The organism is Thermodesulfovibrio sp. TK110, assembly GCF_054658355.1.
Genome location: NZ_BAAHNB010000001.1, coordinates 1,636,134 through 1,751,476 on the forward strand (window position 1 = coordinate 1,636,134; position 115,343 = coordinate 1,751,476).

Sequence of the window (115,343 nt, forward strand, 5' to 3'; positions counted from 1 at the left end):
TTGCAGGATTGTCAATTTTGCTGTACTTAATCCATGGAAGAGAGAATTGCTGTCCTGCAGTTGTTGGAATTCTGAAAGGAACAGGTGATTTTCCCCATTTAACTACCCTGTAGATAAATCCAATTACAAAAATCACAACTGCAGCATAAGGGAAAACGATGGCAAATAAACTGTCCAGCCCTAAAATATCAGTGCCAATATAGGCAAAAACTATTAATCCTAAAACTACTATAAAAGCTAATCCTATCCCCATTTCACCCTACCTCTCTTTATAAGTTTTTTGTTTTTTCTACAGTTTCATTTTCAATTTCTGAAACAATATTCCATTTCTTAAGAATCCACCAGGTTCTGTCAATCAGTTCCTTAGCCTTAATATCATATATCTTTTCTCTATACTTCATGAAGATATCAAAGGCAACCAAAGCAAGAGAATCAATTTGGGCAAGAAATTCTAAGAGCTTCTCAGGTTCTATGTGTTTACGAAGTTCATCATATATTGTTTTTTTGATAAGAAATATAAATCCAACTGCCTGAGAAGGAGTAAAATCCTGTACAGCTCTTATTTTGATAATCTCTTCCAGAGGAGGAATAAAACTATCAAGAGATTCATCATTGATTAATTTGTCAATAATATCCTGAATTCCTTGATAAATGGTATAACCAACAGGATTGGTAAACTGTTTTTTCTTGTCTTTAAAAAAAACTTGTGTATTTTCTGGATAAGTTGAGATAGTTAAATTGAAAGATTTTTCAACTATGCTCTCCTTTTTCTTTGAAAGGAGGTTGTTAATGGTCATTTTTTTCTCCTGTAAATTTTTAATCTTTTAGGTTAATATCTCCCCCTTTCAAAAAACAAAAGGGGCAGTTGCCTGCCCCTTTATATTGGAAATTATACGCATCCTGTTGGCTTTGGAAGTCCTGCATATCTACAGGCTTGTTTTGCTGGTCCATCTGGGAAGAGACCATAGAGATACTTTGTGTTACCTTTGTCAGGTCCAAACATCTTAGCCATTTCTTTAACAAGAATTTTGATCATAGGAGCAATCTGATACTTTTGATAATAATCTCTTAAAAAGTTAATAACCTCCCAGTGGTGCTCAGTAAGTGTAATTCCATCCTGTTGAGCCATATACTCTGCAAGCTCTGGAGACCAATCATCAAGATTCTGAATGTAACCATCCTCGTCAATCTCAATCTGCTTTCCCTTAAATTCAATGTAAGGCATTTTCTAACCTCCTTTTAGTTTTTTGCAAATATTCTAACTTCTTTAGAAAAAGAATTTCAAGCCATATTTGCATTTAAATAAAGTAAAACAACTTTAAAGTAAAAAGAGTTTTGAAGTCAAATAAATTTAGTTTATAATTTTATAAAAATTTATAAAAATTTCTCAGCCTTAAAAGTTTTAAGTCTAATTACTTTGCCTCTGGTATAAACTGATAACATCAGATCTTTAACATCTTCTGGAACAGGGATAGGAGTTTTGATTTTATTGATTAGTATTGCTGTGAGCGCTCTGATTTCTTCTTTTTCATGGTGCAAAAGATTTTTCAGTTCATTATCATTTATCCGGATGTATTTATTTAAATCAATTTTTTTTGAAAGCTTAATCATGCTTCTTAGGACACTTTCAAGAAAGCTTTCTTCTTCTCTTTGTGACCAGAGTATTGGAATTATATCATCAAAAAGTGAAGGCTCTGCATAGATTATCTCTCCAATTAATTCAGCTGAACGCCAGCCAATTCCACCTGATTCATCAGTCATTGACCATAAAAGTTTTCTTATGGTGTTTCTTAACGGTTCTATCTGTCCTGCCTCTACATAAACCTTTGCCACATGTCCCATTGCATCAATTGCTTTCCATGAAATAGAATTTTCCTTATCATAGGATAGAGAAATAAGCCATCCAAATATGTTTTTATTACCTAAGGAGGCTTTCTCAATTGTTTCAAATTCTAAGTTTTCAAGTAGACAGATAAAATCCTTTTTATTGATATTAATTTTTTCGTGTTTATCTGATTTCATGCCTTCAGTCAATGCTTTGATGAAAAAAAGTCTTCCATTAAAATGAGAGGTTTTCATATAAATGTACTGGTGAGTTCTGTAATCATATTCTCTTTCTCTTAATTCAAAGTTAACACCTATTTCAACATTATCAATCCCTTGAGGAGATGCAAGAAGCATGGCATCAACAAGAGCATCACCCTGATTATGCCCGGTTGGTTCACATACATATATTGCACCACACTCGCATTTTCCATATATTACTTCTCCTATTTCTGTAAAAGTTTCCTGTGGAGGATCTATTACTCTTCCACAGAAAAGGCATGTTGGCAACTCTCTTTTAGGCATTTTTTGACTCCTTATAGATTTTTGCTCTTTTTAAAATACCACTGATCCATTCTTTACAGCCAAGAGCATGAATATGAACATATGTGCCTACAGTATTTTTATACATAACTCCATCCCTGCTGTTAATAATACCCTGTCCTCTTGTCATAGTTAAACACATCTGAGGTAGTTCATCAAACTCAATAACTTTTGAATAGTGAAATTCATGCCCTTTTATTTGTACTCCTTTTTCATAAAAGGGATTGTCTTCAACAACCTGAGCAATAACATATCCATGTGCCTGAGGTTTTTTAAACATATTAAGAGTTAGAGGAAAAATACCAATCATGGGAAAACTTCCTTCTGCAGTAATTAGAGTTTTACAGAGATACATTAAGCCGCCACATTCAGCATATATAGGAAGCCCTCCTTCTGCTTTTTTCTTAATATCATCCATAAAAGAAGAATTTTTAATAAGATATTTAACATTGGTCTCTGGAAAGCCTCCTCCAATATAAAGAGCATCAATATCTGGTAAGGCTCTATCTTCTAAGGAGTTAATTAAAACAACAGAGGCTCCTGTTTTTTTTATCTCTTCAAGATTTTCTTCGTAATAAAACTGAAAAACTCTATCTCTTATAACACCTATTTTTAAGTCCCTTCCATCTAAAAATTCTGAGTTTTTTACAGGGACATATGATAATGACTCTGCATCTTTAGCAATTTTGATGATTTTTTCTACATCAATATATTGAGATACTTTATCTATAAACTGTCTGGCTTCCTCTTTTTCTTCATGCTCCTGATAGGGTAAAAGTCCCATATGTCTTTCAGGCATTTTTAAATCTTTAAATCTTGGCAATGAACCAACAATTTCCACATCACAGTATTTTTTTATAGATTCTCTGATAATTTTCTCATGTCTTGCATTGGCAAGCTGATTCAATACAACTCCTTTGATTTTTACTTCCCTGTCAAACTGAATAAATCCATTGATCAAGGCAGCCACTGAACGAGTCATTTTTGTGCAGTCTATTACAAGAATTACAGGACATTTTAAAAGTTTTGCCAGCTCTGCTGAAGAAACCGAACCATTAACATCAAGCCCATCATAAAGTCCTCTATTGCCTTCTATTATAGAAATATCTCCTATTGCTCTTTCAACAAAGGATTGAATTACTTTTTCAGGGGGAATCATAAATGTATCAAGATTGTAACAGGGATTTTGTGAAAAAAGACTTAACCAGCCACTGTCTATGTAGTCAGGACCTTTCTTAAAGGCAACTACTTTTAAGCCTTTTTTTGCAAGAAGAGAAATTATTGAAAGGGCTACAGTTGTTTTTCCTGCGCCACCACAAACACCTGCTATGAGAACTCTTGGATACATTTGACATAAGCCTCTTTGCTAAAGTATCATGAAAATCTATGTATTTTCAAGATATAATTTTTACACTTAACAAATATTGGGCTGAAAAAGGATGTGTTATACTTCAACCCTATGACATGGAGGTTGGAGCAGGAACTTTTCATACTGCCACTTTTTTTAGAGTTTTAGGTCCAGAGCACTGGTCTGCAGGATATGTTCAACCCTGTCGCAGACCAACTGATGGAAGATATGGAGAAAATCCAAACAGGCTCGGGCAGTATTATCAGTATCAGGTTATTTTAAAGCCATCACCTGAGAATTCTCAGGAAATTTACCTTGAAAGCCTTAAAGCTCTGGGTATAGAGCTTAAAAGACATGATATAAGATTTGTAGAAGATGACTGGGAATCTCCTACACTGGGTGCATGGGGAGTTGGCTGGGAAGTATGGCTTGATGGAATGGAGATAACGCAGTTTACCTATTTTCAGCAGGTGGGAGGAATTGATTTAAATCCTGTTTCTGTTGAGATAACCTATGGTCTTGAGAGAATTGCCATGTATCTGCAAGAAGTGGACAATGTTTTTGATATAAAGTGGAATGAAAAATTTAACTATGGACAGATTCACAGGGATGGTGAAATAGAATTTTCCTGTTTTAATTTTGATCATTCTGATCCAGGATTAATAAAGAAACATTTTGATGATTTTGAAAGGGAATCAAAAAGAATGCTTGAACTCAATCTTATTTTACCTGCCTATGAGTTTTGCCTTAAGTGCTCTCATATGTTTAATCTTCTTGATGCAAGAGGAGTTCTTTCAGTGGCAGAAAGAACAAATTATATAGCAAGAGTAAGAGCTATTGCAAAAGCTTGTGCAGAAGCATACTTAAAAAAGAGGTATGGAAATGAATCTGCTCTTTGAAATAGGAGTTGAGGAAATTCCAGCAAGATTTATTCCTCAAGCAGTTAATCAATTGGAAGAAAACTCTAAAAAAATTTTTTCTCAATTCAGAATAAATATTGAAGAATTAAAAGTTTATGCAACGCCAAGAAGGCTTGTTTTAAAAGCAAAGGTTTCAGAAGAGCAGGCATCAGAGGAAAAACTCTTCTGGGGACCACCTGCTCATGTTGCCTTTGATGAAGAAGGAAAACCGAAGGAGCCTGCCTATGCCTTTGCAAAAGCTCATGGATTAGATGTTTATAGCTTAGAAGTTAAACAAAAAGGTAAAGGAAACTATGTTTGTGCTGTAATCAGGGAAAAAGGAAAGAAAACAGAAAGAGTTTTGCCAGAAATTTTAAAGGAGTTTTTCTTTTCACTTAGTTTCCCAAAGATGATGAGATGGGGAAGTGGAACCATAAAATTTGTAAGACCTGTAAGATGGCTTATGTGTTTGTATAATGATAAAGAAGTTCCATTTGAGATAGATGGTATAAAAGCAGAGGGCAAAACATGGGGACACAGATTTCTTTCTGAAAATTCAATATGTTTATCAAAAATACAGGATTATGAAAAAGCTCTTAATGAAGCCTTTGTGATTGTTGATCAGGAAAAAAGAAAACAGATAATAATTAATCAGGCTACAGAGCTTGCAAATAAAGTAGATGGAAAGGTTTTATGGGATGAAGAGCTTTTTACAGAAGTAAATTATCTTGTTGAGTTTCCAAACTCTGTTTTATGTAGTTTTCCTGAGGAGTATTTAAGCCTTCCAGAAGAGTTGCTCATTACAGTTATGAAAGATCATCAAAGATACTTTGCCATTACTGATCTCAGAGGAAAACTAAAAAATTACTATATTGTAGTAAGTAACACTTTAAGAGAGAATGAAGAAAATGTTAAAAAAGGTGCTCAAAGAGTCATAAAAGCAAGATTTGAAGATGCAAAGTTTTATTATGAAGAAGACCTCAAAAAAGGATTAAACAGTCTTGTCAATGCAACAAAGGGAATAGTTTATCACGAAAAACTTGGTAGTCTCTATGATAAAAGTTTAAGAATTTTAAAGATAGCTCAGAAGCTTGCAGAAAAAATCTTACCAGAGAAAATTGAATCAGTAAAGGTTGCTGCTAAATACTGTAAAGCTGATCTTGCCAGTGGTGTTGTTGGAGAGTTTCCAGAGCTTCAGGGAATAATGGGTGGATATTATGCCAGAGCAGAAGGGTTATCTCAGGAAGTAGCACTTGCAATTAAAGAGCATTATCTTCCAAAGGGTTTTACAGATGCTTTGCCATCTACACAAGAGGGTTGTCTTCTAAGTATAGCTGACAAACTTGACCACATTGCGTCCTTTTTTTATCTTGGAGAGGTTCCATCAGGAACAGAAGATCCCTTTGGCTTGAGAAGGTCAGCAAATGGAATTTTGACTATACTGTTGAAAAAAAGATATCCCTTAAGCATTAAAGAATGTGTTGATACAATAGATGAGTTTGCCGATGAAAAAATGAAGAAACATATTTCAAACTTTATTGCTCAGAGATTGGAAAGCTATTTTGAGAGCATAGGGTATGAAGTAAATTTAATAAAAACAGTGAGTGATTTTATCTTAAGTAGTCCTGTTTATGAAATTGAGGATAGAGTTGAGGCAGTAAAGGTATTTTACAAAAAAGAAAATTTTGAGTCCTTTTTCTTTGTAGTAAAGAGAGTTTCAAATATTATTAAAAATTACGAAAGATTTGAGCTTAATCCTTATTTTTTAATTGCAGAGGAAGAAGAAAATCTTTATAATGCCATGGCAGAAAAAAAACAAAAGCTTGATGAATATTTAAAAAATGCCCAATTCCTTGATGCGCTAAATTATCTTGAAACTCTCTGCCCTGTGATAAATAATTTTTTTGATAGAGTGCTTGTTATGGACAAGGACGAAAAAATAAGAAAAAATAGACTTGCTCTTTTACAGGAACTGGCTCAGGTGTTGAGATCTGTTGCTGACCTTTCAAAGCTTTATTAATTGTTGTATTATATAAATATGGCAAAACACAGCAAGCCTTGTTATAAAAATCCTTCCAGGAGGCGAAAATGAGCATAAAAAATTTTTTTATAGCTATTTTTTGTCTTTTCTTTATCTTTGCCTGTGCTGAAAGAAAAATCTATATGCCAGAAGGAAAAGTAGAAGGAGAGGTGCCAAAAAAAGAAGAAAAAGTAGAAGCTGAAAAACCAGCACAAAAGGAAGAATTTTCCGCCCAAGAGATGTCAGAACTTGTAAGAAAACTTCAGGAAGAAATAAAGGACATCCATTTTGATTATGATAAATATGATATAAAACAGGAAGATATTCCCACATTGAAAAAAGTTGCTTCACTGCTACAGAAGTATTCAAATTTGAAAGTTATAATTGAAGGTCATTGTGATGAAAGAGGAACAAATGAATACAACTTTGCTCTTGGACAAAAAAGAGCAAATGCAGTGAAACAGTACTTGATAACTCTTGGAGTTATACCATCTAAAATGGAAATAATAAGTTACGGAGAAGAAAAACCTTTATGCACGGAACACAATGAATCTTGCTGGCAGAAAAACAGAAGAGCACACTTTGTATTTATAGAGGAGGGCAAATGAAAAAACTTAAAATAGCTTTTACAGGTATTATAGCTTCAGTAATTTTATCAGCATGCGTTACAACAGATGAATTTCAACAGATGAAGGCTGATATTGCAAGACTTTATGTGGAAAACACTCAATTAAAGCAGGATGTTTCAGAACTTAAAACAAGGATTGATAAAATGTCATCAGACTTAAGCACAGCAGTAGCATTAAAGGAAGGGCAACTTACCCTTCTTGCTCAAACACAGGATTATGTAAAGGAGCTTCAACTTCTTAAGGGAAGATTTGAAGAGAACTCCTTTCAGAATGAAAAAAAATTTAAGGAACTGAATGATAAATTAGCAGAATTACAGGCAAAATTGACTCAGCCAGCTTTATCACCAGAAAAACATGAGATTTCAAAACCTGCTAAGGATCCAAAGGCAATTTATGATTCAGCGCATATTGATATTAAAAACAAAAATTTTGCTTCTGCAAGAGAAAAATTTCAGGAAATTATAAAAAATTATCCGGATTTTGAACTTCTTCCCAATTCCTATTTCTGGATAGGTGAGACTTACTATAACGAAAAAAAATATGAAGATGCTATCCTTGCATATGAAGAGTTCTTAAAAAGATATCCAAAACATGATAAAGCAGCTGGTGCACTTCTTAAAGAAGGAATGGCATTTTTTGAGTTGAAGGATAAAAAAACAGCAAAAGTGGTTTTTGAAAAACTTATTGAAAGATATCCTCAGTCCAAGGAAGCAGAGATTGCTCAGCAGAAAATAGCAGAGATACTTAAAAGTGAGAATTCTGGTAAAAAGACAACAACCAAGAAAACAAAAAGAACAATAAAGAGATGAAGGATAACTTTAATAGAAACATTGATTATCTAAGAATTTCAGTTATTGATAGATGTAATCTTCGTTGCATTTACTGCATGCCTGAAGAAGGAATTAAGAACTTGCTTCCCCATGAAGAAATACTTAGTTATGAAGAAATACTTAGGATAATCAGAATTGCTACAACAATAGGTATATATAGAATAAGAGTAACAGGCGGAGAACCACTTTTAAGAAAGAACATTGTAAGCTTTATTGAAAGAGCTTCCAGAATAGAAGGGATAAAGGACATAGGAATGACAACAAATGGAATACTTTTGAAAAAGTATGCAAAATCTTTATTTGAAGCAGGACTGAAAAGGGTAAATGTTAGCCTTGATTCTCTGAATGAAGATAAATTTAGAGCTATAACAAGATTTGGTTCATTGAAAGAAGTGCTTGAAGGAATTGAAGAAGCTCAAATAGTTGGGCTAAATCCTATAAAGATAAATGTAGTTGTAATGAGAGGAATTAATGATGATGAAGTAGGAAGATTTGCCAGATGGAGCATGGAAGTGCCTTATCAAATAAGGTTTATAGAGTTTATGCCAGTTGGACATAATAGCTGGAAAAAAGAAGTTTTTATCTGTACAGAAGAAATAAAACAAAAGATAGAAAATACTGTGGGCAGGCTTATACCTGTTCAGATAAAAAAATCAGGACCTGCAGAGTATTTTATGCTTGAAGGTGCTAAGGGATTGCTCGGGTTTATAAGCCCTCTTTCAACACATATATGCACAAGATGTAACAGACTCAGGCTAACTGCTGAAGGGAAATTGAGACCATGTCTTTTCTCAGACAGAGAGATTGATTTAAAAAGAATTATAAGAAGCGGTGCATCAGAGAATGAAATAAGGCAGATCCTTATAAAAGCAATTCAGCTTAAGCCTCAGGGGCTCTCATCTCACACAAAGCCTTTAAGGGCTATGTCAACAATAGGAGGCTGAAGTTTTTTTGAAAATTCCTGTATCAGTGGCAGTAATAACAAAAAACGAAGAAAAAAACATTAAAGATGCTTTGGAATCTGTTAAAGATTTTGAGGAGATAGTGGTTGTTGATTCCTTCAGTGAGGACAGAACATTGCAGATATGTAGAGAATATACAGAGAAGATTTTTCAGTGCCAGTGGCAGGGTTTTGCAAATCAAAAACAGCTTGCCATAGATAAAACAACTCTTGTATGGGTTCTGGTTCTGGATGCTGATGAGAGAGTAACAGAATCTTTAAAAAGAGAAATAATGGAGAAAATAAAGGAAGACAAGGATGGATATTTTATTCCAAGAAAAAACTTTTTTCTTGGCAAATGGATTAAACACAGCGGATGGTGGCCAGACTACACGCTTAGACTTTTTAAAAAAGACAAAGGGAAAATGCAAAAAAGAGAAGTTCATGAAAAAATTCTTGTTGAAGGTAAAGTGGGATATTTAAAAGAGCCTTTGCTTCATTATACTTATCACAGCATTGAGGAGTTTATCAGAAAAATGAGTAATTATGCCTGTCTGTCTGCAGAGGAGATTGTTAAAAGCAATCCTTCTCAATATAAAATAATTTTTAAGATGTTTTTTTCTCCGCTTTTTACTTTTTTTAAAATGTATATTTTACGGGCAGGATTTCTGGATGGTATGAGAGGATTTATTCTTGCAATGCTTTACAGTTTTTATTCCTTTTTGAAATATGCCAGAACATGGGAAAAATTATGGAAATAGAGAAACAGTTTAAAATAAAGTTTAAAAAACAGTGGATTGATGACCTTGCAGTTTTCTGGAGACTTATAAAAGAACATCGTCTAAGACTTCTTTTAGCACTTATTTGCGGATTTGCCATATCAGGCATAAATGGAGCTATTGCATGGAGTGTTAAACCTGCAATGGATCAGATTTTTATTAAAAAGTCTTCAGAGTATCTTTATCTGATTACCTTTGGAGTCATTATACTCTTTAGTTTAAGAGGTGTTTTTACATTTTTAAATAACTATCTTATGAACTCAATTGGTGCAAAAATAGTGAAAAATTTAAGAGATATGATCTATGAAAAACTTCTCAAACTCCCTTTTTCATTTTTTTGTAAGGATTCTTCAGGTAATGTCATTTCCAAGGTATTAAATGATGTAGATTTGCTTAAAAGCACTGTTTCAAATACAATTAAAGACTTCATTGTTGAAGGATTGACCGTTGTTTCTTTAGCAGCAGTTGCTTTTTATCGCAGATGGGATCTTGCACTTCTTTCCTTTGTAGTTATACCTTTTATGATTTATGTAATGACAGAACTTGGCAAAAAAATGAAAAACATAGGCATGAAAACAAGAATAAGAATAGCAAAAGTGACCACTCTTCTTCATGAAACACTTCATGGTATAAAGATTATTAAGGCTTTTACAATGGAAAAAGATATGAAAGAGCGATATAGAAAAGCTCTTACAGAACATTATCGCAATATAATGCGTGAAGTTAGAACTGAAGAGCTTACCAATCTTCTTACAGAAGTAATTGCTGGAGTTGGTGTGGCAATGATACTTTTTTATGGTGGATGGCTTGTGGTAAATGATAAGATTTCATCTGGAGACTTCTTTTCCTTTGCTACAGCTGTTATTCTCATGTACACTCCACTTAAGAGATTGAGCAGAGTGAATGCATCATTTCAGAAAGGAAGAAATGTTGTTGAAAGATTGAGAGAAATAATATTTGTTGAACATGAGCCTGAAAAGGGAGTTGAAAAGGAGTTAAAAGGTCATATTGTGTTCAAAAATGTTTCTTTTAAATATCCACTTGCAAAGGATTATACCCTGAAAAATGTTTCTTTTGAGATAAAACCTGGTGAAACTGCTGCAATTGTTGGTCCTTCAGGTGCAGGCAAAAGCACAATAGCAGATCTCATTGCAGGGTTCTGGTATCCCACAGAAGGAGACATATTGATTGATGGAGTAAGTATTCGGGATCTTTCTCTTTACAGTTTGCGTTCACAGATTGCTCTTGTAACTCAGGATATTGTTTTATTTAACGATTCAGTAATAAACAATATTAAATTTGGCAATATATCATCCAGTTTTGAAGAAGCTCTGGCTGCATCAAAGATGGCAGATGCCCATGATTTTATTATGAAATTGCCTCATGGTTATGACTCCATGGTAGGTGAAAAAGGAGTTTTGCTTTCAGGAGGACAGAAGCAGAGAATAACTATAGCAAGAGCAATTCTTAGGGAACCAAAAATTTTAATTTTTGATGAGGCAACTGCTTCTCTTGATACAGAATCAGAGGAGAAAATTCAAAGAGCTCTTGAACAAATGAGAAAAGGAAGAACAACCATAGTAATTGCTCACAGACTTTCAACAATCAGACGAGCAGATAAAATCATTGTTATAGATAAAGGAGAGATTATTGAACAGGGAACTCATGAAGAGCTTCTTTCTAAGGGAGGAGTTTATAGTGAACTCTGGCATCTTCAGTTTACTGAAGCATCTTCTTAAATCTTCTATGAAACCAGTAATACTGTTCAGGATGCTTTCTTATAAGGTTTTCAAGAAGAAAGTTGTAATTTTCAATCAGTTTTACTACATATTTATCGGAGAATAAAAAACTCTCATTCTGAAATGATTCAGGACAGTGAAAAATCTCTTCTTGTTTATAAATTTTTATAGTGTGTCCATCTTTTTCTCTTACAATGAAAACAGGAATTGTAGGAGAATTCTTCCTTAAAGCAATAACAAAAGCACCTTTCTGACATTGAACATACTTACCAAAAAATTTTGCATAAACTCCAGGTCTTGCCTGATCAGCAAGAATAAAAACTATCATGTTTTTGTTTAATGCCCTGATAATCTCCTTTGGCACTTCTCTGTCAGAATGCATGGGGATTGGATAAATTTTATATGAACGTATCAAGTTATAAAGAAATCCCTTTGGTAGATACTTTCCTTCTTTAAAAAGCACAGCTACAGGATAACCTTTTTCAGCAAGCCATGCAAGCATTACAGGAATATTTCCCATATGCCCGCTTAATGCAATAACTCCTTTATTTTGTTTTAATGCTTCATCAAATAATTCAACTCCTTCTGCCTTTGCCCATGAAGCAAGTTTTTCATTTTTTTTGACAATAAAGGCAACTTCAAGCGCAGTTAATATAACTTCTTGAATAAATTTTTTTAGAATCTCTTTAAGTTCTCTTTCGCTGTATTGCCCTCCAAAGGCAGTTTTTAAATTTTCAAAGGCAATATGTTTCCTTGTCCATGGAATAAAGTAAAGCATGTTTCCAATGAGGCTTGAAATTTTTTGAAGGTGTTGCTTTTTTAAACTCTTCCCAAGCCAAAAAAATAATTTAAGCCCACCCTTAAAAATAATATGTTTTATAAATGCAACCAAAACCCTATCTTGTCCCTTTTCCTGAAAGAGCCTTACATCTTTCACAGAGTCCAAAAAACTGAATATCAGAACGCTCAATGGAAAATTTAAACTTTTCAGTAAGAGTGTTTTTTAAATCTTTAAGAGGATCTTGCAGTTTTTCAAGATCAATCTCATAATCAATAATTTTACCGCAGATTCTGCAGACAAGATGATAATGTTCAACTGTTTCTTTTCCTGCAATAAATTCATAACGGGCTCTTCCATCTTTAAAGTCAAACTTTCTTAAAATTCCAAGTTCTGTTAAAAGCTCAATAGTTCTGTAAACAGTGGCAAGTCCTATTCCTGGGTAAAGTTTTTTAACTTCAAGAAAAATTTCTTCAGCACTTAAATGACCTTTTTTGGAAGACAGGAGATTTATTATGGCTTCGCGGGTTTGTGTCCATTTTAAACCACATTCTCTAAATCTTTTTCTGCAACACCATCCTTCTTCAAAAGGCATAAGAACCTACTCCATAAGTTTTGGTATTTTTTAAATTATACCACAGAAATATCAACAGGTTTAATCTGTGATTTGAAGGGCATGACGCTTTGAATTATAAAATATGAGAATGTTTAAATGGTTTCTTAGAATTTTAATTGCTGTGGCTGCAGTTTATTTCATTTATATAATTGTTTATCCTTTTATTGTGGATGTTTCTTCTCTTAAAAAGAAAAATCCAGAGTTAACTGGAATGATGAAGTATCGGATGGAGCAATGGCAAAAGCAAGGTAAAAAAATAAAAATTAAAAAAGTATGGATGCCTCTTTATAGAATTTCGCCCTATCTTGTTAAAGCTGTGCTTATTGGTGAAGATGATAAATTTTACACACATTCAGGCTTTGATATTGAAGGGATAAAAAAGGCAATTGAAAAGGATATAAAAGAAAAAAAGCTTAAATATGGAGGAAGCACAATTACTCAACAGCTTGCAAAAAATCTTTACCTCAGTCCATCAAAAAATCCTGTAAGAAAGATTCAGGAAGCAATCATTACATGGAGACTTGAAAAAACTCTTTCCAAAAAGAGAATTCTTGAACTATATCTTAATGTTGCTGAATGGGGTGAGGGAATTTTTGGTGCAGAGGCTGCATCAAGATATTACTTTGGCAAATCAGCATCAGAGCTTACAGCAATGGAGGCAGCAAAGCTGGCTGCATCTTTACCAAATCCTTTAAAATACAGTCCTGCTGGAAATTCAAGATTTGTTGAAAGAAGAGCAAATCTTATTTATTTTATAATGCAGAAAAGAGGTATAATTAAAGAAGAGTATACAGAGCCAGAAGAAAAAGATTCTACGCCTGTTTTACAGCAAACTCCTTTGGAATCTAATCAAGAGAATGAACCCGTCCAGCCTCTTTCAAAATAGCTTGAATTTCATTGAAAATAGGCAGTTTTATAATTTCATCAATGGACATAGGAAGCTTTCTCTGCCAGTTAGGATACTCAGTGATTGTTCCTGGAAAGTTTATCTGCTCTTCTAAGAGTAATATGTCCTCAGGATATAAAAGAAGATATTTTGAAGGAGTTTTTGCAAGAAATTTTAATATTGCAAAAAAAATCGCTTTAATTGAGTCTCCTTCAACTAAGCCTTCTTCCTTTAATAGAGCAATGATTTTTTCTTTATCCATTTGTCTTTCTATAAAAGCATTCTCTGCCTGTTTTTCATCATAAATTTTAAATTTCCTTCTTAATTCTATGTCTTTTCCATGCCAGAATCCTTTAAGTGTTGGCAAATCATGGGTTGTTATGCTACATAAAGAATCTTCTGGATAAAAGCTGGATGGGTTATATCCTTCCATAGTTTTTTCAAAATAAAAAACTCTCCATGAGCATATTTTCCTTTTTATTAGCTCATCTTTCATCCATTCCTCTGCTGTTCCAAGGTCTTCTCCAATAACACCTGTCTTGTTTAATTGACTTTCAAGAGCAATAATTCCAAGAAGGTCTTTCCACGGATACTTTACATAGGCACCATCCTCTGCAGAAGAGGATTCAGGAATCCAGAATGCTCTAAATAAACCAAGAGCGTGATCAATTCTTAAAAGTTTTGTTTTCATATTGGCTCTTAAACTCTTTATAAATGGAAGGTAAGCCTTTTCCTTTAATTTAAAGGGAATCACAGGAGGTGCTCCCCATTTCTGTCCCTTTGGATTAAAATCATCTGGAGGTGCACCATATTCTGCCTTAAGTGCATAAAGCTCTTGATTAATCCACACATCAAAACTTGATTTAATTGAGCAAAAACCCATATCAACTAAAACTGGATATTTTTTAATCTCTTCAAATTCACTGTCCACAAACCATTGAAGATACTCATAAAAGAGAACTTCTTTTTCATTGTCTCTGTAAATTTTATCCAGGATTTCTTTTTTGGGATAGCGAAGTTCAGGACTCCATCTCTGCCAGTCTTTTCCAAATCTTTCTCTCAGGAAACAAAAAACTGAAAAATATTTTAAATCTTCTCTAATCACTGGGCAAAGCTTATTTTTATAAGCCATGAAATTCTTTACATCTGCATTTATGTAATTTTTATAAAATGCTTCAAACTCTTTTCTCAAGCATTTCATTTTTTCCTTCCACACAGAGGAATACTCAAAAATCTCTTCATTTTTCAGCTGCACAGGGCAGCTTGATAAATAAAGAGGTGTATTAAACTCCCTTGATATGGCTGAATAAGGACTTATTCCATATATGTCCTCAGGATCATTGAAATGTAAAGGATTTATGCTTATAAATCCTCCAAGACTGTTTAAATATCCTGCCAGTGCCTTTAAATGAGAAAAATTTCCCTCTGAGTTTTCTTTTAAGCTCCAGAGATTGCATTGAAGCCCCCAGATTTTATTTTTAAAAGGAGTAAAACAATGCTCTGGCACAACTATTAAAACAGTCTCTTTAGCTGAATTTTCTAAAAAAACTCTTAATCTGTAATAACCAATTGGTAAAGAAGGAATGGGAATGCTGAATTTTTTCTCTTCTACAGGCAAAAGTTCTACCTTAAAAGAGAGTGCTTCACCAAACTCAGCTAATTCCTCAAAGGGAAAAATTTCAACCAAGGCTTTTTTTATTTTATGATTCTCTTTTGGATAAATCTCTACAGAGCCACCTGACTCAATAACATACACGGGTTCTAAAAAATCAGGATAGTTTTTAAAGTAGTCAATCCAGTGCTGAGCCTCTTCAATGTTAATTCCCATAGCAGAAATTAGCTGAGTCTTTGTTTCCATAGATATTTCAAGGAAGTTGCCTTTACAGTCATAGTAAAAAGGAATTATTCCAGCTAATTCTGAAAGTTCACATATCAATTGTTGAAGGTTCTTCAAGGTAAAGCTCTCCTGCATCGTAGTCATAGGCAAAAAGCTCTGCATATCTTCCCCAGTCTATGGCTGTTTCAAGCTGATTCCAGGATTCCTCAGGTGTGAAATGATTTTTAAGAATATCAAGGAAAAATTCCTCAGATACTCTATGTTTTGAAATCGTTGATAAAACCTGCATAATCTGTTTAATAAGCTGAACATTTTGAAGAGCAACCTCTTTAAAGATTTCTTTCTTTTTAAGAGTATCAGCCTCTGCCCATTTTTTACCTTTTTCTGTAAGAATAAAGTCACCCTCTTTTATCTCTCCAAAATCAAGGATTACAGAAGCTTCTATAAGAGGGAAAATGTCATCCACTTCCATGCTGAGTTCTGAACTCAGTGCATAGATATCAACTCTTCCACCTTTATCGTGAACAAGTTCAATAAGTCCTGCAATTGCTCCAACTTTTGCATGGGGAAGGAACTGAAATCTGCCTGCAGCAAGCAAAAAAGGAATTTCTTCTGGTGATTTTATGAGAACAGTGTATATTTTATCCAACAAAAATTTGAAGTCTCTTGAATTTCTGTCTCTCGGATAAGGCATTTCAATGGGTATTTCAGCTTTCACTTTTCCAGGATTATGACTTAAAACAATAGCACGGCTTGACATGCTCACAGCTTCTTCAATATTATGTGTAACAAGAATAATTGCCTTTGCTGGCATTTTTCTATTTCTCCATAAATCAATAATATCTCCACGAAGATTATCAGCTGTAAGCACATCAAGGGCTGAAAACGGCTCATCCATAAGGAGAATTTCTGGTTCAACTGCCAGTGCCCTTGCAATTCCAACTCTCTGACGCATTCCACCACTGAGCTCTCTTGGATAGGCATCCTCAAATCCGTCAAGTCCAACAAGGTCAATTGCTCTCAGGGCTTTTTCATTCATTTCCTGCTCATTTAATCCCTGTCCTACCAGTCCAACTTTAACATTTTCAAGGACAGTAAACCATGGAAAAAGAGCAAAACTCTGAAAAACAACTGCTATTTTAGCCTGAGCTTTTTTAAGAGGGATTCCTTTATATAAAACATTTCCTTCAGTTGGCTCCACAATTCCTGCAATTATTCTTAAAAGAGTTGATTTCCCGGCACCAGACTGTCCAAGAATTGAAACAAACTCGCCTGAACATATTTTAAGATTAATATCTTCTAAAACCGTGATTTCTCTTCCTTTGCCAACAAGAAAAGATTTTTTAATGCCTATGGTCTCAAGGATAACCTCTTTTTCCATAGCTTACTCCAGAATATATTTTGTTTTAGCTAATATAAAAAGTCTTTTCCAGAGCAGTCTGTTTATTCCAACAACAATTAAGGACATAAAACCAGTGGAGAGCAATAAAACTCCAAAATTTCCAGAAGCAGAAGACTGACTTATTAATGCACCCAGTCCTGTTGTATACATAATTTCTCCACCAAAGGAAACATACTCACTTACAATTGTAGCATTCCAGGCTCCTCCACTGGCAGTAATCAATCCTGTAACAAGATAGGGAAATATTCCAGGAAGAATGAGAGTTTTCCATCTTCTCAGTCCTTTAATTCCATAAGCTTGAGAGATCTCAATCAAATCTTTTGGAATAGCACTTGCTCCAGCAATTATATTAAAAAGAAGATACCATTGAGTTCCAAGAAGCATCAGAAATATTGCTCCAATATCAAGTCCTCCACCGAGTTTAATTAAAAATAAAAGAATAACAGGGAAAATCGCTGTTGCAGGAACACTTGCTGCTATTTGAACAATTCCCTGAAGGATTTTCGCAGCTTTGGGATTTAGTCCAATATAAACACCAACTGGAAGAGTCCATGCAAGAGCTATTAATAATGCTACTGAAACCCTCAGCAACGAATAAGAAGCAGCTTTTATTATGGTTATAATATCAATTAAACTGACGGAGGAAATGAGATGGGAAGCTTTCAAAATTGCCCATATAATTACCATTAAAATGAACAATAAAGAAACAATCCCTGTTATTTTGCTTAGTTTATTAATAAAGGGATTTTCTGAAATAGCAAACTTTCTGTAACTCATTTTTTCCATTTTATTAATTGTGCTGGTAATAAATTCTCCTACTTTTTTGATAAAAATAGAGCCTGAGAAAAGATTTAATACAAAGGATTCTATTTCTTCTTCTGGTGGAACTGTTTCCAACCTGAATTTTTGCGACCATACAATAAGGGGTCTCCACACAAAAAGGTCAAGAATAATTATCAAAAAAATCATTGTACCAACTCCATAAATTACATACTCAATGTTTCCTTTATTTGCTGCTGTCTGAATATAAGAGCCAAGTCCTGGAAGTCTAAAATCTTTATCTTCAAGGATGAACATCTCACATGCCATTAAAAAAAACCATCCACCTGCCACACTCATCATACTATTCCAGATAAGTCCTATGGCACTGAAGGGAAGATCAAGTCTTAAAAATTTTGAAAATTTATTCATTTTGAAAACTTTCACTACTTCTCTCAATTCCTTTGGAATGGTATTGATAGAGTGATAAAAGCTAAAGGTCATATTCCATACCTGTCCAGTAAAAATAAGAAGAACACATGCCAGTTCAATTCCAATTCTTTTTCCTGGGAATAGAGATATCATTGCCAAAACAACTCCTGGTAAAAAAGAAAGCACTGGAATTGACTGAAGAATATCAAGAAGTGGAATCATAATTTTTTCATGAATCTTGCTTCTTGATGCAGTATATCCATACCATATGGAAAACAGAAGTGAAAGTAAATAGGCAGAAAAAATTCTTGCAAGAGATTGAAGAGCATATTCTGGAATATTTGATGGATTTAGATTGATCTCGAGAGTCCTTTCATAGGGAGTGCTCCACTGAGAAGCAATATATATAATGAAAGAAAGAATTCCCAAAACAATGAAAAACACTGCTATATCAATTGCTCTTACTTTAAAGGTTTCAGCAGGAATAGAGACAGGTATTTTCATTTTAAGCTCCTTTTAAGAAAAGATCTTAAAATTATAAAACAATTCAAGCAATATTTACCATAAACCTGAAATTTAGTAAAATATATCTCATGTTAAAGTTATTTTTTATATTTATCTTCATGCTTCTTTATGGATGTTCAAATGACAGGACTGTTTTCATTCTTTCAAGCTATGATGAGAAAGATGTATGTGGTGCTCCACAGGTTGAAGGAGCAATTGATGCATTGAAAAAGGAGATTAATAACCCAAAAATTGACATAACCTATCTTGATTCAAGAAGAATATCAGGGCAGGAAATTGAAAGTAGATGTGATGATTTCGCAAAAAGTGTTAAATTGCGCAAACCTTCCCTAATTCTTACAACTGATGATGCTGCGTTTCAGTGTGCTGCAAAGCATTTTATGGGAGAGAAAATTCCTGTTGTTTTCTCAGGAATAAATGTCACACCAGAGCATTACAATGAAAAGTATCATTTTCTTAAAGAAAGAAAGCCTGTTAAGAACTTTACTGGTGTTTATGAGAGGCTTTTTATTCCAAAACAGATTGAGCTTGTTGAAGCTTTAACTGGCATGATTGATAAAATCGCTGTTCTTTACTCCACTGATTTTATGGGAGAGACACTTAAAGAACAGGTTATTTACGAACTTAAAGATACGGATTGGAAAAACAGGATAGTTTTTTATCCTGTAAGCACTTCTTCAGAATTAAATAAAGCCTTAGAAGAAATAAATAAAAGAAAAGACATTACTGCTTATTTCCCATTTGTAATGTCCATAAAAGATGGGAAAGCTCTTACTTTACGGGATGTGGCATCAATAATTACAGATAAAATTAAAAAGATTGATCTGGCAATTAACAAACAATTTGTAGAACTTGGTTTCTTTGGCGGAGTATCTGTTGATTTTTATCAGATGGGATACAGAGCAGGTCAGTTGTCTTCTTATATTTTAAAGACAGGAAAGATATCAGAAATAAATGTGGAAGATGCTTCCAAGTATGTGAGAATTATTAATTTAAAAAGAGCAAAGAGTATAAAATTAAAAATTTCTGATAAACAAAAATCCATGTTTGATGAAGTAATAAAATGAATGCCCAATTTTTTGATGATTTATCTAATTTTTTGAGGGCATCTTTTCTTTTATTTCATTCATTAGCCTTTTACTACATTCTTTTCTGGCGAATTAAAATAGAGCCTTCTACTAATAAAAAAGTAGTTAAATATTTTTTCGCTGTCCTTTCTTTAAACTTCACATTAAATCTTTTAGTTCTTTTCAAAGATTATTTTAGAGATTTTTATCCTCTTCTGATTGGTTTAAACACTGCTATAATCGGAACAACTCTTTTCTACGGCTATAAAAGAGTGCTTAATTTCAATTTTTATTATCTTTTGTTGCCGATAATTCTTCTTATGGTTTTCATATTTCAGAAAAATGATATTTTTGCCTTTTTAGGGCTTTTTTTTACTGGTATTTCTTATTTTCATCTATGGTATAAAGAGAAAGTTTCGATATCAAAGCCATCTAATGTTATTCCTTCAATTATAAAAAAAGGAACAATTCTGCCGTTTGTGTTTTTTGGCTCATATTACATTTTTCTTTGCCTTTATCTGATTACACATTTACTGGTTTTTAATGTTTTTGCAACAATTTTTGCTCTTCTTAGTTTGTTATTCAGAGCAATTTTTCTCTATGAAGAAAAATTTAAAGCTTTTCTTCTTTACATCTCTGTCTTTATTTTTGTCTTTTCAGTTTTATTTTATTTCTCTTTGAGATTTATTGAAGATACAAAAAACATGGACGCCTATCATAAAGAAATAACCTTAGAGAGAGTTTCTTTTGAAATTAAAAACAAGATAGATTTTTTCAGCGACTTTATAAAAGTTGTTGCCTCTTCTGAGGATTTCAAAATTGCAATGAGAAAAGGAACTGAACAGCTTGATAAATATCTTTCCTATCTTAATCAGACTCTTGACACAGCTCTCATATGGTTTGCTGATAAAAATGGAATTATAAAAGCCTGCTCTGCTGAATATAGAGAAACTATGGTTAATAAAGATGTGAGCTTCAGGAGCTATTTTAAAGAATCAATTAATGGAAAGCTTTCAGTTTTCATAGCAAGAGGAGTTTACACAGGAAGAGATGATATAAGAGTTTCCTATCCAGTCTATGAAAAAGGCAGTATTATAGGTGTGCTTGTTTTTCAGTTTGACATAACTGAGAATTTTAAAAAACAGATTAACATGGAAAATGCCTTTTTAATGCATTCCTCTGGAGGAATTTTAATAGGAAAACCAGAGCTTATAAATAGATTGCTCTTTAGTGTTTCTGAAGAGGAGCTTAATAGAGTTTATGAAGAAAAACTCTTTGGTAATGATAAACTTTTACCTTCAGGATTTAAACAGGTTGATGGTAATATCCTTATAGACTATAAAGGACAAAAATGGCAGATTGTTAAATGGCAGATTATAAACGATTGGTTTCTTGCAAGTTTTTTAAACCTTTCTATATATGACAGATATAAAGCCATATTCTTCATTGGACTGCTTATTCTTGCCTTTATTTCTCATTCCTTTTCTGTAAGAAACCTTGAGAGGCTGAGAACTATATTCCTCAGATTTGCTGAGGAGGCTGAAGAAAAAAGAATTGCTTTTGATGCAATAGATGCTGGGATAATCTATACTGATGCTAAAGGCAGAATAAAATACATGAACAAAGAGGCTATGAGAGTTTTAGATGTTTCTGAAGAGGTTATAGAAAAGAATGCAAAAGATTTATTAATTCTTAAAGATCATGAAAATCCAGAATTTAAAATTTTAAGGGTAAAAGAAAAAGAAATTCCTGTGGTTTATGATGAGAATTCTATACAGATAAAGGGTGTCAAATTGGGTGATGTAATAACAATCAAAGATGCTACAGAAATAATCCAGAGACAGGAAGTTTCAAGAAGGCTTGAAAAGATGGATGTAATTACAAAGATTTCTGCAGGTATTGTTCATGATTTCAGTAATTATCTTATGGTTCTTACAGGAAATCTTTCCCTGCTTAAAGAGCTTGAAACTTCAGAGGACAAGAAAAAAAATATAGAAAAAATGATAGAAGCAACAAAAATGATGAATATGATTGTTGAACAGCTAAAGGATTTAAGTCCTGATTTTATCTCAAAGAGAGAAAAGATAAATATTGAAGATATTGCAAGAAGTTCAGCAACCTTTATTTTAAATGGAACAAAAATAAATTTTACCATTGAATCTGCTCCTTCACTTTTTTATGTTTATGCTGATAGTGCACAACTTTATAGAGTATTTCAAAATATTCTAATGAATGCAAGGCAGGCTATGGAGAATACTGGGACAATTAAAGTAAGTCTGCAAAACTTAATAAATCACGGAGAAATCAAGGATTTGAGAAAAGGAAACTATGTCTGTATAACAATTACTGATTCAGGTCCTGGAATTCCTGAAGAATACATAGATAAAATATTTGATCCTTTCTTTACAATGAAAAAGGAAGGTAAAGGTCTTGGATTGAGTATTGTAAAGAGCATAATAGAAAAAATGGGAGGTAAAATAAAGGTTGAAAGTAAGGCAGGCAGGGGAACAACTTTCAGAATATATATTCCAGCATCAGAGGAGATTTAGTTTCTGAAGAGTCTTCTTAAGCTCATCTAATGTGTAGGGTTTGTTCAGAATGCCCTTAAATCCTAACTTTTCATATTCAGCAATTGATGGGTCATTGGAGTATCCGCTTGATATTATGGCTTTTATCTGAGGATTAAGCTCCATGAGTTTTTTAAAAACTTCAATACCAGAGATTCCAGGCATAACAAGGTCAATAAAAACAACATCAAAGGGTTTTTCAGCAGAGCTGAATTTTTCTAAAGCCTCCTTTCCATTTTCAGCAACAACAACTTCAAAATTCAAGAATTCAAGCATTGCTTTCAAAGTTTCTCTTACAAGATCATTATCATCAATAACAAGCGCTTTTCTGGACATGATTAATTATACCATAATTGAGATTTTATCGGAATTTTTGTTATTTTTATTTGAAATAAATAAATTCGGAGGTCAGGATGAAGACAAAAAAATCGGGCAAACTTTATAAAAAAGCTCTTACACTTATGCCAGGTGGAGTAAACAGCCCTGTAAGAGCATTCAGAGCAGTTGGTGGAAATCCATTATTTATAGCAAAGGCAAAAGGTTCAAAAATCTATGATGTTGACGGAAATGAATACATAGACTATGTTCTTTCCTGGGGACCTCTTATTCTTGGACATGCCTATCCAGCAGTAGTGAAAGCCTTAAAAAAAGCAACTGAAAAAGGAACAAGCTATGGAGCACCAACTTCTCTTGAGATAGAGCTTGCAAGCTTAATAAAAAAGGCTTTTCCATCAATTGAAAAAATTCGTATGGTTAACTCTGGCACAGAAGCAACCATGTCTGCCATAAGAGTTGCAAGAGGTTTTACAAAAAGAAACAAAGTTGTAAAGTTTGAGGGATGCTATCATGGTCATGTGGATGGACTTCTTGTTTCAGCTGGCTCTGGTGGTGCTACTTTCGGAATTCCAGACAGTCTTGGAGTGCCTCAATCATATATTTCAGAAACAATAGTTTTACCTTTTAATGATACTGAAGCATTTAAAAATGCTTTAAAAGAGCACTGGAAAGATATAGCCTGTGTAATTGTTGAGCCTGTTGTTGGAAACATGGGATGTATTTTGCCAAAGGAAGAGTTTTTAAAAGCTTTAAGAGAAGAAACAGAAAAATACGGAATTGTTTTGATTTTTGATGAGGTTATGACAGGATTTAGAGTTTCCTTTGGTGGAGCGCAGCAGTATTATGGGATAAAGCCTGATTTAACTTGCCTTGGAAAGGTTATTGGAGGTGGGCTTCCTGTTGGTGCCTATGGTGGTAAAAAAGAAATAATGAGCCTTGTTGCACCTGAAGGAGGAGTTTATCAGGCTGGAACACTTTCTGGCAATCCTCTTGCAGTTACTGCAGGGATTGAGACAGTTAAGATTCTTTCAAAACACTCAACATATAAAAAACTTGAAAAAACAATGAAACATCTTCAAGAGGGATTAAAAGATGCTGCTCAGCGGGCAGGTGTAAAAGTTAAATTTTACAGAGCAGGAACAATGTTTTGCACTTACTTTACTGAAACAGAAGTAGAGGATGCCCATACAGCAAAAACTTCTGATATTGATAAGTTTAAAAAATTTTTCTGGAGCATGCTTGAACAGGGAGTTTACATTGCACCATCTCAGTTTGAAGCAGGCTTTATCTCACTTGCCCATACTGAAAAGGATATAGAAAAAACTGTAAAAGCTGCTTATGAAGCCTTTAAGAAGCTATGAATTTTTTAGATCCTGTTGACCAGGAAAGAGCTGAAACATACAGACTTTTTGCCTATCTTTTTATGAACATTCCTCAATTTGAACATATTGAGGAATTTAAAGATTTTGCTGAAATTTCTATTAATGATACCTATGAAGAGATATGCAATGACTATATAGCTATGTTTGTGGAGGGTGCTGTTCCAAACTATGAAAGATATTATCTAACAGAACTATACAAAGATGTTCCTTTAAGTCTTGAACTCAAGGATGTTCAGCATTTTTACTGGACTGCAGGTGTTGCCATAGATGAAGAAGTAGACCTTCCCCATGACCACATCTCTATGGAACTTCTCTTTATGAGCTATCTTATAGAGCAAAATCTCAAGGATCTGCAGATTGAATTTTTAAGAAGACTTTGCGAGTGGATTCCTTTATTTTGTGATAGTTTATATGAGAAAGCAAACACGGCATTTTACAAAGAAGTTGCAACTTCCTTAAAAGAGTTTGTATTATCAGAATGTGAGGACAGCAGTGAGTGAAGAGACTCCTAAGAAATCCATTTTCAAAGTAATTCTTGAGGCTTCAGCCTTAGGAATTAACTTTGTTCTGTGCGTAATTATAGGCATTGCAGTTGGATATTTAATTGATAAGTTTATTAATACATTTCCATTATTTTCTATCATTTTTTTAATGGCTGGCTTTGTTGCTGGCATAAGAGAAATTTTCAGGGTTGTAAGAAAGGTGGATAAGGAAGATGGACAGAGAGATTCTGAAGAGAATAAATAAACAAAGTTTAATTTTACTACCAGCGCTTGCTTTAGCAAGTTACATTTTTTGGCAGAATGAAATAGTTACATTTAATGTTATTCTTGGAGGCTTAATTAGCTGGTTCAGTTTAAGAGAGCTTGCATGGGCTGTAAAGAAATTTTTCGGTAAACCAATGTTTCAGCTTGCGGTAATAGGCTTGAGTTATGTTAAACTGGGTGCTATTTTTTTGTTTTTATGGTTTATTGCAATCAAGGGCTGGTTTAGTATTAAGGGATTGTTAATCGGATTTATAGCTATTTTGATAGTTTCTACAAAAGAGGCTTATTTTTATATTCGGAGGCAAAAATTTTGATCTGGCAGTTTTATCTTCTTCTTGCTCTTGCGCTTCTTGTTATAATGGCTTTCAAAATTACCAAGGTTTTAGCAATGATTGTTATTTTATCTGTTGTAATAGTTTTTGTAGTAGCCTATTTTTCTAAAAAAGGAGGCAGGAGTGGTTAAATTAGATTTTTCTAATGTCTTATCTGAAGAGATAGGGCATAGTGGGCTTTCTCTTGCTGAGATTGAATTTCATGCTAAAAGGGCAATCACTCTAATTTCAGAAAGACCTTATAAGGAATTTGATTTCATAGAACTTTATAGGCAGGATTTAACAGTAGTTAAAGAACATGCTAATAAAGCAAAAGATTATGAATATTTTATTCTTCTTGGAATAGGAGGAAGTGCACTGGGACCTAAAGTTATTCTTGAAGCTCTGAGCCCTATGCATAATCTCAAGAAAAAACCAAAGATTTTTATTTATGACAATGTTGATCCTCTGACCTTTAAAAACATTATTGAAACAATTGAGTTAAAGAAAAGTCTCATTAATGTTATTTCAAAATCTGGAGCTACGTCAGAGACTTTAGCTTCCTTTTTGATTTTCTGGAAGATGATAAGAGATAGAAAACTTGATGTAAAGGAGCATTTTGTATTCACTACAGATCCTGAAAAGGGAAACTTAAGAAGGATTGCAGAGGAATATGAGATTCCTTGTCTTTCTATTCCAAAAAATGTTGTTGGAAGATATTCAGTTCTTTCTCCTGTAGGTCTGTTTTTACTTGAAGTTATCGGCATTAAAAGTGAGGAAATGCTAGAAGGTGTAGGAGAAGTTTCAAAAAAGGCTATGAATAATAAATTAGAGGAAAATCCAATGGCAGTTACCGCATCATCTCTGTATTTGATGGATACAGTTAAAGGCAAGAAAATTGTAGTTTTTCTTCCCTACTCTGACAGACTGAAGAGTCTTTCTGAATGGTTCTGTCAACTATGGGCAGAGAGCCTTGGCAAGGAAGGAAAAGGAACCACTCCATATCCATCCTTAGGAACAACTGATCAGCATTCTCAGCTTCAATTATGGATGGAAGGACCTGAGGATAAAGTTATTCTTTTTGTGAGCATTGAAAGGCATGGATGTCAGGAAGAGATTCCAGAGGAGTTTCATGATATAGAAGGATTGAGATTTCTTGGAGGACATACTCTTGAGGAGCTTATAAATACAGAACAGCTTGCCACAGAAATGGCTTTAACAATGAGTAAAAAACCAAATCTTAAAATCATCATTCCAAAGATTGATGCTTACAATATTGGGCAAATCTTTCAGTTCCTTCAAATAACCACTTCAATGACAGGTCTTCTTTATGGTATAAATCCTTTTAATCAACCAGGAGTAGAACTCGGCAAAAGACTAACCTATGGTGCTATGGGTAAAAGAGGTTTTGAAAGTGAAGGGGAAGAAATTAAAAACTATCTTAAAAGACAGAGATTTATGATTTAGATTCCTGCAGCAATTCCTTTAATCTTATAGAGACACCATCTATAAGCTCAACCTCTTCATCAAAGTTATAGTATTCAGCTTTACTGCCATGTTTGAAAATAATTACAGTTTCTGTAGAGGGATCCACAAGAACAACAGTCTTTACACCAATTGATAGATAATCCTTTACCTTCTCGTTAAGATAAGATGCTGTATTGTCCTCAGAGATTATTTCAATTATAAGGTCTGGAGGGATTTCAAGCATACCAGCAGGCTCATCTGGAGAGGTTTCTTTACTTACATATACAACATCTGCTGCTCTTAACCTTAGAGGTTCCTTTGAGATTATAATTCCCACTTCTCCCACTGCTACATAACCTTTGTGACTGAGGTGTTTTTTTAGTAATTCAAAAAAAATTCCTTCAAACTTTCCATGTCTGAATTTTGTTGGAGTCATTTCAATTTTTTCACCATTTATAATTTCATAATTACCCTCTGGCAGAGAGCTCAAATCTTCATAGGTGTATTTCTTCACTTCTAGTAATGGCATTTTATCACCTCTTTTTGACCGATTTTATCATTTTCTTGATGATAAAGTAAATAAAAAGGCTAAACCTTTACCGACGAGGATTTTGTTGCCTCCAGTGATATGGAGTCTCACTGAGTCCATTCTTTCCCCAGATTCCTCTTTTTTCCTCTCTTGCCAGTCTTTGTGCTTGCAGAAACCATTCAGCATATTTAACATTTGGAGGCAGTGTATAGACAACAGCATATCCGTCTCTTACCATCATATAGTTGAGCATTCTTCCATTTTTGTCCCAGAGATATGCAAGAATTCTTCCATATCTATCTCTGTGCTGAACATCAAGCTCAATTTTTACCTGCCAGTCACTTTCTTTAATAAGTTTTCTTAGATAATTTTTAGCTCTTCTTCCCCATGGTTCCTGAGCAAGCTCTGGTGCATCTATTCCAATAAGACGGACTCTTTCAGTTTTAACCATAATCCCCAAAAAACTGTTTGTAACAATAGTGACAGTATCTCCATCATTGATTTCTGTAACCTTATAGTAATCAGCCTCTTTTTTTGCACACGCATTAGTGAAAATAAAGAATAAAAGAAACAAGACAGTCCCGAAACCTATGAGATTTTTAGTATAATAGTATTGCATAAATTTAATTTTAACATGAAAAACATTGTTCTCATAGGATTTATGGGCACAGGGAAAACCTCAGTTGGAAAAATTCTATCAGAAAAGCTTGGCTTTAAATTCATTGATGTTGATGAAGTGATTGAAAAAACTACAGGAATGAAAATAAATGAAATTTTTTCAAGATTTGGAGAGTCTCGTTTCAGAGACATTGAATCAGAAGTTATAAATCTTATAACTAAAAAGGATTCACAGGTTATTGCCACTGGAGGAGGAGTTGTATTAAGAGAAGAAAATATGAAAAATCTTAAAGAAAATGGTGTAATTTTTTGTCTTAACGCTTCAGAAAATGTTATTTTTGAAAGACTTAAGCATTGTAAAGACAGACCTCTACTGCAAGTTGAAAATCCTGAGGAAAGGATAAGGGAACTTCTTGACAGCAGAAAATCTCTTTATGAAAAAGCAGATTTTTGCATTAACACTGAAGGATTAACTCCTGAACAGGTTGCAGAAAAAATAATTGAGAGGTTGAGAGATGGAAAAACTTAGAGTTGAGCTTGGTGAACGAAGTTATGAAATTCTTATTGACAGAGGAAATCTCTCTCTTATTGGAGAGAGATTGCTCAGATTTTCTATAGGGAAAAAAGTAGCTGTGATTAGTAATCCCAAAATTTCTGAGTTTTACGCGGAAAAAGTAATATCATCCCTGAAAAAAGAAGGATTTGACACTTACATAGTTTTAATCCCGGATGGAGAGCTTTATAAAGACTATTTCTGGGCATATCATATTCTTACTCAACTTCTTGAAGCTGGATTTGACAGACGCTCCTTACTTATTGCTTTAGGAGGAGGTGTGATCGGAGACATCACAGGCTTTGTTGCTTCCATATACATGAGAGGCATACCTTACATTCATATACCAACAACTTTGCTTGCCCAGGTTGATAGTTCAGTGGGTGGAAAAACAGCTGTTAATCATCCCCTTGGCAAAAACATGATTGGTAGCTTCTGGCAACCTTCCTTAGTATGGATTGATGTTGATACCCTTGATACTTTACCTGAAAGAGAGTTTATCTCAGGTTTATCTGAGGTTATAAAATATGGAATTATATGGGATAGAGAATTTTTTGAGCTTCTTGAGGCAAACAGAGAAAAAATTCTGAGAAAAGAAAAGGAAATACTCATTCAGATAATAAAAAGAGCCTGTGAAATCAAGGCAGAGGTTGTTTCAAAGGATGAAAGAGAAATCGCTCTCAGAGCTATACTAAATTATGGTCATACAATTGGACATGCCATTGAAACTCTAACTGGTTACAGCAGATATCTTCATGGAGAGGCGATATCAATTGGAATGGTCTATGAGGCAAAGCTGAGTGCCATGCTTGGTTTTCTTGAAAGGGAAGCTCTGGAAAGAATAAAAAACATTTTGAAAAACTTTGGATTACCTATAAATCTCCCTATTAATATGGATTCCTCAGCCATGATAAAAACCATTTTGCTTGATAAAAAGAATATTGAAGGGAAAATCAGGATGGTTATTCCAGAGGCAATAGGCAAAATGAAAATAAATTTTGAAATATCAGAGGAGGATTTAAAAAAGGTTTTAAATGAATGAAAAAATTTTAATAGTTGAAGACGAAAAGGAGATTGCTGATTTAATAGCCTATACTCTTAAAAAGGAAAATTTTGATGTAACAATAGCTCTTGATGGCGAGACAGCTTTAAAGAAACTGAAAGAAAATTCCTTTGACCTCGTAGTTCTTGACCTCATGTTACCCAAAATTCAGGGGATTGAGATATGCAAAGTTATGAGAAAAAATCCAGAGATGCAAAAAACAGGAATAATAATTGTAACTGCAAAAGGTGAAGAGTTTGATAAAGTGAGAGGACTGGAGGCTGGAGCAGATGATTACATTACAAAGCCTTTTAGTCCAAAAGAGCTTCTGGCGAGAATAAAAGCAGTTTTAAGGAGAACAATGCCACCACACACTGAGCAGAGGATTATAAAGATAAAAGAAATGGTAATAGATAAGGAGAAATATCTGGTAACAGTAAAAGGGCAGGTAAAAAGGCTTTCAGCAACTGAGTTTAAACTTCTTTTATACCTTGCAGAAAGACCAAATAAAATTTTTAACAGAGACCATCTTATTGATGCTGTGTGGGGACATGATATTTATGTGGATTCAAGAACAGTGGATGTTCACATAAGAAGACTTCGTTTAAAAATTGAAGAAGATCCTGATAATCCAGAATATATAAAAACCCTTCGTGGAATTGGCTATTACATTGAGGCTTGATGATAGTGGAATTTTTAATATTTCTGATTTTTCTTTTAATCCTTATAATTTTAATCCTTGCAGGCAGAATAAAAACGCTTTCTCAAAGAATACAGGCTCTGCGGAGTGAGAAAAATTTTTATGAATTACCTCAAATCAGATCATCTCAAAGCTTTGAAACTGTTTTAAAATCAATAACAGAAGGACTTCTCATTATTGATCTTAAAGGTTATATAATGCTTGCCAATCAAAGCCTTAGAGATATTTTAAAGATAGAAGAACCTCCGGAAGGAAAACCTGTAATTGAAGTTATTAGAAACATAGATTTAATAAATCTTATAAGTTCAGCTATGAGGGAAAAACAGGACTTAACTGAAGAAATCACAGTTAAAAAAGGAGGGAAAGACATATATCTTCTTGCAAAAGCAATGCCTGTGATTGATTCAGGTAGTGTATCTTTTTTAATAATTCTCCTTCATGATATAAGCAGGCTTAAACAACTTGAAAATATAAGAAAAGATTTTGTTGCAAATGTTTCACATGAATTTAAAACTCCTGTTACTGCTATAAAGGGCTATGCAGAAGCTCTTCTTGATGGAGCAGTTGATGATAGAGAGAATGCGAGAAAATTTATTGAGATCATAAAAAATCAGGCAGACAGACTTGATGCACTTGTAGAAGATCTTTTGACTCTTTCAAGGATTGAATCAGGGGATTTAAAAATTGAAAAGGAAAGAATACTGCTTGAGAGTCTGGTAGACTCAGTTTTTGAGATTTTTAAAGAGAAGGCAGAGGGGAAAGGTCTTCTTTTAAAAAAAGAAATCCCACCTGAAACATTTATTTATGCTGACAAAAACAGATTTATTCAGATAATGATAAATCTCATAGACAATGCTATAAAATTTACTGAAAAAGGCTCAGTCAAAGTAAGATTTTTCAAAGAAAATGATAAAGGAATTCTTTCAGTGGAGGATACAGGGATTGGAATTCCAAAGGAGCATCTTCATAGAATTGGAGAAAGATTTTATAGAGTTGACAGAGCTCGTTCAAGACAGCTTGGTGGAACAGGATTGGGGTTAGCTATAGTTAAACACCTTGTTTTAGCTCATGGATGGCAGTTAAAAATTGACAGTGAGATAGATAAAGGAACAGAAGTGAAAATTATCATGAATGATAATTTTTAAAAATCTCTTGACAAATTAGAAAAAAATATATAGACTTTTATACAGAAAAAAATTTTTTTGGGGGGCATGTATGGAAAGAGAAACAATCTATGAAGGATTGGTTCGTAAAGGGGTTTCAAGAAGAGACTTCCTTAAGTTTTGTGCTTCTACTGCAGCAGTATTAGGACTTTCCTCTTCTTTTGTTCCAAAGATAGCTGAGGCAATGGAAAAAAAACAAAAACCAGTAGTTGTCTGGCTTGAGTATCAGGATTGTGCAGGTTGTTCTGAAAGTATCTTGAGAGCAAGCAAGCCAACAATTGGTCAGATTGTTCTTGATGTAATTTCTCTTGAGTATCATGAAACTATCATGGCAGCAGCAGGACATCAGGCGGAAAAATCCCTGCATGATGCAATCAAGAACTATAAGGGTAAATACCTTGTGGTTATTGAGGGAGCACTTACAGACAAAGATGGAGGTATTTACTGCACCATTGGTGGAAGATCCAATGTTGACATCGCAAAAGAAGTATGCAAAGATGCTATGGCAGTAATTGCTGTTGGAAACTGTGCATGCTTTGGTGGAGTTCCGGCAGCAAAGCCAAATCCCACAGGTGCTGTTGGTGTAATGGATATTATTAAAGACAAACCTGTAATTAATCTTCCCGGATGTCCATTGAATGTGGAAAACTTTACAGCAACAGTGGTTTACTTTCTCACATTTGGAAAACTTCCAGCAGTTGATAAACTCAAGAGACCTCTTTTTGCTTATGGAAAACTCATCCATGACAACTGTGAAAGAAGAGGACACTTTGATTCAGGAGAATTTGTAAAAGCATGGGGAGATAAAGGACACAGACAGGGTTGGTGTTTGTTTGAGCTGGGCTGCAAAGGTCCTTTTACCAATCATAACTGTCCTACAATTAGATGGAATGAAGGTGTTAGCTGGCCAGTGATGGCAGGGCATCCTTGCATTGGTTGTTCAGAGCCAAAGTTCTGGGATAATAATCTTTATGCTGAAGCTGAGAAAAATACTTTCTATGCTAAAGCAGTTGGTCTTGCTGCAATGGCTGGTATAGTAAATAAACTAAAAACAGAATAATAAAGGGGGCATGTATGGCAAGGTTAGTCATTGATCCTGTAACAAGGATTGAGGGGCATTTAAGAGTAGAAGCCACTGTGAATGGTGGAAAGGTAAAAGATGCCTGGTCTTCCTGTACAATGTGGCGTGGTATGGAAATTGTTCTTAAGGGAAAAGATCCAAGAGATGCATGGGCATATGCACAGAGAGCATGCGGTGTTTGTACAACTGTTCATGCAATTGCATCAGTAAGAGCAGTTGAAGATGCAATTGGAGCAAAGATTCCAGATAATGCAAGAATTTTAAGAAACATTATAATGGCAAATCAGAATGTTCAGGATCACATTATTCATTTCTATCATCTCCACGCACTTGACTGGGTTGATGTTGTTTCAGCATTAAAGGCAGACCCGGTTAAAACATCAGAGCTTGCAAAGAGTATATCTTCATGGCCCAAAAACTCTGCCACATACTTTAAGGCAGTTCAGGATAAAGTTAAGGCTTTTGTAGAAAGAGGTCAACTTGGAATATTCAGTAATGGATACTGGGGACATCCAGCATATAAACTTCCACCAGAAGCAAACTTAATGGCAGTTGCCCACTATCTTGAGGCACTGGATGTTCAGAGAGAAATTATAAAGATTCAGGCACTTCTTGGTGCAAAGAACCCTCATCCACAGACATTTGTTGTTGGTGGGCAGTCAACACCTGTTGATGCTGAAAGTCAGAATGCACTTAACGCAGACAGCATTGCATTTATGCTTAAGTATGCTGATATGGCAATTGAGTTTGTTGAGAAGGTTTACATTCCTGATCTTCTTGCAGTTGCATCTTTCTATAAAGAATGGGCTGGAATTGGAGGATTTAATAACTTCCTTGCTTGTGGAGACTGGCCTGATGCAAGTGGTAAGATGTATCTGCCAGGTGGAGTTATTAAGAACAAGAATTTAGGCAAGATTGAGCCATTAGATCACAAGAAATTCAAAGAATACATTACACATTCATGGTATAAATATTCAAAAGGTGATGTAGGACTTCATCCATGGGAGGGTGAGACAACGCCTAACTATACAGGACCAAAACCTCCTTATGAGTATCTCAATGTTGAAGGAAAATACAGCTGGGGTAAGGCAATCAGATATGAAGACCTTCCAATGGAAGTAGGTCCTCTTGCAAGAATGCTTGTTGCCTACGGACTCGGGCATAAGGATGTAAAAGAAGTTGTTGATATGGTTCTTAAGAAACTCGGAGTAGGACCTGAGGCATTGTTCTCTACACTTGGAAGAACTGCTGCAAGAGGAATTGAGACACTTCTTATGGCTCATAAGACCAAGGATTACATAATGGAACTTGCTGGTAATATGAAAAAAGGAGACACAAAGATAGCTGATACAGACAAGTGGGATCCAAAGACATGGCCCAAGGAGTGTAAAGGAGTAGGATTCCATGACGCACCTCGTGGATGTCTTGCTCACTTTGTTGTTATAAAGGATGGAAAGATTGCTAACTATCAGATGGTTGTTCCATCAACATGGAATCTCTCACCAAGAGACCATAAAGGTCAGCGCGGTCCTGTTGAGGAAGCACTTGTCAATACACCTGTTGCTGACTCCAAAATTCCACTTGAACTTCTTAGAACAATTCACTCCTATGACCCATGCATGGCATGCGGAATGCACATGATTGAGGTGAGAGAGGAATAAAGAAATAAAATCAAAACAAAAATTACCAGCCCTCCCTTGCTGGGAGGGCTTTTTATTGGAGAGAAAAATGGAAATTGGTATAATTGGAGTAGGGAATATTCTTTTAAAGGATGAGGGAGTTGGTCCAAAAGTTGTTGAGATACTCAGGAAAAATTATAAGTTTGAGCCTGAGATTGAAATAATTGATGGTGGAACACTGGGACTTGAACTTCTCTCTTACATTGAAAAGTATAAAAAAATTCTTTTGATAGACATAGTTGATTTTCATAAAGAACCTGGATACATAGGCATTTTAAAGGGAGAAGAGATACCTCCTTTTTTAAAAACAAAGCTTTCTCTTCATCATGTAGGAGTGCAAGACCTTCTTGAGATCGCAAGGCTTATGGGTATGATGCCTGAAGAGCTTGTTCTGGTAGGTATTCAACCTGAGATTATAGATATGGGACTTGACCTATCAGAGACAGTAGCTGGTAAAATAGGTGAGTTAATACGTGCAGTTTTAGAAATTTTAAATTCATGGGGGGTAAAATGTGTCTTGCAGTGCCATCAAAGATAATTGAAATAGACGGATATACTGCAACTGTTGATGTAATGGGACTGAGGAAACAGGTCAGTTTAATGTTGCTTCCTGAGGAACCAAAAATTGGCGAGTATGTCCTTGTTCATGCAGGTTTTGCTATAAACAAAATGGATCCAGCAGAAGCAGAAGAGGCATTGAAAATTTTTGAAAAAATATTCAAAGAAATGGAGGAACAGGAAAAAGCTTGGCAGACAGAAGCTTAGATTTTTCAGGATTAAAATGTCCCATACCTGTTCTTAAACTCAGTGCTATTTATCCAGAATTTAGAAAAGGTGAAATAATAGAAGTCATAGGAGATTGTCCTACCTTTGAAAAAGACATAAAAGCCTGGTGCCAGAAACTTGGCAAAACAATTCTTAATATAGAAAAATTCGGAAATAAAATAAAGGTTACAATAAGGATCTAATTATGGAGCTTTATCCCTGTCCTTATGGTGGATATCTTAAATGTAATAATCCTTTATGTGAATATAGAAATAGTTTAAGTGAGGTTCTTCATCTATGTTCTAATGTTTTGTTAAAGATTGCTGAAGGTGATACTTCTTATAAAATAGACCTTCAATTTGATAGATATGCAGTTCAAAGGCTTATCAATTCCATAAACAAAGTTTCAGAAGAAGTTTCTGTTATGATAGAGCTTACTCATGAGCTTGCAATTGGTATTTGTGAACATTTTGATGTTTTAAAAAGGATTCATGAAGGAGACTTTACAGCAACTGCATCTGAAGACTCTTCTATTGAAATTGTAAAGATGCTCGGTCAGTTAATTAATAAACAGAAAGAAACATTCATGAAATTTATCAGTGACATTCAAAAACAGGATGAAGAAATTCTTCATCTTTTTGAGCAGCAAAGGACAATTCTATCTTCTATAGGAGTTGCCATTATAGTTGTTGAAGAAGACATGACAATTGAATTTACTAATGAAGAGTTTGAATCTTTAACAGGCTATAAAAAACATGAAATTGAAGGTAAAATGAAGTGGACAGCGTTTTTTACTGAAGAGATGCTTGAAAAAATGATAGAGTATCACAAACTAAGAAGAATCTCTCCGAGCTTTGCTCCAAGACAGTATGAATCAAAGCTTAAGGACAGAAATGGAAAAATTAAAGATGTTCTTTTAAATGTTGCCATGATCCCTTATACGAAAAAATCAGTTGCCTCAATAATAGATATTTCAGAAAGAAAAAAAATACAGGAACAACTGATTCATTCTCAAAAGATGGAATCCTTAGGTTTTCTTTCAGGAAGAGTTGCCCATGAGTTTAATAACATTCTTACTGGAATAATAGGATTTGCAGGACTTCTTCATACAAAAATAGAAGAACCAACTCTTAAAAACTTTGTTGAAAAAATTATTGATGCCGGTGAAAGAGCAAGAGATCTGGCAAAGAAACTGCTTGCATTCAGCAGAAAAGAGGAGCTCGGAGAAATTCAGGAAATCAGTTTAAATAAGTATATTAAAGAGTTTTCAGATTTTGTAAGACCAATTATTGGAAGAGATATTGAGTTAAAACTCCATATTCCTGAGGAAGAAATTTTTTATAAAATTGATAAAACCCATCTTGAAGTAATTCTTATGAATCTCATTACAAATGCTCGTGATGCAATGCCAGAAGGAGGAGAGCTTTCAATTGGGCTGAAAGAAATTTCAATTGATATTGAGTATTCATATACACATCCTCTTGTAAAGCCTGGAGAATATGTTCTCATATGCGTGTCTGATACAGGAACAGGCATGGATGAACAGACAAAGCAAAGAATATTTGAACCATTTTTTACAACAAAACCAAAAGGTAAAGGAACAGGTTTAGGACTTTCTACAGTTTTTGGAGTTGTAAGGCAGTATGATGGACACATTCATGTATACAGTGAGCCAGGCAAAGGAACAACATTTAAGATATATTTACCAGTAAAAGACAGAAAAACAAAACATCCCATAGAGCCTGAGCTTTTAAAAGGTAAAGAGACGATTCTTGTTGTTGATGATGATGAACAGGCAAGAGGATATATTTCATCCTTTCTAAAAGAATACGGTTACAGAATTTATGAAGCTAAAGATGGAGATGAAGCTTTAAAGCTTTATGAAAAACACAAAGATGAGATCTCCCTTTGTCTTATTGACCTTGTTATGCCTGGAATCTCTGGTATTGAAGTTATGAAACAGATTAAGAAAATAAAACCAGAGACAAAGGTTATTATAATGAGCGGGTATCCAGTGCAGTTTAAAGATTTTATTTCAGTTGAAAAAACATTATCTCCTGAGGAAGTTTTACTTAAAATAAGAAATACAATTGATGAGAAGGAGTGAGGCTATGGTAAGAAATGATAGATGGATAAAACAGATGGCTCGTAAAGGAATGATTGAGCCCTTTGAGGAAGGTCTTGTAAGAGAAGGTGTTATTTCTTTTGGTGTAAGTTCCTATGGCTATGACATGAGAGTTGCTGATGAGTTTAAGATTTTTACTAACATAAACAGCACTGTTGTTGATCCAAAAAATTTTGATCCTAAAAGCTTTGTTGAATTTAAAGGTCCTGTATGCATAATTCCTCCAAACTCCTTTGCCCTTGCTCGTTCTGTGGAGTATTTCAGAATTCCAAGAGATGTGCTTGTAATATGCATTGGAAAGTCAACCTATGCAAGATGCGGAATAATTGTAAATGTAACGCCTTTAGAACCGATGTGGGAAGGATTTTTAACAATAGAGATATCAAATACAACGCCTCTGCCAGCAAAGATTTATGCCAATGAAGGTATTGCACAGCTTATATTTTTAAAGGCTGAAGAAGAATGTGAGGTCTCCTATGCTGACAGAAAAGGAAAGTATCAGGCTCAGCAGGGTATAGTGTTGCCAAAGATATGATTGACCTAAGTCGTATAATAGTTGCCCTTGATTTTTCAAAAAAAGAAGATGCTTTAAAGATTGTTGATGAACTTGAAGGGCTTATTAATTTTTACAAAGTAGGGCTTGAGCTTTTTATCAGCGAAGGAGCTGAAATTTTAAAAATTCTCAAAAATAAAGGAAAGAAAGTTTTTCTTGATCTCAAATTTCATGACATTCCTAACACTGTTTACAAAGCTGTAAAATCTGTGCTTCAATATGAAATTGACATGTTTACAGTTCATGCCTCTGGTGGTATTGAGATGATGCAAAGGGCTGTCATGGCTGTAAAAGAATATTCTTACAAAGAAGATATACAGCCACCTAAGATTTTAGGAGTTACAGTATTAACAAGTCTCAGTGAAGAAGCATTAACTCAGGTTTTTTCTTTTCCAGTTTCCAGAGAAGTTCTTGCTAAAAATTTAGCGTTAAAGGCAAAACAGGCAGGAATGGATGGAGTTGTCTGTGCAGTTTCTTCAATAAAAAACATTAAAGAGTTGTGCGGAAAGGATTTTACCGTTGTAACTCCAGGAATAAGATTAAAAAATTCTGATTTTCATGATCAAAAAATAGTTGCCACTCCATATGAAGCTTTCTATCAGGGTGCAGACTATATAGTGATTGGAAGAGCTATTACTGAGGAAGCAGCAAGGAGGACAATTATTAAAATGATAAATCTGTAATGAATCTGTGTCTTTGTTCAGATAGAAAAAGAACTATAAAAAAGTTGCATGATTTTCTAAAAGAAGAAGTGAAAAATTTTTTTGTCTATCCAATAGATGATGAAACTATTGATAGAATTTATAAAAACCAGCCTGATATAATTATTCTTGATTTTTGCCCAAGAGTATGCTGGAAGTTACTGAAAAAAATCACTCAAGCACCCACTCTCAGAGAGATTCCAATAATTTTGATATTAAGGAGAAAAGATGAAAAAACCATTGAAAAACTTTGTAACTATGAGATTTTTGACTATGTCATAGAGCCTTTTTTAAACTGCGAGCTTTTAATGAAGATAAATAAAGCAAATGAAATTATTGAGCTTAAAAAAGATTTTAACAGTCTTCTTACAAAAGACCCCTTAACAGGCGCTTATCAAAGAGGCTTTTTATTAGAAAGAATAAATGAGGAGCTTCAGTGGTGCAATCTTTATAAAGAGCCTTTAACTATTGCAATGTTTGACATAGACTTTTTTAAAAAAATAAATGATACCTACGGGCATCAGACAGGTGATAAAGTTTTAATGGAGTTAATATATCTTGCTCACATTAGCATGCCTGAAAGAGCACTGATTGGAAGATATGGAGGTGAGGAGTTCTGTATTCTTCTACCAGGCACTGATGAAAATACAGCAAGGGAAATTTTAGAGGCTTTCAGAGAAAAAGTTGAAAAACATGATTTTTATACATTCAAAGGAGAAAAAATTAAAAATACAATAAGCATAGGATTTACAACATACTATGGACAAGAGGGATATTCAATTGATGAAATAATACAGAAAGTGGATATAGCTCTTTACAAGGCAAAGCAAACAGGAAGAAATAGAGTAATTTTTGAAGCAATTGAGTTAGAATAAAAGAAAAAGGAGGAGGTTAAATGAACATAGAGAGAATTTCAGTGGATCCTCAAATTTGCAGTGGAAAGCCCTGCATAAAGGGAACAAGAATTCCTGTTCATATAATTCTTGAGCTCTTAGCTTCAGGAGAAAGCTTTGAAAATATAAAAAAAGCGTATCCTAACATTACAGATGAAGACATTAAAGCATGTTTAAATTATGCCGCTGTTCTTGCTGATGAAGAAGCTGGTGTATTTACATGAGATTTCTTGCTGATGAGAACTTATTTGAATCTATTGTTGAATACTTGAAAAATCAAGGACACGATGTATTATGTATACGAGGCAGTTTATCAGGGATTAAAGATGATGAGGTGTATAAAATAGCCTGTGAGCAGAATCGTATAATTATTACAATGGACAAGGATTTTTCAAAAATTTTCAGATTTCATCCTAAATACTGCGGTGGAATTATGATAGTTAAAATTTATAGACATACCATTGAAGAAACATGTGAAATATTTAAAAAATTTTTTCAGATGCTCAAAGAGAAAGATATTTCAGGAAATTTAATTGTTATTACTCCAAATGGGATAAGAATTAAACGATTCAAGGAAGAAATAGAGTAATTTTTGAAGCAATTGAGTTAGAATAAAAGAAAAAGAAGGAGGTTAAAATATGAAAGGACTGGCTTTAGTATTAGCAGCATTGATGCTTTTTACAGTTGCATGTGGGCAGCTTCAGCAACAACATTATGAAGGAGCAGGAGCAGGTGCAGTGGTTGGTGGTATAGCAGGTGCACTTCTTGACAAAAAAAATCCATGGCGTGGCGGAGTTATTGGAGCTGGATTGGGTGCAGTGCTTGGAGCAACACTGGCTGATATCTCAGTGAGAGGCTCTCGTGAAGCTTATCAGACTGGAAAACCTGTAGAATACAGAACTGAAGATGGAAGAGGTTACTACAGAGCAGAACCAGCAAGTGATTACTACTATAAAGACCCTTATACAAAATGCAGAAAAGTATCAGAAAAAGTATGGGAAAACGGAAAACTTGTAAAAGATACTGTAAAAGAGGTATGTGAGTCTGAAAAACAGGAAAGAAGCTATTAAAAATGGAGAAATAACGTTATACCAGATTCCTGAGGAAGAAAAAAGAAAAATATCTGAGATTATAAAAACAGAGCTTGAACAGGAAGACCGTATTGCTTTTGCCTATTTATTCGGCTCTTTTATTGAGAATGCTCCCTTCAGGGATATTGATATAGCTGTTTTTATTGAAAATTTTGAGGAAAGCGAATGGCAGTATTATGAGATTGCTTTACCTGATAAAATAGAAAAAAAACTAAACTATCCTGTTGACTGTAAAATTTTGAATGATGCAGATGTTTTTTTTGCTTACAATGTAGTAAAAGGTAAGCTTATAACTGTAAAGAATGAAGAGCTATGGGAAGATTTTTTAATCTATACTCTTAAACTCTATGCTGATTTTTATCCTTACTGGATAAGACATCTAAAGGAGGTTCTATCTTCAGGTGCTTAATCCAGAAAGAATAATGTTAAATTTTAAAGAAATTGAGGAAGCTTTATCGCAGCTTGAAAAAATTAAAAAAGTTCCTTTAGAGGAGTTTCTAAACAATCCTGACTACAGATACATTGCCTATGCGAGCTTTATTATTCTCGCAGAAGCTGTGATTGATATATGTTACCACATTGCTGTTAAGAAGTTTAAACTAACTCCTTCAACCTATGCAGAATGTTTTGATATTCTTAAAGAAAAAGGTATATTCAGCCAAAACATATCTGAAACTCTTTCAAATATGGCTCGTTTTAGAAATTTACTTATACATCGTTATAAACAGATAGATTTTAAAAAAGTTTATGAGTTTACGAAAAATTTAGAAGTTATCGGAGAGTTTAAAAAAACCATAACTAAACTACTGGAGGCTGAAACAGAAAATCATGAAAGAAAAACTCATTAAACTAATTTATGAAAAGGCATTTAAATACTCTGAAACTCCCATATTTCAGCTCACCTCAGGAAGGCTTAGTAACTATTACTTTAACTGTAAAGCAGTAACACTTTCTCCAGAAGGAATGTATTTGATAGGAAATATTATTTATAACATGATTTCCAGCCTTAATATAAAAGGTATTGGTGGACTTACTCTTGGTGCTGATCCAATTGCCAGTGCTGTAGCCTATACATCCTACTTAAGAAATAATCCAGTAGAAGCATTCGTTGTTAGAAAAAAAGCAAAGGAACATGGCACAATGCAGTGGATAGAGGGAAATATAAAAGAGGGAGACAGTGTAGTGGTGGTAGACGATGTAATTACAACAGGTAGCTCAACAATTCAGGCAATAACCCGTCTTAAGGAAGCAGGGATTTTTGTAAAAAAAGTGGTCGTTCTTGTGGACAGACAGGAGGGTGGAAGAGAAAATATATTGAGATTTCTTGAAGAATGCGGATTTCCTCAAGAATTGGAAGCAGTTGTATTAAGGGATGATGTAATGAAGTTTAGAAAGTGAAAAGCGAGATCAGATTTCAATGTATGATTCACTGCTCCTCTGCCTGTTGCGGAGGAGCAACAATTCTTACATTGAAAGAGGTTGGCACGCTTTACAGTTTTTTCCCGATTACAGTGGGATTCAGAAAAATACATCCTTTTAATTCTTCTCATAAAGCTTATATAGAAGATTTTGCCATTAAATACAAACATTCTTATATAATTGGAGATTTCATAGCTGGAAATCGTTTTAAAAAAAGATGCAAAATGCTCAGGGAATCCTTATGCTTCTTGCATGGCAAACATAAACCTCTTCAATGCAAAGTTATTCCATTTTCAGTGAGTTTTCCAGAAGAATTACAGAATCTTGTAATAGCAGAGAGAAGAAAAGGAGCTTTTCAGGCATGTAAAGGATTTCATAGGGATGCTCCTTTAATATGGGATGGTGAATTTATAGATGAAGAGCTTAAAGAGAATTTTCATAAACTTCGGCAGAATCTTATTTTCCAGAAAAACATCATGGAAAGGATTTTTTTAGGATTTGAGAATAATCCTTTTTTTAAAAAATTCATGATCGCTGAAAACGGTCTCTTTGAAACTCCAATTATGCCTGATTTTATTGATGAAATATGCAGTATTGCTTCAGTTGACAAATCTGAATTTATAAAGGCACAAAGAAGATTGTTTATTAAGGAGCTTACAGTGGGAGGTATTAAAAATTCTTTATTTATTGATGCTTTGAATGTTATGGAAAAGGTAAAAATTTGACATAAAAGGAAAAATCTTATTATTATTAAAAATATTCCATCCTTCTCTGGGAGGTTAGTGTGGCAGGTCATTCCAAATGGGCACAAATCAAACATAAAAAAGCTCAGGTTGATGCCAGAAAAGGAAAAATTTTTACAAAGCTTGTAAGAGAAATATCAGTAGCAGCACGTCTTGGTGGTGGAGATCCTGAAAAAAATCCCAGACTGAGAGTAGCCATTGAAAAGGCAAGAGAAGTAAATATGCCCTCTGACAATATAAAAAGAGCAATAATGAAGGGGACTGGAGAGCTTGCTGGCACAGCATATGAAGAAGTTACTTATGAAGGCTATGGTCCTGGAGGAGTAGCAGTTTTAATTGAAGCAATGACAGATAATAAAAACAGAACTGTTTCTGAAATAAGACATATTCTTTCAAAGCATGGCGGAAGTCTTGGAGAGTCTGGTTGTGTCTCATGGATTTTTGAAAAAAAAGGATACATTCTTGTTAACAAAAAATCTGTGGATGAGGACACTCTTCTTTCAGTTGCCCTGGATGCAGGTGTTGAAGATGTGAAAAATGATCCAAAAGAGGAAAGTTATGAAATAATTGTTTCACCTGAGAATTTAAAAAATGTAAAGGAGACTCTTCAAAAAGCTGGTATAAATGTTTCTCTGGCAGAGGTTACAATGTTGCCCAAAAACTATGTTCCTGTAGAAGGAGAAGATGCAGAAAAAATGCTGAGACTCATGGATGCCCTGGAGGATCATGACGATGTACAGAATGTATATGCAAACTTTGATATACCAGATGAGGCGATGAGCAAGGCAGAAGCATAGCATGGAACCATCTATTAGACTTACTTTTAAGAGAAAATTTATTGCCGGTCTAATAGTAACCATTCCTGTAGCAATAAGTATCTTTATCCTGATACAACTTTTTAAAATCATAGATGGTCTCTTAGGTCCTATATATGACTACATTTTTGGTAAACACATCGCTGGATTAGGATTTATAACAGCGCTATTAGTTGTGTTTATTGTAGGTGTTATATCAACTAATGTATTTGGAAAAAAGCTTTTAGATCAGATTGAAAAATTGCTCTTTCTTAAAATTCCCATTTTTAAAAGTCTTTATTCTTCGCTTAAGCAGTTAATTGATGCATTTTCACCTGAAAATAGAACATCGTTTCAGAAGTTTGTAATTGTTGAGTATCCAAGAAAGGACAGTTTCATGTTTGGATTTCAGACAAAGGAGTGTTTTTTAAGAGAAAATAATATGGAAAAAAAACTTATTGCCGTTTACATACCAACCAATAATCTTTATCTTGGAGAAGTTGTGCTTTTTGAACCTGAAAGTGTAATTCATACAAACATTCCAATTCAGGAAGGAATAAAAATAATTCTTTCAGGTGGAATAGCAGCACCACAGATAATAAGAGGTGATAAATAGTGGATGTGGTAATTCTGGCAGCAGGAATGGGTACAAGAATGAAATCCACGCTGCCAAAACTGCTTCACAGGATTCTTGATAAACCAATTATAGACTATGTTATAGATTGTGCTCAGAGTTTAAATCCTTTCAGTATATTTGTGGTTGTAAATCCATCTCTAAATAAAGTGATAGAACATCTTAGTATGAGAAATGTAAAAATTATTTTTCAGAACGAACCAAAAGGAACAGCTAATGCTGTGGAAGTTGCTCTGCCTTACATAAAAAGTGAAAAAATCCTTATTCTTAATGGTGATACACCTTTGATAAAAAAGGACACACTTTTCAAATTTTTAAGGCTCTTTGATGAGAAGGCTCAAGACCTGGCAATTCTTTCCTTTTTTCCTGACCGACAGCATTCTTATGGAAGAATTTTGAGAAACTCTAAGGGTGAGATTGAAAAAATAGTTGAAATCACTGATTATTCTGGTTCTGAATCAGGCGAGGCTAACAGCGGAATCTATATGGCAAAAAAAGAAGTGCTTGAGCTTGTTAAGGAGATTAAAGAAAATCCTCGTAAAGGTGAGTTTTACTTAACAGATCTTGTAGAAATAGCCATAACTAAAGGATATAAAGTGGATGCCTATGCAATGGCAGAAGAAGATGAATTAATTGGTATAAACAATCGGGAAGAACTTTCCCTTGCTATGAAATATTTAAGAGACAGAGTTGTTAAAGAATTAATGTCTCAGGGTGTTACATTTTATGAGCCAGACTCAGTCTGGATTTCTCCTTCTGTGAAAATTGGACAGGATACAATAGTCTATCCAAATGTTTTTCTTGAAGGCAATACTGTTATAGGAAATAACTGCATTATTTATCAGGGAGTAAGAATTCGTGACAGTGTAATTGAAGAAATGGTTCAGGTAAAGGACTGCACAGTTATTGAAGGCTCCTACATAAAATCAGGTTCAAAAATTGGTCCTTTTGCCCATATAAGACCTGAAAGTTTTATTGGAAAGGAATGTAGAATTGGTAATTTTGTGGAGGTCAAAAAATCAGTAATTGGAGATGGGACAAAGGCAGCTCATCTTAGTTATCTCGGAGATGCTGAAATAGGTAAGAATGTAAACATTGGTGCAGGCACAATTACATGCAATTATGATGGAAAGAAAAAACATAAAACAACAATAGAAGATGAAGTTTTCATAGGAAGTGATACACAGCTTGTAGCACCTGTAAAAGTTGCAAAAGGTGCATATATTGCTGCAGGCTCTACAATTACAAAAGATGTTCCAGAAGACTCACTTGCTATATCAAGAACACCTCAAAAACACATTAAAGGCTGGGCAAAGAAAAAAAGGGAGAAACAGTGATGTGTGGTATTATTGGATACATAGGTGAAAAAAGGGCTGTTCAGATAGTGCTTGATGGATTAAAAAGGCTTGAATACAGAGGATATGACTCAGCAGGAATAGCCTGTTTAATTGATGGTAGAATTAAAACTGTAAAATGCAAAGGAAAGATTAAAGACCTGGAACAACTTATTAAGACTGAGAATCCTCAACTTTTGAATTCACAGCCATATCTGGCAATAGGACACACAAGATGGGCAACTCATGGTAAACCTTCGGATGTAAATGCTCATCCTCATTGCTCTGGTGGAATTGCTCTGGTTCATAACGGTATTATTGAAAACTATGCTGCTTTGAAACATGAATTAACAAAGGAAGGTTATAAATTCATCTCTGAGACTGATACAGAAGTAATTGCTCATCTCATAAATAGATACAGAGCTAACCTTAATATTGAGGAAGCAGTAAGACAGGCAGTTAAAATGCTCAAAGGCTCCTATGCTCTTGTAATAATTGATGAGAAAGAGCCAGATAAAATCATTGGCGTGAGAATGGAAAGCCCCATTGTTGCTGGAATTATAGATAATGAAAAGTTCATTGCCTCTGATGTGCCAGCCTTTCTCCATTACTGTAACAGAGTAATTTTTCTTGATGATGGTGAGATGATTGTGCTCAAGAAAGATGATTTTAAGGTGTTTGATATAAATGGTAAAGAGAAAAAGAAAAAAACGCAAACCATTACATGGACAGCCTCAATGGCTGAAAAAGGTGGATATAAGCATTTTATGCTCAAAGAAATACATGAGCAACCAAGAGCTATTGCAGACACAATTAGAGGAAGGGTTTTACCTGATGGTTCAAAGGTGGTTTACAAAGAGCTTGGAATAAGTTTTGAAGAGCTGGCTCTTACAAGAAAAATATATCTTGTTGCATGTGGCACATCCTATCATGCTTGTCTCATTGGTAAATACATGATTGAAAGAATAGCAAAAATACCTGTTGAGGCAGATATTGCCTCTGAATTCAGATACAGAGATGTTCCCTTTGAGGAAGGTTCTCTCTTCATAGCAGTAACCCAGTCTGGAGAAACAGCAGATACTCTTGCAGCACTGAAGTTTGCAAAAAAATCCAGAGTAAAAACTCTTGCCATATGTAATGTTGTGGGAAGTACAGCATCAAGGGAAGCAGACGGAGTTTTTTATACCCATTCAGGTCCTGAAATAGGCGTTGCTTCAACAAAGGCTTTTACCAGTCAGATTGTAGCCCTTTATCTTCTTAGTTTTGCTCTTTCAAACTCAAAAAGAGTATATCCGGCTGACAGCTATACAGGTTTTTTGAGAGAACTTCTTGTTCTTCCAAGAATGGCTGAAGAAGCTTTAAAGCTTGAAGATGAAATAAAGCAGCTTGCAAAGGAAGTTTACAGAAAACAAAATTTTCTATATCTTGGTAGAGGACCGCATTATCCTGTTGCTCTTGAAGGAGCACTTAAACTCAAGGAAATATCCTATATCCATGCAGAGGGATATGCTGCTGGTGAGATGAAGCATGGACCCATTGCTTTGGTAGAAGAAGGATTCCCTGTAGTTTTCATTGTTTCCAATGATTTATATCTTGACAAGAACGTATCCAACATGCAGGAAATAAAGGCAAGAGATGGCTTTATAATAACAATTTCAGACAGTAAGGAAGAAAAACTTAAGAAGTTGTCTGATAGACTTATTTATGTGAAAGGAATAAACAGCTATCTTAATACAGTGCTTTTCAGCATTCCTCTTCAGTTACTTGCTTATCATGTGGCAGTTTTAAGAGGATGTGATGTGGATCAACCAAGAAATCTTGCAAAAAGTGTTACTGTTGAATAGATTGAACTTTAAACTTTAAATTTTGAATCGCCGTAAGGCGTAAGGAGGGGTATAGCCATGAAAGATTTCCCCCTGTCGGAATTAAATCCGGCACAACAGGAAGCAGTTCTTTACTGTGAAGGTCCACTTCTTGTTCTTGCAGGAGCAGGAAGTGGTAAAACAAGAGTGATTACTTATAAGTATGCCTATCTTAAAGAAGCAATGAGACTGCATCCATCTTCCATATTCACAGTAACTTTTACCAACAAGGCAGCTGATGAGATGAAGGAAAGAATTTTTAAAATCTGTAATGGCGCGCTTAAAAATCCCTGGATAGGAACATTTCATTCTTTATGCTTAAGGATACTGCGAGCTCACATTGAAAAAATTGGTTATAAAAAAGACTTTATCATTTATGACGAAGATGATCAGGCAGGATTAATAAAAAGGATTTTAAAGGACATGAACATGCATGAAGCTTTATGTAAATGCGTTGTGAACAAAATAAGCAATCTGAAATCAAATCTGCTCACTTGGGAAGATTATATTTCAAATATTGAAGGTTATGAGTTTGAAGAAAGACTGGGTAGAATATATATGCGATACCAAACAGAACTTCAAAAATGTAATGCTCTGGATTTTGATGATCTAATTCTTTGCGTAATAAAGTTATTCAAGGAAAATGAAGATTTACTCAAGCGATACTCTGAACAATTCAGATATATACTTGTGGATGAATTTCAGGATACTAATAAGTCTCAGTATGAACTGTTACAACTTCTTTGTAAATATCATGGAAATATCTGTGCTGTTGGAGATGATGATCAGAGTATTTACAAATTCAGAGGAGCAAATGTCTATAATATCCTCAATTTTGAAAAAGACTTCCCACATACAAAAGTAGTTAAACTGGAGCAGAATTATCGTTCTACAAAGCATATAATTTTTGCTTCCACTGCCATGATTTCAAAAAATCCAATGAGAAAACCAAAAACTCTCTGGACAGAAAGAGATTGGGGAGAAAAAGTTTTTTACTGTCAATTAAGCAATGAAGAGGAAGAAGCAAAGTATATAGCAAAAAATATAAAGGAGCTTTATCTTAAAGGCGATTATGAATTTAGAGATTTTGCAATTCTTTACAGATTGGTTCTTCAGGCAAGAGCACTGGAAGAGGCTTTGCGGATGGAAGGAATACCCTATCAGGTAATCAGTGGAGTGAGCTTTTACCACCGTAAAGAAATAAAAGATGTGCTTGCTTATATGCGATTTATTTTAAACAAAGAAGACAATGTAAGCCTTATGAGAATAATAAATACTCCTCCAAGGGGAATCGGAGCAGGAGCTTTATTAAAAATTGAAAATGAAGCTAAAAAACACATGATATCAATCTATGAAGCAATAAAAAAGATGATAAAAGATGATTCTGTTGCAGTTAATTTAAAAGAAAAGCTTTTATCTTTTACTACTATTATAGATGAGCTTTCTAAGAAAGAGTATCAGGATGCTGCATCAATGATAAAGGATATACTGAATCTTACAGGATATCTTGAAGAAATTGAAGAAGATAGAATTCAGAATGTTTTAGAGCTCCTCAGTTCTGCAGAAAAAGTATCTGTAAGGGAATTTCTTGATAAAGTCGCTCTTCTTTCAAGTGTGGATACATGGGAAAGCAGGAAAAACGGAGTCTGCCTTCTTACCCTTCATGCAGCCAAGGGACTTGAGTTCCCAGTGGTTTTCATTGCAGGCTGCGAAGAGGGAATTTTACCTTACTTTAAGGCGCTTGAAGATCCTCTTGAGTTGCAGGAAGAAAGAAGACTTTTTTATGTGGGAATGACAAGAGCCAAGAATCTTTTATATATTACAAGTGTAAGGCAGAGAAAACTTTATTCAAAAATCCAAAAACAAGAGCCATCAAACTTTATCAAAGATATTCCATCTGAATACTGCACATGCATCAGAAAGGATTACTCAACATTTACTCCAGAAAAGAAGGAATTAGAAAAACCAAGGGTTAAGCATCCCTTTGTAATAGGATGCAAAGTGAAGCATCCCACATGGGGAGTTGGAGTTGTAAGAGACTGTTATGGAGAAGGAGATGATTTAAAGGTTGTTGTTAACTTTCCAGGCATAGGGGTTAAAAAATTAGCGCCAAAAATTGTAAACTTAGAGAGGGTGTAAAAAATGAAAATAACAAAAGAAGAGGTAAAGCATATTGCAATGCTTAGCAGGCTTGAGCTTGATGAAAGAGAAATAGAGCTTTATCAGGATCAATTAAGCCGCATTCTTGATTATGTTGAAAAATTAAATGAAATTGATACAGCAGCTATAGAGCCTACATCTCATGTTATTGAGCTGAATAATGTATTCAGAGAAGATGCTGTTAAGGAGTCTTTACCAAGAGAGGAAGTATTAAAGAATGCACCTCAAGCTACAGATAAATTTTTTAAAGTTCCTAAAATAATAGAATAAGATGCTTAGAAGTTTTTTAAGAGCAAAACTGCATTTAGCAAAGGTAACAGAGACTAATTTATTTTATGAAGGCTCAATAAGCATTGATGCTGAGCTAATTGAGCTGGCTGGAATAATGCCTTATGAAAGAGTATGGATAAGTAATATGAATAATGGAGAAAGATTTGATACCTATGTTATTCCTGCTCCAAAAGGCTCAAAAACAATAGGACTTAATGGTCCAGCTGCAAAAAAAGCTCAGGTAGGAGACAGAATTGTTATCTTTTCCTATGGTTATCTTACGGAAAATGAAATTCCTTTGCATAAGCCAAAAATTGTAATCCTTGATGAAAATAACAATCCTGTAAAAGTTTATACTCCATGAAGCAATGCTTCAATATCAAGACTTTTTAGTGCTGTTTCTCCTATTCTGTCTTTATTCAGTTCAGTTAAATATGGAAAGACTCCAAGACAGGGTATATCAATCAATTCTTTTAAAACTTGTGGATTTGTTTTTTCAGCAATATCATTTTTTGCAGGCTCGGAAAAATTAATAATATAACCCTTTACAGGAATTTTCTTATTTTTCAATGCCTCTAATGTAAGAAGTGTGTGATTAATTGTTCCAAGAGCTGGTCTCGTTACTACTATTACAGGTAATTCCATATCCTTGATCAAATCCCTGACAAAATAAAAATTTGTTTTCCTTTTTTCTTCTTTAATAAGAGGAACCATTAATCCACCTACACCTTCAATAATAAGATAGTCATATTTTTTCTTAAGAGTTTCAAAGGATTTAAAGATTCTATCAATGTCAACCTCTGCATTTTCAAGCCTTGATGCCACAAGGGGGCTCAATGGATTTTCCATTTTTATAGGCGTTATTAAATCAACAGAGTCATTCATTTCAGCCATATCTCTTAAAAGCATTCCATCACTTGGTAGCAGTATCCCATCTTTGTTAAGACATCCTGTTTCAATAACTTTCATTGCACCAACCTTTAATCCTTTTTTTATAAAACTCCTCAATATGGCAGCTGTAACAATAGTTTTCCCCACTCCTGTATCTGTGCCTGTGATAAAATATCCAGTTTTCATATTAATCCTCCATTTAAAAGAATCTTATCGTTATATGGTATAATGTTATATAAAATAAAGGCAACCTGATAAGGAGGAACTGTGATTAGATTTGAAGAATTACAAATGAGAATAATGGATGCAGCAAAAAATTATCTTGATGTATATGAAATGTCCACATACATTGAACAGTATTCTCTAAATAAAGAGAGCAAGCTTTTAATGACCTTACCTGAAATTAAGCCACCCTATCCAATAAGTGCTACAGTATCATTTTCTTATAATGCCCATCAGACAAGTAGTTCATTTCTTTATGATGAGGATGAGGTAGAAGAGGACTCTGAAAGCTTTGAAAATATGGTAGAGATTGATGTTATCATAAATCTTCCATTTCTTGAAGGATACAATCATATAAGTGAGCTTTTTGAAGAGATAGTTAATGAGTATCCTGATGTGGATCTGGTTTTAGTAAAGAAAGAGTTTATTGGGAAAGATTTGATGCATGGTGAAGAATATGAAATTGCTTATTCCTACCCAGCTTCTATAGAAGAATTAAAGGATCTTCAGTTTTATGAAGAAATGTTTTTTGAATTAAGCAATATCTTACGTACCATTTACGAAAGAACAAGATTTTATATTGATATGTCTTGGTATTCAGCAGAAGATGAAACTTTTTAATGAAATAAAAACAATCCTTTTAGACATGGACGGAACTATACTGGATAAGTATTTTGATGATTATTTCTGGGAGATTTATGTGCCTCAAAAATATTCTGAAAAAGAAGGAATAAGCTTTGAAGAAGCTCAAAGAATACTTTTCTCAATGTATAAAGCAGAAGAAGGGAGTCTTAATTGGACAGACATAGATTTCTGGTCAGGTAAAACAGGTCTTGATATATTCCAGCTTAAAAAGGAAGTGGAACATCTTATTTGTCCTCATCCAGATACTGAAGAATTTTTAAAAGTTGTAAGCTCCAATGGCAAAAAGCTTTATCTTGTAACAAATGCACACAACAAAGTAATGGAGCTTAAACTTAAAAAAACAGGCTTTGATAAATATTTTCATGATATATTTACAGCCTTTGATATGGGCTATCCTAAGGAGAAAATTGAATTCTGGAAAAGACTTAAAGAAAAGCTTTCTTTTGAGCCAGAGTTTTCAATTTTTGTTGACGATACAGAAGAAATTCTCCATACAGCTAAACTTGCAGGAATAAGATTACCTATTTTAAGAGCAGTTTCTTCTGCTCGCTCCATTCCCCGTAAATCTAAGCAATTTTTAACAATAGTGAGCTTTGAAGAAATTTTTAATTTATAAAGCTCCGAGTTCTTTTTTTAACCACTGTTTTATCTTTTCATTTATGGGACACATTCCAAAGCATATTTTATCCCTGTTTTCATTAACTGCTTCAATAAGCATTTCTTCAGGAATTTCATCTATTCTTGCTATGGTTTCTCCATAATCCATCTGGGTATGTCTCATTATGAAAAGAACAGGCTTTGCACCTGAAGTATCAATGTATGGGATATATCCCTTGATTGGACCTTTATAAACTAATTTATCTCCTTCCTTTACACATCTTGGAGACATGACTTCCTTTGGCTCAACATCCCATAACATATTTTCTCTAAAAAAAGGATCTTCTTTTATTTCTTTAAGTGTTATTAATTCACTGAAAATCATGAAAATCACCTCCTTCTTTTATTTTTTTCTTCTTTCAGGAACAACATTTTCTTTTATTTTTCCTTCATTGTATTCTTTTGTCACATAAAGACCACAATAGCATCTTCCATACTCTTTTATGTCTTCTACACTGTAAATACAGGGACAGATTATATCAGCATCTGCCTTTCTGTCTCCTGAAGCCAATCTACACGGGCATGATCTGTAACCATAGCGTGCTTCATTTTTAAGCAATCCTTTCAAAAGTTCAAATACAAAATCTTTATCCTTGTTTAACTCCCAACCCTTAGAGCTGGCATATTTTTCTAAAATTTCATAGAGTTTTTCAGGAGTCATATCAGGCATTCAGTTCCAGAATTTTCCTTAGATTTTCCTCATCAAATCCTACCATAGCAGTCTCAACAACAATTGTTGGAAAGGTTTCCTGAGGATTAATTTTTTTCAATTCTTTCATCGCAAGCCATTGTTCACCACTTTCAAGAGTATCAACTTCAATTAACTCATATTCTACAGAGTTATTCTTTAAAAATTCTTTTACTTTTTTACATACAGGGCATGTGCTCAATGAATATAATCTAATTCTTTTAAGCATTGCCTTTCCTATTTTTATTAAATGTATTGTTAAGAGTTAACTGCACATCCTCAAGCATCTCAAAATTTGCATTTCTTATTGTCTCAAGAGGTAGTTTTAACATATTTGCCAGCTCTTCAAAGGGAATTTTTGACACATAACATAGCTCTGCGATAAGTATCTTTAATGCATCATCTTCTATCAAAGCTTTTAATTCATTATCATCTACCTTTACACTATCAACAGCGTCTCTGAAGGACATTCCATTTTTTATGTTCTGCATTATTTCTTTCATGGCTTTTTCATAAACTCTGCTTTCTTCCTCTGAATAATCCTTAAAAACAAAATTAAACTCTGCCATTATAAAACTCCTTAATTTTTATTTTACCCAAGTTTAAATTGATTTATAAATAAAAGATAATTTTTTAACAGGTTTTCAACAGTTGTTCTTATCTCCTCATCTTTTATCTTTTTAGTAATATCTTTTATCCACTCTTGCTGCTTCAGGGATAAACTAATTATATTTTTCTCATTGCTCTTTTCTTTCTGTTTCCTGTAAATTCTTCCAAAACAGAGTTCTACATCTTTTATTCCATAGGCATTAAGTTTTTTAAGAAATTCATCTTTTAGTAGAAGAAGCTGAGCAAGCCATACATGAGAGTTAACTGTCACATAAAGAACACCATTTCTTAGCTCCTTTGGATAAGTATGCTCTTTAACAGGAGAACCGAATATATTATCCCATTTTTTTCTTAAAAATTTAAGCGTTACTGCTTCTTCTATGCCAAAATTATTGAATAATGCAGGTAAAACTTGTCCTATTCTTTGCATTTCTAAATCGCTTTTGTAACAAGACCCGAACGAAGACATCTTGTGCAGACATGTACTCTTTTTGGACCTTTTTCAGTAATAATTTTCATTCTCTGAAGATTTGGAAAGAAATATCTTTTTGTTTTGTTATTTGCATGACTTACATTGTGACCAACCACTTTTTTCTTGCCACATACATAGCAGCTTGCCATTTTCCCTCCTCCTTAATTTGCATATACTTAATTATTTATGATAACATTTTATTGATTTAGAAACAAGGAGGGAAGAATTAATTTATGTCTGATAAAGCAGTTAGAAGCATAGAATTAGCCAGAGAACTTGGCGTAAAACCTTCAGAAATTGTAAAATTTGTTGAAAAAATAAGAAATGTCCAGTTTAAAAAAAGAACTACAAACATCAATATAGAATCAGAGGAAGTTGAGTTAATAAAACAGCATTTCAAAAAAGAAGAACAACCAGAGAAAATAGAGGAAAAGATAGAAACTGTTACGGTTGAAAAGATTGAGGAGATAAAAGAGATAGAGAAAAAAGAGGAATTAGCGCCTAAAATTATTGAAGAAGAAATAAAAGATGAAGAAGAAATACACCTGCCTGGCAGATTTAGAAGAGAAATATCTTTTGAAAAAATTGAAAAAATAAAACCAAAACCTGTAATAAACAAAATACCTCCAAAAAAATTAGAACCAAAAAAGTGGCTTGACATTAAGGAGCAAAAGAAAGTTAAAAACAAATTTAAAAAGGAAGAGCCTGTTCAGGCACCATCAACTGCTCCAAGAAAAAAGTCCATCAAAATAGAAGAAGGCACAACAGTTAAAGAATTTGCAGAGCTTATAGGTCAGAAAGTTTCTGATGTTATAAAAAAATTTATGGAACTTGGTTATATGCCAACAATTAATCAGCCTGTGGACTTAGATGCAGCACAGCTTGTGGCAGAAAGCTTTGGAGTAAAAGTAGAGCTCTCTCAGGCTGAAGAGATTGATGTAATAGAAGAAACAGAGGATGCTCCAGAGCTTCTTCAGCCAAGACCTCCTATTGTAACTGTTATGGGTCATGTTGACCATGGTAAAACCTCACTTCTTGATGCTATAAGAAAAACAAAAGTTACAGAACAGGAAGCAGGAGGAATCACACAGCATATAGGTGCTTATAAGGTTAGTCTTGCAGGTAAAGATATTACATTTCTTGACACTCCAGGACATGAAGCATTTACAGCTCTTAGAGCAAGGGGAGCAAAAGTTACTGATATTGTTGTTCTTGTTGTTGCTGCTGATGATGGAGTAATGCCACAGACAATTGAAGCAATAAATCATGCTAAAGCAGCTGGTGTTCCAATAGTGGTTGCTGTAAATAAAATAGACAAACCAGAGGCAAATCCCCAAAGAGTGAGAACACAGCTTTCAGAATATGGAGTTATTCCAGAAGAATGGGGTGGACAGAATATATTCGTTGATATTTCAGCAAAAAAGAGGATAGGCATAGAAAATTTACTTGAAATGATACTTCTTCAGGCAGAAATAATGGAGCTTAAAGCAAATCCGAACAAACCTGCAAGAGGAACAATAATTGAATCCAGGCTTGACAAAGGTCGTGGTCCTGTGGCAACAGTGATTGTTCAAAATGGCAGTTTAAGGGTTGGAGATGCTTTTGTTGCAGGAACAACTTATGGAAAAGTAAGAGCATTGATTGATGATACAGGTAAAAGAATTAATGAAGCTCCACCATCAACTCCTGTTGAAGTGGTGGGTTTTGAAGAAGTTCCTCAGGCAGGAGACAGTTTCACTGTTGTTGAAGATGAAAAGACTGCCCGTCAGATAGCTAATGCAAGGGCGCAGAAGAAAAGACTTGCTGAGATGCAAAAAGCTCAGAAACTAACGCTACAGGATTTATATGAGAAAATTAAAGAAGGAGAAGTTAAGGAGCTTAATTTAATCATAAAAGGCGATGTTCAGGGCTCAGTGGAAGCACTGAAAAAAGCAGTTGAAGAGATAACTCATCCTGATATTAAAGTCAGAGTGATACATACAGCTGTTGGAGGTATAACAGAGAGTGATGTTAATCTTGCAGCTACTGCCAATGCAATAATAATAGGATTTAATGTTCGTCCAGAAACAAAAGCCCAGGAATTGGCTGATCAGCTTGGTGTTGACATAAAGCTTTATAGCATCATCTATGAAGTAATTGATGATGTAAAGAAAGCTCTGCAAGGAATGCTTGAACCAGAAATTAAAGAAACAGTTTTGGGAAGAGCAGAGGTAAGAGCGGTATTTAAGATTTCAAAAGTTGGAACAGTAGCTGGATGCTATGTTTTAAATGGAGTAATATCAAGAGCAAGTGATGGGATAAGAGTAATAAGAGACAACATAGTGGTCTATGAAGGCAGAATAGGTTCTTTAAAAAGATTTAAAGAAGACGTAAGAGAAGTTCAAGCTGGTTATGAATGTGGATTGACAATAGAAAACTTTAATGACATTAAAGAAGGTGATATTCTTGAAAATTATGTTCTTGAAAAAATTCCTGTAAAGGAAATTTAATATGCATCCATATAAGAGGTCTCAGAGACTTGGAGTTCTTTTAAAAGAAGAGGTTGCTCAAATAATTTTACATAAGATAAAAGATCCGAGACTTGGCTTTATCACAGTAACTGATGTGGAACTTTCTGATGACTTGAGACAGGCTAAAGTTTTTATCTCTGTGCTTAAGTCAGAGGAAAGAGAGCTTTCACTGCAGATTTTAAATGAAGCAAAGGGATTTATAAGAAGCGAGATTGCCAGAAGACTCAGAATAAAGATAATACCCACTTTTGAATTTGTTTTTGATGAATCTATAGAAAGAGGATTTAGAATTGATCAACTTTTAAAAGAAATAAAAAAAGCTCCGGAGGAGGTTTGAAACCACCGAAAGATTTAGTTGATGCCATTCAGAAGAATAACTCTTTTTTAATACTCACTCATACAACGCCTGATGGAGATGCTTTTGGTTCAGCAATTGCTTTAAAGTTTTTACTTGAACAGCTCAATAAACAAGTAGAAATTTATACAGAACCAGTTCCTGTTCAGTATCAGTTTCTTCCAGGAATTGAATATATTAAAAATATTGAAGATTTTCATCCTTCAGCTGTAAGACATAAGCCTGTTTTAGTTCTTGTTGATTGTAATAATATTTCCAGAGTCAGCTATAAAAAAGAAGTTATAGAAAATCTGAAGCCTGCTTTTAGCTTTAAGTTGATTATTGACCATCACATTGAGACAAACAAAACAGTTGATTCATCTTGTATAAAATGGATTGAACCAGAGGCTGCAGCAACAGGTATAATGATTTATTATCTTATTAAAACACTCAATGGAAAAATAACTTCAAAAATTGCCACAAATCTTTATACAGCGATAATTGTAGATACTGGTAATTTTCAGTTTGACAGTACCACTGAAGAGGTTTTGCAGATAGCATCAGAGCTGGTAAGATGTGGAGCTAAACCATCATATATCTATCAACAGAGTTTTGAATCATGGAGTGAAAATAGATTTAAACTTTTTACAAAAATGCTGAACAAGGTTGAAATAATACCTCCTGTTATAATAGCTTACATAACTAAAGAGGATTTTGAAGAAACTGAAACTTCTGAGCCCGATACTGAGAGATTTGTGGAGTTTTTGAGAATTTTGAAAAATGTCAAAGTTTCAGCACTTTTTAGAGAGATTGAAAAAAACTTCATTAAAGTAAGCCTTCGTTCAAAAGGTGATGTGGATGTAAGCATTATTGCAACAGAATTTGGTGGTGGAGGACATAAAAATGCAGCAGGGTATAGAATTAAATCATCCTTTGAAGAAGCACGGAGGACTCTTATAGAGAAATTGAAGATTTATAACGTCTTGACGGGTATGGCACCCTGAAGAGCAATTCAAAGTTCAATGTTTAAAGTTCAAAAATAAATGGGGAAGGTTATAGCAATAGCCAGTCAGAAAGGTGGTGTTGGTAAAACAACAACAGCCATTAATCTTTCAGCTTCTCTGGTAGTAAAAGGCAAAAAAGTTCTTGTAATAGACTCAGACCCTCAGGCAAGTCTTACGTTTGGCTTGGGAGTTAGAAAAAATGGAGAAAAAATTAAAGGATTATATGAGCTTTACTCAGGTAAAGCAACACTCAAGGAAGTTTTAATTCAGCCTTTTGAAAATCTTTATGTAATTCCTTCAAGAATTGATTTATTTATGGCAGAACTTGAGATATTTGAAACCAAAGAAAGAGAGAAAAGACTGAAATGTTTGCTTGATTCCTGTAAAGATGAATTTGATTACATTTTCATTGATTGTCCTCCTTCTTTTTCTTTTCTTGCGCTCTGTGCTCTTGTTGCATCAGACTCAGTAATAATTCCTGTTCAATGTGAGCAGTTTGCTCTTGAGGCTTTGAGGATATTTATAAAGCTTTTGTGGAGAATTAAAGGTAATTTTAATGAAGCTCTTGAACTTGAAGGTATTCTTCTTACCATGTTCAGCAGACATCTTACTTTGAGTAGAAACATTGCAGAGGATATAAAAAAAGTTTTTCGCTCAAAAACTTTTGAAACCTGTATCCCAAGAAACATAGTCCTTGCTGAGGCATCCATGAATGGGTTGCCTGCTATTTTTTATGCTCCAGAGGCTCAGGGAGCAATTGCATATAAAGAGCTTGCAGAGGAGATTCTCCAACGTCACAGTCTTTCTTAGACTAAAATATGATTTTCATCATACTCCCTCTCTGTTTTTGCAGGTATAATAGATTTAAAATCATCTTTAAAGGAGCTAAAAATGATAAAAAGACCAATAGTTCAGATTGATGAAGAAAAATGTGATGGCTGCGGGGCATGTGTGAATGCCTGTGCAGAAGGAGCAATTCAGATTATAGAGGGAAAGGCAAAGTTAGTTAATGAGATTTACTGTGATGGATTAGGAGCATGTCTTGGAAGCTGCCCTAAAGGAGCAATATCAATTGTAGAAAGAGAAGCAAAACCTTTTGATGAAAATAGCACAAAGAAACATCTTGAATTAATAAAACTAAAAGAATATCAGTCCTGTGAATGTTTATCTTTTGCTAAAAATCACAAACTCAGTAATTGGCCTATTCAGCTTAAGCTTGTTTTTGTAAAAGCTAATTTTTTAAATAATGCTGATTTGCTTATTGCTGCTGATTGCACTGCTTTTTCATATAGTGATTTTCATAAAGATGTTTTAAAAGATAAAAAACTTATAATAGCCTGTCCGAAGCTTGATGAGCCTAGATTTTATCTAAATAAACTTTCAGAAATTTTTAAGATAAACAACCTGAAATCAATCACTGTTTTAAGAATGGCAGTGCCATGCTGCAGTGGACTTACATGGCTTGTTAAAGAAGCACTGAAAATATCGCATAAAGATATACCTTTTGAAGAAAAAGTGATTAATATTAATAGCACTATAAAGTTGTGAGTACTTCAAGAACTTTTTGAGCAATTTTAAGATTAAATCCTGGTAAAGAAGCTATTTGTTCTAAGGAGGCTGACCTTATTTTTTCAATACTACCAAAATGTCTTAGCAGTGTAAGTCTTCTTTTTTTACCAATTCCAGGGATTTTTTCAAGAACTGACTGAAAAGCTGCTTTTTTTCTAAGTTTTTTGTGATAGGATATAGCAAATCTGTGAGCCTCATTTCTTATTTTTTTTAATAAAAGGGAAGATGTTTTTTTATCTTCAAGAAGCATCTCATCTCCTTCAGGGGAAATAACTCTATCAGGTTCCTTTGCAATTGCAAAACATGGAAGTTGTTCTTTCAATTCATCTATAACTTTCAATACAGTGTTTAAATGTCCCAAACCTCCATCAATCAGAATTAAATCTGGTTTTGGAACTCCTTGTTCTGTGTCAAATTTTTTTACAACTCTTAAAAAAATCTCTTTCATTGCTGAATAGTCATCAATTCCATGAGTTTCCTTTATTTTTAAGTGTCTGTAAAAATTTTTTTTAAAATTACCATCTTCCCAGTAGATGAAGCTTCCTACAGAATGAGCTCCAAAAAGAGTTGATACATCAAAGGCACCAATTTTTGATGGAGTCTCTGTAAGATTAAGTCTCTGTTTAAGCTCTTCAAGTGTGGTTTCTACTGGTGAAAGCTTTGATTTTAGATGAATTTTTGCATTATTTAATGCCATATCAAGAAGTGCTCTTTCTTCTTCATTAGAAGGAGTTTTAAGCTCAACTGATGCACCTCTTTGAGCTTTTAGCCATTCTTTTATTTCATTCAGGTTTTCTGGCAAATTTTTCAGGATAATGATTGAAGGAGGAATCAGCAGTTCCTTTGAATAAAGAGCTTCAACTACTGAACTGATGAGCTCCTCTTCATTTTCATAAAAAACCTTTTTAACTATCCAGTCCTTTGAACCAATGAGTAAGCCATTTCTTACAAATAACACATTCACAGATATTTTTGAATTTTCTATATAGATCCCTATAACATCCATATCTTCAATAGCTTGAGAAACCACCCTTTGTTGAGAAAATATTCTTTCAAGTCTTCTAATCTGATCTCTAACAGAGGCAGCTTCTTCAAATTTAAGTTCCTGAGATAGTTTCCCCATTTTTTCATACAATTTATCAAGCAACTCAGTTTTTTTACCCTTCAAAAATAAAATAACCTCATCCACTCCTCTCATGTAGTCTTCTTTTTTTATCAATCCAGCGCAGGGAGCAGGACATCTTTTCATCTGATACTGAACACATGGACGAATTGGCTTGTTTAAGCTGTGTTTACATGTTCTTACTGGAAAATTTCTCCTGATAAAAGATAAAGCCTCCCACATTGACTGAGCAGGAACATATGGACCAAAATACAGATTACCATCTCTCTTGGGTTTCCGAATTACATCTATTCTGGGCCAGTCTTCAGTAATTGTTATTCTCAAGTATGGATAAGTTTTATCATCTCTTAATAAAACATTGTAAGGTGGCTTATACTTTTTTATAAGATTTGCTTCAAGAACAAGGGCTTCATACTCATTTGATGTAACAATGTAGGAGAAGTCTTTTACAAGCTGAACCATTCTTGCTTTTCTTAGGTCAAGATCACTATACTGAAAATAACTTTTAAGCCTGTTTTTAAGATTCTTTGCCTTTCCAACATAAAGAACCTCTCCCGATGAATCCTTAAAAATATAAACTCCTGGCAAAGAAGGCAGTTTATTTAAATCAATCATATAATTATTGTATTACTTTTCTTTGGCAGAGTAAACTTTATCCCAGTCTGATGATGGAGGATTCTCAAGATAGTGTCTACATCTTTCTTCGTAAACAATGGAAGCTTTATCATTAAATTTTTCTTTAATATAGCTGAATATTTCCAGTGCTTCTTTAAACTCTCGATTTCTGTAAAGATTTAAAGCTTTTTCAAAATATTTTATAGCAGGCTCAAAAGCAGAGTTTTCAATAACTTCATATATTTTTACAGGTTCCTTTTTACCTTTAACTCTTATTAGGTCAAGTTCTCTTGTAATAAATTTATTCTTTTGTTTTAAAGAATTGAAGGTGCTTTCGCTTATTATTATTCTTGTGCCATAAAATTTATTTAATCCTTCAAGTCTTGATGCTAAATTTACCGTATCTCCGATAGCAGTATAGTCAAATCTCATATCTGTACCCATATTTCCTATTACTGCCTCTCCTGTGTTTATGCCTATCCCAATGTCTATCTCAGGGAAACCAATTTTTTTAAACTTTTCGTTTAAAGCCTTGAGTTGTCGTATCATCTCCAGTGCTGAAAGCAAAGCCTGTTCTGGATGCTGAGAAAGCTCCACAGGTGCGTTATATATCGCCATTATAGCATCACCTATATATTTATCAAGCATTCCTTTGTGTTTAAGAACAATCTTTGTCATAGGATCAAGATAACTATTAAGAAGCATTACGAGATTTTCAGGCTCAATCTGCTCTGACAGTGTGGTAAAACCTCTTATATCTGAAAAAAGCACGGTTATTGTTCTTTTTTCTCCGCCAAGCTTTAATGCATCAGGATTTTTCATTATTATGTTAACAAGTTCAGGTGAGACATAGCTTGAAAAGGCTTTTTTAAGAAATCTGCTTTTTTTCTCAATGATTAAGTTTCTGTATGCCTCTGAAAGCACATAACACAAAGAAAGAGCAACAAAAGGATAAATCAAAGAGATGTTTAAAAAGTATTTTTTGAAGATAAAAAGATTGAGGGAATATATCAAAAATGAAAAAGTTACAAAAATGCTGAGTGAAAAGAAACTCTTTGATACTCTAACAAAAATAAAGCTCATCAAAATTGCAGGCATTGTTATAAATAAAATATCAACCAGTGTAACCCATGCATTATAAATTAAATACTGCTTTTTAAGGATATTTGACACAGCAGTTGCAGATACTTCAACTCCCGGCATAACAGGATCCACTGGCGTGCTACGAATGTCAGCAATCCCGATTTCTGTAGCGCCAATAAAAATAATTGAATTCTCAGGAATTTGCAGTTTTCCATCCATAACATCAACTGCTGAAACAGTTTTAAATGTGCCAGCTTTGCCATAATAATTGAGCGTAAGGCTACCAGATTCATCAACAGGCACTGTTTTATCTCCCACTTTTATGCTTTTTATTCCATATTGGGCTAATTCAACAATTACTGGTGTATCTTTAAATTGAGAAACTGCCTTAAGTGCAAGATGTGGATAAAGTTCTCCATTGTAAAGAGCGAGCAGATTTATTTTTCTGTACACTCCATCATCATCAGGGAAAATATTAAAAAAACCTGCCTGAGCTTTTATTAAGGGAATATTAAGCTCTGCATAAGAAAATTCTCTCACAGGTATGGTTTTTACATCCTCTTCTGTTTTGATTATTTTTATTCTTGATTGTCTGAGATTTTCATAAGATCGGAAATTGATATATGTTTCTTCATCTCTGAAATAATATCCTACAACTGCATTTTTATTTATTGATTCAGAGAGAATTCTGTCAGACTGAGGAGTGGAGGTTTCAGAAAAAACAATGTCAAGAGCAATAACTTTTGCTTTTTTAAGATTTTCTATCAATTTTGCGATTATCTTTCTATCCCAGGGCCATCTTCCAAGTCTATCAATACTTTTTGAATCTATTGCTACAATTAAAATCCTTTTATCAGGCTCCAGAGTTCCCCTGAGTTTGAATCTTACATCTTTAAGTTTTAAGTCAAGGGATGTTAAAAAATCTATCTTTAAAATGTATAGAAAAGAAACAATGAAAGCTGAAATAAAGCCGATACATAGAAAAATCAAAAATTTAGTTTTCATCTTCCAGGAGCTTTAAAATCGTCTCTATATTTGTTAAATATTTTCCATCAGGATACTCCTTTTTGTACTGAAGAAGCCTTTGCTTTGCCTGTTGTTTAAACCCCAGTTCATAAAGTGTCATTCCTGTAAGATAAAGAGCTGTTTCTTTTTGAGGAGTCTCAGGATATTCTTCAAGAATAAGAAGATATTCAGAAAGCGCAGCCTCAGGATTTCTTAAAAATCTTGAATAAACAGCACCCCTTTCAAGCCTTGCATCTGCCCTTATTTCTGAGTTATCACTAAGGTCAAGAGCTATCTGAAATACATAAAGAGCTTCCTCGTATCTACCAGAATCAGCAAGATAATGTCCGTAATTTATATTCCATCTTGCAATTATGTGGGGCAATGCACCTGAAATCTCCCATTCCTTTGGTGGTGTTGCTCCTGTTATCTGTGAAAGTCCTCTCTTTGCATCATAAAGAAGTGTGCTTTCTTCTACTTTTACAGGCTCTGTGGGAGTAAGCCCTCTTGTATTTTGAACCATTGTATCAGCAGCAAGAGTTTTCTCTACTGTATCATTTCCAGATATATAGACTGTGTTTTCATTGCCAAAAAATACATTAGCCTGCCCTTTTGAAAGCATCATGAATTCTGTGCCCTTTATCCCCGCCACTGCTGTTGGAGTCTTAACCTTGAAGTTTGTTGTCTGCCCTGTAAGCTTTACAACAGTTGCTCTTATTTTCCCCTGAGTTACATAAAAAACTCCATTTTTTCTATTTTTATCAAGCAGATACTCTGAAATCTCAAGTTCCGTATTATCAGCAAGAGTAAATTTGCTTCCATCGCTGAGTTTTAAACTCACCCAGCTTTTTTGCTTTGTTTTTATCCAATATCCAGAGTTTAGTGAAAGACCTGCCCTGGCTTTTTTATAGGGAATACCTGAGTGCTCTCTATAAAGAACTGTTCCATCAATTTTCTCAATTTCTCCAATAGCTCCATAGGCAGTTGCTGATAAATAAAGTATGGATAAAATAAAAAAAATTACTACCTTCATAACTACCTCCTAAGTTTTATCGCAATATCATCTTTATCCAGTTCTTTCCAGATTTCATGGGTTCTCATAAAATATTCTTTTGCTTTCTCTTGCTCACCGATTTTTTCATAAAATATGGCAAGAGTCTGCATATCAAGGGCTATTTTTTCTGGAATTGCCAGTTCTCTATCTAATTCCAATGCTCTAAGAAAATAGCTTTCTGCCCTTTTTTTATCCCTATCTGAGCATACAATACCAAGAAGTCTTAATGAATTAGCCTCTTCAACTCTGTTTATTTTCTGGTTTATCTTAAGAGCTTCATTGAGTAATTTTTCAGCTTCCTCATTTTTATTTTGTTTCATCTTAACTCTTGCAAGAAGATTCAATGATTTTATCTTTATGCTCGTGAACTTTGAAAGAATAAGTTTTCTTAAAAGTTCTTCTACATCTTCATTGACAATAAAGCCTAATCTTGCCCTTTCAAAATCAAGCTCTTCAACGGTATTCTCAGGCAAAGACGCTCTCTTAGAAAGCTCTACTGCTGTATCAATAAATTTTTTAGCCTCCTTTATCTGTTCTTCTGATGTATAAAGCCTTGACAGACTTATTAAAATTATAACTGTGGCATTGTCATCCTGAATCAGACGTGATTTTTTAAGAGCCTCCATGTAAAGATTTTTTGCTCTTTCAGTCTGTCCTCTTTCAAAGGCTTTATTTGCCTGCATAATTAAACTATTTAGTTCTACTATTCTATAAGGCTGCTCCACTGGTCCTTTATAGCATCCCTGAATTATGATGAAAAAAAACAATAGAATTATTTTTAATCTATTTTTCATATGTATCTGCCTCTACAGGCTTTATTTCTTGTTTTTTAATGCCTTCTCTTATGGGCCAGAGTCCTTTTATGCTCTGAAGTATCTCATCAAGATCCTGCATGCTCTTTTTTGCCCTTTCAACCATTAAAGGCAAATCCTCCTTTGCTGCCCCTTTAATTGCTGTTGCTGTCTCATTAAGCTCTTGAGAAAGTTTTTGCAGAGATTTTATAAGTTCTGTAAGCTCCTGTAATGTTTTTTCTGATTTTTCTACTATTTCAGGAGTTTTTCTGTTAAGCTCCTTTAAAAGCTTGTTAATTTGCTCTGTTGTATCTATTAAATTTCTGGATATTTTTTCAATATTTTCAATGCTTTTTTTGATGTTTCCCTGTGGTTCATTGATGTAGTTTATCGTTTCTTTTATGCCCTGAAGAATCTCAGAAATCTCACCCTTAAGCTCTCCTACAATCTCTTCAATCCCTGCCTGCTTGAAAAACTTTATTGACTGTCCAGGCTTAAGAGGATTTCCATTTCCTGGCAAAATTTCAATGTAAGACTCACCAATAAATCCTTCCTTGATAAAAATTGCCACTGTGTCTTCTTTAAACCATTTAACATGTTTTTCCTCTATGGATAGAGTCACTTTTACAAAGCCATTATCCTGAAGTTGCATATCTTTAACTCTTCCAATTTTGAATCCTGAAACTTTAACAGGCATGCCATTGTAAAGTCCTGTTGCTTTTGTTGTCATAAAGTAGAACTCTTCTGTTTTTATAAACATACCTCTCTGTTTTGCAATAAAAAAAAGAAGGATACTCATTCCTATAAGAGCTATTGCAATAAATAGAAAAACTTTACCTTTAAGAAAAAGAAATCTTGGATCTGTTTGTTTAATTTTCTGCATATTTAACTACATCTGCCTTTTCAATTAATAAACTCTCTCTTTCTGAACTAAGAATATAAAGCATTGTGCTCGTGCCTCCTATCTGCTGTATTTTCTCAACAACTTCCTCTTTCTCTGAGTCTTTAAGTCCGTCAAAGGGATATTCAAAAATCATGACTTCAGCATTCATTAAAAAAGCTCTTACAATTCCTATAATCCTTTTTTCAAGATTTGTAAGCTCTGAAACAGGGCTCATTGGCTCTTTTTTAAATTCAAGTTTTTTAAGTAATTCCATGCCTCTTTTAATAATCTCTTCCTCTTTATCAACTTTATGATAAAGAGCAGGAAGTATAAGATTTTCCCACGCCTTTAAATTGCTTATAAGTCCTCCAGATTTGAAAACAATGCCTATTTTTTTTCTCAATTTAAAAAGTTCATCCCTTGGTGTTTTTTTTAAATTATGCCCCATGAAAATGACATCTCCTTTCTCAGGATTTTTAATAGCTGTAATTAGTTTTAAAAACTCCTCTCCCTGTTCTTCCCTCTCAAAAATAAAAACAGTCCTTGAACCTTTTTCAATCTCAAAATTCATTTCTTTTTTTATAAACTCACCAGTTAAATCAATAGCTCTTATCATTCAATAATTTTCGCAATAAAGTCCATTATAACATCAATCAGAAAAAGCGAAAAAAGGCTTCCAGTAACAGCTTTTGTTGCTCTCTGAGGAACTTCAGTGGGACTTTTCATAACAGAAAGCCCCTGCCATATACAGATTAGAGAAATAGCAAATCCGAATACTGAAGACTTTATAAAAGATATGAGAATTTCTTTAAAGGAAAACTGTGAGACAATAGCATCTCCGTAATCTGAAAAAGAAACCCCGCTCATCAGGGTTGCCAGAAAAATGCCTCCAAAAATAGCTGTAAGCTGAAAGTATATAGATAGAACAAAAGCAGAACAGATCATCCCATAAACTCTTGGTTTTATTAGATAAACTTCAGGTTTTATTCCCAATACTTCAAGATACTCAATCTCTCTGTTCAGTTTCATTGTGGCAAGCTCTGTTGCAATCGCAGAGCCACTCCTTGTAAGAATTATGAGTCCTGTAAAAAATGGACCAATTTCTTTTAACACAAGCCACAGAAGTATTTTCCCAATCACATTGCTTGAGCCTGCTCCAGCTATTGAAGCTGTCTGAAGAACTATAACAAAGCCTATAAGCAATCCTGAGATTGTTACTGCAGGAACTGCCTGTATTCCTGTGAAGTATATTTGTCTTAAAAGAACTTCTGTAAAAGGTGACATTACTGCCTTTTTGCCCTTACTTTAAATACAAAGTCATAGTTTAAAATATCTTCCCAATGGTATCCTTTAAGAGTTGACCTTGTATCATCAGCATCTCCATAGGGATTACCAGGTATGAAAAACCAGTTCATTACAACATCACCAGAGTGTCTTAGCACTATCCAGTATCTTCCCTTTTCTATCTTTACTTTATCTGGAAATGTAAAATCAATCCAGTAATAGCCTGGTTTTTTCTGAATGTTTTCAAGAAATACTGGATTTGATCTAAATCCTTTAAGTCCAGGCTTACTTTTTTCATCATATACAAGGTCAATATATACAGTGCCATCACCTCCGAATTTTCTCATTGCAAGGGATATTTTTTCAATCTCTATTGGTTCATCAATCCTGAATGCCTGAGCATAGATGTATTTTGAAGTAACATACTCTGCTGTTTCTTTATCAAGAATTTTCATTGCTCTATCTCCAGAAACCTGATATAGTTCAACGAGAGTGGGAAAATCCATATTTCCGAATTCAAATATTCTTTCTTTTGGTAAAGGAAGTGGAAGTGATGGAGGTGGTGGTTTTTCTATTATCTCTTTTTTAACTATTATTTTATTGCTTAGAAGATAGGCTTTTGGTGAGGCTTCAGATGCTTTTGGTGATATGTGAATCCTGTCAGAGACAAACTTAGCCTCAACTGTCTCACTGTATGAAGGCAAATAAGGAGAAGCTCTCCATGTATCATTTACCTCATCTGACTCAAGAGCATGGGTTTGCTTTATATGCCTTGATGAAGTAAACTGCTTTGACTGCTGGGGGTCATAGCTCAGCCATCCAAGATCAGGGAAATAAATCTCTATCCATGCATGCCCTCCCTGTCCCATGCTCTGAACAAGAAAGTTTTTTCCCAGTGGAATCTTCCATTGTTCTCTTAATGTAAGCCCACCAACAACCCTTGATGGAATTCCAGATGCTCTGAGAAGCGCTATTGCTATATGGGCAAAGTTCTGACAGTTTCCCTTTCTTGTTTTAAGTGTCCATAAAGCATCAAACTGAGGAGGATTGTAGGTGTATTTTATGTTATCAGCAATCCAGTTGAGAATTTTTGTAACTGCTTCATACTCTGTTTGAGCATTCTCTGTAAGCTTCCTGGCAAGCTTTATGATTTCAGGATTCTCAGACTGCACAAGCTCTGTTGATTTAAGAAAGATTCTTTCAAAGTCAGGAATGTCTTTTAGAGGAAAATCTGCTACTGAGTTTTCTGCTTTAAGTTCTGAATCAACATAGGCTTCAAATGTAACAGTTACTTTCACTGGTTTTGTGAGATTTCTCCAGCTTGCAATACCCCAGTGATTTCCATACTGATCAATTATCTTTTCAAATTTTTCAGGCTCCGGGTCAATTTTTACATCAAGATTATAGATGCTCTGGGATACGAATTTATTTGAAAAATCTTTTGGAAGAGCAAATCGGAAACTAAGTGTTTCAAGAGGTTTGGGCACATCAAATCGCATCTGCTGGGTTATCTTTATTCTGCTTTGAAGATTGCCTTCAAGAATAAGGGTTTTTGAGAATGCAGTGTATGATTTAAAAAGAAGGCATAGAAAAATTATCAAATTTATCAAAATTTTTAGCTTTTTCATTGAATTTTAATTTTTAGGGCAGGCTAATGCCTGCCCTTTCTGAGTTTAATCACACACATTATTTCTGCAGCTACCACTACAGCACTGACTATTAGATGTGCACCACCATCCAGATGGAGTGCATGGTTTTACAGCTAACATTGTTTCAACTTTTCCATCAGCTTTCATTGCAAAGCAGTAATCAACATTTTGAGATGCAGTAGCAGTGTCTTTGTTGTGTGTAATAAATAAAAATCCAGCAGCAACTACCACAATACACATGGCAACCAGAAAAAGTTTTCTTTTCATTTTCTAACCTCCATATTTTAATTTAAGCTCCTCAAGGAGTTATAAAAAATTTTATGAATACTAACTAAATTTCTCAAGGTAATTTTCACCTCTATCATCTTGTCTCAATATTCAGCTTTACCTCAAAAAACTCTGATGCTCTGCTCTGTCCTTTCTCAATAATCTGAACTCCTCTTGTTTTATCTCCCAGTTCTTCAAGTTTTGTTCTTATTTTATAAACTCCTCCAGCTGGTTCAAGCTCCACTGCGCCGAGCTCACCTGTGCTTGCATAAACAATGATGCTTTCTTCACCAAAGGGTGGAGTTACCTCAAGCTCAAATCTATCAGGACCTGAAGGTATCTCATAAACAACTCCTCCCTGAAAATAGTTATCCTTTCTGTAAGGATTGGGAAGAATCTGAACAATGCTTCCATCTGCCTGTCTGTAAACAACTCTTGCATAAAAGGGTTTGTTTCCTTTTAGAAAAATTTTAATCTTCTCTCCAGCGTGATACTCCCTTTTTTCTGTCCATATCTGTACCTTAAGAGGAGCAGAGGGATCATCAAGAAGAGTTGCCTGAGAGAGATTTTTCATTGCATTTTCATCAGGAATAACCTCTGCCTTGATTTTAATTCTGTAACAATCTCCGACTTTTGGAGGTTCACTGTCCCAGATTGCCCTTTGCTCAATAATTCTTACATTTGCATTTGTATAGGCATTTACAATATCCTTCTGAAGTTCAAAGTCCTTAATCTGAGTTTCAGACTGAATATAGGTTGATACCTGCTCAATTGCTTTTCTTTTTGCATCATGAAGCGCTGTTTCCTCTGTCTGCCTTTTTGTTCTGTCCTCACTCATGCAAGCATATCCTTCTGCTTCTGTAATCGTTGACTGTGAAGCGAAGGCAATAGAACTAAAAATTAGTATTACTAATGCAATATAAAAAATTTTTCTCATAGCAGTTTTAACACTTTACTTTGTATGCAACACACTTCCCACTTTTATCAGGACAGCATCTTTCACACCAGTGCTGACCATTCTGATCACAGCAACATACTCTTTCATAGCAACCATTTGGCTGAAGATTCCATAGACCACAGTTTGCTGAAGCTGCAAAGAGAGTATTTTCTGAGTTAATATTACATGAATTAGACTGATCAACGGATTTTGTTGTTGACAGACCTGATGAAGTAAATGCAAATATCACTCCAATTAAAACCATTGATAAAACTAACCTTTTCATCTTTAACCTCCTAAATTATTTAATTGTTAATCTTTCCATTAAAAATTTTACCTGCCTGTCTTCAGGATTGAGTCTCAAAACTTCTTCAAATACCTTTTTTGCTTCTTCTTCCCTGCCAGCTTGATAATACATTAAACCGAGGGATTTCTGCAAAGTGGCATCCTTTGGAAACTTTTCCACCCCCTCTCTAAGATAATTCAATGCTTTTTCATCTTCTTTCATTTCCTGGTAGCAGATAGCAAGATAGTAATAAACCTCAACAGTTGGCTGGGCTTTCAGTGCCTCTTCAAAAAGTGTAACAGCTTTTCCGTAATTCCTCTGTCTGAAATAATTCCCTGCTTCAATAACAAATTCTGTTGCTTTTTTCTGCCTTTCTTCCTGAGAAAGAGCTGAATAGGGATTTAAAATTGCATTTACAACTTTTCCTTCAGGAACTCTAAAATTGTAGACACTGCTTATCTGAATATTCTTAAGCTTCATCTCATCAATGTTTATTGAACCAAAGTAATTTGGAGCAATCTTTAAAACTGTCTCTGATGAAACATTCATATTGTTATCATAAATATTGTTATCCTTTATATCTCCTGAAAATCCATTAATCTTAATACCTGTCTCATTTTGCAATATGTTGTTCATGGAAATTGTTGAATTTGTTTTTACAAGCTCTATTCCTGTTTTATTTCCTGAAATTGTTGAATTTTTAATTGAGGCAGACGGAATTCCTGATACTGAAATCCCTGTATCACAGTCGGTAATTATTCCGTTTTCAATAAAACCACGTGCTGAAATTAAGTTCAATCCTGTCTTTGCATTCTTAAGCCTGAATCCTTCTATTTTTATCTCTCCATCTTTAACAGATATTCCTTTCCACTTTTTATCAGTAGCTGAAACAAACTCTACAGGAGCATCCTTTGCATCTATGATAATCTTGCCTAAGACAGTAAGCTCAGAATTCTCGTGAAACATTACTCTTGTTTCAGGCTCAACTGTCAGTGTTAAACCTTTTGGCACTCTTAGGCTATCTTTAACAATGTAAACTCCTGAAATCACAGTGTCTTTTTCAATTGTTCCTGAAATTATCTGAGGTTCTCTGGCTGTAAGAGATGCTTTTACAGCATCCTGTATCTCTGATTCATTTCCTGCGATATCGTAGGCAATAACTCTGTAATAATAAAGTTTTCCCTGCTGTACTGTCCTGTCTTCAAATAAATTGAGCTCAACACTGCCAATTTCTTTAAATCCTGTAAGTGGTTGTTCACTTCTTAAAACCTTATATCCTTTTAAATCAGAGACATTTCTTAGCGCTTGCCATGAAACTTCAATTCTGTCATGAAAACCTTTAACCCTCAATCCTGTTACCTTAGGAGGTGGTGTTGTGTCAATTGTAATAAATCCGCTTATATCAATCCACTGAGTTTCATATCCTCCTGGTTTTCTTAAAGATACAATTATGGGAGCTTCTTTTACATTATCCCCTGGCATAACAACATACTCACCAATGTAAATACCTGGTTGAGTTTCTTTCATGGCTATGCCCTTTTTAAAGTTCCCTATATCAAATGTGGCAACCATTCCTCTGTCTCCCTCTAAGCCAACCTTTATAACCTTTCCTTTGCCAAAGGGAGAATCCTTAGCATTTGTAAGAACCTCTTTAATTATGGGTCTTTCCTCAACAGTTCCTTGAGGTGAAGGTATTTTTTCATTGAATTTATAACAGAGTTCATTGAGCATTCTTATCTGCTGAATATCCCTTATATTCATCGCTGTTGAGATTGCTGTCATGACTGCACTTAATGGAGAAAGTGGAACCCCACCTTCATGGTATCTGACAGAATCTTTCAGTCTGAGGACCTCTTTTCCTGTCCTTGTGTTTATCATCCAGACTTCAGCTTCTATGCCAAGCTGTGAGTAGGCAACTGCATAAATCTTTTTGTAATCAGTAACTCTACCATAAATTAATCCATCACATCCTAAAGCCTCGCATATATCTACTGGTGGAATTTCAAGGATGTTTTTGCCCTTTGATTTTTCAAGCTGAATTATTTTTTCATCAACAATGCTCAATTCAATATCTTTGTAAGGCTTTGAGCTAAAGTGGTTGTAAAAGGTTTTTCTTACCTGACTTGCTATTCCAAACTCTTCTGTTTTATTTTCAAAGGGAAGAATGGCAACTGTTTTTGGAAGTTCTTCCTCTGATATTTTTGCTTCAGGAGTTTCTTTTTTAAACTCACTCACAGTAGCACAAGAAGCGATAAAAAGAACAATGAATAAAATAAACAAAAGCTTTTTCATAACTAACTCCTGAGGCTTTTTTCAAATTATAATGTTTTGTGGAAATGATTTCAAGGTAATTTTCACATCTTGTGGTTACTATATTAAATTAAATGGAAGAAGTTAAGAACAGCAAAGATAATAGAGAGCATTTAGAGAAGTAACTTGACTGTGTTATAAATTTTTGATAAAGTTTAGTATGTCAAATTATGAAATTATAAGAATTTTAAAAGAAATTCCCATTTTCCAAAATCTTTCTGATGCTCATCTGTTAATTATTTCAAGAGGTTTTAAAGTAAGAAAAATTAAAGAAGCTGAAATTATATTTTATCAAGAAGATGAAAGCACAGATCTTTATATTATTCTTGATGGTGCAGTTAAAGCCTGCCTATTAGACCCGGATGGTAAAGAACTCATTCTTAATATCTTTAAAAAGGGTGATTTCTTTGGAGAATTAAGCCTTCTTGATGGTAGACCAAGATCAGCAACAATCATTACAATCAAAGATTCCCTTATTGGAACACTGAAAAGAGAACAATTTCTTATGCTTCTGAAGAGTTATCCAGCAATTGCTATCTCTCTTCTTTCTGCTTTGGTTGAAAGAATAAGATTTACAGATGAAATGCTTGGTGCAATGGCGTTCTTAGATGTAAGCAGGAGAATTATAAAATTTCTTATGAATATTGCTAAAAAGGAAGGAGAGAAAACCATGGATGGATTGATAAAAATCAAAAAAATTACCCATAGAGAGCTTGCCTCCTGTACAGGTGCATCAAGAGAAGCCATTACAAAGGCATTAAAAGTTTTGAAGTTTAAAGGCATAGTGAAAGAGGAAGAAGGATTTTTCTTGATATCACCAGATGTTGAACTCAGTGATTTTTAGAAAATAAAAATGAGAACTTTTATTTTTATTATTCTTGTAATGACTTTTTTGGCATACCATGCTGAGGCAAAGAAATGCATTGACTCTGAGAAAGAAACAGCAATCATAGGAAAAGAAATTCCTCTGGGATAAAAGCAGGCTCAACCGTAGAAATCATAGAATAATGTGAAAATTACCTTTACATATGTCTTCTCTTCTGATATTATTGGTTAGAAAGCATAAAAAGGAGGTTTTATGATGAAATATTTAAAGTTTTTGACTGTTTTATTAATTTTTACAGGATTTTTATATGGATGCGCTCAAAAGGAGATTTCAAAATGCACGCTACCTGAGGATAACCCTGAACATCACTATCTCATTGGAATGAAAGCTCTGGATGATGGAAATCCTGAGCTTGCGATTGAAAAGTTTGAAAGAGCCATTTACTGCGATGAAAAATTTTCAAAGGCTTACTCTGGGCTTGCCATTGCAAAGTCTGAAAAAGTTAAAAAACTTCAGGATCCTGAATTTAAAAACATTGAAATTGAAAGAATTGACAAAGACCTGAAAACTGCAAAAAAGAAAGCAAAAACTTCACAGGAAGAGTTTGACTACTACATGGCAAAAATAAGGAGTTTAACCAATCTCAAAACAAATGACTGGCTTGGAGAAACTGAAAAAGCCTACTTTAATGCACTGGACATCAAAGTTGATGATTCTCAACTTAATTATTATCAGGGCAAAGAAGCAGCACACTACTTTATGGGAATTGCCTATTTTGAGATATTTGATTTTGAAAAAGCAAAGGATAAATTTAGAGCAGTATTAAACTCAAAGAGAAATGGAAAATGGCATGAGAAAGCTGATAGGGCATGGAAAAAGGCAGATAAAATTACCCGTGCAATGGCAGGAATAACAGTTGGAGATGCTGGTAAAAAAATTGCAGTCAAAGATTCAATAACAAGAGCTGACCTTGCGGCTTTACTCATTAATGAGCTTAAAATTGATAGAATTTTTTCAGGAAGAATTCCTCTTCAGAGTCAGATTGAAAAGACAAAACCTGAGTTTGTGCCTGCTGACATATTAAACAATCCATTTAAAAATGAAATACTTACCATACTTAAATGGAAGATAAGAGGTCTTGAACCAAAATATGATGAGACAGTTAAGGCATATCTTTTCAAGCCATATGAGGTTGTAAAAAGGGGTGAAATGGCTTTGATACTTGAGGATGTATTGATTAAAATCACAGGAGATTCCAAAATAGCCACTGCTTTCTTTGGACATGAAAAATCTCCATTTCCTGATGTAAGGACAACTTCTCCAATTTACAATGCTGTCATGAATATTGTTACAAGGGGAATAATGGAGCCTGAGCTTTCAGGAGAGTTCAATCCTGAAAGAGCAGTTGATGGCGCAGAAGCAATTCTTTCAATAAGAATGTTAAAACAAAAATTAAACATTTATTAGGAGGAAAAAATGAAAAGGCTGGTAGTTTTTATTTTATCAATCCTTTTATTCACAGGGCTTGCAAATGCCCAGGATGACAGGGTTTCATCAGTATTTGAAAAGGCAAATGAGTGGCTTCAGAAAAACAATCTATCCATTACAACATCTCCTGAACAGGCATTTATCAATGATTACATTCTTGTAGCAGCTGAAGGACTTCCTTCAGCAACTGCTAAAACTCCAAGCCAGAGAAGGCTCACTGCAGAGCGTGCTGCAACAGCCCTTGCATACCGACAGCTTGCTGAGATTCTTGAAGGAGTTGCAGTTGTTGGTGACACTCTTGTAAGAGATGCTCAACTTCAGTATGACATAGTAAGAACAGCAGTAGCTGGATTTATAAAGGGTGCTCAGGTGGTTTACAAAGAGTGGAATCCTCAGGAAGAAACAGCAGTTGTTATTGTAAAGGTTGGGATGTCAGGTCCAGGAGGTTTTGGTTCTCTAATGTATGAGAAGATTCTCGGTGATCCAAAAGTCAAAAAAGAGATTATTGAACCTCAGCCACAGTTTAAAGCAAAACCTGTTCCAGTTGAAGATAAATATGATGGACTTATAATTGATGCAACAGAGGTCAACTTCAGACCTGCTTTAATAAACAGAATATTCACAGCAAAAGGAGAGGTTCTTTATGATCCTTCAAAGATAAGTCAAAAAGTTCTTGTTGAGCAGGGATGCGGAGAGTATACAAACAGCATTGAAAAAGCAAAGGCAGCACTGGAAAAAAGAGGAGTTAAAAATCCATTAATCATTAAAGCCTCTGGCAGTGTAAGCCCGTCTGATGTTCAGGTTTCTGATGAAGATGCTGTAAAGATTTATTCTGCTAATCAGAAGGCAAACTTCTTTGCCAGTGCAAAAGTTGCCTTTGTATTGAAATAGGAGGAAAATATGAAAAGACTTGCATTGTTTGTTTTAACTTTATTATTCATCATTGGGGCACCCCAAAAACTCTATGAGTTTTTGGGGACCCCTCTTGGTTTATCATCAGCCTATGCAGAAGAAAAGGAGTATGGAGTTACTCGTATTTCACTGACACTTGAGGAAATAAAGGAGATCACACCTGATATTTTAAACATGACACTTGAAGTGACTATAACAGCTCAAAAGGAAGCAGAAGCTATTAACATGCTTGGTGCAGTTGATAAAGCTATAAGAGCACTAAATATCAAATACAGTGGAGGAAGTTATTCAGTCTATAAAAACTGCTGGTGGGAAAGGGATAGGAAAAAATGCTCAGGATATAAAGGTGAGATTGGCTATTCCTTTGAATTAAGTGATCCAAAAGAGCAAAACAGGGTTCTTGATACAATTGATGGTTTTAAAGAAAAATATGGTGAAAAAATGAACTACACAGTATCCAAACCCAAATGGCTTATATCAAGCAAAATTGTAAAAACAATAGAAAACGAGCTTAAGCTTGAGATGATTGATAATGCACAGAATTTTGCAAAGAAAGCAGGAGAAAAACTTGGAAAAACCTGTTCAATCTCAAGCATTGACTATGATATAAGGCGACCTTATTTCTGGGAACCACCTATTTACAAATCCATGATGATAGAAAAATCTATGGTTGAAGCACCTGAGCCAAAGAAAGAAGAAAAATTAGTGAATGTAAAGGCATCTGTTAAGTTCATATGCAGGTAAAGGTTTTCATAATATTTTTACTTCTTCTGCCCTCAATTGTCTTTGCACAGCCAAAAAATGAGGCTGAAAGGCTGTGGGAATTAGGGGATAAAGCCTATGAGAGTGGAAGATACAGGGAAGCAATCTCTTACTATGAAAAATCCCTTGCATTATGCGGAAAAGATTATTATGAATGTTATGCCAACAACTATCACGGTCTTGGTTCATCCTATGAAGGACTGGGTGATGATAAGAGGGCATTGTTTTATTACGAAAAAGCAATTGATGCTGAAAGAAAAGTTGGAAATAAAGAATGGCTTGCTACTGACCTGCTACTTGCTGGTTCAATATACAATCGCAAAGCAATAGATTTCAATAAGGCTTATAACTATCTTGAAGAATCAAGAAAACTTTTCAGCGAAATCGGCGCTAAAGACTCTCTTCCAATCGTGTATCATGAACTTGGCAAAGCTGCACGGGCGGTTGGCAAGCATGATAAAGCTCTTTCAAGTTTTAATGAATCTGTAAAACTTTATAGAGAAAAAGGTGATGAGTTATCAGTTGGAGCAAATTTTTCTCAAATAGGATTAACCTACTCCCAGATGGGACAGCATGAAAGGGCTCTTTCCTATTATGAAGAAGCATTAAGAATAGCAAAAAAGCATAAAAATGCCGAAGGCATATCAATTGTTCTCAGAGAAATTGCCGATACATATTGCGACCTTTACAAACATGACAGAGCAATCTCCTATTATGAAGAGGCAATAGAGATTCAGAAAAAAAACAATCTTATAAGAGAGTTAGGAGTTACCTTAAATAATCTTGGGACACTTTATATGGATATGAACAGATATGAAAAGGCTCTATCACACTATGAAGAGGCATTAAAACTAGCAAAGCAGGAAAATGATTTATCAACAACCGCAACCCTTTTAAATAACATCGGACATGTATATGGGAAAATGGGTCACTCCAACAAAGCTTTTGAATATTACAAAAAATCACTTGAAATGGAAAAACAACTTCAAAGACCATTTTCTCTTGTTTATGTATTAAACAACATTGGTATGGAGTATTTCAAAGCAGGCAGATATGATGAGGCACTGAAATATCTGAATCAAGCCCTTGAAATAGATAGAAAGCTGAATAATCCCACTTTTATTGAAACAAGGCTTAATAACATAGGAGCAGTTTATCTAAAGCAGGGGAGACTGAAAGAAGCAGAGCAGATATTTCTTGAAAGAAAAAGGCTTGAAGAAAGAATCAAACCAAACAGAATGCTTCACCCCGGGCTCATAGAGGTATATCTTTTAACTGGCAGATATGATCTTGCTTTAAAGCTTGTAAATGAGATCCCACCTTCATGGAAAGATAACCTGAATAGACACTTTGAGTATTATACTCAGGCAGGGCTGGCATTAAAAGGTAAGGGTGCTTTGCAGGAGGCAGCAATCAATCTCATGAATGCTATAAACATAGTTGAAGACATGAGGCAGTCCATTACTGAAAAAGGACAATTCTTTACAGGTGGTGGCTATTACGGAAGGCTCACTCCATATAGAGCCATAATATCAGTGCTTTATGAGATGGCAGAAAAAAACTATAACCTTACTCCCGGCAGCAGAATAACTTTTAAGCCAGAGGCTCCATCATGGCAAGTTCGCACAAGAAGAAGCGCTTTCAACTTTTCCACTTTTGGGCAGAATCCTGCACAGGCAGCCTTTTATTTTTCAGAGCTTACAAAAGCCCGCACACTTCTTGAGGCAATGGCAGGTGCTGCAAGAAAAACAATGAGCGAGGAAATACCAAAGAATTTAAAAGAAGCTGAAGATAGACTTTTTAAGGAGCTTTCATATATTGATAGCAGATGGGAAGAGGCATTAAAAAAAGGTGAGCAGGCTGTAAAGGAGCTTCAGCAGAAAAGAGAAGGATTAAAAAAACAACTTGATGAATTGATAGAAGTGCTCAGAAAGAATCATCCACGATATGCGGCACTTCATTATCCACTCCCTGTTAAAGCAGAAGAACTGCCATTGAGAGAGAATGAAGTTTTATTTGAGTATGCAATAACTGATGATGCAACATATTTATTTGTCATCAAAAAAGGTGGCGTAAAAAGGCTTATAAAAATACCTTTAACAAGACAGTCCCTTGAAGATACAGTAAAGTCATTCATTGAACCAATGAATACAAGGAATCCATCAAGATTTTCAGTTAGTCTGGCTAAAAAACTTTATGAAACTCTGCTTTCAGAGGCATTGAAAGAGGTAAAAGAAAATGAAAGAATAATTATCGTTCCAGACGGAATTTTGGGATTACTTCCTTTTGAAGCACTCATTATAAAGGAAGGCACAGACTTTAAAGACAGCACATATGTGGCAGACAGATACACAATCACCTACTATCAATCAGCAACTATTATGGCACTTCAGAGGATTTTAAAAGATGTGCAGCCTGAAAAGCCTCTTTTTGCACTTGGCAACCCTGTTTACAGCAAGGATGACCCAAGATATATTGCATGGAAACAGGGAAGAAAAGATGTGCAGTTTGTAAATCTCAATCAATATGCCTTCAGAGGTCTTGCAATAAAAGCAAAATGGGGCGCTGTAACAGATGAAGACAGGGAAAACAGGATAGTGTTTCCACCACTTTTAGAGACAGAAGATGAAGTAAGAGAGATTGCAAAGATAATGGGAGTAAAGGTAGAACCACCTCAGGTTTTGCTTTCTGTGATGGCTAATGAAACAAATCTTAAAAACGCAGGGCTTGAAAAATACAGATACATCCATCTTGCAACCCATGCCTCACTTCCTGGAATGATTCAGGGAATAAATGAGCCATTTATTTTGCTTTCTCAGGTTGAAAATAAAGGAGATGATGGATTTTTAACTCTCAGCGAGGTTGCAGGCATGAAACTCAATGCAGATATGGTTGTTTTATCTGCCTGTGTTACTGGAGTTGGGAAAGAGGTTGAAGGAGAGGGAGTTGTAAATTTTACAAGGGCATTTCAACAGGCAGGGGCAAAGGCAGTAGTGGTAAGCCTTTGGGAAGTGGCATCTGAGCCAGCAGTGGAATATATGAAGACTTTGTATAGCCATCTGAAAGCAGGTAAGAACAGGGCAGAGGCAATGAATCTGACACGAACAAAGATGAAGGCAAAATATCCAAATCCATTTTATTGGGCAGTGTTTATTATGCACGGCGAAGGTTTTTAAACTTTGAACTTTGAATTTTAAACTTTGAATCCCCCCGAAGGGGTGTTTGAACTTTGAATCGCCGCAAGGCGTTTGAACTTTGAATCCCCCATAGGGTTTTTGAACTTTAAACTTTGAATTTTGAATACCCCGAAGGGGTGTTGAGGAGGTAAAATATGCCACGCTCTTTTGAGGAACTTGAAGTCTGGCAGAGAGCACTGGAGCTTTCAAAAATGATTTATGCATTGACAGACACAGTAGGCTTTAAAAAAGACTATTCATTAACAGACCAAATAAGAAGAGCCTCTGTCTCTGTTCTTTCAAATATTGCAGAAAGTTTTGAAAGGGGCTCAAATATGGAGTTCCTGCAGTTTCTATACATTGCTAAAGGCTCCTGTGGAGAGGTAAGGTCACAACTGTATCTGGCAAAAGAGCTTGAATACATTGAGGAAAAGGATTTTAAAAGGGCTTATAATCTTTGTAAAGATGTGGCATCCCAGCTATCAGCCTTTATAAACTATTTAAAAGGTAGTAGAATGAAAGGAGAAAAATTTAAAACTCCCTATAAAAGCATGAGAGAGGAGGTAGAGGAGTTTTTAAAAGAATTCAATGCTCAAAATTCAAAGTTCAAAGAAAACAAATTTAAACCTTAAACTTTGAACTTTGAATCGCCGCAAGGCGTTTGAACTTTGAACTTTGAATTTTGAATCCCCGATAGGGGTTTGAATCCCCCAAAGGGTTTTTGAACTTTGAATTTTAAACTTTGAATCACCCCGAAGGGGTGTTTGAACTTTGAATCACCCGTAAGGGTGGAAAGGAGGTAACATGAAACCCATTAAACTAATAATCATCCTTATCCTTCTTAATGCATTATACTCCTTTGCATCTGAGCCTCCAGCAGAGCCGATCTTAAGGATAGAGACAGGCATGCATACAGCGGGGATTGGAAGAATCAGCATAGACAAAGATGAGAGGTTCCTTGTAACTGGCTCACTTGACAAGACAATAAGGATATGGGAATTAAGGACTGGCAGACCCCTTAAGGTCATAAGACCGCCAGTTGATGAAGGCAAAGAAGGAAAGATATATGCAGTAGCAATATCCCCTGATGGAAGGCATATTGCAGCAGGTGGCTGGACAGGATATGAATGGGATAAAACTTGTTCCATCTACATCTTTGACAGGGAAACAGGTGGATTGATAAAGACCATAAAAGGCCTGCCAGAGGTAATATTCCATCTTTCCTTTTCAAAGGATGGCAAATTCCTTGTTGCAGGGCTTGGTCTAAATAATGGCATCAGAATCTATTCCACAGATGGATATTCCCTTATAAAAGAGGATAAAGCTTATGGAGATAGTGTCTATGGCTTTGATTTTAGTAGTGATGGAAGGCTCGTTGTAAGCTCCTATGATGGTTATATAAGGCTTTATGACAGAAATTTCAACTTAATTAAAAAAGAAAAGGCACCAGGTGGAAAAAGACCTTATCATATATCCTTTTCTCCTGATGGCTCAAAGATAGCAGTGGGATATGAAGATACCCCAAATCTTGATATCCTTTCATCCGATGACCTTAAGCCTCTTTACAGGGCAGATACATCTGAATTTTCAGATTGTGATTTTTCCAAAGTTACATGGTCTTATGATGGAAGGTTTTTGTATGCTGGTGGAAGATGTGCAAAACTATTTGATAATAAATGGAAATTTATTATCCGTCGCTGGGATAGGGCTGGTAAAGGGAGTTATATTGATATACCTGTAGCAGAAGATACTATAATGCACATACTTCCACTTAAGGACAATGGCATTGCCTTTGCATCAGCTGAGCCGTCTTTTGGTATAGTTGATGCATCTGGAAGGCTTGCTATTTTTAAGGGAAATGAGAAAGCAGACCTAAGAGGGCAATGGGAAAAATTCCTTTTATCCTATGATGGCTCTATTGTGAGATTTGGCTATGATATATTGGGCGATTCTCCAGCAGTATTTGATGCAGAAAACAGGGAACTTAAGACAGGTAAGCCTTCCTTAAGGCTCTTACCACCCATATTTGAGATAGAAGGGATAAAAATAACTGACTGGAAGAATAATTTTAATCCAGAACTAAATGGAAAGCCAATTAAACTTAAGCAGTATGAAATCTCACGCTCCCTTGCCATATCACCTGATGGAAAGAGGTTTGTCCTTGGAACTGAATGGTTTTTAAGATGCCTTGATAAAAAAGGAGATGAGCTCTGGAAAGTGCCTGCACCAGATGTAGTATGGGCTGTAAACATCTCTGGGAATGGCAGGGTGGTTGTTGCCGGGTTTGGTGATGGAACCATAAGGTGGTTCAGGATGGAGGATGGTAAGGAACTGCTTACACTCTTTCCACACAAAGACAAAAAACGCTGGGTCTTATGGACACCAAAGGGCTACTATGATGCAAGCCCTAATGCAGAAGACCTCATAGGCTGGCATATAAACAATGGAAAAGATAGAGAGGCGGATTTCTTTCCTGTATCAAGGTTCAGAGACAGGTTTTATAGACCAGATATAATTGCAAAGCTCTTTACAACCTATGATGAAGAAAAAGCCATTGCCTTAGCAAATGAGGAATCAGGTAGAAAAAGGGTGGAGACCTCTATTAAAGACATACTTCCACCAGTAATAACCATACTCTCACCATCAGACGGCTCAAGCATATCAAAGAATGAACTCACAGTAAGATACTCTCTTAGAAACCCATCAGGAGAACCAGTAACAGCAATAAAGCTCTTGATAGATGGAAGACCAGTATCACAGAAAAGGGGGCTTTTAATCAAGCCAAAGGGTGAAGAGGCAGGAGAGCTGACAGTAACAGTGCCAGAGAGGGATTTTGAACTGAGCCTCATTGCAGAAAACAGATACTCAGCAAGTGTGCCAGCAACCATAAGGCTATTCTGGCAGGGGAAGAAGGAGGAATTCATAGTCAAGCCAAAGCTCTACATCCTTGCCATAGGAGTAAGCAGATACAAAGACGAATCCCTAAGGCTAAAGTTTGCCTCAAAGGATGCAGAGGACTTTATAAAGACCATGAAGACACAGAAAGGAAGGCTTTATGAGGATGTAGTTGTCAAACTCCTTACAGATGAAAAGGCAACAAAGGATGAAATACTTGATGGACTTGACTGGTTACAGAAAGAGACAACAAGCAAGGACATTGCTATGCTTTTCATAGCAGGACATGGCATAAATGACAGTGCAGGGATATACTATTTTCTTCCTCAGAATGCAGACATTGACAAACTCAAAAGGACAGCAGTTGCCTTTTCAGACATAAAAAACACGGTCTCATCCATTGCAGGCAAGGTGGTGATGTTTGTTGACACCTGCCATTCTGGAAATGTAATGGGAAAGAGGGCAGTAACAGACATAACAGGGGTGATAAATGAGCTTACAAGTGCAGAAAATGGTGTTGTAGTATTTGCCTCATCAACAGGAAGGCAATACTCCCTTGAAGACCCAGCTTGGGGAAATGGTGCATTCACAAAGGCAGTTGTAGAAGGGATAAACGGAAAGGCAGACCTTTTTGGCAAGAGAAAGATAACAATAAACATGCTTGATGCCTTTATCGCAGAGCGGGTGAAGGAACTCACAAAAGGAAAACAAACCCCAGTAACCACAAAACCCGTAACCGTTCCAGACTTTCCAGTGGCAGTGAGGTGAGGAGAAAATGGATAAAATTAAAATTGATTATGATGAGCTGAATTTAAGCAGAATTTTTCTACTATTTATAACAATTATCATATTGTTAGGCACTGTAGCTTTGAGCAGTTCTGCATCGGACAGTCCTGAAATTTTTGCCAACATAGGTCATGTTGAAACAGAACCTATTGACTCAATCGCATTAGGTCCTATTAACTATGTTGCTTCCATTTCTAATTATAAATTTGGCAACAACTGGAGAATTGTACTTAAAATATGGGATAGAAAAACATCAAGGCTATATAGGAATAAAGTTTTAGAGTTTAAAGAGGAGGAATTAGATTTTTCATCAATCTTATTTTCTTTTTTCTCAAATGATGAAAGCAATTTACTTATTTTGATAGATAATAGAAACGAAGATAATAAAAAAGATATTCTAATTTCTTATAATTTTATAGATGATAAAGTTGATGTCCAGAGTTTTATTTTCAATGATTTTTTCAGAGATGTAATATCCATAGAAGATGGACCTTTTAGGTCTCTAAAGGATTTAAATTTCGCCAAGTATCTTGTGTTTCACAGAAATGACTTGGAAAGATTGTTCAGCAAATTTAATCATAAACCTTATGTACCTTATGTTTTGAAGTCAGGGGATTACAACAACTTCAGTAAGGTATCAATTAAATTTTCTGAGGCTAGTAATTTAATTGAAAACGCTGAGATAAAAATAAAAAACAATGAACTCAATGTTTCACCAGCTAATTTGAAAGTAAAAAGTTTTCCCCGCCCTGTTTTATCAATAGATGAAGAATTTATCTTAGCAGTAAATGAAGACCACACCACTCTCATTTTATATGATATTAACAACAATAAACTAATTAAATTTGGAAACCAACCAGTTTATCAGGAATGGATAGTGAAAGGAACTTTTAAGGATTATGCTATCTCTTATGATTACAGAAATAAGAATCGTTTCATTGTATGGAACTTAAAGGATGCAAGGTTAGAAAAAATAGGCATTGATGTTAAATCTATTCCTAATTTTATCCCAGATGTAGTTAAAAGCAAAGATGGAGATAATATAATAGTTACAGAGCGTGATCAAACATCAAAAACAGGTAATTTAACCCTTAAAGTTTTCAAACCGAATATAGTTTTATTCAATAAAAAAACAGGCAAAGAAATTGCCCAGTTCATCCTCTTCACTGACGGTGAATGGATCGTTATCACCCCAGAGGGTTACTACAATGCCTCGCCAAATGGCGATAAATATTTAAATGTCCGCATAGGCAATAATGTATATGGTATTGAGAACTACCGTGAGGCATTTTATCGTCCAGACCTTGTTAAGCTTGCCCTTGCTGGTAAATCCCTTGAAGGATACAGAACCCTTGCTGATGCTGGCACACCACCAATGGTGGAGATAATTGATACACCTGAAAAAACTGACAAAGAAGAGATAAAGGTTACAGTAAAGATTACTGATTCTGGTGCTGGCATTGGTGATATAAGGCTTTATTTGAATGACACCGCAGTGCTTGTTGACAGTGTAAGGGGAGTAAAGATTACTCCAAAGCAAGGAGAGAAGTCTATCTATAAGACCTATACGGTAAAGCTCTTAAATGGTGAAAATGTGATAAAAGCCGTTGCATTCAATGGTGATAATACCATGCAGAGCAATCCTGCAGTGCATAAGGTCATTGCAAGTATAGGCATTAAAAAGCCTTCAATGTATGTGGTTGCAATTGGCATAAATGAATACAAAAACCCGAAACTTACACTCAAATACGCAGTTGCAGATGCAAAGCTCTTTTCAGAGACAATCTGGCAGGTTGCAAAACCTTTGTTTGAGAAGGTAGAGATAAAACTTTTGACAACAAAAGAAGAAACAACAAAGGAGCATATTAAAAAGACCCTTGAGGCATTCAAAAATCTCAATCCAGAGGATGTCTTTGTCTTTTATGTAGCAAGTCATGGGACAGTGGATGAGGGAGAATATTTTCTTATAACAAGCAATGTAGGTTCTTTAAGCACATTTAGACTTAAAGAAGATGCCCTCACACAGGCAGAATTGAAGGAACTCATAGCTAATGTGCCATCAACAAAGAAACTCATTGTAATAGATACCTGCAATGCAGGAAAGCTTGGAGAGGCACTTCAGATGGCAATGCTTACAAGGGGGATGAGTGAAGAGACAGCGGTAAAGATTCTCTCAAAGGCAGTTGGCTCAACGATTATATCAGCCTCTACATCCCTGCAGGAAGCCCTTGAGGGTTATCAGGGGCACGGGCTATTTACCTATGTGCTTACAGAAGGTTTAAAAGGCAAGGCAGATACAGATAAAGATGGATTTATCAAAACCCTTGAACTTGCCACCTATGCAGACAGTGAGGTGCCAGCCCTTGCAGAAAAGATATTCAAACAAGCACAGTATCCAACAGCAACACCAACAGGTCAGTCATTTCCAGTGGGAAAGGTGAGATGAAGATTTCGGGAAGACGGAAAAAGTTCGCTCATGTTTGATTTTAGAGTTATGCTAAAATTAGCATATATGAGTCCGACGATATTTATCAAGAAAGGATATAGATTCTTTTTCTTCTCAAGAGAGGAACAGAGAATGCATGTTCATATACATTGTGCTGATGGTTAAGCCAAATTCTGGTTAGAACCTGAAATAGAACTTGCAAAAAATTTTAATCTTTCAAGAAAACAATTGAAAGAAATTGAAGATATTTTGGAGAAACATTATGATGAAATCAAAAACGCCTGGTACGAATGGTTTAAAAGTTGAGGTAACTAATATATCAAGCCATGGCATATGGTTATTAACAGGAGATAGAGAGTTATTTTTATCGTATGAAGATTTTCCATGGTTTAAAGATGTCCCTATTAAAAAAATATTAAATGTTGAAGAGATTGCACCAGGACATTTTTACTGGCCTGACCTTGATGTGGATTTAAGTATTGAAATTATTGAAAATCCTGACAGATTTCCTTTAAAAGCTAAATTTAAATAAACCCTTGAACTTGCTACCTATGCAGACAGTAATGTGAATTTTACCTTGAATATTTTTGGGCAGGATGGTAATCTTTAAGAAATGTTTTAATTATCAAATTAAGGAGGATAGAAAATCCCTGGTTTTCCTGAATTAATAGTAATTTTTTATCTTATCGCAATAGTCTTCTGGATTGCAGGGATTGTGGTTGCAGTCATGATAAAGATGAAAAAGACTTTTTATATTCTTTTTGCTGTGTTGTCTTTGCCTGCCTTAATGTTTTTAAACAGAATAGTGAGCATCTTTTTAATTAAAACTGAGATAGTATCAACCTTTGAAACCAGCGTAATTGCATTTACCATATGAAAGAAAAACCTAAAATAGCCTCTGTTAGACCATCTCCTCTTGCATCAAAAATAACGATTGTAATGCTTGTAATATTTCTATTTTTTGGACTTGCTATAATGTTCGATGCTCCTGATGAGACTCCTTTTGCCCTTTTCCGTATTATCTGGATTATTGCATGTATTGGAGGTATCATATATTCAATTAAAAATCTTTCAACCTATTCAGATTCAAAGAAAACGAGGATCCCTTTCACTGCTACAGATGTAGTGGAGATAGATGAAAGTGATAAACCAGAGAGAATAGATTTTGAGACAAAACTCAGAAAACTGGAGGCATTGAGAAAAGATGGACTGATTACTGATGAAGAATACAGACAAAAGCGTAAGGAGATTATGGATGAGAAGTGGTAAACAGAGATAAAAAAACAAGGAGGACTATTTTGAATAAGAAGATGCTCATATGGTTTTGTATGGTGCTATGTATAGTCGCAGCAATTGGTTCTAAAAAGGCATTTTCTTCAGAGCCTGTGATAATTACTGCAGATGGTGAATATGTGATGGGTAATGGAGAGACGATGGAGGTTGCAGAGGAAAGGGCAAAAAAGGCAGCAATGCAGAAAGCAGCAGAGCAGGCTGGTGCATATGTAAAAAGCTATACAAAGGTTAAAAATCTTGCTCTTGAAAGTGATGTTATTGAAGTTATTGCCAATCATTCAATGAAAGTGGAAGTCATTGAAAAGAAAAAAACAGTTCTCGGTGATGTAGATGCAATAAGGTTTTATGTAAAAATAAAAGCAACCATGACCCAGGAAGAGATAGAGGCAAATTTTAAAAAAATAAGTCAGGATCAAAGCATTGTGGAGTCATATAAAAGGTTGAAGGAATATGTTGAAAAACAGAACAAAGAAATAACAAAACTTAAACGACAGCTTGAACTTGCAACTGCTGGAGATAAACAAAAAATAGCGAAACTTATTTCTGAAGAAGAGAAAAAATACAAGGCAAGTCTATGGCTTGAAAGAGCTCAGAATGTTTACAATGAAGAGGAACAGCTTAAAGCTTATAAAAAAGCATTGGAACTCAATCCAGAACTTGTTCAGGCTTATGCTGGCATTGGTGAAACATTAAGCAGAACTGAAAGTAAAGAAACACTGAAAGAGGCAATTCAAAATCTTGACAAAGCAATTTCTATGGATGAAAACTATGCTCAAGCCTATGCATTAAGAGCTGAAATATTGTATAAATTAAAATGGTTAGAATATTATTCAGAGAAATTAAATATAAGCGAAGAAAAGGATTATAATGCAAGGATTTTGAAGGATATAAGCAGGGCATTAGCTTTAAACGCTCCAAAGAAAGGAGATTTATATTATCTCAGGGCTTCAATATATCTGGATGAACTTCAAAATGCTGAATTAGAAAGGTCTCAATCCGAAATAATTGAACAGTATCTAATCAAAGCATTAAATGAAATAGAGAACGCAAGAGGGCTTTGTAAAGAGAAAGATTCTGAGTGTTTGAGTAAATATTACGAGAGAAAGGTAAAAGCTTATAATCTTGCAAGAAATTACTGGATTAGACAAAACAATCTTGATAAAGAAAAACAGTATGATGAACTCATAAATGAATCAAAGTTAAAAGCTAATGAATTAAAACTACAGGCTGAAAAATTGCAGGAACAGAAGGAAGAAGAATTGCTAACAGAACTTAAAAAAGAATCAGGAGGCAGTCTATCAGAATTTGCCAAAATAGATAACTATCTTAATGGAAGTGGATGGAGAGAAAAGATTTCGGAAAATGTTACAGGATTAACAAGAAAAGAAATTGAAAAAATGAGCAAAGAAGAGCAGGACAAAATTTTTGAAAAAATAGTATCAAACATTAAACAAAAAATTTCAAAAGGTATAGCCTCTGCTGAAGAATACATTTTTATGTCTCATGTAGAAGCAAGCAGGCAATATTTTGAAAAAGGTATTGAACTTATTGAAAAAAGAAAACCTGAAGGAATAGATGCGCTTTTACTGGTTCACTTTTATAGTGTTGAATCTGCTTCTTTTTCTGGTGACATTCTAAATTACTTAAACAAAGCAAAATTAGTTGTGGATGAAAACCTTCCTGAGGCACAAAATGCATTGAGCTTAAATGAATTTATCTTCCTGATTTCTGAAATCAATAATGCAAAAAATGATTCTGCAATGCTTAATTTTGTTAAAAAACTTGCTAGACTTAATAAACAGCAGGCAGAAGCTTTCTTTTGGTTCATGTTTGCATCCCAAATTTCACAGCAAAAAGCAGAGATATACGAAAGACTGGATTTGCCCCAAAAGGCAAGAGAGGAATATCTATATTTATGCAATACTTTCAAAGATGATAGTGCATGCAAAAATGCTGAAAGATTAAAAAAATAAAAGGAGCAGAACAATGAAAAAAAATTTAATTGTAATTATATTTTTCCTGCTGATTTTATCTCCCTCCCTAATATTTGTAGATAAAGGGCATTTCTGGTGGAATAGGGATGCAGAAGTAAGTGAGGATTCTCAGAGGGCAATAATATTTCACAACAAAAAAGAAGAGGTATTAATTCTTGGGACAGAATTGAAAGCAAGTAAAAAAACAGGAGTTTTAGAATTTATTCCCTTTCCCTCAGAACCAGAGGTAAGCCTTGCTAAGGGAAGTCCGTTTGAAGTGATAAATAAACTTTTGAGAGTAAAAAGGATAGAGTTTGAAGCTCTTTACAAAGGTGGTGCAAGTGCTGAGCCTGTGGAGATAAAACTGAGTCAGAAAATAGGCCTTCACGATGTAACAGTGATTAAGATAAATGACATAAATGGATTTAACAGCTGGGTCATAGATTTTCTTGATAAAAAAGGAATTAAAAAGATTGAAATCAAAGCCCTTAAGAATTTTTCAGCTATTGCCGAAGATTATATAAAAAGGGGGATTAAATACTTTGTGTTTGATTATGTAGAAGTAAATAACACACAACAGTTTATTGAACCTTTAATTTACAGATTTAAATCAGACAAACTTTATTATCCCTTAAAAACCTCAAACATTATTGGAGGAGTTGGGAAAGTAGAGCTCGTGCTCATACTCCCGGGAAGTCTTGGAATAAATGAGAATGAAAGAGTAAAGATAATTGAAGCATTTCCAGCGCGTAAGCCCGAATTAAGCAGTTCTTCAAAGGTTTATCTCAAAGAACTCAAGCCAGTTTATGAAAAGGTAGAAGAGATTTTCACTGAAAAAGACAAAATTTACCTTCAGATGCTTCGTTATGAAGGAGGGTATGAGTTCAGAGAGGACATTAATATTGACATATCTAATATTGCTCCCTATGCAAGGAAGATAGAAAGAAGCTGGGGCTGGGATAATGAACTTAATTTTCTTGATAATTTTACACTTGATGAGCTCAATGATTATTTTGAGGCACATCCAGAGTTGAGAAAAAAGAGTTATAAGTAATGGAGGCTGTTCAATAAGAATAATACATTATTTTGTCATCCCGAGGCAAAGGCGAGGAATCTCTTCCTTAATGTAGAAAACAAGCAGGAAATTGCCACATCCGACTTCGCCAGGCTTGGACAGTGTTGCTGAGAAGAGATTTCCGAGCCTGCAGAAGGTTAGCGGATTGAGGCATCTCTTCCGATTATTTTGGCATAGGAAGGGAAGAGACAGTGACTATTTTTTAAAAAACAGAGTTTATAACAAAATTTCAAAAAACTTTACAAATTTGTTGAGTTCTACAAAATTGTCATTTGTCTTTCAAAAAAAGCCTATAAATTTCAAGCACTTACAATCTGGCATAGATTTCGCTTTTTATAAAAATAAAGTTATTTAGTTTTGAAATCAATAAGCAGGAGGTTAAAGATGAGACAGATTGCCATTTATGGGAAGGGTGGAATAGGTAAATCTACTACAACTCAGAATACTGTGGCTGCTCTTGCAGAAGCAGGATACAAATGCATGATTGTGGGTTGTGATCCTAAGGCAGATGCAACAAGGCTTATACTTCACAAGAAAAGCCAGGCAACAGTAATGGATCTTGCCAGAGAGAGAGGAGCTGTAGAGGGTCTTGAGCTTGATGAAGTTCTGCTTGAAGGATTTAAAGGTGTTAAGTGTGTTGAATCCGGAGGTCCTGAACCTGGCGTTGGCTGTGCTGGAAGAGGTGTAATTACAGCAATCAATTTTCTTGAAGAAAATGGTGCTTATAGTTCTGATCTTGACTTTGTTTTTTATGATGTTCTTGGTGATGTTGTATGCGGTGGTTTTGCAATGCCAATAAGAGAAGGCAAGGCAAAGGAGATATATATAGTAACTTCTGGTGAGATGATGGCAATATATGCGGCAAATAATATATCCAGAGGAATTCTCAAGTATGCCCAAAGCGGAGGTGTTAGACTTGGAGGAATTATATGTAACTCAAGAAAGGTGGACAAAGAATACGAGCTTGTTTCAGAGTTTGCTGAAAGACTTGGGACTCAACTACTTCACTTTATTCCAAGAGATAATATAGTTCAGAAGGCAGAGCTTAATCGTATGACAGTGGTAGAGTATGCGCCTGAACATCCTCAGGCTGATGAATACAGAACACTGGCAAAAAAAATGGCGGAAAATAGAAACTTATACATCCCAACACCACTTACAATGGATGAGCTTGAGGAATTACTTGCAAAATATGGATTTTTAGACTGATGGAGGGGAAAATGATGAAAATAATTGAGCAGGATACGGAAAGATTAATAAAAGAGGTTCTTGAGGTTTATCCTGAAAAGACAAAAAAAGAAAGAAAAAGGCATTTAATTTCAAATGATCCTGAATGTACACCTGCTACCTGTCAGTTAAACTCAAATGTAAAGAGCAGACCAGGTGTAATGACTTCCAGAGGATGTGCCTTTGCAGGTTCAAAGGGAGTTGTATGGGGACCAATAAAAGACATGGTGCATATAAGTCATGGTCCTGTTGGTTGTGGACAGTACAGCTGGTGGTCAAGAAGAAACTATTACAACGGAATAACAGGAATAAATTCCTTTGGAACAATGCACATAACATCTGATTTTCAAGAAAATGACATTGTTTTCGGAGGAGACAAAAAGCTTGAACAACTTTGCAGAGAAATAAAGGAGATGTTTCCTCTCGCAAAGGGTATAACCATTCAATGTGAATGTCCTGTCGGTCTTATAGGAGATGACATTGAGTCTGTGGCAAGAAAAATGACAAAGGAACTTGGTATTCCTGTGATACCTGTTCGTTGCGAGGGTTTCAGGGGAATAAGTCAGTCTCTTGGGCATCACATTGCCAATGATAGCATCAGAGACTGGGTTCTGGAAAAAGTAAAGGGAATCCTGAATAAGGAAACTCCCTATGATGTTTTAATTCTTGGTGACTATAACATTGGCGGTGAGGCTTGGGCTTCAAGAAAGATTCTTGAGGAAATGGGGTTAAGGGTTATTGCACAGATTCCCGGTGATTGCACACTCAATGAATTAACAATGCTACAAAGGGCTAAGCTGATTCTTGTTCACTGCTACAGGTCAACGAACTACATTGCCCGATATCTTGAAGAAAACTTTGGAATTCCCTGGATAGAGTATAACTTTTTTGGACCAACAAAGATTTACGAAAGTATGCGAAAAATAGCAAAGCATTTTGATGATTATATCATGGAAAAAACAGAGAAAACTATAGAAAAATATAGACCTCTTATGGATAAGGTAATAGAAAAATACAGACCCAGATTGGAAGGCAAAAAAGTAATGCTGTATGTAGGAGGTTTGAGACCAAGACATATTGTTGGTGCCTATGAAGACCTTGGTATGGTTGTGATTGCTACAGGATATGAATTTGCTCACAGAGATGATTATGAAAGGACCTTTCCTCAGATGCCTAAAAATTCTCTCATCTATGATGATCCATCCCACTATGAACTTGAGAAGTTTGCTGAAGCTTTGAATCCTGATCTTGTGGGCTCAGGTATAAAGGAAAAGTATGTTTATCACAAAATGGGAATACCCTTCAGACAGATGCATTCTTGGGATTACTCAGGACCCTATCATGGATTTGATGGTTTTCCAGTTTTTGCTCGTGATATGGATATGGCTGTAAACAATCCCACATGGAAACTTATAAGGAGGAAGAGAAAATGAAAATACAAGACCATGTAGAATTATACAAAAGAAACGATTATAAAGAACTTTTTGAAAGGAAAAAGGAGTTTGAATTACCATGCTCTGAAGAAGAGGTAAATAGGATTTTGGAATACACAAAAACAGAGGAGTATAAGGAGAAAAATTTTGCCCGTAAAGCTCTAACAATAAATCCTGCAAAGGCATGCCAGCCCCTTGGTGCAGTACTTTGTGCTCTTGGATTTAAAGATACTCTGCCATTTGTGCATGGTTCTCAGGGTTGTGTTGCCTATTTCAGAAGTCATCTTAGCAGACATTTTAAAGAACCTGTTCCTGCTGTTTCAACCTCCATGACAGAGGACGCAGCGGTATTTGGAGGACTGAGGAATCTCATTGAAGGATTAGAGAATGCCTACGCCCTTTATAAGCCAAAGATGTTTGCTATTTCTACTACCTGTATGGCTGAGGTTATAGGAGATGATCTGAATGCTTTTATTAAAAAGGCAAAACAGCAGGGTGTAATACCTGATCACATTCCCACTCCTTATGCAAATACACCGAGTTTTACAGGTTCTCACATTAATGGATATGATGCCATGCTCAGAGGAATTCTAAGTTACATGACAGCAGGTTTAAAGCCATCTCAGAGTGAAAGAATTAATATAATTCCAGGTTTTGATACCTATACAGGCAACTATAGAGAGATAAAGAGAATGCTGAATCTCATGGGAGTACCTTACATAATGCTCGCTGATATAAGTGATACCCTTGACTCTCCCAATGAAGGTGTCTATGAAATGTATCCAGGAGGAACTTCTATTGAAGATGTGATCTATTCAATAAACTCTATTGCAACAGTGGCATTACAAAAATACTCCACTTATAAAACAGGTGAATTCATAAAGGAAGTGTGGAAACAGTCCATTTTAAATGTTCCTTATCCTGTGGGAATTCGTAATACAGATTTATTTCTTGATGTGATAAGCCAGCTTTCTGGAAAGCCTATCCCTGAAGAACTTATTGAGGAGAGAGGAAGGGTTGTAGATGCTATGATTGACTCCTACGCCTATATTCATGGAAAGAGAGTTGCTCTAATAGGAGATCCTGATCTTTTGTTAGGTTTGATTAGCTTCATTCTTGAACTCGGTGGAATTCCTGTTCATATAGTATGCACCAATGGTGACGAAGACTTTGAACAACAGGCATACGCAATACTTCGGAGAGAGCCTCTTTTTGGTTCGGAGGGAAAAGTTTATATTAAGAAAGATATGTGGCATTTGAGATCTCTTCTTTTCACAGAGCCTGTTGACCTGCTGATTGGAAACTCCTATTGCAAGGCTCTCTGGAAGGATACCGGAGTTCCTCTTATAAGAGTTGGATTTCCCCTATTTGATAGACATCACATGCATAGATATCCAATAGTTGGTTATTCAGGTGCTCTTAATCTCCTTACTCTTATTGTAAATACCATTCTTGATGAAATGGATAGAAACTCAAAGGATTCACCAAGTTTTGATGTAATAAGGTAGAGGTGTGAAATGATTCTGTCAACATTAAATAGCACTGCTATGATAGAAAAAAGAGACAAAATTTGTAGAGCAAGAGGTGGAGAATCATGTGCCTTTGACGGTGCTATGATTGTGTTACAGCCTATTGCAGATACAGTGCATCTTGTGCATGGTCCTATCTCATGCTGCGCAAACTCCTGGCAGACAAGGGGAACAATTTCCACAAAGGGAAATTTTCATAAAATGGGGTTTACCACAGATTTAAGTGAGCTTGATATAATTTTGGGCAGTGAAGAAAAACTCAACAGAGCTTTAGAACACATTGCACTGAAAGTCAAGCCTCAGGCTATTTTTGTGTATTCTACCTGTGTAACAGGATTGCTCGGTGAGGACATAGAAAGAATATGCCTTAATGCAGCGGAAAGACTGAAAATTGATGTGATTCCTGTTAATGCTCCAGGATTTGTGGGACCCAAAAATTTAGGAAATCGCATAGCTGGAGATATTCTTCTTAAATATGTTATAGGAAGAGAAGAACCTCCCCATACTACAGAAAGAGATATAAATATCATAGGTGAATACAATATAGCTGGAGACCAGTTTTTTATTGAACCTTTAGTTGAAGAATCAGGGTTCAGGATTCTCTCAAGAATTACAGGAAACTCCACCTTAAGAGAGATAAAATGGGCTCACAGGGCAAGACTTAATGTAGTTGTATGTAGTAGAGCTCTTGTAAATGTAGCCATAGAGATGGAGAAAAGATACAGTATTCCCTTTGTGGAGGTTTCCTTTTTTAGTAAAACAGAGATTGCCCGTGCTTTGAGAAAGATTGCCTATGCCTTTGCCGATAATAAATATATTGAAAAAGTAGAAAGGCTGATTGAAAGGGAAGAAAGGAAGCTTGATTATAATCTTTTAGCATATCAGCATATAAGAGGTAAAAGAGCAGTTTTATACACAGGAGGCGTTAAATCATGGTCAATGATTTCTACATTAAAAGACCTTGGATTAGAGGTTGTTGCAGTAGGGTTAAAAAAGAGCACTCATGAAGATGAGTTAAAAATAAAGGAACTGGTAGATGTGGACTGTCAGCTTTTTGAAGATACCTCCCCTGCAAATATTTTAAGGATAATGAAGGAAAAGAGGGCTGATATTCTTATTGCAGGAGGAAGGAATCAGTATCTTGCTATAAAAGAGGGTTTCCCCTTTGTTGATGTAAATCAGGAAAGACACAGAGCTTATGCAGGATACAAAGGTTTGATTAATCTTGCAGAGGATATAAGCCGAGTGTTGAAATTTTATTCTTCTCAGAGAAATGTAAAGCCATTGATAACAGAGAGTAAAGCAAGTTCCTTTATTGATCCTTTAAAAAATTCTCCCTTTATAGGTGCTGTGATGGCTTTGCAAGGAGTGGACAGAACCATGCCTATCCTTCATGCTGCACAGGGATGTAATTTTTTGGGTAAAGTTTTACTTATAAAGCACTTCAGAGAGCCTATATCAATGACAAGCTCTAAACTATTTACAGAAGAAGTGGTAATGGGTGGAAAGGAAAAGCTTATAAAAGTCGTTGAGAATTTTGCTCAAAAAGGAGCAAAAATTTTGGCATTGATAACAGGTGCTCTTTCACATATGAGAGGAGAGGACATTGAAGAAGTTGTAAACCTTTTCAAAAACAGTGATTTTAAAGTCTTGCATATACCTCTTCCCGATTATGAAGGAGGAATGCAGTGGGGATACAAAGAGACAGTGTCAAGGCTTTTAAATTTGATTCCTTTTTCAACTGTAAAAAAGAAAGCTGGACAGATAAATATAATTGCTGGAGGACATCTTACTCCTGCAGATTTTGCTGAACTTAAGGAAATTGTTAAATCATTTGGACTTAAACCCATAATTCTGCCAGATCTTTCTTTTCTTGAAGGAAGCAGGGATTTTCCCAGTATAACAAAAGGCGGAACAGCTTTAGAAGAAGTTGGGCAGATGGGATCATCAGAATTTACAGTTGTTATAGGAAATAGCCTTGCAGTAGCAGGTGAAATAATTAAGAAGAAAACTGGAACAGACTTTAAAGTTATCGGAAGTCTCTGTGGTATCAGGGCAAATGACGAGTTTATGGAAATTCTGTCTTCAATAAGCGGACAAAAAATTCCTGAGAGATTCTTAAGAGAAAGAAGAATACTGATAGATACAATGAGAGATGCTCATTTTGAGCTTACAGGCAAGACAGTGGCTATGGCTTTAGAATCAGATATGGCACTTCATTTATCTAGTCTTATTTGTGAAATGGGGATGGCAATTAAGTTTGTGGTAGTTCCTGAAAAATCTGAGGATATTACATCATTACCAGCTGAACAGGTTATTGTTGGTAGTCTTTCTAATCTTAATGAGAACTATGATTTACTAATTTCAAACAGTCATGCAAAAGAAAAGGCAAAGACACTTAGAGTGCCTTTGTATGAAATGGGATTTCCTGTATACAGGACCTTTGGTTACACCCATAAGGTAACAATTGGTTATAGAGGAAGTTTGAATATTGTCTGTGATATGGTTAATTTATTAGCAAGGGAGGTGCACTGATGAAAGTAGCCTTTGCATCTACAGATGGGGTAACTGTAAATGAACATTTCGGAAGATGTGGACAGTTTGTTGTATATGAAATTGATGAAGATGGTTACAAATTTCTGGAGATTAGAAAATTCTCTGAAGGCAGAGACACTAAAATTGAAGAAAGCAGAGATAATCCTGAACTTCATAATGGTTATGTTTGGGATAAGGTTAATGCTTTATCAGATTGCTGTATTATTTACATGACAGAAATTGGACCGCCTTCAGCAGCAAGGCTTTCACAAAAAGGCATGATGCCATTAAAAGTAAAGGAGGGGACTTTATTGGAAGAATGCCTGGAGCGACTTTATTCAGTTCTTAAAACATCGCCACCTCCGTGGCTAAAAAAATTAATAAAAAAGGAGGAAAAACCATGAAAATGATTAGAGCATTTATAAGACCAGAGAAAGAACAGGAAGTGGTGCTTGCTCTGGAAGGAGCCGGATTTCCATCTCTTACAAAGATGCCAGTTTTTGGTAGGGGAAAACAGAAGGGACTTCAGGTAGGACCTGTTCATTATGATGAACTTCCAAAAACATTGCTCATGATGGTTGTAGAGGATGAGGATGTGGAAAAGGTAATCAAAATAATTATGGACAAGGCTCGCACAGGATTTATAGGAGATGGCAAGATATTTATAAGCCCTGTAGATAAAGCCTTTACAATCAGAACAGGGGAGGAGAAACTATGAAAGAGATTATTGCTATAATAAGAAGAGATAAAACACCTGAGACAAAGAAAGCACTGGAAGAAATAGGTTTTGCCTCTTTAACTCTTCAGGCAGTTGAAGGAAGAGGCAAACAAAGAGGAGATACCTGCATTGAGCTTGATTCAGATTTACCAGAAAGCTTTTGCACTACTGTTAGACTTAAGGCTACTCCATCAACATATGCACTTGAGCATACTCTATCAAAGGTTGCTCTTTTTGTCCCGAAAAAGATGCTAACCATTGTAGCCCCAGATGAATTGATAGAGCCTATATTAAACAAAATAATGGAAGTAAATAGAACAGGTAAACACGGAGATGGGAAAATTTTTGTGTGCCCTGTGGAAGGAGCAATGAGAATTAGAACGGGTGAGGAAAATGAAAAAGCGATTCCCTGATTTGAAAACATTAGAAAGACATCCCTGTTTTAATGTGGAAGCTCATCATAAATTTGGAAGAATTCATCTTCCTGTTGCCCCTTTTTGCAATATCCATTGTAGATACTGTGACAGGAAATATGACTGTGTTAATGAGTCAAGACCCGGAGTATCAAGCAGAATTGTCAACCCAGATGAAGGTATACAGAGAGTGAGAGTGGCTATGGATAGGGGTAAAAACATTTCTGTAATTGGAGTAGCAGGTCCTGGAGATCCTTTAGCAAACAATTCAACTTTTGAGTTTTTTGAAATGGTGAAACAAGAGTTTTCAGAGGTAATGCTTTGCCTTTCCACTAATGGACTTTATCTACCTGAAAAACTCTCGCTCATAAAGAATCTGGGGATAAGAACAATTACAATAACCATCAATGCTGCAACAGAAGAGACTGCTCAAAAGATATACTCCTGGGTATCCTATGGAGGTGAAGTCTACAGAGAAAGAGATGCTGCAGAGTGTCTTTTATGCAATCAATGGAAAGGTTTAAGAAAAGCAGTTAAAGAAGGTTTTGCTGTAAAGGTAAATACAGTTTTAATCCCCACAGTAAATGAAGAGGAGATTCCTTTAATTGCATGGCTTGCAGGAGTTTTTGGTGCAACAACTATGAATATAATACCGCTTATTCCGCAGGCTGAATTCAAGCATTTGCAGAGACCTTCATATGAGATGCTCCAGAGAATAAGAGAAAATTGTTCTCATTATATCCATCAGATAACGCATTGCAAACACTGCAGGGCAGATGCTTATGGAGTTCTTGGAGAGGACAAAGACATTGAGCTTGAGTTGTTAAATGCAAAAATAGGGGAAGTTTATTGTGAATATGTTTAGGTAGATGTATTGCCTATTTATTTACTTGAAAAGATTTTAAAAGTAAAGAAATTCTGGATACTTTGCTTGCTATTCCTAATTGTTATGTGTTCAATACTAACAGGTTACTATCTCATAGTTAACAGATATTCAAGGAGAAATGCCTGATGGGAAGGACAATCCAAAGTATTGTTGCTTGACGAACCGTTTTCAGCTGGTGTAAAAAAATCTTACAAAATTGTAATAATCAGACAAAATTGTAGAGAAGCTCTTTAGATAACTTTTTGAAATTATTAAGGATTCAGATGGCATGCAAATTGAGATACTATCAGTAAAAATTTTCTGGAGGGATGACATGATTGCAATATTTAAAAATTTATTTATCAAAAAAAACAATGGACAGTTAAATGGTAAAACATTTGATGGGAACAAAAACATTTTTATGAAAAAGGTTATAGAGAATTCTATAAAACTTGTTGATCTTGCACCACTGATTAACAGGGAGTCGGAAAATTTAAATGAAGGGACAAGACAGCTTGAAAAAGAAGTAGTTGGAATATCAAGAGAGATGACATCAGTAAACGAAATAGTAAAAGATGTATCCTCTTATGCAAAGGAAAATGTAAAAAGAGTGAGTATTGTTAATGAAAGTATTAATCATACAAAAAAAGGGCTTTTAGAGACGGAACAGAGCATGCTTTCTGTTAAAAAGTTTGTAGATGAACTTGTAGCAGCAACAAAAGAAATATCCGATGCAATCAGTGTAATATCATCTCTTGTCAAAACTATAAAGGAAATTGCAGATAAAACAAGACTTCTGTCTTTTAATGCTGCAATTGAAGCAGCTCGGGCAGGAGAACATGGAAGAGGATTTTCCGTTGTAGCACAGGAAGTTGGTGCGCTTGCCAATGCAACAATGAAAGCTACAAAGGACGTAACAGCAAAAACAAAGGGGATATTTTCGCTTGTTGATAAAATAAAAGAAAAGACCCTATACATAGAAACTCATGTTAAAAACACCTATACTCTTGTATGTTCAAATAGAGATAAGATAGAAGCACTTGATTCTCCAATAGAAGAACTTGCTATAAATGCAGAAAAATTAAACGATGTTTCAGTTAATCTGGAAGATACAGTGCATGCTCTGGATAATTCAGTTTCTGTGCTTTCTGATTTTGTAAAAAGGGCTTCTCTTTCTTCTTCAAATCTGAAAAGATATGCTGATATGCTTCATTCTCTATCAGAGGAGCAAATTCTCTCAGTAGGAAAGGCTAGGACTGATATTCATGAATATGCAAAAGAAATAGTGGAAATGGCTGCCTCATCTTTGGAGTTAAACTCAATGCATAGAAGCTCAATTGAAAATTATTTAAGAGCCCTGATTCAGCAATACGATATGTTTGAACTCCTATATGTTACCAATGATCGTGGTGTTCAGATTACTGATAACATTGGGAGAGGAGATTTCAAAGCCCAATATGGTTCAACAGGTTATGGTGAAAACTGGTCAAACAGAATATGGTTTACTCAGGTAAAAGAAAGGCTTTCAACTTATATTTCAGATATCTATATATCTGTGGCAACAGATTCTTATTGTTTCACTGTCTCTGCACCCATTTTTGATGAAAGAGGCAAGCTGATTGGTGTTTTAGGTGCAGATATTGATTTAAGAAAAATTATAGAAAATGGCAACCATTAATTTTTTATTTTCATATTTGTTTTTCCAGACTTTTTTGTCATTCCTCACCTGCAAAGTAGGTGGGGAATCTCTTTCCGATTTTTTCCAAAACAAAAACACTCAGAGATTCTTCTCACGCCCTCAGGGTGCTTTGATGACACTTTCTATCAGCAATTTTAGAAAAGCTTCCATGTGATGCCGAGGTATAATTAGCCGAGTTTTTTATTTTCTGTCATTCATAATAAAAAATGTTACGGAATTTAAAAAAACTTATTTAGTGACTATTTTTTAAAAAACAGAGTTTATAACAAAATTTCAAAAAACTTTACAAATTTGTTGAGTTCTACAAAATTGTCATTTGTCTTTCAAAAAAAGCCTATAAATTTCAAGCACTTACAATCTGGCATAGATTTCGCTTTTTATAAAAGTAAAAATTAAATGGAGGTGCTGTTATGAAAAGTTTTAAGTATTTGGTGATGGTTTTAGTTTTTTTGATGTCTGTCTCCCTGGTTAAAGCAGAAGAGGTAAAAAAGGAAGAGCCGAAGCAGGAAGACAGGGTTACTGGTAGTGTTTCTGTGGGTGCTTACAACAGGTATATTTTTCGTGGTTATGAGTTGAGTTCTAAAAGCGTTGTTATTCAGCCTTCTATTACTCTATCTTACAAAGGGTTTTCTCTCAATTACTGGGGTAATATTGACAGTGATGAGCATGCTACGCAGTCATTTGTTCCTGACAGGACTGGAAGAAAAAGTTTTAATGAATCTGACTTAACCTTGAGTTATACTTACACAATTGACAAACTATCTCTCACAGGTGGTTACATTTATTACGGAACAAAGTATACGGATGAGACAGAGGAAGTCTTTCTGAGTGCAAGCTATGATATAATATCAAAGCCGACTCTTACTATTTACCGTGACATTTCAACTTATCCTGGCACTTACTTTAATCTGAGCTTTTCGCACTCCTTTGAGGTTTACAAAGACATTACTCTTGACCTTGCAGCATCCTTTGGTTATTTCAAAGGTGATGACTCTTACTGGAGAACCTATGAAAGTAGCACAGGTGACTACACTGGCAAAAAATACAATGCCTTTCATGATGGAAAAATTCAGGCAGGACTTACAATTCCTGTGATGAAAAATTTAACAATTCAACCTATCATTCAGTACTGGTTTCCACTTTCAAGCAAGGCAAAAAGAATCGTGGACGGAAATCCATACAATCCAAATGGACATCTTGATGATACCTGGGTAACAGGAATTAACATTACATTTAGTTTTTAAGGAGGAATAAGATGAAAAAGTTAGTGAGTATATTCATACTAATAATGATGATTTTATCAATTTCAGCAAATTTAGTATTTGCTGAGAATGCTCAGGCTGAGCCTCAACCAAAGCTTGATACAGGTGATACAGCATGGATGATTGTAGCAACTGCTCTTGTTATGCTTATGACAGTTCCTGGACTTGCATTGTTTTACGGTGGACTGGCAAAGAAAAAGGATGTTCTTAACACAATTGCAATGAGCTTTGTGACCTATTGCCTTGTTAGTTTTCTATGGGTGTTTTACGGATACAGTCTTGCATTTTCAGGCGATATGGCAGGAATAATCGGCTATCTTGATAAGGCATTTTTATCAGGTGTTAAAGTGGATTCTCTTCAGGGAACTATACCTGAGGTTTTATTCTCCATATTCCAGCTTACTTTTGCTGCAATTACTGTTGCTTTGATAAGTGGTGCATACATTGAAAGAATGAAGTTTTCAGCATGGGTAATTTTTTCAATTCTATGGATGAGCTTTGTTTATGTTCCTGTTGCACACTGGGTATGGGGTGGTGGGTTTCTTGCAAAGATGGGTGCCCTTGATTTTGCAGGTGGAACAGTTGTTCATATAAATGCTGGTATAGCAGCTTTAGTTGGAGTGCTTATTCTTGGTAAAAGAAAAAATACTCTTCTTGTGCCAAACAATCTTACTCTGGTAGCAATTGGTGCAGCACTTCTGTGGTTTGGATGGTTCGGATTCAATGCAGGAAGTGCAGCTGCATCAAATGGTCTTGCTGCACAGGCTTTCATTAACACAAATACAGCAACAGCAGTGGCAGCTCTTGCATGGATGTTTACAGAATGGGCAGTAACAAAGAAGCCAACTGTGCTTGGTCTTGCCTCAGGAATGATAGCAGGTCTTGTTGCAATTACACCAGCAGCTGGATTTGTAAATATTGTTGGATCAATTGTAATTGGTGCAGTTGCAGGATTTATTTGCTACTTTAGTGTCACTGCAATGAAACCAAAGATAGGATATGATGATGCCCTTGATGTATTTGGAATTCACGGTGTTGCAGGAATACTGGGTGCAATTCTTACAGGAGTTTTTGCAGACCCTGCAATTAATGAGGCTGGTAAAGGCTTGCTTTATGGAAATCCTGGGCAACTATGGACACAGACTATAGCTGTTTTAGTAACAGTAGTTTACACAGCTATAATGACTGCGTTAATATTCTTAGTGCTCAGAATATTCATGAAGGTCAGGGTAACAGAGGAAGATGAAATTACAGGGCTTGATGCATCTCAGCACAGTGAAAGAGCATATAACCTATAAAAAGGAGGAATGAGATGAAAAAGATTGAGGCAATAATTAAACCTTTTAAATTTGAAGAAGTGAAAGAAGCCCTTGTTTTAGTAGGTATTCAGGGAATGACAGTGACTGATGTAAAGGGTTTTGGCAGGCAGAAAGGTCATGTTGAGATTTATAGAGGCAGTGAGCTTGAGGTGCTATTTATACCAAAGATAAAAATTGAAGTTGTTGTGCCTGATAGCCTTGTTGAAAAAGTAATCAATGTCATAATGGAAAAGGCTTATACAGGCAGTGTTGGTGATGGAAAGATATTTATTATTCCTGTTGAAGATGCTGTGAGAATAAGAACAAAAGAAAAGGGTGAACATGCTATATGATAAAATCGGCAGGGACTTTCCTGCCGATTTTATTTGAAAATATTTAAAAATTCAGCTGGAGTTAGTATTTTTATATCCATATATTTTTTGATCTTTATTAATTCTTTGTCACCAGAGACTAAGTATTTTGCTTGTAATTTTACTGCACATTCAATAAATTTATTATCAGAAGGATCCCTTGCAACTATATTTAGTTTAGGTGTCTGTGTTGTGAAAATTAAATTGAACCCGCTTCTAAAAAGATTAAGAAGTTCTTGAAGCTCAATCTCATCTTTGAGCCCTATTCTCTGAAGAACATCTATATACTCCTCCAAAATTGATGAAGACAGACAAAGTGTAATTTTGCCTTCTTTCCATAAATCAATAATCCTGCGAGGTTTGCCACCAAAGAAAGAAGATACAAATACATTAGTGTCAATTACGACTCTCACTTCTATGATCTCGTATGGCTTTTTCAATTAATTCAGGAGTAACACTTTTGGATTTTAATTTTACTCCTATTCTATTCCATAATTTATCAATATATTTTTCAATATCTCTCTCTTTAATGTACTGTTCAATTAATTCTCTTAATTTTTCACTTGTTGTTTTACCCTCCATTCTTGCGATCCTGGCAAATTTTCTTTTTGTTTTTTTATCAACCTTTATTATTAATTGTTCTGTCATAATCCCTCCTTTTTTTTATATTTTATATACACAATTATACATTTATCCTCTTTAATTTTCAAATCAGGGAGCGATTCATGAGAGTTTCCCTTTATGCTATAATTTTATATCATGAAAAAGTTTCAAAAACTCACAGAAATTTGTCATAAATTTAACATACCACTTATCTATAACTTAGGAATTTTGGTTATAATTGAAGTTGAAGGATTATGAATGTATTAGAAAGAAAAATTCCAAGAGTTATGTCCACGCAACATCCAGACAATGTTAATATCCCCTTTTTTGCTGAAACATCAGACATGTCAGGAGAGGATGAAATTCAGGAAGCCTATTACGCCTTTTCTCATCTTGGTTGTTGTGAACAGATGTGGGACAGTGAAGGGAAAGAAGTGGATAATTACGTGGTGAAAAAACTTCTTACCAAATACCCTCATTTCTTCAAACAAAAAAGATTAGGTAGAGATGTTTTCCTTACATTAAGAGTTCCAAACCCGGCTGTAGAAAAAGATGAGGCTAAGATTTTGCTTGAAACTCTTGAAAGCATTCCACGATCAATGGACGTGGCTAAAATTTTTTATGGTGATGATAGTTTTCCGCCTGTTTTTGAAGTAATTCTTCCTCTTACAACAAATGCTCCAGAATTAAATAGAATTTATTACTTCTATAAAAATTTTCTCATTGAAAGACAACACAGACAAATTTTTGATGGTGATATAACTCTTGCCGAATGGATAGGTAGATTTTTACCAGAAAGCATTAATGTAATTCCTTTGTTTGAAGATATAGAAACAATGCTTAGATGTGATCAGATAGTTTCCGATTATCTTAAAAACAAGGACTTTACTTATCAAAGAGTTTTTTTAGCTCGCTCTGATCCTGCTATGAATTATGGTGTGATTAGTGCTATTCTCGGGAATAAAATTGCATTGAAAAAATTAGAAAAACTATCAAAAGAAAGAGACATTGAAATATATCCAATATTAGGTGCGGGTTCACCTCCCTTTAGAGGTAATTTGACTCCCTATACAGTAGATAAAGTGCTTTCCGAGTATTCTTCAGTGGAAACTTTTACTGTTCAGTCTGCTTTTAAATTTGACAATCCTGTAGAAGATGTTATTGAGGGAATTAGAAAACTTAAAAACTTTACTCGCTATCCTCTTAAAGATTTTGATGAAAAATTTGCTCTTTTAATGATAGAAAAAACATCAAGAGAGTATAAAAAAAGTATAGAGACTATAGCTCCATTGATTAATGAAATTTCTAATTTTGTGCCTAAAAGGAGAATGAGAAAACTTCATGCAGGACTTTTTGGATATTCAAGGAGCATTGGTGGAGTAAGGCTTCCAAGGGTTATTGGTTTTTGTTGTTCCTGTTACTCCATTGGACTTCCTCCTGAACTTATAGGTTTGAGTGCTCTTTCAGAAGAAGAAATTATCGGAATAAAAGATATTTACAGAAATATTGTCCTTGACTTATCAATAGCAATGCAATACTTTAATCCAAAATGCCTTGATTTATTGCCAGCTGAATCTAAAAAAAGCTTATTAAGTTCCATAGAGCTTATCAATGCTCTCAATCTTTCTTATGAGCCCAATTTAAATCATAGAGATATAACATCACAAATAATAAAGATAATTAAAAACGGACTAAAACAACCTTTAAATGACCTTATTATTGAGGCAGCCTACATACGAAGGTTTCTTGGATAGTTCTTTATAAATTTTATCTTTTTTAGTTTTTAAATCAGCTACTCTTTCTGAGATATTCCCTTGATTATATTTATATTATGAAAAAATTTGAAAAACTCTCAGAAATTTGCAGTAAATTTAATATAGCACTTATCTATACCTTTGGTTCACAGAAGGACAATTATGAAATGCAAATTCTAAGAAAATATTCTGATGTTAAATATTTATTTGACAGATATTTTGAAGAGGCTCTTGAAGGGTATTAAATAAATGTTAAACAAACAGTTCATACTTCAAAAATAAGTACTAATCTTAATTTCTTGACCGCAGGTGATTCAAATGTTATAATAGTTTATCGGCAATCATTTGCCGTTTATAGTATGAATAAAAGTGAAAACATAGAATTAAAAGCATTATTTGAAGTTAGCAGGGTTTTAACTTCATCCTTTGACCTTGAGAAAAATCTTCACTCTGTGCTTGAGATTTTATCAAAACAGCTTGATATGCGAAGAGGAAGTATTTTTATCTTTGATAAAAAAACAGAGGAAATCAGCATTGTGGCTGCCTATGGACTTACTCAGGAAGAGATTAGCAGAGGCAAATATAAAGTAGGAGAAGGTATTGTCGGTAAAGTAATAGAGACAGGATTGCCGATGTTTATTCCTGACATTGAAAAGGAGCCTCAGTTTCTCAATAAAACAGGAAGCAGACCAGATAAAAGAGGCATTTCCTTTCTTTGTGTTCCGATAAAAATTGAGGATGAAATTCTTGGCGTTGTCTCTGCTGATAGAATCTATGCAGATGAAAGAGGAGAAGTGGATGATGACCTCCGAGTTCTTTCAATAGTTGCATCCCTTATTGCTCAGTTTCTGAAGCTATGGGAGAGTTATAAGGTCATGGAAGATGAGAATCTTCTGCTGAGAGCACAACTTAAAGACAGATACAACTTTCCCAATCTTGTAGGACAATCACCCTCTTTTCAGGCAGTACTTAAAACAGTTATGAAAGTTGCAGGAACAGACGCCACAGTGTTACTTTTTGGAGAATCTGGAACAGGTAAAGAGCTTATTGCAAAGACAATTCATTTTCAGAGTAAAAGATCAAAGGGACCTTTTGTAGCAATAAACTGTGCAGCAATTCCTGAAAACCTTCTTGAAGCAGAGCTTTTTGGCTCTGAAAAAGGAGCATTTACAGGTGCTGTAAAAAGAATTGGCAAATTTGAACAGGCAAATGGAGGCACAATTTTCCTTGATGAAGTTGGCGAGTTACCTATTTCACTTCAACCAAAATTATTAAGAGTGCTTCAGGAAAGAACAGTTGAGCCTCTTGGTTCAACAAAAACAGTGAAGGTTGATGTAAGACTCATCTCAGCCACAAATAAAGATCTTTCAGAGGAGATAAGAAAAGGAACTTTCAGAGAAGACCTTTTCTGGAGGCTTAATGTCATACCCATATATATTCCACCATTAAGAGAAAGAAGAGAAGACATTCCTTTGCTTATTGAGCATTATCTTAAAAGTTTTTGCAAGATTTATAAAAAATCTGTCTCAATAGATGAAGAAGCATTAAAGGTGCTTGTTTCCTATGACTGGCCTGGAAATGTGAGAGAAGTTGCCAATACCATAGAGAGGCTTGTTGTAATGACTGAGAGCAATAAGATAAAACTCTATGACCTTCCTGATACTGTGAGAGGAGTATTAAAAATAAAATCCTCTTTTTCTGGACAACGCAAGCTTCCTAAAGAGGTTGAAGAACTTGAAAGAATACGCATCATAGATACTCTTCCAAAATTTAATTATAATATAAGAAAAACAGCTCATGCTCTGGGTCTTACTGAAAGGCAACTCAACTACAGAATAAAAAAATATGGAATTTTAATAAAGAAAGGAGTAAATCTCAATGATAGCGATAATTAAAAATATTAAATCAGAAGGACCAGGAAGCATAGAGAACTATTTGATTGAAAACTCAATCCCCTATAAAATTTTTGAAGCAGAAGAAGGGCAATTGCCTTCAACTCTTGAAGACTTTACAGGTTTAATAGTTATGGGCGGACCAATGGGTGTTTATGAGATGGATATTTATCCCCATCTAAAAGTGGTTTCAAGACTTATAAGAGAGGCAATAAACAGAAATTTGAAAGTTCTGGGAATATGTCTTGGTGCTCAATTAATTGCCCATACGCTTGGAGCAAGGGTTTATAAAGGACATGGTGAAGAAATTGGCTGGCATGACATAGAGCTTACTGCAGATGGTTTAAGAGACCCCTTAATGATTGCTCTTGCAAAGCATCCATCAGTTGGTGATGTATGGAGAAAATTTAAGGTCTTTCACTGGCATGGAGACACCTTTAATTTACCAGTGGGTGCGGTTCATCTTGCAAAATCATTCCTTTATGAAAATCAGGCATTCAAATACAGGGAAAATGTCTATGCCTTACAGTTTCATATTGAGGTAACGAGACAACTTCTTGAAGAATGGTTTGAAGACCATCCATTAAGAGAAAAAATCCTAAATGAAGCAGAAAAAATAAACACAGAATACTTCCAGCGTGCAAGAAATTTTTACAAAGCCTTCTTTGAGAAATAAATTCGTATAGCCTTAGGAACCAAAAAAACAGCTAAATTCTCTATCGGCAATTTTAAGTAATCTTATCCAGTCCAAGCTCCTTTAGTTTTGCCTCTGTGGGCTTTATTGTTTTGGGGTCCAGCTTCTTTTTTTGTAATACTGTGTGAGCATCTCACGGAAAATTTCTTTATCAAGCACAGCACTTTTTTTAGGTCCTATGGTGAGGGCATCTTCAAAAAAGCGGTCAGGTAGCCAGTTACCATCACGACGAAAACATTCACGGTAGTTGAATATCTTTTAAAGATTAAAAACTCTTTCCCCTGCTTTAAGAAATGACGCTGAAATAAACCTTCAAATGATTAATGATTTTGGCGCCAGTTTTCAATTCCATAAAGCATTCCTCTGGGATCAGGAGCTATTCCTCCAATCTTTTTATTTGCATAAAAAACAAGGGGAGTTTCATAAAGAAAAATACAAGCCTGTTTTTCATAAATAAGCCTGTGAAGCTCTCTATAAATTCTCTGTCTTTCATTAAAATTTAAAGTTTTTCTTCCCCTTTCAAGGAGACTATCAACTTCTTTATCTTTAAATGAAAAAAAATTCCACTGTCCTTTACCTGTTTTTGATGAGTGCCATAGATCATAAATATCTGGATCCCAGAGATATGCGCGTGAAAGAAGAACTGCATCAAAGGCTCTTTCTTCAATCATTCTGTGTCTAAATGTCTGCCAGTCATAGAGTTTTATATCTGTTTCAATTCCAATATTTTTAAGATTATGCTGAATAAATTGGGCAACCCTTTGAAGTTCTTTATTTTCACTGTTTACAGAGAGTGAAAATTTTAGAGAGCTAATCCCTGTATTTTTAAGAATTTCCTTGCTTTTTTCTGGAGCATAGGGATAGGGCTTTACTTCAGGATTAAAATACCATGTGCTGGCTGGATATGGTCCTAAGGAAATTCTGCCTTCTTTCAACACAGAATTTATAATTTCTTCCTTATTTATGGAGTAGGCAACAGCTTTTCTGAATTTTTCATCATTGAATGGATGCTTATTTAGATTAAAACCAAAACAGGTGTATCTGAATGAATCTGCTTTGTATTTGTTAAACTGGTTATCAAGTTCATCAGTTTTTATGTAGGACGGTAACTCTGCTACATCTATTTTACCTGATTTAAGCTCAAGGTATTTTGTTGTAGTGTCAGGGATAAATTTGAGGATAAATTTATTTATCTTGGGCTTACCACTGTAAAACTTATCAAAAGCCTTTAAAATAATAAATTGTCCTTTATTCCATTTCTCAAGTTTAAAGGCACCTGTTCCCACAGGTGCCTTATCAAAAGAAGGCTCAAGAACCTTTTTACCAATATGCCATGGAAGTATTCCTATGCTCCATGATTCAAGGACAGAGCCATAGGGTTCTTTATAAATAACAGCGATAGCATGAGGATTAAGTATTTTAATCTCTTTTACAGGACCTAAAACTCCCTTTTTTGGTGATGCAACCTGAGGAGAAATGAGAAGCTCATATGTGAAAATCACATCCTCTGCCTTAAATTTTTCTCCATCATGCCAGTAAACATTTTCTCTCAGGTGAAAAACTATCTCAAGCCCGTTATTTTTTATCTCCCACGATTTTGCAAGCTCTGGTTCAGGAACTCCTTTTTCGTTTATCCTGACAAGTCCTTTAAAAACAATGTTTGATATCATGTGAGAGTTCAGATCTGTAAGAAAAAGAGGATTAATTCTGTTTGGTTCAGAATCAAGAGCAATGACAATTCCATCATCAGTCCTATCAGGAGAACTACAGGAAATAAGTACAAGGAGTGAGAGAAAAAATAAAGCCCTTTTCAGTCTCAACTTAAAATACTCCCTTTATCCCAATTCCCCAGTTTCTTCCTGCTGCAGGATAACCGAATCTTTCCTGATAGTTTTTATCAAAGATATTGTGAAGATAACCAAGTACAAAAATATTCTTTGTAATCGGATAGGTTGCCTCAAGATCTGCTGTAAAGTAGGATTTCTGAGTTCTCACTCTCAGGTCAGTATTATAAAGAGTGTTATTATTGTATATAACTTTTTGACTTGATACATATCTTCCATAAAAAGTTACCTTTTCTCCCTTTATTCCCTTATACTGTAGCCCGAGATTTATCTTATGCTTTGGAAGTGCAGGAATCTCATCAAAATCCCTATCCTTTTGTGCAACAAATTTTTCTACAAATGGGTCCCCCTTTGTTTTAGATTTCTGAAAAGTGTAGTTAGCAAAAGCTGAAAAGCCTTTGCCAAATTGTTGAGAAACTTCCACTTCAAATCCATAAATAGTTGCCCTATCAATATTGTAGGAGACAAAGTTTATCAGGTCAAAATAAATAAAGTTATTGATTCTGTAATAATAGGGGCTTATTTCCAGTGAAGTTTTTGTTGGAAATTCAGCTTTCCATCCTCCCTGAATCATCAAGCCATCTTCTTTTTTGAATGGTAAATCTCCTGTATAAACTCCTGCATCAGGAGAGTAATGCCAGTAATGCTCAGGAGGTGTGGGCATCCTTAATGCACGTGCTAAACTCAAATAAACAAGGGAGTTTTTATCGTAGGTATAAGTTAATTTAAGAGAAGGGGCTATACCATCCATTGAAATATCTTTAATTCCTTCTTCTCTACCAGCAGGTCCTGCTTTTCCTTCATAGGATGAATATCTAATCCCTGGAGTGATGGTGAACTCCTTAGTTATATGAAAGTCATCCATTAGATAAATGCCTATTATTTCTGAGTTAACATAGTTGCTATTCTGAAAGTGTGCTCTGAAGTCGTCGGAGTAATTTTTATCACCTCCGTCTTTAAATCTTGTAAAATCAAATCCAAAGGTTATATCATGTTTATCAATTGATAATTTATAGGAACCATCTGCTCCGTATGATTTATCGTCAAACCATTTTTTGTGAAAAACACGATTAAGGGATTTGCGGGTATTGTATGCTTCTCTTTCAGCATAGTTTTTCCAGAGCCTTATATCAAAAACTCCACCAAATAAAGCCTGCTCATAACCGATGTCAAAGGTATATTTTTCTCTTTTCCACCAGCTTCCATCTTCTGGATATGCACCCATTCCACCATACATAATCTCACCATCTGACGCTGGATATCTACTGTCTTTTGGATCATTATAATCAAGACTGTCATAGTCCTTTGATTTTCTGTTGTTTACAATAAATCCCTTTTTAACCCATGAATATCCAAAATTGACTTTAATTTTTCCATCCCAGGGTAGTGAATATCCTGCATAGAGATTAAAATTTTTCACATCAAAGTTGCCATTTCTTAGGTATCCATCGCTTTTCACATAATTACCACTAATTGAATATTCAAACTGTGAAGGTTTCCAGGAATGAAAAAAGCTGAGTTTGTCTGTATCATATCTTGCCTTCATTGCCTGAACTTCAAACTCTGGCTTTTCCTTGGGCTTTCTGGTTATAAGATTTATAACTCCACCAAGAGTATTTCCGTATCTGGGGTCACTTACTCCCTTTATAATGTAAATCTTTTCAATATTTGTAAGTGGCACAGTTGTCCAGTCAATAAAGTATCCCCCAGCTGTTCCAGGCGTGTTAAGAATTCTTCCATTATACGCAAGAGTGATTCTTCTTGCACCAAATCCTCTTATTTTGATTGAGTCATCATCAAGGGCACCTCCAATTTCCTGAAGTCTTTGAACATCCACTCCAGGCTGCCTGAAAAGAGCACCATCAAGGTTTGAGCTTATTCCCTGAAGAAGCAACTCAGGAATGACAACTGTTGAATTGGGTGTTGACTGTTCTTCTTTAATCTTCTCTTCTGAAACAGTAATCTCATCAAGCTGATAAATTTTTGTTGCATCCTCGCAGAATGCTGTTGAATAAAATAGAAAAACAAACAAAGTGACAAAAATTTGCAGAATCATACTCCCCTCCTCCAGTAAAATATATTTACTATTGCAAAATCTTTGATCCAGTAATGCCCCTTCTCATAAGTGATTGATTTTATAAGCTTTTGCCTTTCCCAGCTGAAAAGCTCTCTTTTATTTTTAAACTCCCAGTGTTCAAAAATCTCATCAAGGCTGTGATAGGCAAAGGAGCTTTCACAGAGGTAGGAATGGTTAAAAATCAGTGAGTATTCAGGATAAATTAATTTAAACTGATCAGGGCAGAAAACCTTTTCAGTAACAAAAAAGATACTTTGCACCTGAGAGCTAAAAAGCTTAAACATTGAGCCTTCAATTCCATACTCAGTAAGATGAAGACTGTTACAGGCTAAAGCAAGGTCAAACTCATTGATTTCATGGCATTCTAATTCTTCAAATCTTCTTGGTTCAATTTTTAATTTAATACCATTGGCGAGGGAATTTTCATAAAGATAATTTTGCATTGTCTCAGAAGGTTCAAGCGCTGTTACATGACAGCCTCTTTTTATTAAAGGGAAGGTTAAAACTCCATCTCCTGCGCCAATATCAAGGATTTTTAATCCTTGCTGAGTGAATTTAAAGAGGAAGTTTTTTATGGGCTCATGGTATAGGTTGTGCTCACGCCATAGTCTGTACCATTTTGCATTCTCATTCCAGTATGAGATTTTCTTTATTTCAGTTGCTATCATAATCAAATAAAAAAGCCACAGCTTCAGGCTTCTGCCCGAAACTGTGGCCTTCATGACCACTGATAATAAAAATTTTTTAATGCTAAAACTCAAACGGTCTTCTGACCGATTTTATATATGGTAATTAATTTTTATTTTCTTGTCAACTGTTTATGTGAGTTTGTGGTTACTATATTAAATTTCACATATATGTTAGCCTTCTTGCAGGAAATAAAGCTATAAGGAGGGATATAAAGCACAACCAACTTATCATGGTTTAGGCAGAGAGGCAACAAACTGCTTAACTTCAGATGACATTTTCACAAACTGATTAAGCATAAGCAATTTTACCTTTTGGTTCAGGAATCTCTCTGCCAAGTTCTTTTGCTATTTCAATCCATTGCTGTATTACTTTCTGAGCATTTATAAGTGCTTCTTCCTGAGTCCTACCATCTGCCATACATCCTGGAAGTTCAGGAACTTCAGCTATAAATGCCTGATCTTCCTCAGACCAGTAAAGTATTATCTCATATTTATACATCGTCCACCTCCTTATGGAGTTTGTATTTTAATATCTTTTGCTCTTTCCTTAAAACCAAGTTCCAGAAGAAGTTTCCTTAAATCATTAAATCTCAAATTTTTATCTGAAATCCCTGAAAGAAGTTTATTTAGAAACTTCTTATCTACTCCCATTTTTTAATTTTACCATTTCAAAAGATTATTTGCCAGCCAACGAGTTGCCTCATTAAAAATCTATACGAAATTTTATCGTTGCCTCATATAAAAAATCTAAAAGAAAATTAAAATATCCTTCTAAATCAATTTAGGAGGGAGGAGGATGCAAAATCTAAACTTAAACGCAAAAGAAAACCTATCTATGATGAAAAGGTTAAGAGAGCGTGGCAAAAGACTTAAAGCTATTTTGCCTGATATCATACCAAAACTTAAGTCCTCTAAAGAGTTTATTTAGTGCGGCAACCATTGATAGAATTCTTTCTCCTGAAAAGAAAAAATTCAGTTTAAAGAATAGAAGTAAACACTTTAATATGCAGTTGATGTATATAGTGGATGGACAGAACTTTTTGCACTAAGAAATAGAGCTCAAAAGTGGACACTGGGATAGACTCAGACAATGGCTCAGAGTTTATCAATGCCCATTTTTTGAGATATCTAATCCTCTCGCAAAGCTTATTTCAAAGGAGAGAGTAGGTGGGAAGGTAAAAGAGCTTTACAGAGAGATAAGGAGATATCAGAGAAGGCTTGAAAGAGCATATTTAAAGAAAAAGGGGATTATTCCCAGGATAAAATTGATAATAAATAAGGGGAAGTTAAAATGATTTTATTTAGAAAATTATGTGAGGCAATGAAACCTATTTCAAGTAGATTTTTAAATGAGGCATTACTTACCAAGGGCTATAATAACCATGTTCAGTAAAAAATGGCTGCTAATCAACAATTAGCAGCCAAAATTTAAATTAAAAATTAATAAGGAAAGATTGATTTAAATATTTTCAACCATCTCCCAGACACCGCAAGGGCATATTCCGACACAGAAACCACAGGCAATGCATTTGTTGTCATCAACCACATACTCATATCTTCCATCAGGCTTTTCAACTCTGCTTATTGCACCCCAGTAACAGGTCATTTCACACATGTGACAGTCTCTGCATGAGCCACAACTGAGACACCTTTCTGCTTCTTGCTCAAGGGATGATGTGGCACGACATCTTTCATAGTAGTCAAGTTTGATTTTTTCATAGGGAATTCTCTGCCTTAAATCCCTTGTTACAGGTGCATGCATTAATTCTCCATGTAAATATTGAGCAAGAATTCTTCCGTGCCCAATTGCATGAGTTACAAGTCCTAAGCCTGTTACATCACCAATTGCATAGACTTTTGGATCTGAAGTCTGGAAAAACTCATTTATAACAACCCAGCCCTTTTCAGTATGAATCTGTGGTGGAATAAAATCAAGGTCAGGCATATCACCTATTGCCATAATTACAAAATCTGCATCAAGGCTTGTTCCATCCTTGAAGTAAATTTTCTTTTCCTCTGGAACATATTTTTCAGTAAACTTGGGCCAGATGATTTCCACACCTTTTTGTTGTGCCCGTTCAAGCTCTGCTCCAAAAGATGCAGGTTTTTGAATATCAATTGCAGTTACTTTTTCTGCTCCGCACAAATAAGCCTCCACTGCAGCATCCATTCCAACATTTCCAGCACCAATTACCACAACTCTTTTTTCTTTAAGATCAAAGGTTTTACCTTCATTTATTGCCCTTAAAAATTCATAGGCTGAGATAGTATGTTCTGACCCTGGAAAAGGAATTTTTCTTGGTTTATGAGCACCAACTGCTATTACGACAAATTCGTATTCTTTACGTATTTTTTCAAAAAGCTCCTTTGTAACCCTTGTATTAAGACGAATATCTGGCACAACTTCCATGAATCTTTCTATTTCCATGTGAAGAATTTTTTTGTCAAGCCTGTGCTCTGGAATACAAAGCTCTATTTTTCCACCAATTTTATCTGTTGCTTCAAATAGTGTGACACTATGTCCTTTA

122 protein-coding genes and 1 pseudogene (2 of these 123 cut by a window edge) are annotated in these 115,343 nt (G+C 34.9%); 81 read left to right on the forward strand and 42 right to left on the reverse strand.

The genetic code is table 11. The annotated features are described in order from the left end of the window. The 5 genes from dsrM to ACYQ3X_RS08665 form a co-directional block, all read right to left on the reverse strand. A protein-coding gene (gene dsrM, locus ACYQ3X_RS08645; RefSeq protein WP_460181410.1) for a sulfate reduction electron transfer complex DsrMKJOP subunit DsrM crosses the window boundary here: on the reverse strand, positions 1-253 show its beginning. 737 nt of this gene lie to the left of the window's left edge; the window shows 253 of its 990 coding nt (coding positions 1-253); it begins with the start codon at positions 251-253; its stop codon lies beyond the left edge, outside the window. A 16-nt stretch (positions 254-269) separates the two neighbouring features. Next, positions 270-797 (reverse strand): RsbRD N-terminal domain-containing protein, encoded by a 528-nt coding sequence (locus tag ACYQ3X_RS08650; protein ID WP_460181411.1) that lies wholly within the window; start codon positions 795-797, stop codon positions 270-272. A gap of 92 nt (positions 798-889) precedes the next feature. Beyond that, the gene (locus tag ACYQ3X_RS08655; RefSeq protein WP_353683835.1) at positions 890-1,225 is read right to left on the reverse strand and encodes a TusE/DsrC/DsvC family sulfur relay protein; all 336 of its coding nucleotides are present in this window, start codon (positions 1,223-1,225) and stop codon (positions 890-892) included. A gap of 149 nt (positions 1,226-1,374) precedes the next feature. Continuing rightward, positions 1,375-2,349, reverse strand: coding sequence for a DVU0298 family protein (locus ACYQ3X_RS08660; RefSeq protein WP_460181412.1), 975 nt, complete (start codon positions 2,347-2,349; stop codon positions 1,375-1,377). Then, positions 2,342-3,715 (reverse strand): cobyrinate a,c-diamide synthase, encoded by a 1,374-nt coding sequence (locus ACYQ3X_RS08665; RefSeq protein WP_460181413.1) that lies wholly within the window; start codon positions 3,713-3,715, stop codon positions 2,342-2,344. The genes ACYQ3X_RS08660 and ACYQ3X_RS08665 overlap by 8 nt, the downstream gene beginning before the upstream one ends. A gap of 38 nt (positions 3,716-3,753) precedes the next feature. On the opposite strand from ACYQ3X_RS08665, the gene ACYQ3X_RS08670 reads away from it, so the two are divergent. From ACYQ3X_RS08670 to ACYQ3X_RS08700, 7 genes are all read left to right on the forward strand, one after another. Continuing rightward, on the forward strand, positions 3,754-4,614 hold the full coding sequence (locus tag ACYQ3X_RS08670) for a glycine--tRNA ligase subunit alpha (protein ID WP_460181414.1): 861 nt from the start codon (positions 3,754-3,756) through the stop codon (positions 4,612-4,614). Continuing rightward, positions 4,598-6,634: a glycine--tRNA ligase subunit beta gene (gene glyS / locus ACYQ3X_RS08675; protein WP_460181415.1), complete on the forward strand. Its 2,037-nt coding sequence runs from the start codon at positions 4,598-4,600 to the stop codon at positions 6,632-6,634. The genes ACYQ3X_RS08670 and glyS overlap by 17 nt, the downstream gene beginning before the upstream one ends. 68 nt (positions 6,635-6,702) lie before the next feature. Further along, entirely contained in the window at positions 6,703-7,242 is a 540-nt protein-coding gene (gene pal / locus ACYQ3X_RS08680) for a peptidoglycan-associated lipoprotein Pal (protein WP_460181416.1), read from the forward strand. Continuing rightward, a complete protein-coding gene (gene ybgF, locus ACYQ3X_RS08685) occupies positions 7,239-8,072 on the forward strand; it encodes a tol-pal system protein YbgF (RefSeq protein WP_460181417.1) in 834 nt (277 codons plus the stop codon). Before pal ends, ybgF begins: the two co-directional genes overlap by 4 nt. Next, entirely contained in the window at positions 8,069-9,037 is a 969-nt protein-coding gene (gene moaA / locus ACYQ3X_RS08690; RefSeq protein WP_460181418.1) for a GTP 3',8-cyclase MoaA, read from the forward strand. Before ybgF ends, moaA begins: the two co-directional genes overlap by 4 nt. Before the next feature lie 7 nt (positions 9,038-9,044). Next, on the forward strand, positions 9,045-9,794 hold the full coding sequence (locus ACYQ3X_RS08695; protein ID WP_460181419.1) for a glycosyltransferase family 2 protein: 750 nt from the start codon (positions 9,045-9,047) through the stop codon (positions 9,792-9,794). Beyond that, positions 9,785-11,551, forward strand: coding sequence for an ABC transporter ATP-binding protein (locus ACYQ3X_RS08700; RefSeq protein WP_460181420.1), 1,767 nt, complete (start codon positions 9,785-9,787; stop codon positions 11,549-11,551). Before ACYQ3X_RS08695 ends, ACYQ3X_RS08700 begins: the two co-directional genes overlap by 10 nt. On the opposite strand, the gene ACYQ3X_RS08705 is transcribed toward ACYQ3X_RS08700, so the two are convergent. Both ACYQ3X_RS08705 and ACYQ3X_RS08710 read right to left on the reverse strand, forming a co-directional pair. Next, on the reverse strand, positions 11,532-12,329 hold the full coding sequence (locus ACYQ3X_RS08705) for a lysophospholipid acyltransferase family protein (protein WP_460181421.1): 798 nt from the start codon (positions 12,327-12,329) through the stop codon (positions 11,532-11,534). The genes ACYQ3X_RS08700 and ACYQ3X_RS08705 overlap by 20 nt on opposite strands. A 118-nt stretch (positions 12,330-12,447) precedes the next feature. After that, positions 12,448-12,924, reverse strand: coding sequence for a Fur family transcriptional regulator (locus ACYQ3X_RS08710; RefSeq protein WP_460181422.1), 477 nt, complete (start codon positions 12,922-12,924; stop codon positions 12,448-12,450). Positions 12,925-13,033: 109 nt separating this feature from the next. On the opposite strand from ACYQ3X_RS08710, the gene mtgA reads away from it, so the two are divergent. Then, positions 13,034-13,831: a monofunctional biosynthetic peptidoglycan transglycosylase gene (mtgA, locus tag ACYQ3X_RS08715; RefSeq protein ID WP_460181423.1), complete on the forward strand. Its 798-nt coding sequence runs from the start codon at positions 13,034-13,036 to the stop codon at positions 13,829-13,831. On the opposite strand, the gene malQ is transcribed toward mtgA, so the two are convergent. Genes malQ through ACYQ3X_RS08730 form a run of 3 tightly spaced genes read right to left on the reverse strand, consistent with a single transcriptional unit; the run spans position 13,791 to position 18,765 of the window. Continuing rightward, positions 13,791-15,785 carry a 4-alpha-glucanotransferase gene (gene malQ, locus ACYQ3X_RS08720; RefSeq protein ID WP_460181424.1) on the reverse strand — a complete coding sequence of 665 codons (1,995 nt, stop codon included), beginning with the start codon at positions 15,783-15,785 and terminating at the stop codon, positions 13,791-13,793. The two genes, mtgA and malQ, sit on opposite strands and share 41 nt — an antisense overlap. Then, positions 15,757-17,049, reverse strand: coding sequence for an ABC transporter ATP-binding protein (locus ACYQ3X_RS08725; protein WP_460181425.1), 1,293 nt, complete (start codon positions 17,047-17,049; stop codon positions 15,757-15,759). Before ACYQ3X_RS08725 ends, malQ begins: the two co-directional genes overlap by 29 nt. Before the next feature lie 3 nt (positions 17,050-17,052). Further along, a complete protein-coding gene (locus ACYQ3X_RS08730; protein WP_460181426.1) occupies positions 17,053-18,765 on the reverse strand; it encodes an ABC transporter permease in 1,713 nt (570 codons plus the stop codon). An 89-nt stretch (positions 18,766-18,854) separates the two neighbouring features. Between ACYQ3X_RS08730 and ACYQ3X_RS08735 the strand changes: the two genes are divergently transcribed. Both ACYQ3X_RS08735 and ACYQ3X_RS08740 read left to right on the forward strand, forming a co-directional pair. Next, positions 18,855-19,853, forward strand: coding sequence for an ABC transporter substrate-binding protein (locus tag ACYQ3X_RS08735; RefSeq protein ID WP_460181427.1), 999 nt, complete (start codon positions 18,855-18,857; stop codon positions 19,851-19,853). Further along, a complete protein-coding gene (locus ACYQ3X_RS08740) occupies positions 19,850-22,402 on the forward strand; it encodes an ATP-binding protein (RefSeq protein WP_460181428.1) in 2,553 nt (850 codons plus the stop codon). Before ACYQ3X_RS08735 ends, ACYQ3X_RS08740 begins: the two co-directional genes overlap by 4 nt. Here the strand turns inward: ACYQ3X_RS08740 and ACYQ3X_RS08745 are convergent. Beyond that, a complete protein-coding gene (locus ACYQ3X_RS08745; protein ID WP_460181429.1) occupies positions 22,388-22,756 on the reverse strand; it encodes a response regulator in 369 nt (122 codons plus the stop codon). The two genes, ACYQ3X_RS08740 and ACYQ3X_RS08745, sit on opposite strands and share 15 nt — an antisense overlap. Positions 22,757-22,833: 77 nt before the next feature. On the opposite strand from ACYQ3X_RS08745, the gene hemL reads away from it, so the two are divergent. The 6 genes from hemL to ACYQ3X_RS08775 are packed head-to-tail and all read left to right on the forward strand — an operon-like array spanning position 22,834 to position 26,683. Then, a complete protein-coding gene (gene hemL / locus ACYQ3X_RS08750) occupies positions 22,834-24,117 on the forward strand; it encodes a glutamate-1-semialdehyde 2,1-aminomutase (RefSeq protein WP_460181430.1) in 1,284 nt (427 codons plus the stop codon). Then, the gene (locus tag ACYQ3X_RS08755; RefSeq protein WP_460181431.1) at positions 24,114-24,638 is read left to right on the forward strand and encodes a TorD/DmsD family molecular chaperone; all 525 of its coding nucleotides are present in this window, start codon (positions 24,114-24,116) and stop codon (positions 24,636-24,638) included. Before hemL ends, ACYQ3X_RS08755 begins: the two co-directional genes overlap by 4 nt. Next, positions 24,631-24,885, forward strand: coding sequence for an AtpZ/AtpI family protein (locus tag ACYQ3X_RS08760; protein WP_460181432.1), 255 nt, complete (start codon positions 24,631-24,633; stop codon positions 24,883-24,885). Before ACYQ3X_RS08755 ends, ACYQ3X_RS08760 begins: the two co-directional genes overlap by 8 nt. Then, complete coding sequence (locus ACYQ3X_RS08765) at positions 24,854-25,219, forward strand: ATP synthase subunit I (RefSeq protein ID WP_460181433.1); 366 nt, start codon at positions 24,854-24,856, stop codon at positions 25,217-25,219. The genes ACYQ3X_RS08760 and ACYQ3X_RS08765 overlap by 32 nt, the downstream gene beginning before the upstream one ends. Beyond that, positions 25,216-25,368 (forward strand): hypothetical protein, encoded by a 153-nt coding sequence (locus ACYQ3X_RS08770; protein WP_460181434.1) that lies wholly within the window; start codon positions 25,216-25,218, stop codon positions 25,366-25,368. The genes ACYQ3X_RS08765 and ACYQ3X_RS08770 overlap by 4 nt, the downstream gene beginning before the upstream one ends. Further along, the gene (locus tag ACYQ3X_RS08775) at positions 25,361-26,683 is read left to right on the forward strand and encodes a glucose-6-phosphate isomerase (protein ID WP_460181435.1); all 1,323 of its coding nucleotides are present in this window, start codon (positions 25,361-25,363) and stop codon (positions 26,681-26,683) included. The genes ACYQ3X_RS08770 and ACYQ3X_RS08775 overlap by 8 nt, the downstream gene beginning before the upstream one ends. Here ACYQ3X_RS08775 and ACYQ3X_RS08780 read toward each other — a convergent pair. Together ACYQ3X_RS08780 and ACYQ3X_RS08785 are read right to left on the reverse strand one after the other, a co-directional pair. Continuing rightward, positions 26,673-27,212, reverse strand: coding sequence for a Uma2 family endonuclease (locus ACYQ3X_RS08780; protein WP_460181436.1), 540 nt, complete (start codon positions 27,210-27,212; stop codon positions 26,673-26,675). The genes ACYQ3X_RS08775 and ACYQ3X_RS08780 overlap by 11 nt on opposite strands. A 67-nt stretch (positions 27,213-27,279) precedes the next feature. Beyond that, positions 27,280-27,831 carry a thermonuclease family protein gene (locus tag ACYQ3X_RS08785; protein ID WP_460181437.1) on the reverse strand — a complete coding sequence of 184 codons (552 nt, stop codon included), beginning with the start codon at positions 27,829-27,831 and terminating at the stop codon, positions 27,280-27,282. Positions 27,832-27,846: 15 nt separating this feature from the next. Here ACYQ3X_RS08785 and ACYQ3X_RS08790 point away from each other — a divergent pair, with 15 nt between their 5' ends. The 27 genes from ACYQ3X_RS08790 to panD all read left to right on the forward strand — a co-directional run bounded on the left by ACYQ3X_RS08790 (position 27,847) and on the right by panD (position 49,756). Further along, positions 27,847-28,359: a shikimate kinase gene (locus ACYQ3X_RS08790; RefSeq protein ID WP_460181438.1), complete on the forward strand. Its 513-nt coding sequence runs from the start codon at positions 27,847-27,849 to the stop codon at positions 28,357-28,359. Continuing rightward, entirely contained in the window at positions 28,346-29,425 is a 1,080-nt protein-coding gene (gene aroB / locus ACYQ3X_RS08795; RefSeq protein ID WP_460181439.1) for a 3-dehydroquinate synthase, read from the forward strand. The genes ACYQ3X_RS08790 and aroB overlap by 14 nt, the downstream gene beginning before the upstream one ends. Next, the gene (locus ACYQ3X_RS08800) at positions 29,418-30,107 is read left to right on the forward strand and encodes a response regulator (RefSeq protein ID WP_460181440.1); all 690 of its coding nucleotides are present in this window, start codon (positions 29,418-29,420) and stop codon (positions 30,105-30,107) included. Before aroB ends, ACYQ3X_RS08800 begins: the two co-directional genes overlap by 8 nt. After that, positions 30,107-31,270 (forward strand): sensor histidine kinase, encoded by a 1,164-nt coding sequence (locus ACYQ3X_RS08805; RefSeq protein WP_460181441.1) that lies wholly within the window; start codon positions 30,107-30,109, stop codon positions 31,268-31,270. The genes ACYQ3X_RS08800 and ACYQ3X_RS08805 overlap by 1 nt, the downstream gene beginning before the upstream one ends. A gap of 70 nt (positions 31,271-31,340) precedes the next feature. After that, a complete protein-coding gene (locus ACYQ3X_RS08810) occupies positions 31,341-32,348 on the forward strand; it encodes a hydrogenase small subunit (protein ID WP_460181442.1) in 1,008 nt (335 codons plus the stop codon). 14 nt (positions 32,349-32,362) lie between these two features. Next, a complete protein-coding gene (locus tag ACYQ3X_RS08815) occupies positions 32,363-34,030 on the forward strand; it encodes a nickel-dependent hydrogenase large subunit (RefSeq protein WP_460181443.1) in 1,668 nt (555 codons plus the stop codon). Positions 34,031-34,097: 67 nt separating this feature from the next. After that, positions 34,098-34,586: a HyaD/HybD family hydrogenase maturation endopeptidase gene (locus ACYQ3X_RS08820; RefSeq protein WP_460181444.1), complete on the forward strand. Its 489-nt coding sequence runs from the start codon at positions 34,098-34,100 to the stop codon at positions 34,584-34,586. Then, a complete protein-coding gene (locus ACYQ3X_RS08825) occupies positions 34,559-34,813 on the forward strand; it encodes a HypC/HybG/HupF family hydrogenase formation chaperone (RefSeq protein ID WP_460181445.1) in 255 nt (84 codons plus the stop codon). The genes ACYQ3X_RS08820 and ACYQ3X_RS08825 overlap by 28 nt, the downstream gene beginning before the upstream one ends. Continuing rightward, a complete protein-coding gene (locus ACYQ3X_RS08830) occupies positions 34,795-35,016 on the forward strand; it encodes a sulfurtransferase TusA family protein (RefSeq protein WP_460181446.1) in 222 nt (73 codons plus the stop codon). The genes ACYQ3X_RS08825 and ACYQ3X_RS08830 overlap by 19 nt, the downstream gene beginning before the upstream one ends. Positions 35,017-35,018: 2 nt before the next feature. Then, the gene (locus tag ACYQ3X_RS08835) at positions 35,019-36,920 is read left to right on the forward strand and encodes a two-component system sensor histidine kinase NtrB (RefSeq protein ID WP_460181447.1); all 1,902 of its coding nucleotides are present in this window, start codon (positions 35,019-35,021) and stop codon (positions 36,918-36,920) included. A gap of 4 nt (positions 36,921-36,924) precedes the next feature. Next, positions 36,925-37,473, forward strand: a complete 549-nt coding sequence (gene dcd / locus ACYQ3X_RS08840; protein ID WP_460181448.1) for a dCTP deaminase — start codon at positions 36,925-36,927, stop codon at positions 37,471-37,473. Then, positions 37,470-38,174: an orotidine-5'-phosphate decarboxylase gene (gene pyrF, locus ACYQ3X_RS08845; RefSeq protein ID WP_460181449.1), complete on the forward strand. Its 705-nt coding sequence runs from the start codon at positions 37,470-37,472 to the stop codon at positions 38,172-38,174. Before dcd ends, pyrF begins: the two co-directional genes overlap by 4 nt. After that, a complete protein-coding gene (locus ACYQ3X_RS08850; protein ID WP_460181450.1) occupies positions 38,174-39,067 on the forward strand; it encodes a GGDEF domain-containing protein in 894 nt (297 codons plus the stop codon). Before pyrF ends, ACYQ3X_RS08850 begins: the two co-directional genes overlap by 1 nt. A gap of 20 nt (positions 39,068-39,087) precedes the next feature. Continuing rightward, positions 39,088-39,309: a DUF433 domain-containing protein gene (locus ACYQ3X_RS08855; RefSeq protein ID WP_460181451.1), complete on the forward strand. Its 222-nt coding sequence runs from the start codon at positions 39,088-39,090 to the stop codon at positions 39,307-39,309. Further along, entirely contained in the window at positions 39,306-39,674 is a 369-nt protein-coding gene (locus ACYQ3X_RS08860; RefSeq protein WP_460181452.1) for a DUF5615 family PIN-like protein, read from the forward strand. Before ACYQ3X_RS08855 ends, ACYQ3X_RS08860 begins: the two co-directional genes overlap by 4 nt. A gap of 49 nt (positions 39,675-39,723) precedes the next feature. Then, positions 39,724-40,155: a glycine zipper 2TM domain-containing protein gene (locus ACYQ3X_RS08865; protein ID WP_460181453.1), complete on the forward strand. Its 432-nt coding sequence runs from the start codon at positions 39,724-39,726 to the stop codon at positions 40,153-40,155. Next, a complete protein-coding gene (mntA, locus tag ACYQ3X_RS08870) occupies positions 40,124-40,585 on the forward strand; it encodes a type VII toxin-antitoxin system MntA family adenylyltransferase antitoxin (protein WP_460181454.1) in 462 nt (153 codons plus the stop codon). Before ACYQ3X_RS08865 ends, mntA begins: the two co-directional genes overlap by 32 nt. Then, positions 40,578-41,024, forward strand: a complete 447-nt coding sequence (hepT, locus tag ACYQ3X_RS08875) for a type VII toxin-antitoxin system HepT family RNase toxin (protein ID WP_460181455.1) — start codon at positions 40,578-40,580, stop codon at positions 41,022-41,024. The genes mntA and hepT overlap by 8 nt, the downstream gene beginning before the upstream one ends. Then, positions 41,005-41,574, forward strand: coding sequence for an orotate phosphoribosyltransferase (gene pyrE, locus ACYQ3X_RS08880; protein WP_460181456.1), 570 nt, complete (start codon positions 41,005-41,007; stop codon positions 41,572-41,574). The genes hepT and pyrE overlap by 20 nt, the downstream gene beginning before the upstream one ends. Continuing rightward, entirely contained in the window at positions 41,571-42,320 is a 750-nt protein-coding gene (locus ACYQ3X_RS08885) for a hypothetical protein (protein ID WP_460181457.1), read from the forward strand. The genes pyrE and ACYQ3X_RS08885 overlap by 4 nt, the downstream gene beginning before the upstream one ends. A 59-nt stretch (positions 42,321-42,379) precedes the next feature. Further along, the gene (locus ACYQ3X_RS08890) at positions 42,380-43,135 is read left to right on the forward strand and encodes a YebC/PmpR family DNA-binding transcriptional regulator (RefSeq protein ID WP_460181458.1); all 756 of its coding nucleotides are present in this window, start codon (positions 42,380-42,382) and stop codon (positions 43,133-43,135) included. A 1-nt stretch (position 43,136) separates the two neighbouring features. Beyond that, positions 43,137-43,748: a DUF502 domain-containing protein gene (locus ACYQ3X_RS08895; protein ID WP_460181459.1), complete on the forward strand. Its 612-nt coding sequence runs from the start codon at positions 43,137-43,139 to the stop codon at positions 43,746-43,748. Further along, the gene (gene glmU / locus ACYQ3X_RS08900) at positions 43,748-45,103 is read left to right on the forward strand and encodes a bifunctional UDP-N-acetylglucosamine diphosphorylase/glucosamine-1-phosphate N-acetyltransferase GlmU (protein ID WP_460181460.1); all 1,356 of its coding nucleotides are present in this window, start codon (positions 43,748-43,750) and stop codon (positions 45,101-45,103) included. Before ACYQ3X_RS08895 ends, glmU begins: the two co-directional genes overlap by 1 nt. Further along, positions 45,103-46,944 (forward strand): glutamine--fructose-6-phosphate transaminase (isomerizing), encoded by a 1,842-nt coding sequence (glmS, locus tag ACYQ3X_RS08905; protein WP_460181461.1) that lies wholly within the window; start codon positions 45,103-45,105, stop codon positions 46,942-46,944. Before glmU ends, glmS begins: the two co-directional genes overlap by 1 nt. A 57-nt stretch (positions 46,945-47,001) precedes the next feature. Then, positions 47,002-49,101, forward strand: coding sequence for a UvrD-helicase domain-containing protein (locus tag ACYQ3X_RS08910; protein WP_460181462.1), 2,100 nt, complete (start codon positions 47,002-47,004; stop codon positions 49,099-49,101). Positions 49,102-49,104: 3 nt separating this feature from the next. Then, complete coding sequence (gatC, locus tag ACYQ3X_RS08915; RefSeq protein WP_460181463.1) at positions 49,105-49,392, forward strand: Asp-tRNA(Asn)/Glu-tRNA(Gln) amidotransferase subunit GatC; 288 nt, start codon at positions 49,105-49,107, stop codon at positions 49,390-49,392. A gap of 1 nt (position 49,393) precedes the next feature. Beyond that, a complete protein-coding gene (panD, locus tag ACYQ3X_RS08920; RefSeq protein WP_460181464.1) occupies positions 49,394-49,756 on the forward strand; it encodes an aspartate 1-decarboxylase in 363 nt (120 codons plus the stop codon). Here the strand turns inward: panD and bioD are convergent. Next, positions 49,744-50,469, reverse strand: a complete 726-nt coding sequence (gene bioD / locus ACYQ3X_RS08925) for a dethiobiotin synthase (RefSeq protein WP_460181465.1) — start codon at positions 50,467-50,469, stop codon at positions 49,744-49,746. The genes panD and bioD overlap by 13 nt on opposite strands. A gap of 81 nt (positions 50,470-50,550) precedes the next feature. On the opposite strand from bioD, the gene ACYQ3X_RS08930 reads away from it, so the two are divergent. Together ACYQ3X_RS08930 and ACYQ3X_RS08935 are read left to right on the forward strand one after the other, a co-directional pair. Continuing rightward, entirely contained in the window at positions 50,551-51,126 is a 576-nt protein-coding gene (locus tag ACYQ3X_RS08930) for a hypothetical protein (RefSeq protein ID WP_460181466.1), read from the forward strand. Then, a complete protein-coding gene (locus tag ACYQ3X_RS08935) occupies positions 51,113-51,766 on the forward strand; it encodes an HAD-IA family hydrolase (protein WP_460181467.1) in 654 nt (217 codons plus the stop codon). Before ACYQ3X_RS08930 ends, ACYQ3X_RS08935 begins: the two co-directional genes overlap by 14 nt. Here ACYQ3X_RS08935 and ACYQ3X_RS08940 read toward each other — a convergent pair. Genes ACYQ3X_RS08940 through rpmB form a run of 6 tightly spaced genes read right to left on the reverse strand, consistent with a single transcriptional unit; the run spans position 51,761 to position 53,725 of the window. Continuing rightward, positions 51,761-52,132, reverse strand: a complete 372-nt coding sequence (locus ACYQ3X_RS08940) for a DVU0772 family protein (protein WP_460181468.1) — start codon at positions 52,130-52,132, stop codon at positions 51,761-51,763. The two genes, ACYQ3X_RS08935 and ACYQ3X_RS08940, sit on opposite strands and share 6 nt — an antisense overlap. A gap of 18 nt (positions 52,133-52,150) precedes the next feature. Further along, a complete protein-coding gene (locus tag ACYQ3X_RS08945; protein ID WP_460181704.1) occupies positions 52,151-52,468 on the reverse strand; it encodes a ferredoxin-thioredoxin reductase catalytic domain-containing protein in 318 nt (105 codons plus the stop codon). Between the two features lies 1 nt (position 52,469). Continuing rightward, positions 52,470-52,724, reverse strand: coding sequence for a glutaredoxin family protein (locus ACYQ3X_RS08950; RefSeq protein ID WP_460181469.1), 255 nt, complete (start codon positions 52,722-52,724; stop codon positions 52,470-52,472). Beyond that, a complete protein-coding gene (locus ACYQ3X_RS08955) occupies positions 52,717-53,064 on the reverse strand; it encodes a hypothetical protein (RefSeq protein ID WP_460181470.1) in 348 nt (115 codons plus the stop codon). The genes ACYQ3X_RS08950 and ACYQ3X_RS08955 overlap by 8 nt, the downstream gene beginning before the upstream one ends. A 23-nt stretch (positions 53,065-53,087) precedes the next feature. Continuing rightward, positions 53,088-53,534 (reverse strand): DciA family protein, encoded by a 447-nt coding sequence (locus tag ACYQ3X_RS08960; RefSeq protein ID WP_460181471.1) that lies wholly within the window; start codon positions 53,532-53,534, stop codon positions 53,088-53,090. A gap of 2 nt (positions 53,535-53,536) precedes the next feature. Next, complete coding sequence (gene rpmB / locus ACYQ3X_RS08965; protein WP_460181472.1) at positions 53,537-53,725, reverse strand: 50S ribosomal protein L28; 189 nt, start codon at positions 53,723-53,725, stop codon at positions 53,537-53,539. Positions 53,726-53,809: 84 nt separating this feature from the next. Between rpmB and infB the strand changes: the two genes are divergently transcribed. From infB to ACYQ3X_RS08990, 5 genes are all read left to right on the forward strand, one after another. After that, positions 53,810-56,065 carry a translation initiation factor IF-2 gene (infB, locus tag ACYQ3X_RS08970; protein ID WP_460181473.1) on the forward strand — a complete coding sequence of 752 codons (2,256 nt, stop codon included), beginning with the start codon at positions 53,810-53,812 and terminating at the stop codon, positions 56,063-56,065. A 1-nt stretch (position 56,066) separates the two neighbouring features. Further along, positions 56,067-56,423, forward strand: a complete 357-nt coding sequence (gene rbfA, locus ACYQ3X_RS08975; RefSeq protein ID WP_460181474.1) for a 30S ribosome-binding factor RbfA — start codon at positions 56,067-56,069, stop codon at positions 56,421-56,423. Next, positions 56,420-57,424, forward strand: coding sequence for a DHH family phosphoesterase (locus ACYQ3X_RS08980; protein WP_460181475.1), 1,005 nt, complete (start codon positions 56,420-56,422; stop codon positions 57,422-57,424). The genes rbfA and ACYQ3X_RS08980 overlap by 4 nt, the downstream gene beginning before the upstream one ends. 39 nt (positions 57,425-57,463) lie before the next feature. Beyond that, entirely contained in the window at positions 57,464-58,234 is a 771-nt protein-coding gene (locus tag ACYQ3X_RS08985) for a ParA family protein (protein WP_460181476.1), read from the forward strand. A gap of 81 nt (positions 58,235-58,315) precedes the next feature. After that, a complete protein-coding gene (locus tag ACYQ3X_RS08990; RefSeq protein ID WP_460181477.1) occupies positions 58,316-58,972 on the forward strand; it encodes an ATP-binding protein in 657 nt (218 codons plus the stop codon). On the opposite strand, the pseudogene uvrC reads toward ACYQ3X_RS08990, so the two are convergent. The 12 genes and pseudogenes from uvrC to ACYQ3X_RS09050 all read right to left on the reverse strand — a co-directional run. Then, positions 58,959-60,686, reverse strand: a pseudogene (gene uvrC, locus ACYQ3X_RS08995) (excinuclease ABC subunit UvrC); the annotation flags it as partial. The gene ACYQ3X_RS08990 and the pseudogene uvrC overlap by 14 nt on opposite strands. A gap of 57 nt (positions 60,687-60,743) precedes the next feature. Next, positions 60,744-62,819, reverse strand: coding sequence for a CHASE2 domain-containing protein (locus tag ACYQ3X_RS09000; RefSeq protein WP_460181478.1), 2,076 nt, complete (start codon positions 62,817-62,819; stop codon positions 60,744-60,746). After that, complete coding sequence (locus ACYQ3X_RS09005; RefSeq protein ID WP_460181479.1) at positions 62,809-63,852, reverse strand: FecR domain-containing protein; 1,044 nt, start codon at positions 63,850-63,852, stop codon at positions 62,809-62,811. Before ACYQ3X_RS09005 ends, ACYQ3X_RS09000 begins: the two co-directional genes overlap by 11 nt. Before the next feature lie 2 nt (positions 63,853-63,854). Next, positions 63,855-64,667: a tetratricopeptide repeat protein gene (locus tag ACYQ3X_RS09010; protein WP_460181480.1), complete on the reverse strand. Its 813-nt coding sequence runs from the start codon at positions 64,665-64,667 to the stop codon at positions 63,855-63,857. Then, the gene (locus ACYQ3X_RS09015; RefSeq protein WP_460181481.1) at positions 64,657-65,547 is read right to left on the reverse strand and encodes an MlaD family protein; all 891 of its coding nucleotides are present in this window, start codon (positions 65,545-65,547) and stop codon (positions 64,657-64,659) included. Before ACYQ3X_RS09015 ends, ACYQ3X_RS09010 begins: the two co-directional genes overlap by 11 nt. Beyond that, entirely contained in the window at positions 65,534-66,163 is a 630-nt protein-coding gene (locus ACYQ3X_RS09020) for an ATP-binding cassette domain-containing protein (RefSeq protein WP_460181482.1), read from the reverse strand. Before ACYQ3X_RS09020 ends, ACYQ3X_RS09015 begins: the two co-directional genes overlap by 14 nt. Next, positions 66,160-66,831, reverse strand: a complete 672-nt coding sequence (locus ACYQ3X_RS09025) for an ABC transporter permease (RefSeq protein WP_460181483.1) — start codon at positions 66,829-66,831, stop codon at positions 66,160-66,162. The genes ACYQ3X_RS09020 and ACYQ3X_RS09025 overlap by 4 nt, the downstream gene beginning before the upstream one ends. After that, positions 66,831-68,459, reverse strand: coding sequence for a transglutaminase-like domain-containing protein (locus ACYQ3X_RS09030; protein ID WP_460181484.1), 1,629 nt, complete (start codon positions 68,457-68,459; stop codon positions 66,831-66,833). The genes ACYQ3X_RS09025 and ACYQ3X_RS09030 overlap by 1 nt, the downstream gene beginning before the upstream one ends. Before the next feature lie 45 nt (positions 68,460-68,504). Then, positions 68,505-68,747: a conotoxin gene (locus ACYQ3X_RS09035; protein ID WP_460181485.1), complete on the reverse strand. Its 243-nt coding sequence runs from the start codon at positions 68,745-68,747 to the stop codon at positions 68,505-68,507. 94 nt (positions 68,748-68,841) lie between these two features. Beyond that, positions 68,842-69,684: a DUF4384 domain-containing protein gene (locus ACYQ3X_RS09040; protein WP_460181486.1), complete on the reverse strand. Its 843-nt coding sequence runs from the start codon at positions 69,682-69,684 to the stop codon at positions 68,842-68,844. 7 nt (positions 69,685-69,691) lie between these two features. Continuing rightward, positions 69,692-69,970, reverse strand: a complete 279-nt coding sequence (locus tag ACYQ3X_RS09045) for a hypothetical protein (RefSeq protein ID WP_460181487.1) — start codon at positions 69,968-69,970, stop codon at positions 69,692-69,694. A gap of 15 nt (positions 69,971-69,985) precedes the next feature. Further along, positions 69,986-72,262, reverse strand: a complete 2,277-nt coding sequence (locus ACYQ3X_RS09050; protein ID WP_460181488.1) for a GNA1162 family protein — start codon at positions 72,260-72,262, stop codon at positions 69,986-69,988. A gap of 178 nt (positions 72,263-72,440) precedes the next feature. Between ACYQ3X_RS09050 and ACYQ3X_RS09055 the strand changes: the two genes are divergently transcribed. The 11 genes from ACYQ3X_RS09055 to ACYQ3X_RS09105 all read left to right on the forward strand — a co-directional run bounded on the left by ACYQ3X_RS09055 (position 72,441) and on the right by ACYQ3X_RS09105 (position 86,103). After that, entirely contained in the window at positions 72,441-73,124 is a 684-nt protein-coding gene (locus tag ACYQ3X_RS09055; protein ID WP_460181489.1) for a Crp/Fnr family transcriptional regulator, read from the forward strand. A gap of 9 nt (positions 73,125-73,133) precedes the next feature. Continuing rightward, positions 73,134-73,256, forward strand: coding sequence for a hypothetical protein (locus ACYQ3X_RS09060; RefSeq protein WP_460181490.1), 123 nt, complete (start codon positions 73,134-73,136; stop codon positions 73,254-73,256). A gap of 105 nt (positions 73,257-73,361) precedes the next feature. Then, complete coding sequence (locus ACYQ3X_RS09065; protein ID WP_460181491.1) at positions 73,362-74,573, forward strand: S-layer homology domain-containing protein; 1,212 nt, start codon at positions 73,362-73,364, stop codon at positions 74,571-74,573. A gap of 9 nt (positions 74,574-74,582) precedes the next feature. After that, positions 74,583-75,485, forward strand: coding sequence for a hypothetical protein (locus ACYQ3X_RS09070; RefSeq protein WP_460181492.1), 903 nt, complete (start codon positions 74,583-74,585; stop codon positions 75,483-75,485). A 9-nt stretch (positions 75,486-75,494) separates the two neighbouring features. Next, positions 75,495-76,250, forward strand: coding sequence for an SIMPL domain-containing protein (locus tag ACYQ3X_RS09075; protein ID WP_460181493.1), 756 nt, complete (start codon positions 75,495-75,497; stop codon positions 76,248-76,250). Then, positions 76,241-79,444, forward strand: a complete 3,204-nt coding sequence (locus ACYQ3X_RS09080) for a CHAT domain-containing tetratricopeptide repeat protein (protein ID WP_460181494.1) — start codon at positions 76,241-76,243, stop codon at positions 79,442-79,444. The genes ACYQ3X_RS09075 and ACYQ3X_RS09080 overlap by 10 nt, the downstream gene beginning before the upstream one ends. A 155-nt stretch (positions 79,445-79,599) precedes the next feature. After that, positions 79,600-80,076, forward strand: coding sequence for a four helix bundle protein (locus ACYQ3X_RS09085; protein WP_460181495.1), 477 nt, complete (start codon positions 79,600-79,602; stop codon positions 80,074-80,076). Between the two features lie 172 nt (positions 80,077-80,248). Further along, positions 80,249-83,107 carry a caspase family protein gene (locus ACYQ3X_RS09090; protein ID WP_460181496.1) on the forward strand — a complete coding sequence of 953 codons (2,859 nt, stop codon included), beginning with the start codon at positions 80,249-80,251 and terminating at the stop codon, positions 83,105-83,107. Between the two features lie 7 nt (positions 83,108-83,114). Beyond that, on the forward strand, positions 83,115-85,571 hold the full coding sequence (locus ACYQ3X_RS09095) for a caspase family protein (RefSeq protein WP_460181497.1): 2,457 nt from the start codon (positions 83,115-83,117) through the stop codon (positions 85,569-85,571). Between the two features lie 189 nt (positions 85,572-85,760). Then, entirely contained in the window at positions 85,761-85,877 is a 117-nt protein-coding gene (locus ACYQ3X_RS09100; RefSeq protein ID WP_460181705.1) for a DUF4160 domain-containing protein, read from the forward strand. Further along, positions 85,837-86,103 carry a DUF2442 domain-containing protein gene (locus tag ACYQ3X_RS09105; protein WP_460181706.1) on the forward strand — a complete coding sequence of 89 codons (267 nt, stop codon included), beginning with the start codon at positions 85,837-85,839 and terminating at the stop codon, positions 86,101-86,103. The genes ACYQ3X_RS09100 and ACYQ3X_RS09105 overlap by 41 nt, the downstream gene beginning before the upstream one ends. 218 nt (positions 86,104-86,321) lie before the next feature. On the opposite strand, the gene ACYQ3X_RS09110 is transcribed toward ACYQ3X_RS09105, so the two are convergent. Next, positions 86,322-86,444 carry a hypothetical protein gene (locus ACYQ3X_RS09110; protein ID WP_460181498.1) on the reverse strand — a complete coding sequence of 41 codons (123 nt, stop codon included), beginning with the start codon at positions 86,442-86,444 and terminating at the stop codon, positions 86,322-86,324. On the opposite strand from ACYQ3X_RS09110, the gene ACYQ3X_RS09115 reads away from it, so the two are divergent. From ACYQ3X_RS09115 to ACYQ3X_RS09185, 15 genes are all read left to right on the forward strand, one after another. Continuing rightward, positions 86,445-86,840 carry an SHOCT domain-containing protein gene (locus tag ACYQ3X_RS09115; protein WP_460181499.1) on the forward strand — a complete coding sequence of 132 codons (396 nt, stop codon included), beginning with the start codon at positions 86,445-86,447 and terminating at the stop codon, positions 86,838-86,840. It begins immediately after the preceding gene. A gap of 29 nt (positions 86,841-86,869) precedes the next feature. Continuing rightward, positions 86,870-88,837: a hypothetical protein gene (locus ACYQ3X_RS09120; RefSeq protein WP_460181500.1), complete on the forward strand. Its 1,968-nt coding sequence runs from the start codon at positions 86,870-86,872 to the stop codon at positions 88,835-88,837. Positions 88,838-88,850: 13 nt separating this feature from the next. Then, positions 88,851-89,891: a hypothetical protein gene (locus tag ACYQ3X_RS09125; protein ID WP_460181501.1), complete on the forward strand. Its 1,041-nt coding sequence runs from the start codon at positions 88,851-88,853 to the stop codon at positions 89,889-89,891. Positions 89,892-90,296: 405 nt separating this feature from the next. Beyond that, the gene (gene nifH / locus ACYQ3X_RS09130) at positions 90,297-91,121 is read left to right on the forward strand and encodes a nitrogenase iron protein (protein WP_460181502.1); all 825 of its coding nucleotides are present in this window, start codon (positions 90,297-90,299) and stop codon (positions 91,119-91,121) included. An 11-nt stretch (positions 91,122-91,132) separates the two neighbouring features. After that, positions 91,133-92,572, forward strand: coding sequence for a nitrogenase molybdenum-iron protein alpha chain (gene nifD, locus ACYQ3X_RS09135; RefSeq protein WP_460181503.1), 1,440 nt, complete (start codon positions 91,133-91,135; stop codon positions 92,570-92,572). Continuing rightward, entirely contained in the window at positions 92,569-94,080 is a 1,512-nt protein-coding gene (gene nifK, locus ACYQ3X_RS09140) for a nitrogenase molybdenum-iron protein subunit beta (protein ID WP_460181504.1), read from the forward strand. Before nifD ends, nifK begins: the two co-directional genes overlap by 4 nt. Positions 94,081-94,089: 9 nt before the next feature. Continuing rightward, on the forward strand, positions 94,090-96,636 hold the full coding sequence (nifE, locus tag ACYQ3X_RS09145; protein ID WP_460181505.1) for a nitrogenase iron-molybdenum cofactor biosynthesis protein NifE: 2,547 nt from the start codon (positions 94,090-94,092) through the stop codon (positions 96,634-96,636). Beyond that, positions 96,636-97,040, forward strand: a complete 405-nt coding sequence (gene nifX, locus ACYQ3X_RS09150) for a nitrogen fixation protein NifX (RefSeq protein WP_460181506.1) — start codon at positions 96,636-96,638, stop codon at positions 97,038-97,040. Before nifE ends, nifX begins: the two co-directional genes overlap by 1 nt. After that, entirely contained in the window at positions 97,037-97,354 is a 318-nt protein-coding gene (locus ACYQ3X_RS09155; RefSeq protein ID WP_460181507.1) for a P-II family nitrogen regulator, read from the forward strand. The genes nifX and ACYQ3X_RS09155 overlap by 4 nt, the downstream gene beginning before the upstream one ends. Beyond that, positions 97,351-97,767 (forward strand): P-II family nitrogen regulator, encoded by a 417-nt coding sequence (locus ACYQ3X_RS09160; protein WP_460181508.1) that lies wholly within the window; start codon positions 97,351-97,353, stop codon positions 97,765-97,767. Before ACYQ3X_RS09155 ends, ACYQ3X_RS09160 begins: the two co-directional genes overlap by 4 nt. Beyond that, positions 97,748-98,632: a radical SAM protein gene (locus ACYQ3X_RS09165; protein ID WP_460181509.1), complete on the forward strand. Its 885-nt coding sequence runs from the start codon at positions 97,748-97,750 to the stop codon at positions 98,630-98,632. The genes ACYQ3X_RS09160 and ACYQ3X_RS09165 overlap by 20 nt, the downstream gene beginning before the upstream one ends. Before the next feature lie 289 nt (positions 98,633-98,921). After that, the gene (locus ACYQ3X_RS09170; protein WP_460181510.1) at positions 98,922-100,310 is read left to right on the forward strand and encodes a methyl-accepting chemotaxis protein; all 1,389 of its coding nucleotides are present in this window, start codon (positions 98,922-98,924) and stop codon (positions 100,308-100,310) included. Positions 100,311-100,741: 431 nt separating this feature from the next. Then, complete coding sequence (locus tag ACYQ3X_RS09175; protein WP_460181511.1) at positions 100,742-101,575, forward strand: hypothetical protein; 834 nt, start codon at positions 100,742-100,744, stop codon at positions 101,573-101,575. Between the two features lie 11 nt (positions 101,576-101,586). Further along, positions 101,587-102,891 (forward strand): ammonium transporter, encoded by a 1,305-nt coding sequence (locus ACYQ3X_RS09180; protein ID WP_460181512.1) that lies wholly within the window; start codon positions 101,587-101,589, stop codon positions 102,889-102,891. A 14-nt stretch (positions 102,892-102,905) separates the two neighbouring features. Further along, a complete protein-coding gene (locus tag ACYQ3X_RS09185; protein ID WP_460181513.1) occupies positions 102,906-103,244 on the forward strand; it encodes a P-II family nitrogen regulator in 339 nt (112 codons plus the stop codon). A 29-nt stretch (positions 103,245-103,273) separates the two neighbouring features. On the opposite strand, the gene ACYQ3X_RS09190 is transcribed toward ACYQ3X_RS09185, so the two are convergent. Both ACYQ3X_RS09190 and ACYQ3X_RS09195 read right to left on the reverse strand, forming a co-directional pair. Beyond that, entirely contained in the window at positions 103,274-103,702 is a 429-nt protein-coding gene (locus ACYQ3X_RS09190; protein WP_460181514.1) for a putative toxin-antitoxin system toxin component, PIN family, read from the reverse strand. After that, positions 103,659-103,910 (reverse strand): ribbon-helix-helix protein, CopG family, encoded by a 252-nt coding sequence (locus tag ACYQ3X_RS09195; RefSeq protein ID WP_460181515.1) that lies wholly within the window; start codon positions 103,908-103,910, stop codon positions 103,659-103,661. Before ACYQ3X_RS09195 ends, ACYQ3X_RS09190 begins: the two co-directional genes overlap by 44 nt. Before the next feature lie 209 nt (positions 103,911-104,119). Between ACYQ3X_RS09195 and ppcA the strand changes: the two genes are divergently transcribed. The 4 genes from ppcA to ACYQ3X_RS09215 all read left to right on the forward strand — a co-directional run bounded on the left by ppcA (position 104,120) and on the right by ACYQ3X_RS09215 (position 108,187). Then, the gene (gene ppcA / locus ACYQ3X_RS09200) at positions 104,120-105,619 is read left to right on the forward strand and encodes a phosphoenolpyruvate carboxylase (RefSeq protein ID WP_460181516.1); all 1,500 of its coding nucleotides are present in this window, start codon (positions 104,120-104,122) and stop codon (positions 105,617-105,619) included. A 77-nt stretch (positions 105,620-105,696) separates the two neighbouring features. Then, positions 105,697-105,864 carry a hypothetical protein gene (locus ACYQ3X_RS09205; protein ID WP_460181517.1) on the forward strand — a complete coding sequence of 56 codons (168 nt, stop codon included), beginning with the start codon at positions 105,697-105,699 and terminating at the stop codon, positions 105,862-105,864. A gap of 114 nt (positions 105,865-105,978) precedes the next feature. Beyond that, entirely contained in the window at positions 105,979-107,514 is a 1,536-nt protein-coding gene (locus tag ACYQ3X_RS09210; RefSeq protein ID WP_460181518.1) for a sigma-54 interaction domain-containing protein, read from the forward strand. Continuing rightward, positions 107,498-108,187 (forward strand): type 1 glutamine amidotransferase, encoded by a 690-nt coding sequence (locus tag ACYQ3X_RS09215; protein ID WP_460181519.1) that lies wholly within the window; start codon positions 107,498-107,500, stop codon positions 108,185-108,187. The genes ACYQ3X_RS09210 and ACYQ3X_RS09215 overlap by 17 nt, the downstream gene beginning before the upstream one ends. 102 nt (positions 108,188-108,289) lie before the next feature. Here ACYQ3X_RS09215 and ACYQ3X_RS09220 read toward each other — a convergent pair whose 3' ends face one another. The 6 genes from ACYQ3X_RS09220 to ACYQ3X_RS09245 form a co-directional block, all read right to left on the reverse strand. Continuing rightward, positions 108,290-108,460, reverse strand: coding sequence for an aldehyde ferredoxin oxidoreductase C-terminal domain-containing protein (locus tag ACYQ3X_RS09220; RefSeq protein WP_460181707.1), 171 nt, complete (start codon positions 108,458-108,460; stop codon positions 108,290-108,292). Between the two features lie 65 nt (positions 108,461-108,525). Beyond that, on the reverse strand, positions 108,526-110,025 hold the full coding sequence (locus ACYQ3X_RS09225; protein ID WP_460181520.1) for an ABC transporter substrate-binding protein: 1,500 nt from the start codon (positions 110,023-110,025) through the stop codon (positions 108,526-108,528). Position 110,026: 1 nt separating this feature from the next. After that, positions 110,027-112,105 (reverse strand): TonB-dependent receptor, encoded by a 2,079-nt coding sequence (locus tag ACYQ3X_RS09230; RefSeq protein WP_460181521.1) that lies wholly within the window; start codon positions 112,103-112,105, stop codon positions 110,027-110,029. Continuing rightward, positions 112,102-112,848: a class I SAM-dependent methyltransferase gene (locus ACYQ3X_RS09235; protein ID WP_460181522.1), complete on the reverse strand. Its 747-nt coding sequence runs from the start codon at positions 112,846-112,848 to the stop codon at positions 112,102-112,104. Before ACYQ3X_RS09235 ends, ACYQ3X_RS09230 begins: the two co-directional genes overlap by 4 nt. Positions 112,849-113,104: 256 nt before the next feature. Next, complete coding sequence (locus ACYQ3X_RS09240; protein WP_460180021.1) at positions 113,105-113,314, reverse strand: type II toxin-antitoxin system HicB family antitoxin; 210 nt, start codon at positions 113,312-113,314, stop codon at positions 113,105-113,107. 11 nt (positions 113,315-113,325) lie between these two features. Further along, positions 113,326-113,466: a hypothetical protein gene (locus ACYQ3X_RS09245; RefSeq protein WP_460181523.1), complete on the reverse strand. Its 141-nt coding sequence runs from the start codon at positions 113,464-113,466 to the stop codon at positions 113,326-113,328. A 145-nt stretch (positions 113,467-113,611) separates the two neighbouring features. Between ACYQ3X_RS09245 and ACYQ3X_RS09250 the strand changes: the two genes are divergently transcribed. Then, positions 113,612-113,743 (forward strand): hypothetical protein, encoded by a 132-nt coding sequence (locus ACYQ3X_RS09250; RefSeq protein WP_460181524.1) that lies wholly within the window; start codon positions 113,612-113,614, stop codon positions 113,741-113,743. A 531-nt stretch (positions 113,744-114,274) separates the two neighbouring features. On the opposite strand, the gene ACYQ3X_RS09255 is transcribed toward ACYQ3X_RS09250, so the two are convergent. Then, positions 114,275-115,343, reverse strand: the 3' portion of a protein-coding gene (locus ACYQ3X_RS09255; protein WP_460181525.1) for an FAD-dependent oxidoreductase. 1,349 nt of this gene lie beyond the right edge of the window; only the last 1,069 of its 2,418 coding nucleotides appear in the window; its start codon lies beyond the right edge, outside the window; it ends in the stop codon at positions 114,275-114,277.

Coding starts and splice junctions, on each gene's coding strand:
- ACYQ3X_RS08800 (WP_460181440.1), top strand. CDS start 29,418: ATGAATGAAAAAATTTTAATAGTTGAAGACGAAAAGGAGATTGCTGAT.
- ACYQ3X_RS09065 (WP_460181491.1), top strand. CDS start 73,362: ATGAAATATTTAAAGTTTTTGACTGTTTTATTAATTTTTACAGGATTT.
- ACYQ3X_RS08655 (WP_353683835.1), bottom strand. CDS start 1,225: ATGCCTTACATTGAATTTAAGGGAAAGCAGATTGAGATTGACGAGGAT.
- ACYQ3X_RS08735 (WP_460181427.1), top strand. CDS start 18,855: ATGTTAAAGTTATTTTTTATATTTATCTTCATGCTTCTTTATGGATGT.
- ACYQ3X_RS09060 (WP_460181490.1), top strand. CDS start 73,134: ATGAGAACTTTTATTTTTATTATTCTTGTAATGACTTTTTTGGCATAC.
- nifX (WP_460181506.1), top strand. CDS start 96,636: ATGAAAGTAGCCTTTGCATCTACAGATGGGGTAACTGTAAATGAACAT.
- ACYQ3X_RS08730 (WP_460181426.1), bottom strand. CDS start 18,765: ATGAAAATACCTGTCTCTATTCCTGCTGAAACCTTTAAAGTAAGAGCA.
- ACYQ3X_RS09175 (WP_460181511.1), top strand. CDS start 100,742: ATGAAAAGTTTTAAGTATTTGGTGATGGTTTTAGTTTTTTTGATGTCT.
- ACYQ3X_RS09005 (WP_460181479.1), bottom strand. CDS start 63,852: ATGAAGGTAGTAATTTTTTTTATTTTATCCATACTTTATTTATCAGCA.
- panD (WP_460181464.1), top strand. CDS start 49,394: ATGCTTAGAAGTTTTTTAAGAGCAAAACTGCATTTAGCAAAGGTAACA.
- ACYQ3X_RS08660 (WP_460181412.1), bottom strand. CDS start 2,349: ATGCCTAAAAGAGAGTTGCCAACATGCCTTTTCTGTGGAAGAGTAATA.
- ACYQ3X_RS09165 (WP_460181509.1), top strand. CDS start 97,748: ATGAAAAAGCGATTCCCTGATTTGAAAACATTAGAAAGACATCCCTGT.
- ACYQ3X_RS08765 (WP_460181433.1), top strand. CDS start 24,854: ATGGACAGAGAGATTCTGAAGAGAATAAATAAACAAAGTTTAATTTTA.
- ACYQ3X_RS09210 (WP_460181518.1), top strand. CDS start 105,979: ATGAATAAAAGTGAAAACATAGAATTAAAAGCATTATTTGAAGTTAGC.
- mtgA (WP_460181423.1), top strand. CDS start 13,034: ATGTTTAAATGGTTTCTTAGAATTTTAATTGCTGTGGCTGCAGTTTAT.
- ACYQ3X_RS09170 (WP_460181510.1), top strand. CDS start 98,922: ATGCAAATTGAGATACTATCAGTAAAAATTTTCTGGAGGGATGACATG.
- ACYQ3X_RS08855 (WP_460181451.1), top strand. CDS start 39,088: ATGAACATAGAGAGAATTTCAGTGGATCCTCAAATTTGCAGTGGAAAG.
- ACYQ3X_RS09125 (WP_460181501.1), top strand. CDS start 88,851: ATGAAAAAAAATTTAATTGTAATTATATTTTTCCTGCTGATTTTATCT.
- nifE (WP_460181505.1), top strand. CDS start 94,090: ATGATTCTGTCAACATTAAATAGCACTGCTATGATAGAAAAAAGAGAC.
- ACYQ3X_RS08990 (WP_460181477.1), top strand. CDS start 58,316: ATGATAAAAAGACCAATAGTTCAGATTGATGAAGAAAAATGTGATGGC.
- ACYQ3X_RS09035 (WP_460181485.1), bottom strand. CDS start 68,747: ATGAAAAGAAAACTTTTTCTGGTTGCCATGTGTATTGTGGTAGTTGCT.
- ACYQ3X_RS08865 (WP_460181453.1), top strand. CDS start 39,724: ATGAAAGGACTGGCTTTAGTATTAGCAGCATTGATGCTTTTTACAGTT.
- ACYQ3X_RS09245 (WP_460181523.1), bottom strand. CDS start 113,466: ATGGGAGTAGATAAGAAGTTTCTAAATAAACTTCTTTCAGGGATTTCA.
- ACYQ3X_RS08790 (WP_460181438.1), top strand. CDS start 27,847: ATGAAAAACATTGTTCTCATAGGATTTATGGGCACAGGGAAAACCTCA.
- ppcA (WP_460181516.1), top strand. CDS start 104,120: ATGAATGTATTAGAAAGAAAAATTCCAAGAGTTATGTCCACGCAACAT.
- ACYQ3X_RS09000 (WP_460181478.1), bottom strand. CDS start 62,819: ATGAAAACTAAATTTTTGATTTTTCTATGTATCGGCTTTATTTCAGCT.
- ACYQ3X_RS09080 (WP_460181494.1), top strand. CDS start 76,241: ATGCAGGTAAAGGTTTTCATAATATTTTTACTTCTTCTGCCCTCAATT.
- ACYQ3X_RS08650 (WP_460181411.1), bottom strand. CDS start 797: ATGACCATTAACAACCTCCTTTCAAAGAAAAAGGAGAGCATAGTTGAA.
- ACYQ3X_RS09050 (WP_460181488.1), bottom strand. CDS start 72,262: ATGAAAAAGCTTTTGTTTATTTTATTCATTGTTCTTTTTATCGCTTCT.
- ACYQ3X_RS08670 (WP_460181414.1), top strand. CDS start 3,754: ATGTATTTTCAAGATATAATTTTTACACTTAACAAATATTGGGCTGAA.
- ACYQ3X_RS09075 (WP_460181493.1), top strand. CDS start 75,495: ATGAAAAGACTTGCATTGTTTGTTTTAACTTTATTATTCATCATTGGG.
- ACYQ3X_RS08780 (WP_460181436.1), bottom strand. CDS start 27,212: ATGCCATTACTAGAAGTGAAGAAATACACCTATGAAGATTTGAGCTCT.
- ACYQ3X_RS09230 (WP_460181521.1), bottom strand. CDS start 112,105: ATGATTCTGCAAATTTTTGTCACTTTGTTTGTTTTTCTATTTTATTCA.
- ACYQ3X_RS09250 (WP_460181524.1), top strand. CDS start 113,612: ATGCAAAATCTAAACTTAAACGCAAAAGAAAACCTATCTATGATGAAA.
- ACYQ3X_RS08710 (WP_460181422.1), bottom strand. CDS start 12,924: ATGCCTTTTGAAGAAGGATGGTGTTGCAGAAAAAGATTTAGAGAATGT.
- hemL (WP_460181430.1), top strand. CDS start 22,834: ATGAAGACAAAAAAATCGGGCAAACTTTATAAAAAAGCTCTTACACTT.
- dcd (WP_460181448.1), top strand. CDS start 36,925: ATGGTAAGAAATGATAGATGGATAAAACAGATGGCTCGTAAAGGAATG.
- ACYQ3X_RS09235 (WP_460181522.1), bottom strand. CDS start 112,848: ATGAAGGCCACAGTTTCGGGCAGAAGCCTGAAGCTGTGGCTTTTTTAT.
- ACYQ3X_RS09215 (WP_460181519.1), top strand. CDS start 107,498: ATGATAGCGATAATTAAAAATATTAAATCAGAAGGACCAGGAAGCATA.
- infB (WP_460181473.1), top strand. CDS start 53,810: ATGTCTGATAAAGCAGTTAGAAGCATAGAATTAGCCAGAGAACTTGGC.
- bioD (WP_460181465.1), bottom strand. CDS start 50,469: ATGAAAACTGGATATTTTATCACAGGCACAGATACAGGAGTGGGGAAA.
- ACYQ3X_RS08910 (WP_460181462.1), top strand. CDS start 47,002: ATGAAAGATTTCCCCCTGTCGGAATTAAATCCGGCACAACAGGAAGCA.
- ACYQ3X_RS08745 (WP_460181429.1), bottom strand. CDS start 22,756: ATGTCCAGAAAAGCGCTTGTTATTGATGATAATGATCTTGTAAGAGAA.
- ACYQ3X_RS08755 (WP_460181431.1), top strand. CDS start 24,114: ATGAATTTTTTAGATCCTGTTGACCAGGAAAGAGCTGAAACATACAGA.
- ACYQ3X_RS08700 (WP_460181420.1), top strand. CDS start 9,785: ATGGAAATAGAGAAACAGTTTAAAATAAAGTTTAAAAAACAGTGGATT.
- ACYQ3X_RS08935 (WP_460181467.1), top strand. CDS start 51,113: ATGAAACTTTTTAATGAAATAAAAACAATCCTTTTAGACATGGACGGA.
- ACYQ3X_RS08955 (WP_460181470.1), bottom strand. CDS start 53,064: ATGGCAGAGTTTAATTTTGTTTTTAAGGATTATTCAGAGGAAGAAAGC.
- ACYQ3X_RS08985 (WP_460181476.1), top strand. CDS start 57,464: ATGGGGAAGGTTATAGCAATAGCCAGTCAGAAAGGTGGTGTTGGTAAA.
- ACYQ3X_RS09070 (WP_460181492.1), top strand. CDS start 74,583: ATGAAAAGGCTGGTAGTTTTTATTTTATCAATCCTTTTATTCACAGGG.
- pal (WP_460181416.1), top strand. CDS start 6,703: ATGAGCATAAAAAATTTTTTTATAGCTATTTTTTGTCTTTTCTTTATC.
- ACYQ3X_RS09025 (WP_460181483.1), bottom strand. CDS start 66,831: ATGTCACCTTTTACAGAAGTTCTTTTAAGACAAATATACTTCACAGGA.
- ACYQ3X_RS08820 (WP_460181444.1), top strand. CDS start 34,098: ATGGAAATTGGTATAATTGGAGTAGGGAATATTCTTTTAAAGGATGAG.
- ACYQ3X_RS09180 (WP_460181512.1), top strand. CDS start 101,587: ATGAAAAAGTTAGTGAGTATATTCATACTAATAATGATGATTTTATCA.
- ACYQ3X_RS09095 (WP_460181497.1), top strand. CDS start 83,115: ATGGATAAAATTAAAATTGATTATGATGAGCTGAATTTAAGCAGAATT.
- ACYQ3X_RS08725 (WP_460181425.1), bottom strand. CDS start 17,049: ATGGAAAAAGAGGTTATCCTTGAGACCATAGGCATTAAAAAATCTTTT.
- ACYQ3X_RS08805 (WP_460181441.1), top strand. CDS start 30,107: ATGATAGTGGAATTTTTAATATTTCTGATTTTTCTTTTAATCCTTATA.
- ACYQ3X_RS08945 (WP_460181704.1), bottom strand. CDS start 52,468: ATGACTCCTGAAAAACTCTATGAAATTTTAGAAAAATATGCCAGCTCT.
- ACYQ3X_RS09115 (WP_460181499.1), top strand. CDS start 86,445: ATGAAAGAAAAACCTAAAATAGCCTCTGTTAGACCATCTCCTCTTGCA.
- ACYQ3X_RS09090 (WP_460181496.1), top strand. CDS start 80,249: ATGAAACCCATTAAACTAATAATCATCCTTATCCTTCTTAATGCATTA.
- ACYQ3X_RS09105 (WP_460181706.1), top strand. CDS start 85,837: ATGAAATCAAAAACGCCTGGTACGAATGGTTTAAAAGTTGAGGTAACT.
- ACYQ3X_RS09195 (WP_460181515.1), bottom strand. CDS start 103,910: ATGACAGAACAATTAATAATAAAGGTTGATAAAAAAACAAAAAGAAAA.
- ACYQ3X_RS08825 (WP_460181445.1), top strand. CDS start 34,559: ATGTGTCTTGCAGTGCCATCAAAGATAATTGAAATAGACGGATATACT.
- nifK (WP_460181504.1), top strand. CDS start 92,569: ATGAAAATACAAGACCATGTAGAATTATACAAAAGAAACGATTATAAA.
- nifD (WP_460181503.1), top strand. CDS start 91,133: ATGATGAAAATAATTGAGCAGGATACGGAAAGATTAATAAAAGAGGTT.
- ACYQ3X_RS08705 (WP_460181421.1), bottom strand. CDS start 12,329: ATGCTTTACTTTATTCCATGGACAAGGAAACATATTGCCTTTGAAAAT.
- ACYQ3X_RS09185 (WP_460181513.1), top strand. CDS start 102,906: ATGAAAAAGATTGAGGCAATAATTAAACCTTTTAAATTTGAAGAAGTG.
- pyrF (WP_460181449.1), top strand. CDS start 37,470: ATGATTGACCTAAGTCGTATAATAGTTGCCCTTGATTTTTCAAAAAAA.
- rbfA (WP_460181474.1), top strand. CDS start 56,067: ATGCATCCATATAAGAGGTCTCAGAGACTTGGAGTTCTTTTAAAAGAA.
- ACYQ3X_RS09020 (WP_460181482.1), bottom strand. CDS start 66,163: ATGATAAGAGCTATTGATTTAACTGGTGAGTTTATAAAAAAAGAAATG.
- moaA (WP_460181418.1), top strand. CDS start 8,069: ATGAAGGATAACTTTAATAGAAACATTGATTATCTAAGAATTTCAGTT.
- rpmB (WP_460181472.1), bottom strand. CDS start 53,725: ATGGCAAGCTGCTATGTATGTGGCAAGAAAAAAGTGGTTGGTCACAAT.
- ACYQ3X_RS08950 (WP_460181469.1), bottom strand. CDS start 52,724: ATGCTTAAAAGAATTAGATTATATTCATTGAGCACATGCCCTGTATGT.
- pyrE (WP_460181456.1), top strand. CDS start 41,005: ATGAAAGAAAAACTCATTAAACTAATTTATGAAAAGGCATTTAAATAC.
- ACYQ3X_RS09055 (WP_460181489.1), top strand. CDS start 72,441: ATGTCAAATTATGAAATTATAAGAATTTTAAAAGAAATTCCCATTTTC.
- ACYQ3X_RS09010 (WP_460181480.1), bottom strand. CDS start 64,667: ATGAAAAATAGATTAAAAATAATTCTATTGTTTTTTTTCATCATAATT.
- ACYQ3X_RS08940 (WP_460181468.1), bottom strand. CDS start 52,132: ATGATTTTCAGTGAATTAATAACACTTAAAGAAATAAAAGAAGATCCT.
- glmS (WP_460181461.1), top strand. CDS start 45,103: ATGTGTGGTATTATTGGATACATAGGTGAAAAAAGGGCTGTTCAGATA.
- ACYQ3X_RS09160 (WP_460181508.1), top strand. CDS start 97,351: ATGAAAGAGATTATTGCTATAATAAGAAGAGATAAAACACCTGAGACA.
- ACYQ3X_RS09045 (WP_460181487.1), bottom strand. CDS start 69,970: ATGAAAAGGTTAGTTTTATCAATGGTTTTAATTGGAGTGATATTTGCA.
- ybgF (WP_460181417.1), top strand. CDS start 7,239: ATGAAAAAACTTAAAATAGCTTTTACAGGTATTATAGCTTCAGTAATT.
- ACYQ3X_RS09030 (WP_460181484.1), bottom strand. CDS start 68,459: ATGAAAAAGCTAAAAATTTTGATAAATTTGATAATTTTTCTATGCCTT.
- ACYQ3X_RS08785 (WP_460181437.1), bottom strand. CDS start 27,831: ATGCAATACTATTATACTAAAAATCTCATAGGTTTCGGGACTGTCTTG.
- ACYQ3X_RS08960 (WP_460181471.1), bottom strand. CDS start 53,534: ATGCAAAGAATAGGACAAGTTTTACCTGCATTATTCAATAATTTTGGC.
- ACYQ3X_RS08835 (WP_460181447.1), top strand. CDS start 35,019: ATGGAGCTTTATCCCTGTCCTTATGGTGGATATCTTAAATGTAATAAT.
- ACYQ3X_RS09085 (WP_460181495.1), top strand. CDS start 79,600: ATGCCACGCTCTTTTGAGGAACTTGAAGTCTGGCAGAGAGCACTGGAG.
- ACYQ3X_RS09240 (WP_460180021.1), bottom strand. CDS start 113,314: ATGTATAAATATGAGATAATACTTTACTGGTCTGAGGAAGATCAGGCA.
- ACYQ3X_RS09040 (WP_460181486.1), bottom strand. CDS start 69,684: ATGAGAAAAATTTTTTATATTGCATTAGTAATACTAATTTTTAGTTCT.
- aroB (WP_460181439.1), top strand. CDS start 28,346: ATGGAAAAACTTAGAGTTGAGCTTGGTGAACGAAGTTATGAAATTCTT.
- glyS (WP_460181415.1), top strand. CDS start 4,598: ATGAATCTGCTCTTTGAAATAGGAGTTGAGGAAATTCCAGCAAGATTT.
- ACYQ3X_RS09155 (WP_460181507.1), top strand. CDS start 97,037: ATGAAAATGATTAGAGCATTTATAAGACCAGAGAAAGAACAGGAAGTG.
- ACYQ3X_RS08810 (WP_460181442.1), top strand. CDS start 31,341: ATGGAAAGAGAAACAATCTATGAAGGATTGGTTCGTAAAGGGGTTTCA.
- ACYQ3X_RS08665 (WP_460181413.1), bottom strand. CDS start 3,715: ATGTATCCAAGAGTTCTCATAGCAGGTGTTTGTGGTGGCGCAGGAAAA.
- ACYQ3X_RS08740 (WP_460181428.1), top strand. CDS start 19,850: ATGAATGCCCAATTTTTTGATGATTTATCTAATTTTTTGAGGGCATCT.
- ACYQ3X_RS09015 (WP_460181481.1), bottom strand. CDS start 65,547: ATGCAGAAAATTAAACAAACAGATCCAAGATTTCTTTTTCTTAAAGGT.
- ACYQ3X_RS08850 (WP_460181450.1), top strand. CDS start 38,174: ATGAATCTGTGTCTTTGTTCAGATAGAAAAAGAACTATAAAAAAGTTG.
- gatC (WP_460181463.1), top strand. CDS start 49,105: ATGAAAATAACAAAAGAAGAGGTAAAGCATATTGCAATGCTTAGCAGG.
- ACYQ3X_RS09205 (WP_460181517.1), top strand. CDS start 105,697: ATGAAAAAATTTGAAAAACTCTCAGAAATTTGCAGTAAATTTAATATA.
- ACYQ3X_RS08895 (WP_460181459.1), top strand. CDS start 43,137: ATGGAACCATCTATTAGACTTACTTTTAAGAGAAAATTTATTGCCGGT.
- nifH (WP_460181502.1), top strand. CDS start 90,297: ATGAGACAGATTGCCATTTATGGGAAGGGTGGAATAGGTAAATCTACT.
- ACYQ3X_RS08860 (WP_460181452.1), top strand. CDS start 39,306: ATGAGATTTCTTGCTGATGAGAACTTATTTGAATCTATTGTTGAATAC.
- ACYQ3X_RS08815 (WP_460181443.1), top strand. CDS start 32,363: ATGGCAAGGTTAGTCATTGATCCTGTAACAAGGATTGAGGGGCATTTA.
- ACYQ3X_RS09110 (WP_460181498.1), bottom strand. CDS start 86,444: ATGGTAAATGCAATTACGCTGGTTTCAAAGGTTGATACTATCTCAGTT.